Source organism: Allobosea sp. CS1GBMeth4, assembly GCF_900185715.1.
Taxonomy (GTDB): domain Bacteria; phylum Pseudomonadota; class Alphaproteobacteria; order Rhizobiales; family Beijerinckiaceae; genus Allobosea.
This window is the reverse complement of record NZ_FYAS01000025.1, coordinates 329,242-437,364: the sequence shown is the minus strand read 5'-3', so window position 1 is coordinate 437,364 and position 108,123 is coordinate 329,242. Positions and strand designations below refer to the sequence as shown.

Genomic DNA, 108,123 nt, shown 5'->3' with positions numbered 1-108,123 from the left:
CCGCAAGGGCGTGCCCTTTGCCGAGGCGCACGAGATCAGCGGCGCGCTGGTGCGCTATTGCGAGGAGATGGGCCGCGAGCTCGAAGGGCTGGAGCCGGTGGAATTGCGCGCGATCGATCCGCGCCTCGACGAGAGCGTGCTGGCGGTGCTGACGCTCGACGCGGCAGTGGCGGCGCGCAGCGGCCATGGCGGCACGGCCCCGGCCAGGGTGGCCGAGCAGATCGGCCGCTTCCGCGCCTGGCTCGCCGGCTTCGCGCAGTGGACGCGGGAGCGCGCGGCATGAGCAGTGCAACCCAGACCATGCCGGATCGCGGCCTCGCCGAGATCGCTGGCCTGACCATCGTGCCCAAGCGCTTCTACGGGCGCTGGGTCGCCGCGGCGGCGATCCTGTTCGTGCTGGCCTGGGTGGTGAAGGCGTTCGCGCAGGGCCAGATCGCCTGGCCGGTGGTGGCGCAGTTCTTCACCGCGCCGGCCATCCTCGGCGGGCTCGTCAACACGCTGATCATGACCGTCTGCGCCATGGGGCTCGGCATCGTGCTCGGCGTGATCTTCGCGATCATGTACATGTCGCCGAACCCTGTACTGCGCGGTGTCGCGCTGTTCTACATCTGGTTCTTCCGCGGCACGCCGCTGCTGCTGCAATTGCTGCTCTGGTTCAACCTGGCGCTGGTCTTCCCGACCATCGGCATTCCCGGCGTGGTCGAGTGGCGCACCATCGACGTGATCGGCCCGTTCATGGCGACGCTGCTCGGCCTCGGCATGAACCAGGGCGCCTACACCGCCGAAGTGGTCCGCTCCGGCATCCTCTCGGTCGATGTCGGCCAGACCGAGGCCGCCAAGGCGATCGGCATGACGCGGCTGACGACGCTGCGCCGGATCGTGCTGCCGCAGGCGATGCGGGTGATCATCCCGCCGGTCGGCAACGAGGTGATCAGCATGGTCAAGCTGACCTCGGTCGCCAGCGTCATCCAGTTCTCCGAGATCCTGCGCAACGCGCAGACGGTGTATTACGCCAATGCCCGCGTCATCGAACTCCTGATCGTCGCGGCCGGCTGGTACCTCATCGTCGTCACCCTCCTGCAGATCGGCCAGTTCTTCCTCGAACGCGCCTTCTCGAAGGGGAGGGGCGAACGCCGCGCCAAGCCTCAGATCGCCGAGGAGGCCGCCGCGTGACCGCTTCGTCTCCGATCGTCGTCGCCGCCCGCGTCACCAAGCAGTTCGGCCCCCTCAAGGCGCTGAACGCGGTCTCGCTTTCTGTCATGCCGGGGGCGGTGCAATGCATCATCGGCCCCTCCGGCTCGGGCAAATCGACGCTGCTGCGCTGCATCAACCAGCTCGAGAAGATCGACGCCGGCGCGATCACCGTCGCCGGCGAGCTGATCGGCTATCGCCGCGTCGGCAACGAGCTGCACGAGCTCAGCGACGCCGAGATCGCGCGCCAGCGCCTCAAGACCGGCATGGTCTTCCAGCGCTTCAACCTGTTCAACCATATGACGGTGCTGCAGAACATCGTCGAGGGGCCGCTCACCGTGCTGAAGCGGCCGCGGCGCGAGATCGTCGCCGAGGCGATGGCGCTGCTCGAGCGCGTCGGCCTGGCCGAGAAGCGCGATTCCTATCCGATCGAGCTTTCCGGCGGCCAGCAGCAGCGCATCGCCATCGCCCGCGCGCTGGCGATGAAGCCGCAGGTGATGCTGTTCGACGAGCCGACCTCGGCGCTCGACCCCGAGCTCGTCGGCGAGGTGCTGAACGTGATGCGCGACCTCGCCGCGACGGGCATGACGATGATCGTGGTCACCCATGAGCTCGGCTTCGCCCGCGAGGTCGCGAGCGACGTCGTCTTCATGGACAAGGGCGAGATCGTCGAACAGGGCCCGCCGCAGCAGGTGCTGGTCTCCCCGCAGCAGCCCCGCACCCGCGACTTCATCGCCGCCGTCCTGAAGTGAACTTAAGCCAAGTGAACCCAAGCAAAGCCGATCCAGGCAAGGACCAGAGGGAGACCACCATGCTTCGCCTTTCGCTCGCCGCCGCGCTGCTCGCCGGCACCGCGCTCGCCGCCCAGGCCCAGGCCCTGCCGGATCGGATCAAGAGCGCCGGCAAGATCGTCATCGCGACCCAGCCGAACTATGCGCCGATCGTCTACAAGGACCCGGCGACCAACCAGATGGCCGGATTCGACTACGAGCTCGGCGAGGCCATCGCCAAGGAGCTCGGCGTCAAGGCCGAGTGGCAGGAGACCGCCTTCGCCCAGATGCTGCCCTCGCTGACGACCGGCCGCGTCGACATGGTGATGGCCGGCATGAGCGACCTGCCGGCGCGGCGCGAGACGGTCGATTTCGTCGACTACATGGTCTCGGGCGCGCAGTTCTACACGGTCACCGCCTTTGCCTCCTCGATCAAGTCGGTCGACGACCTCTGCGGCAAGAGCGTCGGCGCCAGCCGCTCGACCAACTGGCCGAAGCAGATCGGCGAGTGGAGCGATGCGAACTGCGTTGCCAAGGGCAAGCCGGCGATCACCGTTGTCGGCACGGAGGGCTCGGTCGACGCGCGCACCCAGCTCAAGACCCAGCGCCTGCAGGGCGGCGTCCAGGGCAGCGAGACGATGAACCATTTCCAGAAGCTCGAGCCGAACACCTATGTTCCGCTCGGCGAGCCCTTCACCCGCTCGCTGACCGGCATCCCGTTCCCGAAGACCGCCGAGGGCGGCCAACTGCGGGACGCGGTCAAGGGTGCGCTGGAGCGGCTGCAGGCGAACGGCACCTATGACAAGCTGATCGCCAAATACGTCCAGCCGAGCAACGCGCTGAAGCCGATCTCGGTCAACAAGGGCGAGTGATCGCTTGACCCTGCCGGCCTCGGCGGCTTCGCTGCCGTCGAGACCGGCGGCCTCTTCGCCGGAATGTCCCGCGAGGATGGCGTGCTGACCTTCCGCCAGATCGAGGTGTTCAAGGCGGTGATGGCCTGCGGCAGCCTCGCCGGCGCCGCGCGCGAACTCCGCATCGCGCAGCCGACCGTGACGCGGATGATCCTGCGCATGGAGGATCAGCTCGGCGCCAGGCTGTTCAACCGGGTCCGCGGCCGGCTGACGCCGACGCAGGAAGCGGCGCGCTTCCTCGCCGAGATCGACCGGGCCTTCGAGCAGATGCGCTCGGCGGTGGAGCGGGCGGCGCAGGCGGCGCTGCCCGAGCGCTCGGTCTTCCGCTGCGGCGCCTCGCCCAGCATCGGCCGCGGGCTCGTTCCGGCGGCCCTGGCGCGGCTGCTCGCGGGACTGCCGAGCGTCTCGCTGCAGCTCGACATCCTGACGGTCAGCCAGGTGCTGCCCTATCTGCTCGACGGCTCGGCCGATGCGGCGGTGACGCTGTTTCCGGTGCTGCACCACGAGGTCGTCAGCACGCCCGTCGGCCGGGGCCGGCCGATGCTGCTGCTGCCGGCCGGCGATGCGGGCATGTCCTCCGGCGGGGTCAATCTCGCCGAACTCGCCGAGCGCGCCTGGATCGTCTTCCAGCCCCGCTCCGTCCATGGCGACATGGTGGCCGGCATCCTGTCGGATCACGGCCTGCGGCCCGCCCGGACGCATATGGTGCGCTTCGCCGAGACGGCGGTCGCCCTGGTCGAGGCCGGTGTCGGCGTCTGCATCGTCGACGAGTTCTCGGCGCGCGCCGCCGACATGTCGCGTCTGCGCTGCCTGCCCGTGCCGACGAGCAGGCGCTACGAGGCCTATCTGCACCGCCCGCTCGCCGCCCGCGGCGAGTTGACGGAGCAGTTCGCGCGCTGCCTGAAGGATGAGCTGCGCGCGCCGTCTATGCCTTGAGGCTATGGACCGGACATAGAACGTCGCTTGAACCGGCTGGCCGGCTCCGTTTGAGTCCGCACAGAAAATCAGGGAGGACTCAAAATGCAGAAGAGTCGGCCGGCGATGAGCCGGCGGTTCGTCCTGTCCGGCATGGCGGCCGCGATGGCCTGCCCGGCGCTGGCGCAATCCTATCCGGCCAAGCCCGTCACCCTGATCGTCACCTTCGCGGCCGGCGGCGGCGTCGACGTGACCGCCCGCCTGGTCGCGGAATCGCTGAGCCAGATCCTCGGCCAGCGCGTCATCATCGACAATCGCGGCGGCGGCGCGACGATGACCGGCACGCAAGCCGTGACCAAGGCCGATCCCGACGGCTACATGCTGCTCGCCGCGCCGACCACGATGGTGATCAACCCGGCGCTGCGGGCGAGCATGCCGTTCGACTGGCGCAGCGATCTCGTCCCGGTCGGGCTGATGGCGAAGCTGCCCTTCGTGGTGGTGACCCGGCCGAACGCGCCGATGAACACGATGAAGGATCTGGAAGCGCTGGCGAAGCAGCGGCGCGAGCCCATCCTGTTCGCCTCGGGCGGCACCGGCACGGTCGCGCACCTCGCCGGCGAGCTCTTCGCCATGCGCACCGGCAGCAAGATGCAGCATGTGCCCTATCGCGGCGAGGGCCCCTCGCTCGCCGATGTCGCGGGCGGGGCGCTCGACGTCACTTTCGCGACGCTGGCCGCCGTGGCGGGGCAGGTCGAGGGCGGCACGCTGAAGGCGCTCGGCGTCACCACCAGCGAGCGCGCCGGGCTGCTGCCGAAGGTGCCGACCGTCGCCGAGCAGGGCTATGCCGATTTCGACGTCTCGGCCTGGGTCGGCCTGATGGCACCGAAGGGAACGCCGCCGGCGGTGACCGAGAAGCTGCGCGCTGCGCTCGCGACGGCGCTGGGCGATGCCGAATTGCAGCGCAAGCTCGCCGCCAGCGGCTCGATCCCCGCGGCGCCCGGCTTCGACTTCGACGGCTTCCTGAAGCGCGAGAGCGAGATCTGGAGCAAGGTCGTCAAGGACGCGGGCGTCAAGGTCGACTAGTCGGACCACCGCAATGCTCGCCATCCGAAAAGCCGCGCCGGAGCCCGGGCTCCTCCGCCAGGAGGTCGTGCCCCCCGCTCCAGCGCATGAGGACGAGGTGCTGGTCCGCGTCGAGGCCGCGGGGATCTGCGGCACCGACCTGCACATCGCCGACTGGTCGGCGGGCTACGAGGCGATGGCGAGCGCCATGCCGGTGACGCTCGGCCATGAATTCGCGGGACGGGTCGAGCGCGGCCCGTCCGACTGGGTCGGCCGGCGCGTGGTGGTGAGGCCCTCCGTGACCTGCGGACGCTGCGAAGGCTGCCGGGAGCGGGGGGAGGACGGCTGCACGGCGCGCACCGGTATAGGCATCCGCCGCGACGGCGGCTTCGCCAGCCTGGCGAGCGTGCCGGCGCGCAACTGCGTCGCCGTGCCAGAGGGGCTTGATCCCGAGCTCGCGGCTCTGACCGAGCCGATGACCGTCGCGGCGCAGGCGGTGGCGCGTGCCGGGGCGGTGGCGGGCAAGCGCGTGCTCGTGCTCGGCCCGGGGCCGATCGGGCTGGGCGTCGCGCTCTTCGCCGAGCGGGCGGGCGCGGCAGCGCTGACGATCGCCGGCCGCGACGATGCGGCGAGGCTGGCCTGCGCTCGCGCCCTCGGCTTCGCCGACACGCGGGATGCGCTCGCCGGCGATGCGCCGCTGGAGCCCGCCGGCTACGAGGTGATCTTCGAGGCTACCGGCGTCCCCGAGGTCGCGAGCGCGGCGCAGCGGCTGCTTGCTCCGGGCGGCGTCCTGGTGATCTGCGGCATCCATGCCCGGCGGGCGAGCTTCGATCTGACGGCGATGGTGCGGCTCGAGCAGAGCGTCGTCGGCTCCTACCGTGCGCCTGTCGCGCGCTGGGGCGAGGTCGTCGTGGCGATCACGGCCACGCCGGAGCGGTTTCGCCAGCTGATCAGCCACCGCCTGCCGCTGGCCGAGGCGCTCGACGGCTTCGCCCTCATGCGCAGCCGTGCCGCGGTCAAGGTGATGCTGCGGCCATGACGAGCAGCGCCTTCCTCGTCTTCGCCAACGATGTCGACCCGGCGCGGCGCGAGGCCTATGAACGCTGGCATGGCGGCCACCATGTGCCGCAGCGGCTGACGGTGCCGGGCATCCTGCGTGCCACGCGCTATCAGGCGGTGGGCGGCGGATCGCCCGACTATCTCACCGTCTATGACCTCGCCAATATCGCAGTGCTGAATTCGCCGGCGTATCGCCGGCTGGCCGAGCAGCCCGATGCGGTCACGCGGGCGATGCGGCCCTCACTGCGAAACCCTTTGCGGCTCGCCTGCCGCGCGCTGGCGGGCGCCGCTTGCGCGCATGGCGGTTTCCTCGTCATGCTCCGGATGCCGATTGCGAGCGTCACGCGCGCAGCCGAATGGCTGGCGACGGAAAAATCCGCGACGATCAGGCTGGGCAGGACTGCCCCCGATGCCGGCGGGCACCCGATCATGGGGCAGGCCGCGATGCCGGAGGAGGCCGTCGCGCTCATCTTCGCCGATGATCCGGAGGACGCGCAGGCGAGGGCCGAGACCGTGCGTGATGCGGTTCAGGCCGAGATCCGGCAGGCGCCCGGTTCCGGCCTGATCTATGAGCGGATCGAGAGCTTTCCCTGATCCAGGCGGCTGGCCTCGGCTGGTGTCCGGGCTGCGCGATGGCGGCGCTTGTGTTATACGCTTTGTAGAACACAGCTCGGAGAGCGCGCCATGAACAAGCCCGGAAAGCCCGCCGGCGACCAAGCGATGGTCCTGCAGGTCCGCAAGATCGGCAATTCGGTGGGCATCATCCTGCCGAAGGAATTGCTGGCGCGGCTCAAGCTGGCGGAAGGCGACAAGCTGACGGTGGTCGAGCAGCCGGAAGGGGCCTTCAAGCTGACGCCGCATGACGACCTGCACGAGCGCACCATGGCGATCGCCCGCAAGGCCATGAAGCAGTATGCCAATGCGCTGCGCGAACTGGCGAAATGACCGAGCCGCTCTGGCTCACACCCGACGTCGTCGCTGATATCCATTCCGAGCAGCTGGCGCTCTTTGGTGGCCCCGACGGCATCCGTGATCAGGGCCTGCTGGAATCAGCCTTGGCGCGCCCGACCAACCGGTTCGCCTATGGCGAGACCGACATGGCGGCGCTGGCGGCAGCTTATGCGTTCGGTATCGCCAAGAACCATCCCTTCATCGACGGCAACAAGCGCGTCTCGCTGCTGGCGCTGATCATCTTCCTTCGGTTGAACGGGATCGAGTTCGCCCCCAGCGAAGCCGATGCCGCCGCGATCGTCCTTGCGCTCGCCGCCGGCGAGGTCGAGGAGGAGGGGCTGACGCGCTGGATCCGCGACAACTGGCCGAAGGATGCGCCGACATGACCAAGCCGATCTGGATCGAGGCCGCGATCAACGGGCCCTGGGGCAAGCAGCGCCAGCCCGGCATCCCGATCGCGATCCCCGACATCGTCGCCGACGGGATCGCTGCGGTCGAAGCCGGCGCCGCGATCGTCCATCTGCATGTCTACGATGTGGAGACCGGCCGCCAGCGCGACGACTGGGAGCTCTATGCGCAGGCGATCGAAGGCATCAGGGCCAAGGTCGACGCGGTCGTCTATCCGACGATTCCGATCCTCGGCTCGGGCTACGCCGGCGACATCATCGGCTCGGGCCGCTATACGCATCTGGAAGAGCTCGCCAAGCGCGGCCTGGTCGAATGGGGCGTGCTCGATCCCGGCTCCTGCAACTGGACGACCTTCGCCGGTATCCCCGAGGGCGAGGCCGGCTTCATCTACCAGAATCCGGGCGAGCATATCCGCGAGGGGATGGCGGTCGCCCAGGCGCACGGGATCCATCCGAGCTACGCGATCTACGAGCCCGGCTTCACCCGGCTGGGCGCGGCGCTGGCCAAGGCCTATCCCGGCATGCCGACGCCGATCTACCGGCTGATGTTCTCCGACGCCTTCGCCTGGGGCTTTCCGCCGAGGCCGTATGCGCTCGAGGCCCATCTCGCCCTTTTGGCCGAGTGCGCGCCGCAGGCGCCGGTGATGATCGCCGGGCTCGGCGTCGACCTCAGGGAGATCGTCGCGCCCGCGGTCGCACGCGGCGTTCATGTCCGGGCCGGGCTGGAGGATGCGCCGTTCGGAGAAACGCGGAGCAATGCCGAACTGATCGCCGACATGGTGCGGCAGGTCGAGGCGGCCGGGGGGCGAGCGGCGAGCGTGGCGGAGGTCAGGGCGAGCCTGGCGGCGTGACGGGGGAGTGGCGGCGAGCGTTGCCGGCGATTAGCGTCTCGCGCTTCCAATGAGCCAGGGGAACGCCATGGCATCGGTGACTGTCGAACTGCGCAATGTCGAGGGCACGCAGGCCGCGATGGGGTGGGCGGGCGCGCATACCGTGATCGTCGATCGTCCCGAGGGCAGGGCCGGCGGCATGGGGCTCGGCTTCAACGGCGCGCAATTGCTCGCGCTCGCGCTCGGCGGCTGCTTCTGCAACGACCTGCGCTATGCCGCGCACGAGCTCGGCGTCGGGCTCGGCCGGATCGCCGTCTCGGTCACGGTCGAGCTCGCGGGCACGCCTCTGCTGACCAAGGCGGCGACGATGCGCGTCGAATGCGAGACGCAGGACGGAGCCGACGCCACGGCCGTCATCGAAAAAGCCCGGACGATCTGCATGGTCGCCAACTCGCTCGGGCGCGGCTTCCCGGTGGCGATCGAGCAGGCCGGGTGCGCCTGAGACAGCGTGCCGGCTGGCTTTCCCGGGCGGAGCGCCTACATCGAATGGCAGCCCGTCATCAGCCGCGCGAGCCCCGATGTCCGAACGCGATAGCGAAGCCAACCGATTCTCCGCCCGCGCGGCACGCTATGCTCGCGTCGGAGCCAATGTCGGAGGGGTGGCGGCGCGGATCGCCGGAGCCAGGCTGTTCGGGCTCGAAGGCCGCAACGCCGGCAATGCCGAGGCGCTGGCCAAGGCGCTGGGCGGGCTGAAAGGGCCGCTGATGAAGGTGGCGCAGCTCGTCGCCACCATTCCCGACGTGGTGCCGCCGGAATACGCCGCCGAGTTGCAGAAGCTGCAATCGGAGGCGCCGCCGATGGGCGCGGCCTTCGTCAAGCGCCGCATGCAGGCCGAGCTCGGCGCGGGCTGGCGCGAGCGCTTCGGCGAGTTCGACCTCAAGCCGGCCGCCGCCGCCTCGCTCGGGCAGGTGCACCGGGCGATCTCGCTCGACGGCGTCCCGCTCGCCTGCAAGCTGCAATATCCGGACATGGAATCGGCGGTCGAGGCGGACATCGCCCAGCTCGAGATCCTGTTCGGGCTGCACCGGCGCATGGGCGCGGTGATCGACACCAGCGAGATCGCCAAGGAGATCAGCGCCCGCGTCCGCGAAGAACTCGACTATCGCCGCGAGGCGAAGCATGTCGCGCTCTACCGGCAGATGCTCGCCGCGACGCCCGAGGTGCGGGTGCCGGATGTCGTGCCGGAGCTGTCGACGCGCCGGCTCCTGACCATGGGCTGGCTCGATGGCGACAAGATCCTCAACCACAAGCAGGCGAGCCAGCAGGTCCGCGACCGGATCTCGACCGCGATGTTCCGGGCCTGGTGGCGCCCGTTCAGCCATCACGGCGTGATCCATGGCGACCCGCATCTCGGGAACTACACGGTCTTCCAGGAGGGCGGCGAGCCCGGCGGCATCAACCTGCTCGACTATGGCTGCATCCGCATCTTCCCGCCGAGCTTCGTCGGCGGCGTCGTCGATCTCTATCGCGGCCTGCTCGAAGGCGAGGAGGCCCGCGTCGTCCACGCCTACGAGGTCTGGGGCTTCAAGGGCCTGACCAAGGAGCTGATCGACATCCTCAACATCTGGGCGCGGTTCATCTATGGCCCGCTGCTGGAAGACCGCACCCGTCGGATCGCAGAGGGGGTCAGCCCGGCCGAATACGGCCGCAAGCAAGCCTTCCAGGTCCATTCGGCGCTGAAGGCGCGCGGGCCGGTGACGGTGCCGCGCGAATTCGTCTTCATGGACCGCGCCGCGATCGGCCTGGGCGGCGTCTTCCTGCATCTCGACGCCGAGCTCAACTTCCACAGGCTGTTCGAGCAGGAGATCGAGGATTTCGGCGTGGCGCAGGTGGCCGATGCGCAGCGGGCGGCGCTGGCCGAGGCCAGGCTCTAGATTCGGGCAAGCGCCTCGAGCGGCGCCGTTCCCGGCAGGCCAGTCTTGCCGCCGGCACGATGCCGTCTTGGCCGCCCAACGCAGCGGCCGGGTGATTTTCCTTGACTTAAATCGATTTAATAGGCCAGTGGAGCCGATGTTCGTGATCCGGCGGCGCATGCCGCTGGATGCGCGCGACGGCCGCTCCGTTGCCGACCCTTCCGAGGTGCGGTACAGGGCGTCAGGATAGGGTCAAACTCGGGACTTTTTTCATGGCCGACCACGGACACGCCGCCGACATTCCGCAGATGGACTACAAGGAGCACGAGCGCACCTATCGCGGCTTCGTGCACTTCGCCGAAGTCGGCACGCTGGCCTGCCTCGCCATCGTCGCGGCGCTCGCCGTCGGCGGCGCCAAGCATGCCTGGGGTACCGCGATCATCGGCACGCTGCTGACCCTGGTCGGCACCGGCGTCGGCATCGCCGCCCCGTCGGTCGGCTGGCGCGCCACGCTCGTTCCCCTCGTTCTGATGCTGCTCGCGCTCCTTCTCTACTAAGCCCGAAAGGCCTGGCCTCCATGCGCATCGCTGTCCCAGCCGAAACGCAAGGGGCGGAGACCCGCGTCGCCGTGACGCCGGAAACCGTCCGCAAGTTCATTGGCCTCGGGGCCGATGTCGCAGTGGAGAAGGGGGCGGGCCTCGCCTCCGGGATTACGGATAGCGAGTACGAAGCGGCCGGCGCCACGCTGGCGCAGACGGCCGCCGAGGCGCTCGCCGGAGCGGACATCGTGCTGAAGGTGCGCCGCCCGGCCGAGGACGAGATCGCCGGCCTGCCGGCCGGCGCGCTCGTCGTCGGCATCATGGACCCCTATGGCAACGAAGCGGCTGTCGAAGCGTTGGCGAAGGCCAAGGTCGCGGCCTTCGCCATGGAGTTCATGCCGCGCATCACCCGCGCGCAGGTGATGGACGTGCTGTCCTCGCAGGCCAACCTCGCCGGCTATCGCGCGGTGATCGACGGCGCCGCCGAATACGGCCGGGCGCTGCCGATGATGATGACCGCCGCCGGCACGGTGCCGGCCGCACGGATCTTCGTGATGGGCGTCGGCGTCGCCGGGCTGCAGGCGATCGCGACCGCGCGGCGTCTCGGGGCCATCGTGACGGCCACCGACGTCCGCCCTGCGACCAAGGAGCAGGTCGAATCGCTGGGCGCCAAGTTCCTCGCCGTCGAGGACGAGGAGTTCAGGCAGGCGCAGACGGCCGGCGGCTACGCCAAGGAAATGTCCAAGGAATACCAGGCCAAGCAGGCCGAGCTGACGGCGAGTCACATCGCCAAGCAGGACATCGTCATCACCACCGCGCTGATCCCGGGGCGCCCCGCGCCGAAGCTGATCTCGGCGGCGATGGTCGAGAGCATGAAGCCCGGCTCCGTCATCGTCGACCTCGCGGTCGAGCGCGGCGGCAATTGCGAGCTCGCCAAGCCGGGCGAGGTCGTGACCACGCCGAACGGCGTCAAGATCGTCGGCCACCTCAACGTGCCCGGCCGGCTCGCCGCCACCTCCTCCAGCCTCTACGCCAAGAACCTCCTCGCCTTCGTCGAGACGCTGATCGACAAGGCCGGGAAGACGCTCGCGGTGAATTGGGAGGACGAGCTCGTCAAGGCGACCTGCCTGACCCGGGACGGGGCGGTCATCCATCCGAATTTCGCGGCCAAGGCCTGAAGGCGCACAGAGGGGAGTGTCACGTCATGGCTAATCCGGCACCCGAACAGGCGCTCGAACAGGCCCGCTCCGCCGCGGCACTGGCGAAACAGGCGGCCGAGCTCGCCGAAAAGTATGCCGAGCAGGCGGCCGCAGCCGCCGGCGCCGCGACGGGCGTCGACCCGACGGTCTATCGCCTCGCCATCTTCGTGCTCGCGGTCTTCGTCGGCTATTATGTCGTCTGGTCGGTGACGCCGGCGCTGCACACGCCGCTGATGTCGGTCACCAACGCGATCTCCTCGGTCATCGTCGTCGGCGCGCTGCTCGCAGTCGGCGTCCAGGCCGCGCCTGCCCTGGGCGACGGGCCGCTCTGGGCCAAGGTCTTCGGCTTCATCGCACTGATCCTGGCCTCGGTGAACATCTTCGGCGGCTTCCTCGTCACCGAGCGGATGCTCGCCATGTACAAGAAGAAGGGCTGACGCGCATGGCCGCCAATCTCGCCGCCCTTCTCTACGTCATCGCCGGCGTCCTCTTCATCATGGCCCTGCGGGGCCTGTCGCATCCGACGAGCTCGCGCCAGGGCAATCGCTACGGCATGATCGGCATGGCGATCGCCGTCGCGACCACGGTGGTCTTCTATCCGCCGGCCGGCTTCTCGGGCTGGCTGCTCGTCATCCTCGGCATCGCCATCGGTGGCGGCTTCGGCGCCTATATGGCCAAGCGCGTGCAGATGACGCAGATGCCGCAGCTCGTCGCCTTCTTCCACTCTTTGGTCGGCCTCGCCGCCGTGCTGGTGGCGGCGGCGGCGCTCTACGCGCCGGAAGCCTTCGGCATCGGCCAGGTCGGCAGGATCAAGGGCGCGAGCCTGTTCGAGATGGCGCTCGGCGTCGCGATCGGCGCGATCACCTTCACCGGCTCGATCATCGCCTTCCTCAAGCTCGACGGGCGCATGAGCGGCAAGCCGATCATGCTGCCGCAGCGCCACGGCATCAATATCGGCCTCGGCATCGCGCTGCTGGTGATGCTGCTGATCTTCCTGAAGACGGAGAGCCATTTCCTCTTCTGGCTGATCGTTCTGGTCTCCTTCGCGCTCGGCGTGCTGCTGATCATCCCGATCGGCGGTGCGGACATGCCGGTCGTCGTGTCGATGCTGAACTCCTATTCCGGCTGGGCGGCCGCGGGCATCGGCTTCACGCTCGGCAACATGGCGCTGATCATCACCGGCGCGCTTGTCGGCTCCTCGGGCGCGATCCTGTCCTACATCATGTGCAAGGGCATGAACCGCTCTTTCATCTCGGTCATCCTCGGCGGCTTCGGCGGCGAGACGGCCGGGCCGGCCGGCGGCGCCGCCGCCGAGGCGCGGCCGGTGAAGCAGGGTTCGCCGGACGATGCCGCCTACATCATGAAGAACGCCGGCAAGGTCATCATCGTGCCGGGCTACGGCATGGCGGTCGCGCAGGCGCAGCACGCGCTGCGCGAGATGGCGGACCTGCTCAAGAAGGAGGGCGTCGAGGTCAAATACGCCATCCATCCGGTGGCGGGCCGCATGCCCGGCCACATGAACGTGCTGCTGGCGGAGGCCAACGTGCCCTATGACGAGGTCTTCGAGCTCGAGGACATCAACTCGGAATTCGGCCAGGCCGACGTCGCCTTCGTCATCGGCGCCAACGACGTCACCAACCCGGCGGCGAAGACCGATCCGGCCTCGCCGATCTACGGCATGCCGATCCTCGACGTCGAGAAGGCCAAGACCGTGCTGTTCATCAAGCGCGGCATGGGCTCGGGCTATGCCGGCGTCGAGAACGAGCTGTTCTTCATGCCCAACACGATGATGCTGTTCGGCGACGCCAAGAAGGTCACCGACGAGATCGTCAAGGCGATGGCGCACTGAGCGCCTGAGCGCCTGAGCGCTGTCGCAGCGTCGCGCAGGGCCGGCTCGATGCCGGCCCTTTTCGTTCGCGCCTCCTCGCCGATCCGGACAGAGGCGCGATGGCGGGCGGGGATCCGCCGGCGGAAAGCCGGCCGCGCGCCTCAGAAGCGGAACATGCCGCCACCGCCGCCGAGGCGGGCCGAGCCGGCGCGGGCGATCTGGTTGTTGCCGTCGAGGCCGAGGGCACGCTGATAGGCCTCGCTCGCCTCGGTCTTCTTGCCCTGCTTCTCGAAGGCGAAGCCGCGGCCGGCCCAGGCGGCGGCGTTGCGGTTGTCGACATTGAGCGCGGCGGTGAAGTCCTCGAGCGCGGAATCGTATTTGCCCAGCGCGTTGAGGCTCTCGCCACGGGCGATATAGGGCGGGGCGGTGTAGGGGTTGCGGTCGATCACCGAGTCGAAGTCGGTGACGGCGTGCTGGTGCTGGCCTTCCTTCTGGTAGACCAGCCCGCGGGCGTGGAAAGCCTCGGCCGATTCCGGATTCAGGCGGATGGCGGTGTTGAGATCGGCGAGCGCCTGCTGGCTGTTGCCCTGGACGCGCAGCAGATTGGCGCGCGCGATGAAGGCCGGGGCATAGTTCGGATTGGCGGCGGTGGCGCGGTTGAAGTCCTGCAGCGCCGCGTCGTTGCGCCCGCTCTGGCGCAGTGCCAGGCCGCGATTGGTGTAGGCCGGCGCGAAATTGGCGTCGATCTGCACCGCCTTGGTGAAGTCGGAGATCGCGTCGGAATAGCGGCCGATGCGGGCATAGGCCGCGCCGCGGGTGTTGTAGGCCTGCGGGTCGTTCGGGTTGCGGTCGATCACGTCGCTGAGCGAGCGGATATTGACGCTCGCGGCCTCGGCATTGTCGGTCTGGAGTTCCGCGACGCCGGCACCGGAGCCCATGCTCACCGTGTCGCAGCCTGCGAGCGCGAGCGCGAGGCCCGTCGCGATCAGCCAGTTCCTGCCTGTGACCATGCTCTTGTCCATCACCCTGCTGCTCTCGTCCCCTGATGCGCCGCCCGGGCAGCGCGTCTCCTCCGCTAAAACGCCCAAGCTCTGACAATGCCTGGTTAACGACGCTACAAAAACAGCAGCGCCCGGAGAAGCTCCAGGCGCCCACCGATTTCAGAACGGTATCCGCGGCGGCCGGGCGCTGGTCCCGGCCGACCGGCTCAGGGGCGCTTCGGCTTCGCCGGCGCCGGCAACAGGCCCTCGCGCTGCAGCTTCTTGCGGATCAGCTTGCGGGCCCGGCGGACGGCCTCCGCCTTCTCGCGTGCCTTCTTCTCTGACGGCTTCTCGTAATGGCCGCGGAGCTTCATCTCACGGAAGATGCCTTCGCGCTGCATCTTCTTCTTCAGCGCCCGCAGCGCCTGGTCGACATTGTTGTCGCGAACGAGAACCTGCACGTCTGGAGTCCGTCGTTATACGTGGTCCGGAATCGGGGCGGCGACCTTTCCTCCGAAAGATCGCCGCGAAGGCCGTGCGGATAGCAGAATTCAGGCAGCCTGTCCACGCCGCACCGCGGTAAAACGCGCGGAAACGCGCTGGTTTCGAGGGGGCGGCCTGTTTCCGAGATCGGCCGGAGACGTCAAGCCCTCATCCCGAGGAGCGATCTCGGATCGCATCCCGAAGGATGCTTCGGACGTCTCCGGAGCCCGCCGGAGCTTCCTCCGCGACGCTGCTTGCGCGGCTTCTCGGGACGAGGGCTCCGCGAGGATCGCGGCGGGACGTCACTCGCCCTCGGGGACGACGCGGGTGACGTGGCCCATCTTGCGGCCCGGCCTTGCGTCGCGCTTGCCGTAGAGATGCAGATGCGTGCCCGGCTCGGCGAGGATGGCGCGCCAGCCCTTCACCTCGTCGCCGATCAGGTTCCGCATGGTGACGCGGCCGCGCCGCGCGGTCGCGCCGAGCGGGAAGCCGCAGACGGCGCGGACATGCTGGTGGAATTGCGAGGTCAGCGCCCCCTCGCTGGTCCAGTGTCCGGAATTGTGCACGCGCGGCGCGATCTCGTTGACGACGACCTGCTCGCCGCTCCCGCTCTCGACCAGGAAGAACTCGACGGCGAAGACGCCGACATAGGCGAGCGCCTCGCCGATGCGCCGTGCCGCCTCGATGGCGGCGGCCGCGGCCTCTGCGCCGATGCGGGCCGGCACCTGCGTCAGCGCCAGGATATGGTCGCGATGCTCGTTCTCGCAGACGTCGAAGGCGGCGAAGGAGCCGTCGGCGGCGCGGGCGGCGACGACCGAGACCTCGCGCGAGAAGCTGACGAAGCCTTCGAGGATCGCCGGGAAATGGCCGATCTCGTCCCAGGCCTGCGCGAGGTCGACATCGTCGGCGAGCTTGACCTGGCCCTTGCCGTCGTAACCGAAGCGCCGCGTCTTGAGGACGGCGGGGCGGCCGAGCCGGGCGACGGCGCGCTCGAGGTCGGCGAGCGAGTCGACCGGCTCGAATGGCGCCACGGCAAGCCCGAGCCCGGCGACGAAGCGCTTCTCGGTGAGGCGGTCCTGCGTCACCGCCAACGCCCTGGCGCCGGGATGGAGCGGCGTGCGTGCGGCGAGGAAGGCGGCGGTCGCGGCCGGGACGTTCTCGAACTCGTAGGTCACCACGTCGACGGCGTCGGCGAAGCTGGCGAGCGCCGCCTCGTCCTCATAGGCGCCGATGGTGTGGCGGGCAGCGACCTCGTAGGCGGGGCTGTCGGGCTCGGGCGCGAAGATGTGGGCGCGCACGCCGAGATCGGCCGCGGCCAGCGCCAGCATGCGGGCGAGCTGCCCGCCGCCGAGGATGCCGAGAACGGCGCCGGGGCCGAGACCGCGCGGATCGGGCTGGATCATGCGTCGTCCCTGGGGCGCTCGGCGACGGCGCCGCTCAGCCTGGCGCGCCAGGCGTCGAGCCGCTCGGCGAGATCGGCGTCGGAAAGCGCCAGGACCGCGGCGGCGAGCAGCGCGGCGTTGATCGCTCCGGCCTTGCCGATGGCGAGCGTGCCGACCGGGATGCCGCCCGGCATCTGCACGATCGAGAGCAGGCTGTCCTGGCCGGAGAGCGCCTTGGATTCGACGGGGACGCCGAAAACGGGGAGCGGCGTGAGCGAAGCGGTCATGCCCGGCAGATGGGCCGCACCGCCGGCGCCGGCGATGATGACCTTGAATCCCTCGGCCCTGGCGCCCTTGGCGAAGGCGACCATGCGGTCGGGCGTGCGATGGGCCGAGACGATGCGTGCGTCATGGGCGATGCCGAGCTCCTGAAGCGTCTCTGCGGCGTGGCGCATGGTCGCCCAGTCGGACTGGCTGCCCATGATGATGGCGACGGGAGGGGTCGGCTCGGCCATGAGATCCATGCTTCCCGGGAGGAGGGAGGAAGCGCGCGATCTAGACCGGCCGCTGCGTCGCAGGCAAGCGCGGAATCAAGGATTCGGACGGATATGCCGAAGAAGAGGCCGCGCACCGCGCCCCTTCGCGACGGAGGGGCGGCGAACCATGGACCGCTAGGCGATGATGTCCGGCGTCAGCTGGTCCTCGAGATAGGAGATGCGGTCGCGCAGATAGAGCTTGCGCTTCTTCAGCCGCTGGATCTGGACCTGGTTGACGGGGCCGAGCCGCTCGAGCGCGTCGATGGCGCTGTCGAGATCGCGGTGCTCCTCGCGCAGGCGCGCCAGCTCTGCCTGCAGGACCTCGATCTCCTCCGGGCTCAGTTCGAATCCCATGAAGCCGTCTCATCATCGCCGCGATCGGGCGCGACTATGCGCAGGCGCGGGCGGCGCGGCAAGGGCGTCGCCGGCGTGGATGCCGGGACGGCCCGCTCGCATTCACGCGCCTCGGGAAAGATCCCGGAAGGGATCACAGAAACTCATGGCGCGGTGCCCGTCTGCCCCGCAGACGCGAAGCCGGCTCTGTGTCAGACTTGACCTGCCAGAACGCTCATCAGGAGGATCCAGATGTCGCTGCAGACCCATCTCGCCGAGCTCGAACGCAAGCATCGCCAGCTCGAGGAAGCCATCGCCCAGGCGATCGCCAGCCCCTCGTCGGACGATCTCGGCGTGGCTGAGCTCAAGCGAAAGAAGCTGCTGCTGAAGGACGAGATCGAGCGGGTGCGGCAGACCATGCCGTCGCCGACATTGCATTAGGATGACAGCGCGGGCCGCGGCGGCCCGCGACGCATCAGCAGTTCGCAGCCGGTCCCGACAGGGGCCGGTTTTTTTTGTAGAGAGCCGCTTCCCAGCCGGTGCGAGGCGACCGGAACCGAGACTGTGCGCCGGCCGGCGCGGCGCGTCGACGGCTGGAAGCGCGGCGCCGATCGTGCGAGAAGCGTCCGAGCCGAGAGGGATATCCCGTTGTCCCGCGTCGATCCGCACAACACCGCGCGATACTGGAATGCGGCCGGCATGAACGGCGTCAGCTGCCTTCATGCCGATTTCACGACGCATGACTACGCGCCACACCAGCACGACGCCTTCGTCGTCGCGGTCACGGAGAGCGGGGGCTCCGAGTTTAAGAGCCGCGGCCGCAGCGACGAGGCGCACGAGAGCGTGCTGCTGGTCTTCAACCCCGCCGAGCCTCATTCCGGCCGCATGGGCCGGAGCAGGCGCTGGCGCTATCGCTCGATCTATCTGACGCAGCCCGCCATCGATCAGGTGACGGCCGATCTCGGCATCGCCCGTCCGGCCTATTTCATGCGCAACGTCGTCGCCGATGCCGATCTGATCGCGGCCTTCGCCCGGCTGCACCGCAGCCTGGACGATGGTCGCGACCCGCTCGAGCAGCGCGAGCTCCTGGCCGCCAGCTTCGGCCAGCTCTTCCGGCGTCATGGCGACGGCGCGAGGTCCGTCCCGGTCGCGCCGCGAGACGCGGCCGCGCTGTCGCGGGTGACCCGGCTGATGGCGTCCCGGCAGGCCGAGAGCGGGCTGACCCTGGACGAGATGGGGCTCTGGGTCGGCATGACCTCGTTCCAGCTCATCGGCCTGTTCAAGCGCGGCGTCGGGCTGACGCCGCACGCCTATCTGACCCAGCTGCGGCTGAAGGCGGCGATCCGGGAGCTGAGGGCCGGGGCAGCCATCGCGGACGCCGCCCTGGCCAGCGGCTTCTACGACCAGAGCGCGCTGACGCGGCACTTCAAGCGCTCCTTCGGCATCACGCCCCTGCAATACCAGAGGGCGGCCGCCAGCCGCTGACCGCTCAATTTCCGCCAATACCGCTCCGGGCCGCGGCTCCAGACTTCTTCCAAAAGGAGTCTTCGCGTGACGCGCTATTTCTGCCTGGACGAGCCCGAGCTGTTCGCGCTCGAAACCGTCGTGACCGCAGCCGAGCCGGGGCGGGTCCGGCTCGAGCGCTCGCCATTCTATCCCGGTGGCGGCGGCCAGCTGCCCGATCGGGGGAGCCTGCTTTGGTCGGGCGGCGAGGTCGCGCTCGCCGGCTTCGAGACGCAAGGCGATGGCATCTGGCATCTGCTCGCCGAGCCGGTCACGCTGTCCGATGCCGTGGTGGCGGAGGTCGACCGGCCGTTCCGCCAGCTCATGCGCGAGCTCCACACCGATCTGCACATCGTCAACGCGCTCGTCTACCAGGGCTTCGACGGCGCCCTCGTGACCGGCGTGCAGATGAACGAGGACGGCACTGCCCGGATCGATTTCGATCTGCCGGAGGCCGACAACGAACGCCTGCGCGGTCTCGAAGGCGCCATCAACGAGGTGATCAGGCAGGACCTGCCGGTTCTCGAGACCTATATCGACGCGGGCGAGGCCGTCGACGAGCCCGGCCTGATCCGCTCGCGCTCGGTGGCACCGCCGCCGACGGCCGATGGCCGGATCAGGGTCGTCGAGATCGCCGGGCTCGACCGTCAGGCCTGCTGCGGGACGCATCTGGCGGGAACGGGGGCGTCGCGACCGGTGCGCATCCTCAAGATCGACAACAAGGGCCGGCACAACCGGCGCCTGCGCATCGGCCTCGACGGCGCGTGACGCCGGCCATGTCCGCCCAGTCGAGAGGGCTCCTTGCCCGTCCGCTGCTCCTGCTCTGGCTGCCGCCGCTGTTCTGGGCCGGCAACCTCGTGCTCGGCCGCGCGCTCGGGCCGAGCTTTCCGCCGGTCTCGCTCGCCGTCGGGCGCTGGCTGGTGGCGCTGGCCTGCCTCGTCCCCTTCGTCGGCCGGCAGCTCTGGCAGGAACGGGCGCTGGTGCGGCGGCATCTCCGCCTGATCGTCGCGTGCGGAGCCTTCGGGATCGCGGGGTACAACGCTCTCGGGTATCTCGCCTTGCAGACGACGCCCGCCGCCAGCGTCGCCTTCCTGAACTCGACCTTGCCGCTGATGGTGCCGCTGGCGGCCTTCGCGCTCGGGGTCGAGCGCGTCTCCGGCCGGACGCTCGCCGGCATCGCGGTCTCCTTCGCCGGCGTCGTCTGGATCGTCGCGCGCGGCGATCTCCAGCAGCTGCGCGAATTGCGGGCCGATGGCGGGGAACTGCTCGTGCTCGTCGCGGTCGCCAACTACGCGGTCTATTCGGTCCTGCTCCGGCGCAAGCCGGCGGCCTTGAGCCCGCTCGTCTTCCTCGCTGCCACGATGGCAGCGGGCCTGCTCGTGCTTGCGCCGTTCTGGCTCGTCGAGCTGGCGCGGGGCGCACGCATTCCGACCGATGCCGGCTCGGTCGCGGCCGTGCTCTATATCGGCGTCTTCGCCTCGCTGATCGCCTTCATCCTCTGGGGGCATTGCGTGGCGACGCTGGGGCCGAGCGTCACCGGCGTGTCCTTCCATCTGGTGGCGCTGTTCACGGCGCTGCTCGCCGTCGCCGTCCTGGGCGAACCGGTCCGCGGCTTCCACCTCGTCGGCATGATGCTGATCCTCGCAGGGTTCTTCCTCGCGACGAGATCCGCGAAAGGAGCCTGGTCCAGGCTCGTGCCGCAGCCGGGCCGGCCGAGGCTCTGAGCGGCACCATGGAGACGGTCGAGATCCTGCGCAGGCTCGTGGCTTTCGACACGACCTCGCGGCGCTCCAATCTCGATCTGGTCCACTGGACGGCCGACTATCTCGCGAGCGCGGGGGCGCGGATACGCCTGACCCGCGACGCCGCCGGCGAGAAGGCCAATCTCCTGGCGACGCTCGGGCCCGACGAGCCGGGCGGCATCGTCCTCTCCGGACATACCGATGTCGTCCCGGTCGACGGTCAGGACTGGGCGGGCGATCCGTTCGCGCTCGCCAGCCGGGATGGGCGCCTGCACGGCCGCGGCGCCGTCGACATGAAGGGCTTCGTCGCGGCCTGTCTCGCGGCGGTTGCGGGCTGGCGGGGCGGGAGCCTGCGGCGGCCGATCCACATTGCCCTGTCCTATGACGAGGAGGTCGGCTGCCTCGGGGTTCCGCTGCTGATCGCCGACCTGCTGGCGCAAGGCCCGCCGCCGGCGCTCGCCATCATCGGTGAGCCGACGCAGATGCGCATCGGGCTCCGCCATCGCGGCTTCTACGGCTATCGCAGCGTCTTCCGGGGCCGCCCTGCGCATTCCAGCGATCCGCGCCTCGGCGCCAGCGCGATCGAGCCGGCGGCGGCCTTCGTCGCGGCCCTCGCGTCCCTCGGTGGCGCCGAGGCCGGAGAGCGAAACGGAACCACCGTCAACATCGGCAAGATCGCCGGCGGCAGCGCCATCAACATCGTTCCGGAACGCTGCGAGGTCGTCTGGGAGGTCCGGCCGCCGGAAGCGTTCATGGCCGGCGCCGTGCTCGCCGCCGTCGAGAGCCTGGCGGGACGGCTGCCGGCCGGGGTGAGCGTCGAGACCACCGCGCTTGCGCGCGTGCCGCCGCTCGATTGCGATCCCGACGGCCCGGCCGCCGGCGTGGCGCGCGGCCTTGGCGGGCTCTGGCCGCCGCTCGCGATGCCGTTCGGAACCGAAGCCGGCTTCTTCCAGCAGGCCGGAATCCCGGCCTTGGTCTGCGGCCCCGGCTCGATCGCGCAGGCGCATCAGCCGGACGAATGGATCGCGGTCGCAGAGCTGGAGGCGGCGGATCGATTTCTTGCATGCGTTGGGGAGTGGGCGGCGGCGAAATTATAGGGCTGGTCGGAAGATCGGTGGCGAATGCCCTCACAACCCCCGCGCCATCTCCCGCAGCTTGAACGCAAGCATCGCCAGCTCGAGGAAGCGATCGCGCAAGCGGTGGCCAGCCCCTCGTCAGACGATCTCGGTGTGGCCGAGATCAAGCGGAAGAAGCTGCCGCTGAAGGATGAGATAGCGGGTGCGGCAGACCATGCCGTCGCCGACGCTGCATTGAGTTCCAAGGGCGGGCCGCGGCGGCCCGCAGGGAGTTCCGCGTAACTTGTGCATGGCCGGCCCCGAGAGGGGCCGGTTTTTTATGGCGGACAGGGTTGCGTGCCGCCGCCGCGGCATCGCTGGAATCGACGGTGATGTTGAAGGCGGGAAGGTCAGCTTTCGACCCGTTGCAGACGTAGCGCAAACGCGGCAGAATTGCGTTTGGATCAAGCGCGAACTTAATCATACGATGACCGACAAAAATCACAGGCGCACGAACAAGCCGCCGGTCAATCAGCGCCATTGTCCCGAAGAGTATCGGAATGGTCGTGCTCCGGCCTCCGGCAAGGACACTTCATCAAGTCACATTGGAAAGACCGACTATCTCGATAAGTCTCAGTCGAGCTGGACGGGCGAAGCTCCGCTTAGTGGAAAGCGCTTTTGCGCCCACGTCTCAAATGACTTCACGGATGGCCATCGGGGGATGGCTCGCGCGGTAGCAGGCGCGCAGAAATACGTTCGCTCACGGATTCGCTTTCACGAGAATGCCGAGGTCAAGCGGCTGGCGAAGGGCATTATTTCCGACGAATAGTGCACGCAGAAGCGACCCGTTACCGACCCGTTGCGGACAGGCATTCTCGCCGCGGTCAGTCTGAGATTCGTTCGATGATTTGCTGCATGACGTGCCGCAACTCATATTGGCCAGCATAATAAACGTCGATCTCTCCAAATGATGAATACGGAGAGATATCAAAGCCATCTTCAATGTCATTATACCAGATCACGGATCTACCGCATATGGCGACAACCCAAAAGTCACCGGTCAGATCACCCCGGGGCTTGAGCGCCCATTTGACCGGCGTGATGGCAACGCACTTCCAAATGCGCAGCTCGTCTGCCGACATTTGAGCTTCGTCGACTCTGATCTGGTCGTAAATGAAAGGCTCTGTAGCGGGTGACCAGTCCATACTCATCCCTAAGCAGGCATTGAATTGTCGGCAAAAGCGGCGCGGATGATTGGCATGATTGGGTGCTCCGCCACAAACCAGTCACTGGCGATGAACCGCACGAACATCTCGGGTTCGGCCGGTGCCTTCACCTGTTCGAGTGTAGCAGACCCGACGCGCAAGACCGACTCAAGAGCCTCTTCATCGAAAACGTAGAGCGCCCCGCTTTTGATGCAGCAATGGTGCGGGCCAATGGCGATAGCTCTCAGGCCGCGAGCCACTGCCTGCGCGATGACATCCTCGACCTTTAGCCCGAGCACCTGCGTGATGGTCTGGAGGGGCAGATAGCCGACTGCCTTTGCAGGGCCGACGAGCGTCAGGCTTTCAAGAACGTAAGAGGGAACGTCGGCCGCCATCGCCCGTAGCGTAGGCGGGCTGAGTTAATGACCGCTATCGACCCTAAGCTGACACTGCTTTCACAACGTGATACGCGGCGCGACATCATTTTCAGAACAGGTTCGCGTCGATGACGACCGTATTCGTGCTCTTCCACACGCATGATCTCGGTGAAGGCGAGACCGACGATAAGCTCATCGGCGTTTACGCATCCTTGGCCGACGCTCAACACGCTCAAGCCCGGACCGCAGCGCTAAAGGGCTTCCGCGACGCGCCAGAAGGCTTCGTGATCGACCCGTATGAAATCGGGAAGGATCATTGGACCGAGGGTTACGTGACAGTCAGAACGCGAAGGCCTCTTCAACGTCGGGCACCGGACTGATCAGAGAAAACTCAACGTCCGCTTCCGCCCCTTAGCGGCTTGAGCACACCCCCCTCACAACCCCCGCGCCATGTCCCGCAGCTTGAACTTCTGGATCTTCCCGGTTGAGGTCTTCGGCACTTCGGTGAAGATCACCGTCTTCGGGCATTTGAACGAGGCGAGCAGGGTCCTGCACCAGGCGATGATCTCGGCCTCGCTGGCGTGCTGGCCGGGCTTGAGCTCGACGAAGGCGCAGGGCGTCTCGCCCCATTTCTCGTCGGGGCGGGCGACGACGGCGGCGGCCTGCACGGCCGGGTGCTTGTAGAGCGCATCCTCGACCTCGATCGAGGAGATGTTCTCGCCGCCGGAGATGATGATGTCCTTCGAGCGGTCCTTGAGCTGGATGTAGCCGTCGGGATGCATCACGCCGAGATCGCCGGAGTGGAACCAGCCGCCCGCGAAGGCGGCCTTCGTCGATTTCGGGTTCTTGAGATAGCCCTTCATCACGACATTGCCGCGGAACATCACCTCGCCCAGCGTCTGGCCGTCGCGCGGCACGGGCTGCATCGTGTCGGGATCGCGGACGTCGAGCCCCTCCAGCGCCGGATAGCGCACGCCCTGGCGCGCCTTGAGCGCCGCCTGCTCGCCGGCGGGCAGGGCATCCCAGGCGCCGTTCCACTCGTTGACCACGGCGGGGCCGTAGACCTCGGTCAGCCCGTAGAGATGGACGACGTTGAAGCCGGCCTGCGCCATGCCGGCGAGCACGACCTCGGGCGGCGGGGCGGCGGCGGTGAAGAAATTGACCTTCTGGCCGAAGCTGCGGCGCTCGGCCTCCGGCGCGTTGAGCAAGGTCGACATCACGATCGGCGCGCCGCACATATGGGTGACGCCATGATCGGCGAGGGCATCGTACATCGCCCTGGCGCGGACCTGGCGCAGGCAGACATGGGTGCCGGCGAGCAGCGAGATCGTCCAGGGGAAGCACCAGCCATTGCAGTGGAACATGGGCAGCGTCCAGAGATAGACCGGGTGCCGCCCCATGCCGCCGGTGAGCGCGTTCGAGGTCGCGAGCAGATTGGCGCCGCGATGGTGGTAGACCACCCCCTTGGGATCGCCGGTGGTGCCGGAGGTGTAGTTCAGCGAGATCGCATCCCACTCGTCCGCTGGCATCAGCCAGTCGAAATCGGGATCGCCCTGCTCGAGGAAATCCTCGTATTCGGTGCCGCCGAGCCGCTCGCCCGGCCCGTCATAGACCGGGTCGTCATAGTCGATGACCAGCGGCTTCACCTTGCAGAGCGAAAGCGCCTCCCTGATCGTCTTCGAGAATTCGCGGTCGGTGATCAGAGCCTTGGCTTCGCCATGGTCGAGCGAGAAGGCGATGATCGCGGCGTCGAGGCGGGTGTTGAGCGTGTTGAGGACGGCGCCGCACATCGGCACGCCGTAATGGCATTCGAGCATGGCCGGCGTGTTAGGCAGCATGGCCGCGACGGTGTCGTTCTTGCCGATGCCATGCTTGCGCAGCGCCGAGGCGAGCCGGCGGGTGCGGGCATAGAGCTCGGCATAGGAGCGCTTCAGCGGGCCGTGGATGACGGCGACATGGTCCGGGAAGACGCTCGCCGCGCGCTCGAGGAAGGGCAGCGGCGACAGCGGCTGGAAGTTCGCCGGGTTGCGGTCGAGATCGGTGTCGTAAGGTGAGAGCGGCATGACGTTCGGCGTTCCCGGCGGTTGTTGCCGGACAGCCTAGAAGCCCGCTCCGCCCACGGCAATCAGCCGAAAAGCGGACGCAGTCCGTCGAAGACGAGTTTCACCCCGACGGCGACGAGCAGCCAGTAGATCAGGGTGTAGAAGCGTTCGGCCGGGACGCGCCTGACCAGCCAGACGCCGGCGACGGTCGAGAGGATCGCGACGGGCGCCAGCGCCGCCGAGGCCGCGAGGTTCTGCGGGCTGAACTGGCCGAGGACGAAATAGGGCAGCACCTTGATCCAGTTCATCAGCGCGAAGAAGAGCGCGCCGGTGCCGACGAAGACCGCCGGCGGCAGGCGCTGCGGCATCACATAGATCTGGAAGGGCGGGCCGCCGGCATGGGCGATCATGCTGGTGAAGCCGCAGATCGCGCCCCAGAGCGTTCCTGCGGCGTAGTTCGCCGTCGTCACCGGCTGCGGCGCCGTCTTGCCCGCGAGCAGCCGGCGCAGCGCGAAGCCGATCGAGATCACGCCGACCGCGAGGCCGACGGCGGCGTCGGAGACCTTCGCCGCCAGCAGATAGCCGGCGAGCACGCCGAGCAGCATGCCGGGCAGCAAGGTCGCAAGATTGCGGCGGTCGAACTCGCGGCGATAGGACCAGACCGTGACGACGTCCTGGACCATCAGGATCGGCAGCATGATCGCCGCCGCCTGCACCGGCGAGACGATCAGCGCCATCAGCGGCAGCGAGAGCAGGCCGAGGCCGGAGAAACCGCCCTTGGACAGCCCCATCAGGACCACGGCCGGGACCATCACGGAGAAGAAGGCGAGGTCGAAGCTCATGCGGTCGGCGATCCTGGCCCGGCGGCGCGCCGGAGGTGCGACGCGGCCCATCCGAGTGCGCTGAAAGTCTGAGATGGCGGCGCTTGCGCGCAAGCGGCGGACATGGGCACGATCCCGCGCCAGATCCGGCCCGCAGACGGCCAGCCCGAGCGCAGCTCTAGGATGAACAGCCGGCGAAGAGGAACGCGTTTCATGACTGCCAGCCATGCAAGCCGCTATGCCGAGACCTACGCCGCCTGGCAGCGCGACCCCGAGGGCTACTGGGCCGGGATCGCCGCGGGCGTCGCCTGGATCAAGCCGCCGCAGGCGATCTTCGACGCGAAGGCCGGCGCCTATGGCCGCTGGTTCCCGGATGCGACCTGCAACACCTGCTTCAACGCGCTCGATCGGCATGTCGAAGGCGGGCGCGGCGAGCAGGCGGCGCTGATCTACGACAGCCCGGTCACCGGCACCAAGGCCAGCTTCACCTATGCCCAGATGCTGGACGAGGTCGCGACGCTGGCGGCCGTGCTGCAGGATCAGGGCGTCGGCAAGGGCGACCGCGTGGTCATCTACATGCCGATGATCCCCGAGGCGGCCTTCGCCATGCTGGCCTGCGCCCGGATCGGCGCCGTGCATTCGGTGGTGTTCGGCGGCTTCGCGGCCAAGGAGCTGGCGACCCGCATCGACGACGCCAGGCCGAAGCTGATCCTGACCGCGACCTGCGGCATCGAGCCGACGCGCGTGGTCGAATACAAGCCGCTGCTCGACGCCGCGATCGACATCGCCGCCCACAAGCCCGCGGCCTGCATCGTGCTGCAGCGGCCGCAGGTCGACGCGTCGATGCACGTCAGCCGCGACAAGAACTGGCGGACGCTGGTCGCCGCCGCCCGCGCCGGCGGCCGCAAGGCCGATTGTGTCGAGGTCGCCGCCACCGACCCGCTCTACGTGCTCTACACCTCCGGCACCACCGGCCGGCCCAAGGGCGTGGTGCGCGACAATGGCGGGCACATGGTCATGCTGCTCGCGACGATGTCGCAGCTCTACGACGTGAAGCCCGGCGAGGTGATGTTCACCGCCTCGGACGTCGGCTGGGTCGTCGGCCACAGCTATATCGTCTACGGGCCGCTGCTGCAGGGCGCGACCACGATCCTCTACGAGGGCAAGCCGGTCGGCACGCCCGATCCCGGCGCGTTCTGGCGGGTGATCTCCGAGCACAAGGCGGTCGCGATGTTCACCGCGCCGACCGCCTTCCGCGCCATCCGCAAGGAGGACCCGCAGGCGATCCATCTCAAGGATTACGACCTCTCGCAGTTCCGCACGCTGTTCCTCGCCGGCGAGCGGGCCGATCCCGACACGCTGAAATGGGCCGAGGAGGTGCTGAAGGTGCCGGTGATCGACCATTGGTGGCAGACCGAGACCGGCGCCTGCATGGTCGGCAATCCGGTCGGTCTCGGCCTTCTGCCGGTGAAGCACGGCTCGCCGAGCGTGCCGATGCCGGGCTACGACATAAAGTGCCTCGACGAGGGCGGCAGGCCGGTGCCGGCGGGGACGATGGGCGCGATCGTGGTCAAGCTGCCGCTGCCGCCCGGCGCGCTGCCGACGCTGTGGCAGGACGATGCCCGCTTCCGCAGCGGCTATCTCGAGACCTATCCGGGCTATTACAACACCTCGGATGCCGGCTTCATCGACGCGGACGGCTATGTCTTCATCATGGGCCGCACCGACGACATCATCAATGTCGCCGGCCACCGGCTCTCGACCGGCGGCATGGAGGAGGTGCTGGCCTCGCATCCGGCCGTGGCCGAATGCGCCGTGGTCGGCATCAGGGACACGCTCAAGGGCGAGCAGCCCTGCGGCTTCGTCGTGCTCAAGGCCGGGGTGACGCAATCGCCGGCCGAGGTCGAGAAGGAGCTGGTCGGGCTGGTGCGCGAGAAGATCGGCCCCGTCGCCGCCTTCAAGCTCGCCATCACCGTGGCGCGGCTGCCGAAGACGCGCTCCGGCAAGATCCTGCGGGCGACGATGAAGAAGATCGCCGATGGCGAGGACTACGCCATGCCAGCGACGATCGAGGATCCGGGCGTGCTGTCCGAGATCGACACGGCGCTGAAGGGCAGGGGGCTGGGCTAGTTCAGAGCCCCAGCGCGGCGCCGTTCCAGCGCAGCAGGCGCGCCGGAAGTTCGAGCCGCATCAGATCCTCGCCGACGATCAGCGGGCCCGCATAGCCGCCGGCGCGGATCTCGGCGAAGAGCGCCGCCGTGTCGGCTCCCGGCGGGACGAGATGGGTCAGCGCCAGCGCCTCGACGCCGGCGCGGCTCGCCAGGCCGGCGACCACGGCCGGGGTCATGTGATAGCTCTGGACCGAGGCCACCGTCTGCGCCGAGCGGACGCCGGCGACCACCGGCATCTGGCTGTCGACGAAAACCTCGCAGACCAGCAGGTCGCAGCCCTGCGCGGCCTGTTCCAGCGAAGGCGTCAGGCGGGTGTCGCCGGAGAAGACGATGCGGCTGCCGCCGGCCGAGAGCGCGAGCCCGAAGGCCGGTTCGACCGGCTTGTGATCGACGAGGAAGGCCTCGATCGAAAGCCCGCCGAGGCCGGAGACCCGGCCCTCGCGCAATTCCTCGAAGGCGACCTCGAGGCCGGTCGCGTCCGGGCGCTTCTCGAAGGCGATGCGCAGCGCCCGTTCGCGGGCGAAGGCCTCGTATTGCCCGCGCATATTGGCGAGCGCCGGCTGCGGCGCGAGCACGCGCCAGGGCCGGTTGCGGCCCTGATGCCAGGCGGAGACGACGAGCTGGTAGAAGTCGACCAGATGGTCGGAATGCTCATGCGTGACGATGAGCGCGTCGATCCCGGCCCCGGCATGGCCGGCGGCGACGAGGCGCTGGCTGACGCCGGAGCCGCAATCGACCAGAACCTTGATCCCACCGGCCTCGACGAGATGGGCGGGGCCGGCGCGGCGCAGGCTGACCGGCGGCGCGCCGGTGCCGAGGAAAGTGAAGGCGAGATCGGTCGTCACGGTCACTCGCCCCCATCCATGTGCCTTGGCTCAGTAGCCGCCGTCGTCGTCCTCGTCGGCCGGGCGCTTGAGCTGCTTCAGCTTGGCGAACACCGATTCGACGTCGATCTTCTCTTCTTCCTGCCGCTTCGGCCGGCTCATGTCGGCGAAGGGCTGGGAGGACGGAGCCGGCTCCGGCGCCGTGGTCTCCTCGGCCGGGAGCAGGGTCGAGCCGGTCTCCTGCAGGACCATGGCCGGGCGCTCCTTGGCGGCGCGGGCCACCTCGAAATCGAGATCCATCTGCGAGGTCAGGCCGAGGCTGACGGGGTCGATCGGCTGCAGCTGCTGGGTGTTCCAGTGCGTGCGGTCGCGGATCTGGGCGATCGTCGTCTTGGTCGTGCCGATCAGGCGGATGATCTGCGCGTCCTTGAGCTCGGGGTGGTTGCGCAGCAGCCAGAGGATGGCGTTCGGCCGGTCCTGGCGCTTCGAGACCGGGGTATAGCGCGGGCCCTTGGTGCGCTTGATCTCCGGCACCTTGACCTTGCGCTCGGCGAGCTTGAGCTGATGCTTCGGATCCTTGGCGGCGCGCTCGAGCTCCTCGCGGGTGAGCTGGCCGGAGGTGATCGGATCGAGGCCCTTGATGCCGGCCGCGACCTCGCCATCGGCGATGCCGCGCACTTCGAGCGGGTGCAGTTTGCAGAACTCGGCGATCTGCTCGAAGGTCAGCGAGGTGTTCTCGACCAGCCAGACCGCGGTGGCTTTCGGCATCAGCGGCGTTTGTGACACGGGCCGTCTCCCAGGGATGTCGCGGCGATACAGCGAAGGCCGCGGGCAATAGCTCTCAGGCGCCGACCGGCCGCCCCGGCCGGTCATCCAAATCATCGACGATGAGGAGGATGGAGCGCCTTATAGGCAAAGCCGTGATCGCTGTCCATGGAAAGCGTGCGGCAGGGGCTTCTGCGCTCCAATTCAAGCATAATCCCCTTCGTCCCGGATCGGCGCGGCCGCGCCGCTCGTTCGGGACGACGGGGCGCGGCGGTCCACCTCGATCAGGACCGGATCAGCGCCTCACACCGTCAGCACGATCTTGCCGATATGGGCGTTGCTCTCCATCAGCCGGTGCGCCTGCGCCGCCTGCGCCAGCGGGAAGCGGGCGTGGATCACCGGCTTGCAGCGCCCGGCCGTCAGCAGCGGCCAGACCTTCTCCTCGAGCTCGCGGGCGATCTGCGCCTTCTCGGCGATGCTGCGCGGGCGGAGCGTCGAGCCGGTATGGGTCAGCCGCTTCATCATCAGGCGGCGGAAGTCGACCTCCGCCTTCGCGCCGTGCAGAAAGGCGATCTGGACGATGCGGCCGCTCTCGGCGGCGGCGTCGTAATTGCGGTCGATGTAGTCGCCACCGACCATGTCGAGGATCAGGTCGACGCCGCGCCCGCCGGTCGCCGCCTTCGCGGCCGCGACGAAATCCTCGCTCCGGTAGTTGATGGCGTGGTCGGCGCCGAGGGCGCGGCAGGCCGCGCATTTCTCGTCGGAGCCCGCGGTTGCCAGGACGGTCGCGCCGAAGGCCTTGGCGAGCTGGATCGCGGTGGTGCCGATGCCCGAGCTGCCGCCATGGACGAGGAAGCTCTCGCCGCGCTTCAGCCCGCCGCGCTGGAAGACATTGGTCCAGACGGTGAAATAGGTCTCCGGGATCGCGCCCGCCTCCTCCAGCGACAGCCCGGCCGGGATCGGCAGGGCGTTGTCCTCATGGACGACGGCGTATTGGGCGTAGCCGCCCCCGGCGACCAGCGCGCAGACCCGGTCGCCGAGCTGATAGCGCGAGGCGCCCTCTCCGAGGGCGACGATCCGGCCGGCGAGCTCGAGGCCGGGGATGTCGGAGGCGCCCGGCGGCGGGGCATAACCGCCCTGGCGCTGCAGCACGTCGGGCCGGTTGACGCCGGCGATCGCGACCTCGACCAGGACCTCGCCGGGGCCGGGCCCCCGCACGGGGCGCTGCTGCGGTTTCAGGACATCGGGGCCGCCGGGGGCGTCGAAGCCGATCGCGGTCATCATCGCGGGCAGGGCGGTCATGATGGGCATCTCCTCGCCTGTGGTCTCGGCGTTCCCGTCCGATTAAGCTCCGGCGCTCCGAGGATGCAAGGCGAGGCTGCGATGGCTGGATTTCTCGACGACGACCGCCCGGCGCCGAAGCGGGCTCACGAGATCGGGCAGGACCTGTCGCAGCTCTCGGTGGCCGAGCTCGGCGAGCGGATCGGCCTGCTCGAAGCGGAGATCGAGCGGCTGAAGCTGGCGCGCGACGCCAAATCGGCCTCGCGCTCGGCCGCCGACGCCTTCTTCCAGAAGAAGGCCTGAGGCACGGCTGCGGCGGTCAAGCGGAGGCAAGGTCGCGACCCGTCGTCGCCGGCCGATGAGGCTTTTCCGCCACGCGACAAGATGCGCCGGCAGATGAACGGATATTCATCTTCGCAGCGACCGCCGAAGTGCCTATCCTGAACAAGTGGACGAAGGCGGCGGGTGCCGCCCGCCCGAGCCGACGCAATGTCGCGGCCGGGCCGCGTTCGACAGCGCAGCAGGCAGAGCATGACCGCCGGACAGTTGCCGGGCGATGCGCCTGCTTTTCGACAGGAGGGAGACGATGCGCGTCATTGCGCTCGCCATTGCCTTGCTCGCCGCCGCTCCGGCTTTCGCCCTGGAGGACATCGCCAGCCTGGGCCTGCGCGAGGATGGCGGCCAGCCGCTCGCCGCGTTCAGGCTGAAGCTGCCGGATACCGTCGTCGTCGTGCAGGCGCCGGTCACCGTGCTCGGCGGCCACAGCATCGAGATCAGGCGCGAGCTGGCGCCCCGGGTCAGCCTCGGCGCCACCTACCGCTACACCCTGGGCGAGCACCTGCACAGCGACCGCTTCGGCCTGAAGCTGACGATCACGCGTTGAACCGTAATCGCTCGAATTTGTCGCATTTTCAGCCGGCGTTAACGGCCGCTTAACGATTCCGATTTATGAATCGCATCGTCCAGATTGTCTGGATGTCGAGTGGCTCCTGCCCACTCTGTTTGACGCCTCCCTGTTGACCTTCGAGCCGCCTTCGGGGCGGCTCTTTTTTCGTCCACGGTCCGGATCGGCCGGACGGGCGGGGTGCGCCGGGCCGGACCATGGCACCGTTAACCTTAACGAGGGGTTACCACGGCGCCGACACGACGATGGCGTTATCCTTGCGGCGTCCCGGCCAGAGTCGGCGTCGTGTCCTTCGATCGCACGCCGCTGTGCCGATTGGAGACATGGGAATGACCGATCTGACGATGCTGAGGCCCGAGGCCGATGAGGGCGCGATCTCGTTTGCGCGCAGCTTCGTCAAATCGGACGCGTTCATGCAGCTGTTCCGCGAGGGGATGGGGTTGGTCGAGGGCACGGCGAGCTATCTCGACGGGGACGGGCGCGCCGAATCGGCCGCCCTTCCGCGCGAGGTCTCGCTGACCTATGCGACCGAGAGCATGCGCCTGACCACGCGCCTGATGCAGATCGCCTCCTGGCTGCTGGTGCAGCGCGCCGTCGCCGAGGGCGAGATGAGCGCCGAGCAGGCCCGGGCCGAGCACAACAAGGTCCGCATCGCCGAGCCGATGCTGCAGCCATCCAGCGCGGAGGCCGGCCGTCTGCCCGAGCGGCTGCGCGACCTGACCGCGCACTCGATCCGGCTCCAGGACCGGATCCGCCGGCTCGAGGAGCAGATGTCGGGCGCCGCCCGCCCGGCCGAGCCGAATCCGGTGCGCGGCCAGCTGGAAAGCCTGCAGGCGCGGCTCGGCCTGCTGCGCTGACGGCACCCCATCATGCCCGCGACAGCCGGGCACGATGCGAACCGGCCGCCGCCCGTCGACCTTATCCACGCAAAAAGCCCGGCCGCGAGGCCGGGCTTTTGCGTGGGCTGACCGGCCCGTCGGGCCGCGAAGCCGGATTTACTTCTTGCCGAGAGCGCCGAGGGCGCCGAAGCGTGAATTGAAGCGCGAAACGCGGCCGCCGCGGTCCATCAGCTGCTGGCTGCCGCCGGTCCAGGCCGGGTGCGTCTTCGGGTCGATATCGAGGTTGAGGGTGTCACCCTCCTTGCCCAAGGTCGAACGCGTGAAGTATTCGGTGCCATCGGTCATGACGACCTTGATGGTGTGGTAGTCGGGATGAATGCCGGTCTTCATGGCGAAATCCTCAATTCGAAAAGCGGGCGGCCGGAACGCGGCGCGCATCGCCGGCTCTTCGAACAATTCGTATGAGCCTGTCGTGAAGTGGGCTGCCCATAGCGCAGGAGCAGGCTCCGCGCAAGCTTTTCAGGACGGATGAATCGTGGCGGACGAGGACAAGCAACCCGGCAAGGCACGGCCCGATTTCAAGGCGCTGCGCTCGTTCTGGCCCTATGCGGTGGCGCAGAAGCGGCGGATCGCCCTGGCGCTCGTGGCGCTGGTCGTCGCCTCGCTCGCGACGCTGGCCCTGCCGCTCGCGGTCAGGCGCGTCATCGATGTCGGCTTCTCCGGTGGCGAGCAGCAGCTGGCGAATTCCTATTTCGCGATCCTGATCGGCGTCGTCGCGGTGCTGGCGCTGGCGAGCTCGTTCCGCTTCTACCTGGTGATGACGGTGGGCGAGCGCGTCGTCTCGCAATTGCGGGCCGACGTCTTCCGGCACCTGACCCGGCTCGAGCCGGCCTTCTTCGACGCCAGTCGCGCCGGCGACCTGGTCTCGCGCCTCACCGCCGACACCACCCAGATCAAGTCGACCTTCGCCTCCACCGCCTCGATCGCGCTGCGCAACGCCATCATGTTCCTCGGCGCCCTCGCCATGATGGTGGTGACGAGCCCGCGGCTGTCGGCGATCGTCATCGGCGCGATCCCGCTCGTCGTTCTGCCGCTGGTGTTCTCCGGCCGCAGCGTGCGCAAGCGCGCCCGCGCGGCGCAGGACCGGCTCGCCGACGCCTCCGCCTTCGCCTCGGAGGCGGTGGGGGCGATCCGCACCATGCAGTCCTTCGGGGCCGAGCGCGCGACGACGCAGCGCTTCCAGGCGGCCTCGGACGACGCCTATGCCGCCTCGCGCGATGCGACGCGCTCGCGCGCCTGGCTCTCCGGCATCGCGATCTTCCTGGTCTCGGCCAGCGTCGTGCTGGTGCTTTGGGTCGGCGCGACCGAGGTCTTCGCCGGCCGGATGAGCGGCGGGCGCCTGTCGCAATTCGTGCTCTACGCCGTGCTGGCGGCGAGCTCGCTCGGCCAGCTCTCCGAGGTCTATGGCGACATCTCGGCCGCCGCCGGCGCCGCCGGACGGCTCGGCGAGATCCTGGCGACCAGGCCGGCGATCACCGCGCCGCCGCATCCGAAGGCGCTGCCTGCGCCGCCCGTCGGCGCGCTCGCCTTCGAAGGCGTCTCGTTCCGCTATCCCGGCCGCGAAACCCTCGCCCTCGCCGAGCTCGACCTGGCGATCACGCCGGGCGAGCGGGTCGCGCTGGTCGGCCCCTCGGGCGCCGGCAAGAGCACGGTGCTGCAACTGGCGCTGCGCTTCTACGATCCCTTCGCCGGCCGCGTCGTCGTCGACGGCGTCGCCGGGCCGGAGGCCGATCCGAGCGAATGGCGCAGCCGCTTCGCGCTGGTGCCGCAGGAGCCGACCGTGTTCGGCGTCTCCGTCGCCGACAACATCGCCTATGGCCGCCCCGGGGCCAGCCGTGCCGAGATCGAGGAGGCGGCGAGGCTCGCCGCGGCCGACGGCTTCATTCAGGCGCTGCCGCAAGGCTACGACACCGTCATCGGCGAGCGCGGCGTCACCTTGTCGGGCGGCCAGCGCCAGCGCCTCGCCATCGCGCGCGCCGTGCTGAAGGACGCGCCGATCCTGCTGCTGGACGAAGCGACCTCGGCGCTCGATTCGGAGAGCGAGCGCGCCGTGCAGGACGCGCTCGACCGGCTGATGCAGGGCCGGACGACCCTCGTCGTCGCCCATCGCCTCGCCACCATCCTCTCCGCCGACCGCATCCTGGTGATGGAGGACGGGCGGGTGGTCGAGGAAGGCACGCATGCCGCCCTCGTCGCCAAGGGCGGGCTCTATGCACGGCTGGCAGCGCTCCAGTTCGGGCTGGAGGCGGCGTAGGCGCCGGCTGCCGCGATGCGCGGGCCCGGCCCGAGCATCCCACTGCCAGGAAAGCGACTCACTTCGCCCGTTTCGATCCGACCAGCTCGTCCCATTTCCGGAAGGCGACGACCATTCTGTCGGGCTTCAGCGGCAGCTCGATCGGGTTGTTGGCGATGAGGTCGCCATATTCCGGGCGGCCGAACTCGGCGATGACCTTCTGGCTCGCTTCCGGCGCCAGCGAGAGCGGCACGTTCTTCACCGCCGGGCCGGGATAGAGATAGCCCTCGTCATAGGAATAGGCCTGCATCTTCGGCGTCAGCACATGCGCCATGATGTCGAGCACGACGGCCAGCCGGTCGTTCGGGATGCCCTTGGGCACGCACATGAAGAAGGCATCCGAGACCCAGTGGAAGCCCTTCAGCGTGTGGATCTTCGCCTCTTTCGGGACGATGCCGAGGGCGCGCGGATTGATGTCCCAGCCGGTGGTCGAGATGATGATGTCGCGCGAGCCGTCGCCGAACTCCTTCATCGTCGCGCCGGTGCCGGCCGGATAGTACTCGATGTATTGGCCGAGCTCCTGCAGATAGGCCCAGGTCTTGTCCCAGCCGCCGACCGGGTCCTGCGGGTCCTTGTCGCCGAGGATATAGGGCAGGCCCATCATGAAGGTGCGGCCCGGGCCGGAATTGGTCGGGCGGGCATACATGAACCGGTTCGGATTGGCCTTGGCCCAAGCGAGCAGCTCCGCGGCCGTGGTCGGCACGGTCTTGACCCGGTCGGGCATGTACTCGAGCAGCGGGCCGGAGGGGTAGTAGTTGACGACGACGCCGAAGCCGTCGCCCTGCGCCTTGTGCAGGTTGAGCGCGGCCGGCTCGTAATTCGCCTCGATGTTCGGAAACTTGTCGGCGAAATCGGGCAGGATCTTCTGCCAGAGCTTCTGCTCGAGGCCGGCGGCGAGGCCGTCGCTGCCGGTCAGGATCAGGTCGAGATCGACTTTGCCGGCATCCTGCTGCGCCTTGAGCTTGCTGGCGAGCTCGGGGGCAGGGGCCTTCACGAAGGCGATGCGCGAGACCAGCCTGGGGTTGGCGGCGCGGTAATCCTCGAAGGCCTTCTGCATCAGGGCGAGGGCGCCGCCGACATCCATGACGCTGATCACGACGGGGCTGGTCGGCAGCGGCGGCGACGCCGCGAGCGCCGGCCCGCCCACCGCAAGCGCGCCAAGGCCGCCAAGGACGGTGCGGCGGTCGATAGCCTGAAGCTTCCTGGTCATTGCCTTCCCCTTCGTTGTCGCGCCGTCGAGGCGCTCATGCGTCGTAGCGGCGTTCCTGACCGGCGAGGCGGACCCGCCTCACCACGAGATCATCCGACCATTCGACCTCGGCCTCCGCAAGCGCGAGGCCATGCGCCGACAGCGCCGGCCGGATCGCGGCGCGCGCGTGGTCGGAGGCCATGGCGAAAGCCTGCTCCGGTGTCGCGATGCCCCAGGCGACGACGTTGCGCACCGCCTCGTCGAGGCAGAGCGCCGAGCCGGCGAGCAGGCCCTGGCCCTGGCGAACCGAACCATCCGGCATGCGATCGACCGCCATGCCGGCGAAATGGTAGCGGCCGGCCGGCGCTGCGGCCGCGACCACGGCGTCGGTCACCAGGATCGAGCGTTCGAAGCCCCTGGCCCGGATCAGCGCCTTCAGCGCCTTCGGATGCAGATGAATCCCGTCGGCGATGAAGCCGGCCATCAGCCGGTCCTCGGCGAGCTGGGCAAAGATCGGGTTGGCGAGCTTGTGCAGCGTTTGCGGCAGGCCGTTGCCGAGATGCGTCGAGAGCGACAGGCCCGCATCGGCCGCGGCCGCGACCTGAGCGAAATCGGCGGCGGAATGGCCGATGGCGACGATCCTGCCGGCGCCGGCCAGGACTCTGGTCAGAGCGACCGCGCCCTCGACCTCGGGGGCGAGCGTCACCATCAGGATCGGGCGCGACAGGCCGCGCTCGACCTCCGTGATCAGCTCCGGCCTGGCCGCCGTCATCGCCTGCGGCGGGTGGCAGCCGTGATAGCCCGGCGCCGGGTTCAGGAACGGGCCTTCGAGATGGTAGCCTGGACACATCAGCGCCCCGAGCCGGCTGCTGGCGACGGCGGCGTCGAGCGCCCGGAAGCGCTCGACCAGCTCGTGCGGATGGGCGGTGATGATCGTCGGCAGGCAATGGGTGACGCCGGTCGCGAGCATCGCCTCCAGGGCCCGGTCGAGATCGGCCGGGCCGATCGCCGGATCGTTGAAATCGACGCCGGCGAAGCCGTTGACCTGGAGATCGACGAGGCCGGGCGAAACGGGCATCGCCGCCTCAGCCCGTCTTCAGCAGGGAGGCGGCGGGCGGATCGAGGAACAGCACCGTATTGGGGTGGCGTTGCAGGATCGAGGCCGGGTGCAGCGGCGTGACCTCGCCTTCGAGCGCGTCCTTGACCGCCTTTGCCTTGCGCGCGTCCGGCACCGACAGGATGATCAGCTCGCTCTTCAGGATCTGGCGGATGCTCATCGAGATCGCCTGTTCCGGCACGGCTTCGAAGCTCTCGAACCAGCCTTCGCCGAATTGCTGCCTGCGGCAGGCCTCGTCGAGCGTGACGACGATATAGGGCTGCTCCGTCTCGAAATCGGCCGGCGGATCGTTGAAGGCGAGATGGCAGTTCTCGCCGATGCCGGCGAAGCAGAGATCGACGCGGCGCCCGGCGATCAGCGCATTGAGACGCTTCGTCTCGACGAGGGGATCGGCCTCGCCATCGACGGGGACGAAGGCCGGCTTGACCGCGAGCGGGGCGAGGAAACGCTGCTTCAGATAGCCGCGGAAGCTCGCAGGATGGCTCTGCGGCAGCCCGACATATTCGTCGAGATGGAAGGCGGTGACCTTCGACCAGTCGATGCCGTCGGCGGCGACGAGGTGCTGCAGCATCTCGAACTGGCTCGCGCCGGTGGCGACGATGATCGTTGCCTCGCCATGGCGGGCGAGTGCGGCGCGGATCGCCTGCGCGCCCAGCGCCGCCGCCTGCCGGCCGAGCTCGTTCTTGTCCTGGGTGATGCGGATATCGATCATGCTGCTCCTGCCGGCAGGGCTGCGGTGGTCCGCGCCTGGCACACTACCATACCAGCCACGCTAGCATGGTCGCGAGACGGCGCACCTGCCGGCAGGGCATGACACGCTTCCGCTTTTCGCGGGAGCGGCGCGCATAGGTTCGGGCCGGCGGTCGCTTCATCCTGCGGGCGTTCCCATGCGTTTGGGGAACGCCGCCTGTGGCGTCGGCTCGACCGGGGATCAGTTCTTTCGCAAGATCCGGTCCATCGGCTTCCCCCGTGCCAGCTCATCGACCAGCTTGTCCAGATAGCGGATTTCCCGCATCGTCGGCTCCTCGATCTCCTCGACCCGGACACCGCAGACCACGCCCTTGATCAGGCTTCGCGACGGATTGAGTTTGGGAGCCGAGGCAAAGAACGTCTCGCAATCGACCTGGGCGTCCAGCCTGGCTTTCAGCTCGTCCGGGTCATAGCCGGTGAGCCAGGAGATGACCTGATCGACCTCTGCTTGCGAGCGCCCCTTCTTCTCCGCCTTCCTGACATAGAGCGGGTAGATGCTCGCGAAGCTCGTCGTGTAGATCCTGTGCTTTGCCATCCGGTCCTCCCGCGACGTCGGGATTGGCGTGCCGACGCGGGACCGGCAGCCTGGCCCATGCCCAACATTCCTGCGCCGGGCGGCCGGCGAAACCCAGCGACCCGGGCAGCCCGCCTCACCGCTCGGTGATCTTGAACTCGATCCTGCGGTTGCGGCGCCAGGCCTCGTCGTTGTTGGCGACGTCGAGCGGCTGGAACTCGCCGAAGCCGGTGGCGGCGATGCGGTCGGCAGGGATGCCCTTGCTGATCAGGTATTCGACCACGGCGACGGCGCGCGCGGTCGACAGGCTCCAGTTCGAGGGGAATTGCGGCGAACGGATCGGCCGGTTGTCGGTATGGCCGTCGACGCGCAGGATCCAGGGCAGGTCCGGCGGCATCTCACGGCCGAGATCGGCGATGATGGCGCCGAGCTTGTCGAGCTCGCCGCGACCTTCCGGCTTGAGCACGGCCTGGCCGGCGTCGAAGAACACTTCCGACTGGAAGACGAAGCGGTCGCCGACGACGCGGATGTCCGGCCGCGTGCCGAGCACCTGGCGCAGGCGGCCGAAGAAGTCGGAGCGGTAGCGCGCCAGCTCCTGCACGCGCTGGGCGAGGGCGACGTTGAGGCGCGAGCCGAGCTCGGAGATGCGCGCCTGCGATTCCTTGTCCTTGGCTTCGGCGGCGGCGATCGCCTCCTCCAGCGCCGCGAGCTGGCGGCGCATGGCGACGATCTGCTGGTTGACCAACTCGACGGTGGCCTGCGCCTTGGCGGAGAGCTGCTTCTCGGCGTCGAGCGCCTTCTGCGTCTCGGCGAGCCGGGCCGGCGCGGTGCCGGCGGCGCCGTCGAGCAGGCCCTGGACGCGGGCGCGCTCGGCCTGCTCGCTGGCGAGCGAGGATTGCAGCAAAGCGAGCGAGTCCCGGGCCTCCTTGCTGCTCGCCCGCTCGAGCGCGAGCAGATCGCTGAGCTCGGCGATCTGGCGGTTCAGCCGGTCGAGCACCGTGTCCCGGCCGCTGATCTCCTGCGACAGGAAGAACTGGCCGAGGACGAAGACCGAGAGCAGGAAGACGATGCCGATCAGCATCGTCGAGAGCGCATCGACGAAGCCCGGCCAGAAATTGAGCTCTTCCCGGCGATGCGCGCGCGACAGGGCCATGCTCAGACGCCCTCGTGGTCAGTGCTCTCGATGCCGCAGCAGGATGGCAGGCTCATGACTCCCCCACCCGTTCGGCGGCGAGGCGCTCGATCAGCCGTTTCAGGTCCTTCTCGCGGGCCGCCTGGGCCTCGACCCAGTCGCGGATCAGCTGCTGCTCGGAGCGCATGTGCTGGACGAGGCCCTGGATGCCCTCGGCGAGATTGGCGAGGGCCTGCGTCGCGGCGCGGCTGTTGGTGCCGTCCTGGATCGCCGCCTGGAGCTTGTCGAGGCGCTCGACCACGACGTCGCCGGCCGCTGCCGGGCCTGCGAGCGGCAGCGCCGGCGCCATGGCCGCGGCGTCCGTGGTGGCGAGGCCGAGATAGCTCTCGACCTCGTTGCGGAAGCGGCGCTGGCTCTGCGCCACCTGCAGGTCGAGGAAGCCGAGGATCAGCGAGCCGGCGATGCCGAACAGCGAGGACGAGAAGGACAGGCCCATGCCGGCGAGCGGCGCGGCGAGGCCGGCCTTGAGCTCATCGAAGAGCACGCCGGCCTCGGCGCCGGTGCGCAGGCTCTTGATGACGTTTCCGACCGAGGAAACCGTCTCGAGCAGGCCCCAGAAGGTGCCGAGCAGGCCGAGGAAGACGAGGAGCCCGGCGAGATAGCGCAGCACCTCGCGGCCGTCGTCGAGCCGGACGGCGACCGATTCGAGCAGGCTGGTCGCCTGGCCCGGGGACAGGCTGCGGCGCTCCAGCGCCGGCAGGACCGCGGCGAGCGGGCTGATCACCTGGGTGCGCCGGACCATCGCGCCGGCCGGGTCGGCGGCGAGGCGCGTCGCGGCGCGGGCCTCGCTGTCGACGCGCCAGAGTTCGCGCAGCGCCAGCAGCACGCCGACCGCGAGCGCGCCGCCGATCAGCCCGTTGAGGCCCGGATTGGTCATGAAGGCGGTGACGAGGCCCGCCTGCAGGATGAAGATCAGGAAGCCGATCAGCGCGAGGAAGACCAGCGCGCGGAGCCCATAGCGCAGCGGACGGGAGAAGCGGAAGGTCTGCGGCCTCTGCGCCGCGGGCCCCGGGGGCTCCCGCGGCGGAACCTCGGGGGCCGCCTCGTCACTGGCCATGCCTGCTCATCCGATCGGTTTCGTCACGGCGGCGACTGTCGCCTCCCGCCACGCCGGGATCAAGCGGGAAAGCGCGCTATCCCGCTCAGAGCGCGGTCTTCAGCGCGGCGCGCAAGGCCGGCTCGCCGGCCTCGTTGCCGCAGATCACGTCCTTGGCCGAGGTCGGCTGCTTGCCGTCGAGCGTGCCGAAGGTGCCGCCCGCCTCGCGTACCATCACCGCGCCGGCACCGAAATCCCAGGTGTTGAGGCCGCGCTCCCAATAGGCGTCCATGCGGCCGGCGGCGACATAGGCGATGTCGAGGGCGGCCGAGCCCATGCGCCGGACATTGGCGAAGCGGCTCATCACCGCCCCGAGTTCCTTCAGGAAGAGCGGGTGGCCGCCCTTGCCGATATGGGGCACGCCCATGCCGATCAGCATCTCGGACGCTTCGCGCCGGCCGGAGACGCGCATGCGGCGGTTGTTGACATAGGCGCCCTTGCCCTTCTCGGCGATGAAGAGCTCGTCCTTGGCGGCGTCGTAGATCACGCCGGCGATGAACTGATTGTCGCGCTCCAGCGCCACCGAGATGTTCCAGTGCGGGATGCCGCGCAGGAAGTTGTGGGTGCCGTCGAGCGGGTCGACATGCCAGCGGTTGCTCTCGTCGGTCCCCGCGACGACGCCGCTCTCCTCCATGACGAAGCCGTAGCCCGGCCGCGCCTTCTCCAGCGCCGCGCGCAGGATCTCCTCGGCCTTGTGGTCGGCCTTGGAGACGAAGTCGCCCGGCCCCTTGGCGAGGACCTGGAGGTTCTCGACCTCGCCGAAATCGCGCTTCAGCGAACGCGACGCCTTCATCACGGCGTCGGTCATCACGGTCATCAGGGGAGAACGGATCATGGTATCGAACCTCGGGCGCGGGACGCGCGGCAGTGCGGAGCGAGTTATCAAAGAGCGGCGGTGGCGGAGCGGCGCCGGCTGCCCGGCGCGGATTTCCGCCGTCACTTGCTCGGTTGGCTCGGCGTCGTCAAGGCCGTGGCCTCGATCCGGTCGGCGGCGAGGCCGGCCGCGCGGCTGCGCTGCTCCGGCGAAAGCCGCTCCAGCACCTGATCGAGCGTGGCATCGGAGAGGCCCTGCGCGCGGGCGGCGAGATGCCAGGCGGCGGCCTCCGACAGATCGGGCGGGACGGCGCGGCCGAACTGGTAGAGCTTGGCCAGCCGGTTCTGGGCGATGGCGTTGCCCTTGTTGGCGGCGCGGATGAAGAGCCGCGCCGCGGCGCGCTCGTCCTTGGCGACGCCGTCGCCGTTGAACAGCATGATCGCGTATTCGACCTCGCCGGCGATGAGCCCGGTCGCGGCGGCCTTGCCCATCCAGTCCGCCGCCATGCCGTCGTCCTGGGGCACGCCGCGGCCCATCTTGTAGAGCACGGCGAGAGCGTGCTGGGCGTCGCCGAGATCGGAGGCGGCGGCGACCCTGAGGCAGCCGATGGCGCGCTGGTCGTCCTGCGGCCGCGCCGTCGCGAGCAGGGCGATGGCGAGATTGTAGTTGGCGGCGGGGTGGCCGGCGGCTGCGGCCTTCTCCAGAAGGGCTCCGGCCTTCTTCGGATCGCGCGCCACGCCATGGCCCTCCAGCATCGCCATGGCGAAGGCGAACATCGCGTTGACGTCGCCCTTCTCGGCCGCGAGCCGGTACCAGTCGGCCGCGGCCTTCGCGTCCTCGCGGACGCCGAGCCCCTGCCGGTAGATCTCGCCGAGCAGCGTCATCGCCGCGGCGTCGTTCGGATCGGTCTCGAGCCGCTTCAGCGCTTCCGACTGGGCCCGCCGATAGTGTCCGGCCTGATAGGCGCCGTAGGCGAGGTCCGGCTCCGGTTCCGCCGCGGCGGCAGCGGGGAAGGCGAGGAGCAGGGCGAGCGCGGCGAGCGCAGCCCTCATCGCGCCGTCCTGCGGGCGTATTGCGCGGCGATCGCGGCGTCGGCCTCGGCGACGGCGGCCCGGATGTCGACGCCCTCGGCGAACAGCCATTCGCCCAGCGCGACGAACTCGGCGCCGGTCTCCACCAGCGCCGGGACGGAGGCCGCGTCCGGGCAATAGGCGATGCAGGGCGTCTCGAAGATCTCGGCCCACCAGGAGGCGCGTTCGACGACCGCCGGCAGCGGCGGCAGCGAGCCGTCCGGCCGCGGTTCGCCGAACATGACGTAGTCGACGCCGGCCTCGCCGGCATCCATGGCGTCATGGCGCGAGCGCAGGCCGCCGGCGCCGACGATGCGCTCCTGCTTCAGGCTGGAGCGGGCTTCGGCGATCGCCTCGACGCGGGTCAGGTGGACGCCGTCGGCGCCGCCGCGGCTGGCGACCTGGGGCGAGGCCTCGACCACCAGGGCGACGTTCTGCGCCTGCACCGGCGGCGCCAGCGCCTTGACGCGTTCGGTCAGGCTGCGCTCGTCGCCGGGCGCGAGCCGCAGCAGCACGGCCGCGACATCGCCGCCGGCGAAGGCCTGCATCAGGCGAAAGGAGATCGCGCCGGGGTCGGAGACCGGCGGCGTGACGAGCATCAGGCGGGTGCGGGGCGAGGGCGTGCTCATGATCGTTCGCGCAAACGGCCCGCGGCGTGGTCCAATGTCAAGACCGTAAGCCCCGCGACCAGGCTCCAGAAGGCCGAGCCGACGCCGAAGAGCGACAGGCTGGAGGCGGCAACGGCGAAGGTGACGACCGCGGCGAAGCGGTCCCTGTCGCTGCCCATCGCCTGGCCGAGCGCGCCCGTCAGCGAGCCGACCAGGCCGAGCCCGGCGACGGCGACGATCAGTGCCTTCGGCATGGCGAGGATCAGGGCGAGCAGGAGGCCGGCGGTGGCGGCGATGGCGAGCCAGAGCAGGGCGTACCAGATGCCGGCCTTCCAGCGCTCCTTCGGGTCGGGGTGGGTGTCGGCGCCGGTGCAGATCGAGGCGCTGATCGCCGCCATGTTGACCATGTGGGCGCCGGTCGGCGCTGCGAGGGCCGACATCAGCCCGGTGACGAACAGGCAGGAGGCGGTGGGGGGCTGGTAGCCCGAGGCGCGCAGCACGGCGAAGCCCGGCAGGTTCTGGGCCGCCATGGTGACGAGATAGAGCGGGATGCCGATGCCGACGATTGCCGTGAGATCAAGGCGCGGGACGATCAGCTCGACATGGGTCAGCGCGACGGGGCCGGCCGGCAGCGCCGCCGTGCCGGTGGCGAAGGCGAGCGCGAGGCCGGCGCCGAGCGCCGCGATGACGCCGAGGAAGGGGTTCCACAGCCGCGCCAGCAGGAAGACGACGAGCAGGGTCAGGACCAGGGCCGGCTGCAGGCGCATCTCGTCGAAGACGGCGACGACGAAGCGGAAGATCACGCCGGCGAGCATGGCCGCGGCGACGCTCATCGGGATGCGCTCGACCAGGGCGCCGAGCGGGCGGAAGGCGGCGGTCGCCATCATCAGCACGGCGGCGGCGAGGAAGGCGCCGACGGCGGACGCCATGTCGACGCCGCTCGCGGCCGCGATCAGCGCCGCGCCCGGCGTCGACCAGGCGCAGATGATCGGCATCCGGTGCCGCCAGGACAGGATGAGGCTGGACAGCCCCTTGGCGATGGCGAGGCCGGCCAGCCAGGAGATGGTCTGGGCCGGCGTCGCGCCGACGGCCTGCGCGGCCGCGAGGATGATCGCGACCGACGCCGCATAGCCGACGAAGACGGCGACGAGCGCAGAGAAGAGCTGCGACATCGGTCGGTTCTATCGATCCCAGGCGGCCGGCCAGGTCTCGGCGAGCGTGGCGCCGAGGCGCACTGGCCAGGCCGCCCTGGCGAGGCCGGTGCGGTCGTCGGTCTCGACCGCGATTCCGGACAGCGTGCCCTCGCCGAGCGCGGGCTCCAGCCGAGAGCCCGGCGTCTTCTGCAGGAAGCGGCGGATCGCCTCCTCCTTCTGCATGCCGAGGATCGACTCGTAGTCGCCGCACATGCCGGCATCGGTCTGGTAGGCGGTGCCGGCCGGCAGCACGCGGGTGTCCGAGGTCGGCACATGGGTGTGGGTGCCGACGACGAGGCTGGCGCGGCCGTCGAGATAATAGGCGATGGCGAGCTTCTCGCTGGTCGCCTCGGCATGGACATCGACGATGACGGCGTCGGCCGCCTCGCGCAGCGGGCAGGCGGCGAGCTCGCGCTCGAGCGCGGCGAAGGGGTCGTCGAGCGCGTCCATGAATAGCCGGCCCATGACGTTGACGACGAGGACCCGGGCGCCGTTCCGCGCCTCGACCACGGTCGCGCCGCGGCCGGGCGTGCCGGGCGGATAATTGGCCGGCCGGATCAGGCGCGGCTGGCGCTCGATGAAGACCATCGCCTCGCGCTGGTCCCAGGAATGGTTGCCGAGCGTGACGACATCGGCGCCGGCGGCGAGGGTTTCGTCGCAGATCGCCTCGGTGATGCCGAAGCCGCCGGCGGCGTTCTCACCGTTGATCACCACGCAGTCGAGCTGCCAGCGCTCGCGCAGGCCGGGCAGGCGCTCCTGCACGGCGATACGGCCGGCGCGTCCGACGATGTCGCCGAGAAAGAGTAGACGCATCTCACTATCCAACCATCGGCCGCCCGATCACGGCCCGTCCCGTCGCGCCTTCACGCAAGCCGAACCTCCCGGCTGTCTCAGGCCGCGCCGTCAGGACCTCGCGGTTCGAGAAAACATGGCGGGACGGCTGCGTCTTGAACGAAAGGCGCGCCTGCTAATGACGTGATCGCCGTGGCGAAATCAACAGCAGCGGATCGTCTCGTCCTGCGTGACCACCCAGTCGAGGCGGCGGTCATGCGCCTCTGCCGGCACGGCCTCGATCTCCTGCGCCGCATAGGCGATGCCGACGGTCGCGGCCGGTTCGAGCTCGGCGATGGCGCGATCGTAATAGCCCCTGCCGTAGCCGATGCGGTAGCCGCGCCGGTCGAAGGCAGCGAGCGGGACGATCATGACCCTCGGCCGAATCAGCGGCTCCTCCGGCTTCGGCACCAGCGTGCCGAAGCCGCCGGGCACGATCGGCTCCCAGGGGGCCCAGCGCCGGAAGAGCATGTGCTTCTCGACGATCGCCGGCAGGCAGAGCGGCACGCCGCGCGCGTGCAGGGCTTCCAGGATCGGGCGCGGATCGGCCTCGGAGCGCATCGGCCAGTAGGCGGAGACCGGGCCCTGGCTGAACACCGGCAGTGCCAGCACATTTTCGACGAGGGCCTCGTCCCAGAGCAGGCGGTCGTCGAGATCGAGCGCGTCGCGCCGGGCCAGGGCCTCGGCCCGCAGCGCGGCCTTGCGAGGGGAGGGGCCGGGAGAGACGGCGTCTGTCATGGATGTGCGGAGCCACCTCGGCCGTGGAGATTTCGATCCCGGGACACCTACAAAGTAGGTGGGCGCCGTGTGTCCGGGTCCAAGGGACCCGGTCAGGGACAGCTCCCTAGGGAGTCGTATGGGCCCGGGAATACATGACTCTCACGCACCAGGCAGCCCCGCCGCGACAAGGTAGGATGCATGCCGGCAAAGCGCCAGAGGTGCGGCGCGAAAAGCCGCCGGGATTTTTGAGCTCACGCCCCGCGCGCGATGCCATGCCGGATCACCCGGTCGATCAGGTCGGGATAGGGGATGCCGCTGGCGGCGAGCGCCTTCGGGAACATGCTGATGTCGGTGAAGCCCGGGATCGTGTTGATCTCGTTGACCAGCGCGCTGCCGTCCGGCCGCAGGAAGAAGTCGACGCGGGCCATGCCGTCGCAGCCGAGCGCGTAGAAGGCGCGCTTCGCCAGCTCCTGCAGATCGGCGATCGTTTCCTCCGGCAGATGGGCGGGCACCTCGACGCGGGCGCCGTCCTCGTCGAGGTACTTGGCCTCGTAGGTATAGAAGCCGTGGCTCGCGGCGGCGACGATCTCGCCCGGCAGCGAGACGATGGTCTCGCCATCGGCCTGCTCCAGCACGCTGAGCTCGATCTCGCGGCCGGCGATGAATTCCTCGACCAGCACCACGCGGTCGTGCCGGAAGGCCTCGGTGAGGGCGGCCTGGAAGCTCTCGGCATCCGTCGCCTTGCTGACGCCGACCGAGGAGCCCTGCCGCGCCGGCTTGACGAAGAGCGGCAGGCCGAGCGCGGCGCTGGCCTGCTCGAAGCCGAGCGCCTCGCCCCGTCGGACGGTGAGCGAGCGGGCGACGCTGAGGCCGGCCTCGCGCAGCAGCCGCTTGGCGATGTCCTTGTCGAGCGCATTGGCCGAGCCGACGATGCCGCAGCCGGCGAGCGGGATACCGGCGACCTGAGCCAGCCCCTGGACCGAGCCGTCCTCGCCGTCGAGCCCGTGGAGCACAGGGAACAGTACGTCGATCTTCGGCAGCGTTTGCGGCGCGGCGCCGTCCTGGAGGCGCAGCAGGCGCCCGCCGCCGCCCGGCAGCAGGCAGAGCTCGGCGCCGTCCTGCGGGATCGGGCTGGGTAGCACGCCGTTCTGCAAGTCGAGCTCGCGCCATTGCCCGGCCTTGGTGATCAGGATCGGGACGACGTCGTAGCGCGCCTTGTCGATCGCCTTGATCACATTCGCGGCCGACATCAGCGAGACCTCGTGCTCGGAGGATCTGCCGCCGAGGAGAATCGCCACCCGAACCCTGTCACTCATCGTCGCCGCCTTCATCGATTCGCTTCCGCCGGGAAGCGTCAGTCAGGCATGATTGAGGAATTGCAAAGGCGGCGCGCATGAAGGGCTCGCTTCCCGTCATGGTCGGGGCTTGCCCCGGCCATCCCCGTCTTCCTTCGGGCGGCACGGTGTTCAAGACGTGGATGCTCGCCACAAGGGCGGGCATGACGGCGTAGCGGAGTTCGCCGCCTATCCCACCTGGCCCGGCAGCAGGCTCTTCGCCACGCCCTCGATGCGCTCGGCCGCGGCGAGGAGGGCGGCGGCCGCCTTCTCCTCGATCTCGCCGGCGCGCTGGTCGGCGAAGCCGGCGTCGCCCTGCAGCGACTGCAGCCGACCTTCCAGCGTCTCGACCTTCCGCTTCAGCTCGCTGAGCTCGTCGGCGACCATCAGTGCCGCCATGACGTGCAGGCGCATGTCGCCGATCTCGCCGAAGGCCTGGCGCATCTCCTCGATCTTGCCGTCGTAGAACTGCGCGAGCGCCTCCAGATGCGGCTCCTCGCCCTCGCCGCATGCCATCCGATAGGCCTTGCCGGAGATGGTGACGTTGACCTGGGGCATCAGGCGTCCTGCTCGGCTTCTTCCTCGGGGCGGGCCTCGGCGCGGGCGATCACCTCGGCGAGCGCGGTCACGGCGCGGTCGAGCTTGCGGTTGACCTCCTGCGCGACGCCCTCGACCTGGCCGATGCGGGCCATGGCGCCGTCGAGCTCGACGGCGAGGCGGGCGCGGTCGTCCTGCATCAGGGTGAGCTCGGTTTCGAGATTGGCGCGGCCACGCTCGACCTCGAGCCGCCTGCGGGCGGCCGCTTCGAGTTGGCCGAGCGCGCCTTCGAGGCGCGACAGGGCGTGATCCAGTCCCGGAGACGCCACGCTTCTTCCTTTGCGTGCCGGCCGGAGCCGGCTCATCCGATTCGGAAGGCTAGTTTAACAAATATGAGCGTGGAAAGCGCTTTGGGCGATTTGATCCGATCGAAGCGTGGGGAAAACTCGATATCCGCGTCCTTGCAGGCGAATTGACTCCGCTTGAGCCGGCGGCCTATCGAACGCGCGACCTTTTTCGCAACTTCGCGGGTTCGCCGCCGGCCGGCTCCGGCATGCGAGCCTCGTTCCCGCCTCGCCGGAGAGACTTCATGACGACGCCCGCGATCGACCGCGCTTTGCACGAGCGGCTCGCCAACGCCATCCGCTCGCTCGCCATGGACGGCGTCGAGCAGGCCAAATCGGGCCATCCCGGGCTGCCGATGGGCGCGGCGGACGTGGCGACCGTGCTCTTCACCCGCATCCTGAAATATGATGCGGCGGAGCCGCGCTGGCCCGATCGCGACCGTTTCGTGCTCTCGGCTGGCCACGGCTCGATGCTGATCTACGCGCTGCTCTATCTCACCGGCACGCCCGGCATGGAGCTCGACGACCTCAAGAAGTTCCGCCAGCTGGAATCGCGGACGCCCGGCCACCCCGAGAACTTCATGACCGCCGGCGTCGAGACCACGACCGGTCCGCTCGGCCAGGGGCTCGCCACCGCGGTCGGCATGGCGATGGCCGAGCGCATGCTCGCCGCCGAATTCGGCAAGAAGCTGGTCGACCACAGGACCTATGTGCTCGCCTCCGACGGCGACCTGATGGAGGGCATCAGCCAGGAGGCGATCGCGCTCGCCGGCCATCAGAAGCTCAACAGGCTGATCGTGCTCTGGGACGACAACGGCATCTCGATCGACGGGCCGCTCTCGATCTCCGACTCGGTCGACCAGCTCGCCCGCTTCAAGGCCTGCGGCTGGAAGGCCGAGCGCGTCGACGGGCATGATCCCGACGCGATCGAGGCGGCGATCCGCCGGGCGCAGAAGTCGAACAAGCCGACGCTGATCGCCTGCAGGACCGTGATCGGCTTCGGCGCGCCGAAGAAGGCCGGTACCTCCAAGGCCCATGGCGAGCCGCTCGGCGCCGAGGAACTCGCCGCCGCCAAGCAGAAGCTCGGCATCAGCGGCGGGCCGTTCGAGATCGCGGCCGAGGTCCTCAAGGCCTGGCGCGGTTTCGGCGCCGTCGGCTTCGCCGAGCGCAAGGCCTGGAACGAGCGCCTGGCGGCGACCTCGGGGCGCAAGCGCGGCGAGTTCGAGCGCCGCCTGGCGCATACCGTGCCGGCGAAGCTCGGCAAGGCGCTCGTCGCCCACAAGAAGGCGCTGGCCGCGAGCCCGGTCACGGTCGCGACCCGCAAGGCCTCGGAGATGGCGCTCGACGTGATCGTGCCGGTGATGCCGGAACTGGTCTCGGGCTCGGCCGACCTGACGCCGTCGAACAACACCCGGGCCAAGGGCTTCGAGGACTTCACGCCGAAGACGCCGAAGGGCCGCTATGTCCGCTACGGCATCCGCGAGCACGGCATGGCCGCGGCGATGAACGGCATCACGCTGCACGGCGGCTTCCGGACGGCCGGCGGCACCTTCCTCGTCTTCGCCGACTATGCCCGCCCGTCGATGCGGCTCGCCGCGCTGATGGGGCTGCCGGTGGTCTACGTCATGACCCATGATTCGATCGGTCTCGGCGAGGACGGCCCGACCCATCAGCCGGTCGAGCAGATCGCATCCCTGCGCGCCATGCCTAACATGCGCGTGCTGCGCCCGGCCGATGCGATCGAGACGGCCGAAGCCTGGCAGATCGCGCTGGAGCGCACGGACGGGCCCACCGTGCTCGCGCTGTCGCGCCAGAACCTGACGCCGGTGCGCACCGACGGCGCGGCGGCGAACCGCTCCGCCAAGGGGGCCTACGAGCTGCTGGCGGCGGAGGGCGGCAAGGCGCAGGTCTCGCTCTTCGCCTCGGGCTCCGAGGTCGAGATCGCGGTCGCGGCGCGCAAGCTCCTGGCCGAGAAGGGGCTCCGTGCCCGCGTCGTCTCGGTGCCCTCGCTCGAATTGCTGCTGGCGCAGGACGAGGCGACCAGGGCCGCGATCATCGGGGAGGCGCCGATCAAGGTCGCGGTCGAGGCCGCCGTGCGCTTCGGCTGGGATGCCGTGGTGGGTGCGGACGGCGCCTTCGTCGGCATGTCCACCTTCGGCGCGAGCGGTCCCTACAAGGAGGTCTACAAGCATTTCGGCATCACGCCGGAGGCGGTGGCGCAGGCTGCGATCAAGCGTCACAACGGCTGAGCGGCGACTTCGGATATCATCAGCCCTCGTCCCGGGGAGGCTCGCCGGGCCGTGCCGAAGGATGGGGCCGAGGTCAATTCTGCGCCTGGCGCTCGCTCGAGCCTGGATTTTTTCGGGCCCGGCCTTGCGTTCCGCCATGGTTTGGCCGATTTGCCCGCGTGAATGACGCCGGCTCGAGCCGGCGAAGGCGAAGGAGAGGATTGAGATGACGGTCAAGGTGGCGATCAACGGCTTCGGCCGCATCGGGCGCAACGTGCTGCGCGCGATCATCGAATCGAAGCGCAAGGACATCGAGGTCGTGGCGATCAACGATCTCGGCCCGGTCGAGACCAACGCCCATCTCTTCCGCTACGACTCGGTGCATGGCCGCTTCCCCGGCACGGTGACCGTCTCCGGCGACACGATCGATGTCGGCCGCGGCCCGATCAAGGTCACGGCCATCCGCGACCCGAAGGAGCTGCCGCACAAGGCGCTCGGCGTCGACATCGCGCTGGAATGCACCGGCATCTTCACGACGAAGGACAAGGCGAGCGCCCATCTCGCCGCCGGCGCCAAGCGCGTGCTGGTCTCGGCTCCCTGCGACGGCGCCGACCTGACGGTGGTCTACGGCGTCAACCACGAAGCCCTCACCAAGGACCACATCGTCGTTTCGAACGCCTCCTGCACCACCAACTGCCTCGCGCCGGTGGTCAAGGTGCTGCATGACGCGGTCGGCATCGACAAGGGCTTCATGACCACGATCCATGCCTATACCGGCGACCAGCCGACGCTGGACACGATGCACAAGGATCTCTACCGGGCGCGCGCCGCGGCGATGTCGATGATCCCGACCTCGACCGGCGCCGCCAAGGCGATCGGCCTCGTCATCCCCGAGCTCAAGGGCCGGCTCGACGGCACCTCGGTGCGCGTGCCGACGCCCAACGTCTCGGTCGTCGACTTCAAGTTCATCTCGAAGCGCAAGACCACGGTCGAGAAGATCAACGAGGCCATCCTCAAGGCGAGCCGGCGCGGGCCGCTGAAGGGCATCCTCGCCGTCACCGACCAGCCCAACGTCTCGATCGACTTCAACCACGATCCGGCTTCGTCGACCTTCGCGCTCGACCAGACCAAGGTCCTGGACGACAAGTTCGTCCGCGTCCTCTCCTGGTACGACAACGAATGGGGCTTCTCGAACCGCATGAGCGACACCGCCGTCGCCATGGCGAAGCTGATCTGACGTCTCCGCGGTCGCGCCGTTCGGCGCGGCCGCGATCCACACCGCCGAGGAACGGACCGCGCAATGAACAAGATCGAGCCGACCGTCGCCACGACCAGCCCCGCCGAGGCGATCGCCGTGCCGCCGGCACCGAGCATGGCGGAGATCGCCGCGGCCCGCGCCGCCGAAGCCAAGCCGGCCGAGCCCCCCGCCGCGAGCGATCCGCGCAAGCTCGACCAGCTCTCGCGCATCGAGGACAAGGCCGCCCGGATCGAGGAGAAGTTCGCGCGCTACGAAGCGGTGCTGACCCGCGCCGAGGCGTCGCTGGAGCGCAGCGCCCAGAAGGTCGACATCGCCGCCGGCACGATGGACTTCGCCGGCCTGCGCGAGGAGCTCGCCTCGCTGCGCCAGCGCGTCAAGGCGACGCCGCGCTTCGGCGCGCTGCTGCTCACCGGCATCGTCACGGCAGTGCTGACCGTCGTGCTGACGGTGATCGTGCTGAAGGCCGGCGTTCCCGGCGTGCTGCCGCCGATCCTGCCGCGATGAGCTTCCGCCCGGCCGCCAGTCTCGCGGACGGGCGCAGCGTCCGCTGGCGGGCGCTGGAAGGCGGCGGGCTCGAACATCTCACCTTGCGTGCGGAAGCCGACGGCGTCCGCGCCGATGCGGTGCTGATCGGTGAGCGTGACGGGACGCGCTACGGCGCGACCTACCAGATCGATTGCGGGCCGGATTTCGCGGTTCGAGCCTTCCTGATCGCGACCACCGACGGCCGCCGGCTCGCCATGTCGAGGCGCGGCGGCATCTGGCTGGATGGCGAGCGCGGCCATGTCCACGCTTTCGACGCCTGTCTCGACATCGACCTCTCCGCCACGCCCTTCACCAACACGCTGCCGATCCGCCGCTGCGCCTGGGAGCCCGGCCAGCGGCGCAGCTTCACCATGCTGTTCGTGCCGTTCGACAGCTTCGAGCCCGTCGTGACCGAGCAGGTCTACACCTGCCTCGCACCGAGGCTCTTCCGGTTCGAGACGGCCGATGGCAGTTTCACCGCCGAGCTTCCGGTCGACGAGGACGGCCTCGTCCTGGATTATCCAACCTTGTTCCAACGCCTGTGAGAGAGACTGCGATGCCCGCTTTCCGCACCCTCGACGACGCCGACCTCGCCGGCAAGCGCGTCCTCGTCCGTGTCGATCTCAACGTGCCGATGGAGGAGGGCAGGGTCAGCGACACCACCCGGATCGACCGCGTCGTGCCGACCATCCGCGAGATCGCGCAGAAGGGCGGCAAGGTCATCCTCCTCGCGCATTTCGGCCGGCCGAAGGGGCGCGACGAGAAGAACAGCCTCAGGCAGGTGGTGCCCGCGCTGGCGCATGCGCTCGGCCAGCCGGTGATCTTCGTCGGCGACTGCATCGGCACGGAGGCGCCGAAGGCGATCGCCGCCGCCAAGAATGGTGAGGTCCTGCTGCTGGAGAACACGCGCTTCCACGCCGGCGACGAGAAGAACGATCCCGATTTCGTCAAGGCGCTCGCCGCCAATGGCGACATCTACGTCAACGACGCCTTCTCGGCCGCCCACCGCGCCCATGCCTCGACCGAAGGGCTGGCGCATCTGCTGCCTGCCTATGCCGGACGCACCATGCAGGCCGAGATCGAGGCGCTCTCGGCCGGGCTCGACAACCCGGCCCGGCCGGTGATGGCGATCGTCGGCGGCGCCAAGGTCTCGACCAAGCTCGAGCTGCTCGGCAACCTCGTCGAGAAGGTCGATGTGCTCGCCATCGGCGGCGGCATGGCCAACACCTTCCTCGCCGCGCGCGGCATCAATGTCGGCAAGTCGCTGTGCGAGCACGACCTCGCCCAGACCGCCCGCGAGATCGAGGCGAAGGCCGAGGCGGCGGGCTGCGAGATCCTGCTGCCGGTCGATGCGCTGGTGGCGCGCGAGTTCAAGGCGCATCCCGGCCATCGTGTCGTCTCGATCGGCGAGGTCGGTCCCGACGAGATGATCCTCGACGCCGGGCCGCTCAGCGTCGCCGAGGTCGTCCTCAAGCTCGACAAGGTCAGGACGGTGGTGTGGAACGGGCCGTTCGGCGCCTTCGAGCTGCCGCCCTTCGACACGGCGACCGTCGCGGTCGCCAAGGCGGTGGCGGAGCGCGTCCGTGACGGCAGGCTCGTCGCCGTCGCCGGCGGCGGCGATACGGTGGCGGCGATGAACCATGCCGGCGTCGCCGAGGACCTGACCTATGTCTCGACCGCCGGCGGCGCTTTCCTCGAATGGATGGAAGGCAAGGCGCTGCCGGGCGTCGAGGCACTGCGGAAGGCCTGATCCGCAACTGTAGATTGCATTTGCAACCATAGGTGTTTGTGATATGTTCTCCGCATGAGCGAGAACGTCGATGACGCCGCGCCCCGCATCCTGATGAAGATTCAGGACGATATCGCTGCGTTTCGCCGCGATGTCACAGACTTCCGCAGGGAGGTCGCGGACCGGCTCGACCGGATCGAAACCGTGCAGAAGCGGGAGCGGCGCAACAGCGCGGCCATGCTGGTGATGGTGCGCGGCACGGCGGCCGTCTATGAGGACCGCCTGACGCAGATCGAGATCGACCGCATCGTCAAGCTCGAGGACCGGATGGCGGCCGTCGAAGCGCGGCTGCGCTGAAGGCGTTTTGAAAAGGGCAAGGCTCGCCAGAGCGAGACTGTTCAGACCGCGATGTACGAGACCTGAAGAAGCTTCAGGCACAGCTCTCCGAGCACGACAAGCGCTTCGATACGGTCGAGGAGCGCTTCGATGAGCTCTGCGATCTCGTTCGCAAGCAGCGCAGGGATGCAGCTGAGCCGCTCGTCATGGCGAAGTCGATCACCGGCAACTTCGCCGAGGAACTGGCGATCGAGGACCACGCCAGGGTCCTGGAAGCCCGCGGACGCTGATCGCGTTCACGTTTTCAGCCGGTTTCGCTTTGCGTCCGCCACAGTTCGATTCTAAACCCTCCGGATAAAGCAGAGCCCAACCGGAGGATCATCGTGGCCCGTATCACGCTTCGCCAATTGCTCGACCATGCCGCCGAGAACGACTACGGCGTTCCGGCCTTCAACATCAACAACATGGAGCAGGCGCTCGCGATCATGGCGGCGGCGGATGCGACGGACGCGCCGGTGATCATCCAGGCTTCGCGCGGGGCGCGCTCCTACGCCAACGACATCATGCTCAAGCACATGATGGACGCGGTCACCGAGATCTATCCGCACATCCCGGTCTGCGTGCATCTCGACCATGGCAACGAGCCGGCGACCTGCATGACCGCGATCCAGGCCGGCTTCACCTCGGTGATGATGGACGGCTCGCTCAAGGCCGACGGCAAGACGCCGGGCGACTGGGACTACAATGTCGGCGTGACCAGGACCGTCACCGACATGGCCCATCTCGGCGGCATCTCGGTCGAAGGCGAGCTCGGTGTCCTGGGTTCGCTTGAAAGCGGCGAGGGCGAGAAGGAGGACGGCCACGGCTTCGAGGGCAAGCTCAGCCACGACCAGCTCCTGACCAATCCCGACGAGGCGGTGAAATTCGTCGCCGAGACCAAGGTCGACGCGCTCGCCATCGCCATGGGCACCTCGCACGGCGCCTACAAGTTCACGCGCAAGCCCGACGGTGCGATCCTGGCGATGCATGTCATCGAGGAGATCCACAAGAAGCTGCCGAACATGCACCTCGTCATGCACGGCTCCTCCTCGGTGCCGCAGGACCTGCAGGACGTCATCAACCAGTACGGCGGCAAGATGCCCCAGACCTGGGGCGTGCCGGTCGAGGAGATCCAGCGCGGCATCAAGCACGGTGTGCGCAAGATCAACATCGACACCGACAACCGCATGGCGATGACCGGCCAGATCCGCAAGATCCTGTCCGAGCACCCCGGCGAGTTCGACCCGCGCAAGTATCTGAAGCCCGCCATGGAGGCGATGACCGCGCTCTGCAAGAAGCGGCTCGAGGAGTTCAACACCGCCGGGCAGGCCTCGAAGATCAAGCGGGTCATCACCCTGGCCGAGATGGCCAAGCGCTACGCCAAGGGCGAGCTCGACCCGACCTTCGGCGCCAGGAAGGCGGCGTGATCAGCTGCTGAACCCGCATTGTCCGTTATGGTCGGGCTTGTCCCGACCATCCACGTCTTTAACTTCATTGGTCGAACGCGGCGTTCAAGACGTGGATGCTCGCCACAAGGGCGAGCATGACGGCAGAGCCACATGGCAGCCAAAAGAAAAACGCCCGGCTTTCGCCGGGCGTTTCATTTGGGAATCGCCGGGCCGAGCCGGCCCTGACCGATCTCCAGCTGTTCACACCCCGATCTTGCCGCCGCCCTTGCGGGTGATCGCGACGACCGAGGGCCGCGTCGGCATGTCCGGCTTGAAGTCCGGCCAGCGGGTGGAGAGGTCTTCGTAATAGGAGCGGCGGCCGAAGGCCGGCCAGTCCGGGCCGTCATCGCCCGGGTGCTGGACGGCGACGAAGGCGGTGCTGTCGTCAGGCGTGAAGCAGGGGCCGCAGAGCTCGGCGCCGTGCGGCACACGGTAGAACAGCTTCGAGGTCCGGCGCGCCCCGCCCTCGGTGTCGACCGCCCAGAGACCGTCGGTGCGGCCGGTCTCCTTCGGGCCGTTGCCGTCGGTCGCGACCCAGAGCCGGCCGGCGGAATCGACCACGGCATTGTCCGGCATGCCGAACCAGCCGTTCTTGCTGGTCTCGGTCGAGAAGCTCGCGCCGACCGCGGCGACGGACGGGTCGCCGCATGTCAGCAGGATCTCCCATTTGCCCCTGGTCGCGGTGAAGTCGCCGCCATCCTCGATGATCTCGATGATGTGGCCGAAGGCGTTCTTCGCGCGTGGATTGGCGGCGTCGACCTGTTCGTCCTTGCGGCTGGTGTTGTTGGTCAGCATCACATAGACGCGGCCGGTGACGCCGTTCGGGGTGATGTCCTCCGGCCGGTCCATCTTGGTGGCGCCGAGCAGGTCGCCGGCGCGGCGGGTCTCGATCAGTACGTCGGCCTGGCTGGCGAAGCCGTTGGCCGCGGTGAGCGGGCCCTGGCCGAAGACCAGCGGCAGCCATTCCACCGTGCCGTCGGCGGCGAACTTGGCGACATGGAGCGTGCCGGAATCGAGCAGGTCCATGTTCGCGGCGCGGTTGTTCGGATCGAAACGGCCGGCGGTCACGAATTTGTAGACGTAGTCGAAGCGCTCGTCGTCGCCGAGATAGACGACGACGCGGCCGTCCCTGGCGACGATGTTGTCGGCGCCTTCATGCTTGAAGCGTCCGAGTGCGGTGCGCTTCTTCGGCACGGAGTTCGGATCGAAGGGGTCGACCTCGATCACCCAGCCGAAGCGGTTGGCCTCGTTCGGCTCCCTGGCGAGGTCGAAGCGCTCCTCGAAGCGGCCCCAGGCATAGGGCGAGGAGGGGATGGCGAGGCGCTTGTAGTTGGCTTCCTCGCGATGGCCGTCCGGCAGCTTGCCGGAGAAATAGCCGTGGAAGTTCTCCTCGCCGGAGACGAAGGTGCCCCAGGGCGTCATCGCGCCGGAGCAGTTGTTGAGCGTGCCGAAGACCTTGCGGCCGCTGGCGTCGGCGCCGGTCCTGACGCGCTCGGTACCGGCGACGGGGCCGGAGAGCTGCATCTCGGTCGCCACCGTGATGCGGCGATTGTACTTCGAATCCCTGACCAGCGCCCATTTGCCGTCGGTCTTGCGGATCTCCGCGACGGTCGCGCCATGCGCCATCGCCTCGATGGCGTAGCGCTCCATGGTCGCGTTCTTCAGCACCGGCTTGCCGTCCTTGATCTCGACGACGCCGGGGAACATCAGATGCGGGTTGGTGTATTCGTGGTTGACGAAGAGCACGCCATGGGCCGAGGGGTCGGCGGCGCCGGGCAGTGGCAGATAGCCGACGAAGTCGTTGTTGTAGCCGAACTGCCTCGCCTGCGCTTCGGGCGTCTGCTTCGCCGGATCGAAGGCCGGCGCGTCGGGGAAGAGCGGGTCGCCCCAGCGCAGCAGCACGTCGGCCTGATAGCCGTCGGCGACGTGATGATCGGCATCGACGCCGGCCTCGACCTCCTTGAAGCTGAAGGCCGAGCCCTTCGTCTCGGCCCTGGCCTCTTCGGCCGTGGCGAGCGCGGCGGCGCCGACCGTCGCCGAGATCGCCGAGACGGCGAGCGCGCCCTTCAGCAGGCCGCGGCGCGAGAAGCGCTGGCCGATCAGCTCGCCCATGGTCGGGTTGTCGGACCGGTTCTGCGGCGGCGCGTCGTCATGCTCGAGCATGCTGGCGCCGAAGGTGGATTCATATTGGTTTTCTTGGCTCATGACCGGTCCCGATCGCTGACATTCGACTTGGTCCAAGCTAGAAGCGGCGCTTGACAGAGCGGTGACGGCGCTTGCCTCGCGGCGAGCCGGCTGAGTATAAGCCGCGCGGCGCAGAAGCAGCGGAGATTTGGGCGTATGGCCGGCCATTCACAGTTCAAGAACATCATGCACCGCAAGGGCAAGCAGGATGCGGTGCGCTCCAAGCTGTTCTCGAAACTGGCCCGTGAGATCACCGTCGCCGCCAAGATGGGCATGCCCGACCCGAACATGAATCCGCGCCTGCGCATGGCCGTGCTGGCGGCGCGCGCCGAGAACATGCCGAAGGACAATATCGAGCGCGCGATCAAGAAGGCGATCGGCGGCGACGGCGAGAACTACGACGAGGTGCGCTACGAGGGCTACGGCCCCGGCGGCACCGCCGTGATCGTCGAGGCGCTGACCGACAACCGCAACCGCACCGCGTCCGCCGTCCGCTCCTATTTCACCAAGTCCGGCGGGGCGCTCGGCGAGAGCAATTCGGTGTCCTTCATGTTCAACCGCGTCGGCGAGATCAGCTATCCGCCGGAAGCGGGCGATGCCGACAAGGTGATGGAAGCGGCGATCGAGGCCGGCGCCGACGACGTGATCTCGGACGAGAACGGCCACACCATCCTGTGCGCCTTCGACGCCCTGAACGAGGTCTCGAAGGCGCTCGAGGCCGCGCTCGGCGCGCCGGCCTCGGCCAAGCCGGTCTGGCGGCCGACCACCACGACGCCGCTCGACGAGGACAAGGCCGCCTCGATGATGAAGCTGATGGAAGCGCTCGACAATGACGACGACGTCCAGAACGTCTTCGCCAATTTCGAGATCGCCGACGAGGTGATGGCCAAGCTCGGCGGCTGAAATCCTCCGTCATTCTCGGGCTTGACCCGAGAATCTCCTGCCGGATGAAAACTCCGGTAATTCCTCGTCACGAGATGCTCGGGTCAAGCCCGAGCATGACGGCCGTCGCTACCGCCCGATCAGCGCATCCCAGAACGGCAGGCTGACGAGCGCGCTCAGGAAGATCGTCAGATAGGCGATCCGCCGGAAGGTCTGCTCGGACGCCAGGCCGAAGGCGTGGGTGCCGAGCCAGAGACCGGCGCCGTAGACGGCGAAGAGCGGCAGCGCCATCAGCGCCGAGGCGAGGGTGATGATGCCCTTCAGCGCCAGCACCGTGCCGCTCACCACGGTGCTCAGCCCGAAATAGGTCTGCAGATTGGCGCGGGTCTTGTGGCGGTCGTTGCGCTGGGCGCCGAGCCAGAACACGGCGAGGGGCATGCCGCCGATGCTGGCGAGGCCGTTGCAGAGGCCGGAGGCCGCGCCGACGCCGAGCGAGAGCGTGACGCCGGGGCGCCCGTGATAGCGCCAGCCCGAGGCCATCAGCAGCACGGCGGCGAGCACCAGCAGGGCGAGGATCCAGCGCATGGTCTCTCGGTCCAGCCAGGTGAGCAAGGCGATGCCGAGCGGCAGCGTCAGTGTCGCGGCGATCAGCAGCGGGATGACCTCGCGCCACTCCGCCCGCTTCGCCGAGCGCGCCGCCAGCGGCAGGGCGAAGGGCAGGTCGATCACCCAGATCAGCCCGAGCGCGGCGACCGGGCCGAGCACGATCGAGGCCAGCGGCATGAACACCATGGCGAAGCCGAAGCCGGTGAAGCCGCGGACCAGCCCGCCGAGCAGCGTCGCGCCGAGGAGGACGGCGATGCCGTCCGCCGTCACATCGGGAAAAAGCGAGGTCAGGAGAGCGGTCATCGGAGCGGCCGGGGAAGGATTTTCTTTCCTTCACGCAAGGCGCCCGCCAATCAACCCCCGTCGCGGTGATGACAGCGATGAGCGTCGTTCATCCATCCCTGGCAGGGGAATCATCTAGTCTGCGCCGATGTCCGATCCGATTCGCATTCTCGGCCTCGACCCCGGTCTCAGGAAGACCGGCTGGGGCGTCGTCGTCAGCGAGGGGACGAAGCTCTCCTTCGTCGCCTGCGGCGTGGTCGAGAGCGACGAGAAGCAGTCGCTGGCCGATCGCCTGCGGCAATTGCACGAAGGCATCGCCGGCGTGATCTCGCGGCATCAGCCGCAGGAGGTCGCGGTCGAGGAGACCTTCGTCAACCGGGACCCGCAATCGGCGCTGAAGCTCGGCCAGGCGCGCGGCATCGCGCTGGTCGTGCCGGCGCTGGCGGGGCTCGACGTCGCCGAATACGCCGCCAATCTGGTGAAGAAGACCGTCGTCGGCGTCGGCCATGCCGACAAGAAACAGGTGCAGGCGATGATCCGCGTCCTGCTGCCCAGGGCCGAGACGCGCAGCGCCGACGCGGCGGACGCGCTCGCCGTCGCGATCTGCCATGCGCAGCATCGCGGCGCGCGGGCGCTGCTGGCGCAGTATCAGCTGCGGAAGGCATAGTCGCGATCGGCAGACGCCGGTGGAGAATGCGGGTCCGGCGCGTTCGATCCGGTCTGGCGGCGGGCTGCGGCCATGCTAACAGGAGGCATGATCGGAAAGCTCAAGGGCATCATCGATTCGTATGGCGAGGACCACGTCATCGTCGACGTGCAGGGCGTCGGCTATGTCGTGCAATGTTCCTCGCGCACGCTGCAGCGCCTGCCGAAGGTCGGCGAGGCGGCGGCGCTGTCGATCGAGACGCATGTGCGCGAGGATGCGATCCGGCTCTACGGCTTCCTCTCCGATGCGGAGCGCGACTGGTTCCGGCTGATGCAGATGGTTCAGGGCGTCGGCGCCAAGGTCGCGCTCGCCATCCTCTCGACGCTCGATCCCGGCGCGCTCGCGACCGCGATCGCGAGCAACGACAAGGCGGCGGTGGCGCGCGCGCCCGGCGTCGGCCCCAAGCTCGCCCAGCGCATCTGCGCCGAGCTCAAGGACAAGGCGCCGGCCTTCGGCCATGTCGACCCGGCGCTGGCGCAGCTTTCCGGCGCGCTCGAGGACAGGAAGCTGCCGCAGCCGGTGGCGGACGCCGTATCGGCGCTGACCAATCTCGGCTATCCGCAGGCGCAGGCGGTGGCGGCGGTCGCCGCAGCATCGCGCGGAGCAGGCGAGGGAGCCGGCACGGCGCAGCTGATCCGGCTCGGCCTGAAGGAGCTGGCGAAGTGAGCAGGGAACCGCCGGTGATCTTCCGCGAGATCGCCGACAAATCCGGCTTCCTTGCTCTGATGATGCGGCATTGGGGCTCGCATCGCATGATGATCGGCCTCAGGGTGTATGATTGCGCCGAGCTGCCCCTGCTCGGCATGTTCACGGCCGACGGCCAGTTGCTGGCGGCGGCGAGCTGGGCGCTCGACGGCGAGACGGCGGTGCTGTGCGCGCTGCATTCGCTGAAGCCGGGCGAGGGCGTGGCGTCGCGAATGCTCGAAGCGGTGAAGGGGGCGGCGAGGGCCGCGGGCGCCGTCAGGCTGCGGGCGATGCTGACCAATGACAACATGCCCGGGCTGACCTTCTACCAGAAGCATGGCTTCCGCTTCTCCGGGCTGTATATCGAGGCGATCGACGCCTATCGCTCGGTGATCCCGACGATCATCAAGACAGGCTACCAGGGCATTCCGGTGCATGACGCGCTGGAGCTGGAGATCGAATTGTGAGCGACCCGAAGCGACCCGGCCTGATGTCGGCCGACAAGCGCGACGACGACAGCGAGGCCTCGCTGCGGCCGCTCTCGCTCGCCGATTTCACCGGCCAGGCGGCCGCGCGCGCCAACCTCCAGGTCTTCATCAACGCCGCCCGCACGCGCGGCGACGCGCTCGACCATGTCCTGTTCGTCGGCCCGCCGGGCCTCGGCAAGACGACGCTGGCGCAGATCGTGGCGCGCGAGCTCGGCGTCAATTTCCGCTCGACCTCGGGGCCGGTGATCGCCAAGGCCGGCGACCTCGCGGCGCAGCTGACCAATCTCGAGGAGCGCGACGTGCTCTTCATCGACGAGATCCACCGGCTCAATCCGGCGGTGGAGGAGATCCTCTACCCGGCGATGGAGGACTACCAGCTCGACCTGATCATCGGCGAGGGGCCGGCGGCGCGCTCGGTCAAGATCGACCTGCCGAAGTTCACTCTGGTCGGCGCCACCACCCGCGCCGGCCTCCTGACGACACCACTGCGCGACCGCTTCGGCATCCCGATCCGCCTGCAGTTCTACACGGTCGAGGAGCTGCAGGGCATCGTCGCGCGTGGGGCTCGGGTGCTCGGCGTGCCGATGTCGGACGACGGCGCCAACGAGATCGCGCGGCGCTCGCGCGGGACGCCCCGCATCGCCGGGCGGCTGCTCAGGCGGGTGCGCGATTTCGCCATTGTCGACGGGGACGCGATCGTCACCCGCAAGGTCGCCGACAAGGCGCTCGGCCTGCTCGACGTCGACGCGATCGGCCTCGACCAGATGGACCGGCGCTATCTCACCACCGTCGCGATCAATTTCGGCGGCGGCCCGGTCGGGATCGAGACCATCGCCGCCTCGCTGTCGGAGCCGCGCGACGCGATCGAGGAGATCATCGAGCCCTTCCTGCTGCAGCAGGGTTTCATCCAGCGCACGCCGCGCGGCCGTCTTCTGACCCCGCACGCCTTCCGCCATCTCGGCATGCCGGAGCCGAGCCGCGAGGGGGCGCAGTTCGGCCTGTTCGGCGACGAGGGGGAGGAGGCGTGATGCGCAAGGCGCTTGCTCCGGTGCTCGGCCTCAGCGGGCTTGTCGCTGCATCGACCATGCCGGCCCGGGCCGACGACGCTGCGCCGCGCGGCCCGGTCGCCGACGCTTATGCGATCACCATCAGGGCTCTTGCCGGCAAGGGCGAGCCGGCCTGGCGCCCGCCGCATCGTGACAGGCTGATGAGCCGGGAGCTCGCCGCGCTGTTCGCGCGCGACGACCTCTATCAGGAGGAAAGCGGCGAGCTGGGCCAGATCGGGGCCGACCCTTTCCTCAACGGCCAGGACGGCGAGATCAGGAAACTCACCCTCGGCACGATTCCGGTCGCGGCGGGCAAGGCGACGGTCGAGGCCCGCTTCCGCAGCTTCGGCAAGCCGGTCACTGTCCGTTTCCAGATGATCAGGGAGAACGGCGGCTGGCGCATCGACGACATCGTCGACCAGTTCGAAGGCAAGGATTATTCCGTCCGCGCGGCGCTCTCGCAGCCCTATGATTGCGGCTCGTTCATGGGCAAGCCCTGCAAGCGCTGAGCGGCCGGCGAGTTGTCCGGGGGCAGTCCGCCGGTCTAGAACGCCGGCGCCATCACAGCGCTTCAATGCCCGAGCTGAAGGACGACCATGGCCGGCGCCCACACCATCCCAGTCCGCGTCTATTACGAGGACACCGACTTTTCCGGCGTCGTCTATCACGCCTCCTATCTGCGCTTCATGGAGCGCGGCCGCACCGAACTGATCCGGGCGCTCGGCATCGCGCAGCGCGAGCTCTTCGACGGCGAGGCGGCGCTCGGCTTCGCGGTGCGGCGCATGCTGATCGATTTCGTCAGGCCGGCGGTGATGGACGATCTGCTCACGGTCGAGACCAGGCCGACCCTGGCGCGCGGCGCCACCATGGAGCTCGACCAGCGCATCCTGCGCGGCGAGGAGGTGCTGGTGACGGCGCAGGTCAAGGTCGCCTGCGTCGGCGGCGGCAAGGCGCGGCGCATCCCCGACTTGCTGCGGCACCGGCTCGGGCTCGAGATCGTCTGACCTGCCGGATGCCCGCTGGCATCGACGCTGGCGGAGCGCCATGTTAGGCCCCGTAACATGAGCTGGAAACGCAACGAGTCCGAGCAGCCGCGCGGCTATCATCACGGCAACCTCAAGGAGGCGCTGGTGCGCGCCGCCCTGGGGCTGATCGGCGAGAAGGGGCCGAACGGCTTCACCTTCGCCGAGGCGGCGCGCATGGCGGGGGTGAGCCCGGCGGCGCCCTACCGGCATTATCGCGACCGCGACGAACTGCTCGCCGATGTCGCAGCGCGCGGTTTCGCGGCCTTCGAGGCGGCGCTCGCCAGGGCCTGGGACAATGGCAGACCCGATGCCGAGACGGCTTTCCACCGGCTGGGCCGCGCCTACCTCGCCTTCGCGCATGACGAGCCGGCGTTCTATTCGGCGATGTTCGAGGCCGGGGTGGCGCTCGATGCCAGCCCCGAATTGCGGGCCGCGGCCGACCGTGCCTTCCTGCAATTGCGGCAGGCGGCGGAGACGCTGATCGCGGGGCTGCCGCAGGGCAAGCGCCCGCCGGCGCTGATGATGGCGCTGCACATCTGGGCGATGTCGCATGGCGTGGCCGCCCTTTTCGGCCGCGCCGATGCCGGCCGGCGCCCTCTTCCGATGTCTGCCGCCGATCTGCTCGAAGCTGGAATGTTGATCTATCTCAAGGGCTTGGGTCTTCCGCCAGAGCCGCCGGCCTGACCGCCTTCCGAAAATTTCGGCTTGGCGGTCTTGAAGGGCTTGGCAAGCGGGGCCAGATATGTGAATGTGATTTACATTCACACGGTCGGCGAAGGCCGGTCGGGAGGTTGGCCGGCAGCTGCATCCGCCGCTGCCATTCAGGTTCGAGAGGAATCGATGCCGATCGTCGCGAAGCTCGATGAATACGGAAAAGGGGCCTGGCTCGCCTTTGCGGTGCTCGGCTTCATCATCTTCTGGCCGCTGGGTCTGGCGACCCTGGTCTTTCTGTTCTGGAGTGGACGCATGGGACATGGTTGTGGTCAGGCGCGTTACGAGCACCGGATGAACCGCCTGCAGGACAAGATGGAGCGCCTGCGCGAGCGCATGGGCGGCTCCCAGCCCTGGGGCCGGGGTGGCTTCGGCGGCGGCTGGGGCCGCGGGCCGTCGAGCGGCAACCGCGCCTTCGACGAGTATCGCGAGGAGACGCTGCGCCGTCTCGAGGACGAGCAGCGCGAGTTCCACGACTTCCTCGGCCGGCTGCGCATGGCCCGTGACAAGGCCGAGTTCGACCAGTTCATGAACGAGCGCCGTCGCAACGGCGGCACGGATACTGTCGAAAGCGCCTGATCCGCCCCTTCAGAGCCGTAGACCGTCGGCGGCCCGCCTCCTCACGGAGGCGGGCCGTTGGCGTTCGTGGGTCGTTCGCGCTGCCAGGTTGCGGTGGATGCGGAGCCCGGCGCGATGTCCGGCCATGGCGCGTTCCGGCCTCACCGCCGTCATAACGCGATGTTAACCATGCCGGCGCTTAAGCTCGATACCGACTTCAGGGGACGAAAGGCCGTCGACGCAACCGGAGCATCGCTGTTTGGCCCATCTTTCGCCGAATTCAGCGGCAATTGGTGTCGATGGCATATCCCCGGAGCGCAGATCGGGCGGCGGCGCGAGCTTCGCGGCGCGAAGAACAGGCTGCGCGGGCCGAGCATCGATGTCGCGCCGGCCAGGCAGAAGGAAGACAGGATGAACCCCGCCGTGGAGATCGCGCAGGCCGCGCCTCAGATCGACATGTCGTTCTGGACGCTGTTCTGGCACGCCCACATCGTCGTCAAGCTGGTGATGATGGGGTTGCTGGCCGCGTCGATCTGGTGCTGGTCGATCATCATCGACAAGACCCTGCTCTATCGCCGCACGCGCCAGGACATGGATGCGTTCGAGGAGGTGTTCTGGTCGGGCCGCTCGCTGGAGGAGCTCTATCGCGAGCTCGCCAACCGGCCGGTCAACGACATGGCCGCCGTCTTCGTCGCGGCGATGCGCGAATGGAAGCGCTCCTTCGAGAACGGCGGACGCTCGGTGGCGAGCCTGTCGGCGCGGATCGACAAGGTGCTCGACGTCACCATCCAGCGCGAGGCGGAACGTCTCGAATCGAAGCTTCTCGTGCTCTCGACCATCGCCTCGTCCGCGCCCTTCATCGGCCTGTTCGGCACGGTCTGGGGCATCATGACCTCGTTCACCGCGATCGCGGTCTCGAAGAACTCTTCGCTCGCCGTGGTCGCGCCCGGCATCGCGGAGGCGCTGTTCGCCACCGCGATCGGCCTGTTCGCCGCGATCCCGGCGCTGATGGCCTACAACAAGCTGCAGGCCGAGGTCGCCAAGGCGCAGAACCGGCTCGAGGCCTTCGCCGACGAATTCTCCGCGATCCTGTCGCGGCAGATCGACGAACGTCTGGCGGCGTGAGGGCTTGAACGATGGGCATGTCAGCCGCAGCCGGAGCGAAGGGCGGCGGGCGCCGCGGACGGCGGCCACGCCGCCACGGCGCCATCGCCGAGATCAACATGACGCCGTTCATCGACGTCATGCTGGTGTTGCTGATCATCTTCATGGTCGCCGCGCCGCTGATCGCGACCGGCGTGCCGATCGACCTGCCGCAGACCGGCGCCAAGCCGATCAACGTCGATCAGAAGCCGATCACCATCGCCATCGACGACAAGGGCCAGATCTTCCTGCAGGACCAGCCGACGCTCGAGCCCGACCTGGTGCAGAAGCTGCAGGCCATCGCGAAGCAGGGCTTCGAGGACCGCATCTATGTGCGCGGCCACAAGCAGGTGGACTACGGCCGGGTCGCCTCGGTGATGGCGACGATCACCAGCGCCGGCTTCAAGCGCGTGGCGCTGGTCACCGAGCCGCAGACGCGGTGAACGAGAAGGTGCCGTCGCGTTGATGGTTTCGCGTTCCGAACCGGGCTTGGCGGTCTCCGCCCTGGGCCACGCGACCGTTCTGGTCGCGGGGCTGCTGGCCTTTTCCGGTACGGCGCCGCTGCCGGAGCACCAGGAGGCGATCGCGGTCGAGGTGGTCGATCCGTCGGCGCTGAACCAGGTGACGCGCGGCGAGCGCCAGGCCGAGAAGGTCCAGGAGCAGCCGCAGCAGCGGGCGGAGCGTCAGTCCGAGGTCGTCGAGCGCAAGGAAGCGGGCGAGGCCAGGCAGGACACCCCGGCGCCGCCCTCCAGGCCGCCCGAGCTCAAGACCGCCGACGACAACGTCGCGGCGCCGCTGCCGCCGGCGCGGCCCAACCTGCCGAAGCCGACTCCGCCGGCAGAGCCGGTGAAGCAGCCGCAGAAATCGGAGCAGGCCGCGGCCCAGGAGGCGGAGCAGCGCCGCGAGGAGCTGGCGAAGCTCGCCGAGGAGGCCGAGCTCGAACGCAAGGCCAAGCAGGCCGAGCAGGAGGCCAAGGCCGCCGCCAAGGCGAAGGCCGAGGCCGAGGCGCAGGCGCGGGCCGAGGCGGCGAAGGCCGCCAAGCTCAGGGCCGAAGCGGAAGCCAAGGCGAAGGCGGAGGCCGAGCAGAAGGCGAAGCTCGCCGCCGAGGCCAAGGCGAAGCGGGAAGCGGAAGCCAAGGCCAGGCGCGAGGCCGAGATCGCCAAGAACTTCAACCCGAACGACATCGCCAAGCTGCTGCAATCGAAGGAGCAGGCGCAGTCCTCGGGCGCGAGCGCCCCTCAGATCAACCGCACGGCCTCGCTCGGCACCCAGACCGGCTCGTCGCAGAAGCTCTCGCCCTCGCTGCGCGCGCAGCTGATGGGCATCATCCAGGACCAGCTGCAGAAGTGCTGGAACGTGCCGATCGCGCTGCAGAGCGCCGCGAAGCCGGTGGTTCCCCAGGTCCGGATGAAGCTCAACACCGACGGCTCGCTGATCGGCCAGGCGAGCGTGACCAATTCCTCGCCCGACCCGCTCTTCCGGGTCGCGGCGGATTCGGCGCTGACGGCGACGCGCCGTTGCTCGCCGCTGCGCATTCCCGCGCAATTTGCCGCCTATTACGACGATTGGCGCGACGTCATCGTGAATTTCGACGCCAGGGACGTGCTGTGACCGCCATGGACCGCATCCATCATTCCCATTCCCGCTGGGCCGGGAGCGCCGCCGGGCCGACCCGCCGGCACGCGCTCGCGCTGGCCGGCTCCGGCCTGGTCCTGCCCGCGCTGATCGCGCCGGCCCGGGCCGAGCTGGTGATCGACCTGCGCAAGGGCACCTTCCAGCCGATGCCGATCGCCATCGCCGATTTCGCCGGCGAAGGCGGCGGGCTGGTTTCCGGCATCATCACCAACAACCTGAAGCGCTGCGGCTATTTCCTGCCGATCGACAAGGCGCGCCATCCCGAGAAGAACCCGCCCTTCGACGCCGCGCCGCAATTCGAGGCCTGGAAGGCGGCCGGGGTGCAGGCGCTGGTGATCGGCCGCGTCTCCCGCGACGGCGGCAGGCTCCGGGCCGAGTTCCGGCTCTGGGACGTGGTCGCCGGCCAGCAGATCGACGGGCAGCAATATTTCACCGACCCGAACAACTCCCGCCGGGTCGGCCACATCATCTCGGACGCGGTGTTCACCAAGATCACCGGCGTCGGCGGCTTCTTCGACACGCGCGTCGTCTTCGTCGACGAATCCGGCTCGAAGGAGAGCCGGCGCAAGCGCCTCGCGATCATGGACCAGGACGGCGCCAATGTGCGCTATCTGACCGGCGGCGAGACCTCCGTGGTGACGCCGCGCTACTCGCCGGTCGCCCAGGAGGTGACCTATATGGCGCAGCGCACCGGCGAGCAGCCGCGCGTGCATGTGCTCAACATCGAGACCGGCCAGCGCCAGGTCGTCGGCAATTTCCCCGACATGACCACGAGCCCGCGCTTCTCGCCCAACGGCGCGCGCATCGCGCTCAGCCTGCAGCAGGGCGGCAACGCCAATCTCTACGCGATCGACATCGGCTCGCGCACCACGACGCGGCTGACCTCGACGGCGGCGATCGACACCTCGCCCTCCTATTCGCCGGACGGCTCGCAGATCGTCTTCGAGAGCGATCGCGGCGGCTCGCAGCAGCTCTACGTCATGGGCGCCGGCGGCGGCGAAGGCCGGCGCATCTCGTTCGGCCAGGGCTCGTATTCGCAGCCCTCCTGGTCGCCGCGCGGCGATCTGATCGCCTTCACCCGCCAGGGCGGCGGCACCTTCTCGATCGGCGTGATGAAGCCGGACGGCTCGGGCGAGCGCATCCTGACCGAGGGCTTCCACAACGAGGCGCCGAACTGGGCGCCCAACGGCCAGTACATCATGTTCTTCCGGGATCCGGGCGGCCAGTCCGGCGGCAAGCTCTACATGGTCGACATCACCGGCCGCGTCGAGGTGCCGGTGCCCACCCCGGCCTTCGCCTCGGATCCGACCTGGTCGCCGCTGCTCACCGCGGCGCGCTGAGGCCCGGATGATGCAGAGTTGCAACATCCCGGAACCGCCGGACTTCCGGCCATATTTGGTTAACCATGTGCCGCAATGCCGCCACTTCGCCTTGTTCTGGCAAGGTCTCGTTTAGGTTGACACATCATTGATGGGGAACGCGCGACGCCGCCCGACGCGCTCCGCGTCCGAACGTCCGGAGAGAATTGACATGCTCGCCTCCTTCGCCGCCAGCGCCCGCAATGTGCGCCTCGCCGCCGTCCTGATGGGCGCGCTCGCCCTCGGCGCCTGCGCCAAGGACCAGAACGCCGACGGCTTCGGCGCCGGTGGCGCGGCCACGCCCGGCAGCGCCCAGGATTTCGTCGTGAACGTCGGCGACCGCGTCTTCTTCGAGACCGACTCGACCGATCTGACGCCGACCGCGGTCGCGACGCTCGACAAGCAGTCGCAATGGCTGCAGCGCTATCCGCGCTACACCTTCACCATTGAGGGCCACGCCGACGAGCGTGGCACGCGCGAGTACAATTATTCGCTGGGCGCGCGCCGCGCGCAGACCGTGCGGGATTATCTCGCCTCGCGCGGCATCGCGGGCAACCGCATCCGCACGATCTCCTACGGCAAGGAGCGGCCGGTCGCGGTCTGCAACGACATCTCGTGCTGGTCGCAGAACCGGCGCGCCGTGACGGTGCTCGACGGCGCCGGCGGCGTCTGATCCCGGCGCCGATCCAGGCCTGACGGGCCGGCGCTTACCGCGGGGGAAGCGCCGGCCTTTCATATTTTGGCCGCGGTATTCGCGTGTGTTAGTTTGGTTTCCCGGGGCGATGCGGTTTGCCTGACATGAGCTTTGCGACACTTCTGAGGTCGGGCCCGAAGCGGCCCTCGCTGCGGCATGCCTTGCTTGCGGGCCTGTCCTTGCTGGCCGTCGGCGCGCTGCAGCCGGCGAGGGCGCAGGACGCGGCCGATCTCCTGGTGCGGACGACCCGTCTCGAGAACCAGCTGCGCCAGCTTTCCGGCCAGATCGAGCAGCTGCAGTTCGAGAACCGGCGCCTGACCGAGCAATTGCGCAAGTTCCAGGAGGATGTCGATTTCCGCTTCTCCGAGCGCGGCGGCTCGCGCGGCAGCGCGGCACCGGCGCCGCAGGCGGCCCCTCCGGCCGGGGCTCCGCCGGCCCAGCCCGGCCGCCAACGCCGTGGCGACGCCTTCGACCCGGCCGGACAGCCCGGCGCCGCCGGCGCGCCGCGCCAGCTCGGCCAGGTGATCGAGGACGATTATGCCGGCAGCCCGACGCCGGGGCAGGGCCCGATGGACCTGTCCAGCGTCGGCCGTCCCGTTCCGGAAGGCGCGCTGCCGCAGGCCGCGCCGCGCGGCCCCAGCGTCGCGGCGACCGGGCAGGCGGCCAGCCCGCGCCAGCTCTACGACCTCGCCTACGCCCATGTCCTGCGCAAGGAATACGAGCGGGCCGAGATGGGTTTCCGCGAGTTCCTGCAGAATTATCCGCGCGACCGGCTGGCGGCGGACGCGACCTTCTGGCTCGGCGAGAGCTATTTCCAGCGCCAGCGCTATCGCGAGGCCGCCGAGCAGTTCCTGAAGATCTCGCGCGATTACCCCAGGGCCGGGAAGGGCCCCGACAGCCTGCTCAAGCTCGGCATGTCGCTGAACGGGCTCGGCGCCCGCGACCAGGCCTGCGCCACCTTCGCCAAGGTCGGCGTCGACTATCCCGGCGCCTCCAATGCGGTGCGCCAGAGCGTCGAGCGCGAGCAGCGGCGCGCTCGCTGCGCTTGACGGCGGGCGACACAGGCACGACCGGGTCCGGGCCGCTGAGCGCGGCGGACGCAGCCGACCTGTTCCAGCCGCTCGCCGGCGAACAGGGGCTGATCGTCGCCGTCTCCGGCGGGCCGGATTCCGTCGCTCTCCTCGCGCTTCTGGCGGAATGGACCGGCCGTGGCGCCGGCCCGACGCTCCGGGCCGTCACCATCGATCACGGCCTGCGCCCCGAGGCGGCGGCGGAGGCGCTCGCCGTCGGCCGCCTGTGCGCCGGGCTCGGCGTCGCCCATGGCATCAGGCGCTGGCGGGGGGAACGGCCCGAGGCCGGGATCCAGGAGAAGGCGCGCGCGGCGCGCTATGCCCTGCTGGCGGAGGAGGCGAGGGCCTGCGGCGCCAGCGCGATCGTCACCGCCCATACCCTCGACGACCAGGCCGAGACCGTGCTGATGCGCATGGCCGCCGGCTCCGGCCTGACCGGGCTCGCGGGCATGGCGCCGCGCGCCGTGCTGCACGGGCTCGTGCTCTCCCGGCCGCTGCTCGGCGTTCCCAAGAGCCGGCTCGTGGCGACCTGCGAGGCTCGCGGGCTGGCCTTCCTGCGCGATCCGTCGAACGAGGATCCGCGCTTCGCCCGGGTGCGCTGGCGCAGGATGCTGCCGGGCCTGGCGGAGCAGGGGCTGACCGCCGAGCGCCTCGGCCGGCTCTCCCGCCGGCTGGCGCGCGCCGACGAAGCTCTCGATGCGCAGGCGGCCCGCGCACTGGCGACGCTCGCCGCGGGCGGAGAGGCCGGGGAACGCTGGTTCGATTTCGCGCGGCTCTGCCGCGAGCCCGAGGAGATCGTCATTCGCGCCCTCGCGCTGGCGCTCGCCGCGGCGCAGGACAGCGAGGCGGAGGCGGGCGCGCCGTTGCGGCTGGCGCGGCTCGAGGACTGCGCCCTCGGCCTGATCGGCGCCGCATGCGAGGGCAGGGCGCTGCGGCGCACGCTCGGAGGCTTCCGGCTGTCGCTGGCCGGAGACGGAATGCTGACGCTGAGGCGCGAAGGCGAGCGACGACGAGGCGTGCGCCCTGCGACGGCATAACCCGAAGAAGGGCCAAGCTTCCCTTGGCAAGGGGGCTCGGCGGCCCTAGATTAGGCAGTGAAAACCTCAGGCTCGCGCGGCAATTCCGCCGGCGAGCGGATCGGAACCCTGATGAATCCGAATTTCCGCAATTTCGCCCTCTGGGTGGTGATCTTCCTGCTTGTCCTGGCGCTGGTCACCTTGTTCCAGAGCCCGAGCCAGCGCGCCAGCACCAACGAGATCCCCTACAGCCAGCTCATCAACGAATCCGAGGCCGGCCGCATCGCCAACGTCGTGGTGGCGGGGCCGGAGATTTCCGGCACCTTCACGGACGGGCGAAGCTTCGTCGCCTATGCGCCGTACAACGATCCGCAGCTCGTCAGGACGCTGGCGCAGAAGGGCGTGCAGGTCTCGGCCCGCGCGCCGTCCGAAGGCACGCCCTGGTTCATGGCGCTGCTGGTCAATTCGCTGCCCTTCGTGATCTTCATCGGCCTGTGGATCTTCATGTCCCGCCAGATGCAGAACGGCGCCGGCCGGGCGATGGGCTTCGGCAAGTCGAAGGCGAAGCTCCTCACCGAGGCGCATGGCCGCGTCACCTTCGAGGACGTCGCCGGCATCGACGAGGCGAAGGAGGATCTGCAGGAGATCGTCGAGTTCCTGCGCGATCCGCAGAAATTCCAGCGCCTGGGCGGCCGCATCCCGCGCGGCGTGCTGCTGGTCGGCCCTCCGGGCACGGGCAAGACCCTGACCGCGCGCGCCGTCGCCGGCGAGGCGAACGTGCCGTTCTTCACCATCTCCGGCTCGGACTTCGTCGAAATGTTCGTCGGCGTCGGCGCCAGCCGCGTGCGCGACATGTTCGAGCAGGCCAAGAAGAACGCGCCCTGCATCATCTTCATCGACGAGATCGACGCGGTCGGCCGCCATCGCGGCGCCGGGCTCGGCGGCGGCAATGACGAGCGCGAGCAGACGCTGAACCAGCTGCTGGTCGAGATGGACGGCTTCGAGCCGAACGAGGGCGTGATCATCATCGCCGCGACCAACCGGCCCGACGTGCTCGACCCGGCGCTGCTGCGCCCCGGCCGCTTCGACCGCCAGATCGTCGTGCCGAATCCGGATGTCGCCGGCCGCGAGAAGATCCTGCGCGTGCATGTGCGCAAGGTGCCGCTCGCCCCGGATGTCGACCTCAAGATCCTCGCCCGCGGCACGCCCGGCTTCTCCGGCGCCGACCTGATGAACCTCGTCAACGAGGCCGCCCTGCTCGCCGCCCGCCGCGGCAAGCGCATGGTGACGCATCTCGAGTTCGAGGACGCCAAGGACAAGGTCATGATGGGCGCCGAGCGCAAATCGATGGCGATGTCCGAGGAGGAGAAGAAGCTGACCGCCTATCACGAGGCGGGTCATGCCGTCGTCGGCCTCTATGTCCCGGCCGGCGTGCCGGTGCACAAGGCGACGATCATCCCGCGCGGCCGCGCGCTCGGCATGGTCAAGTTCCTGCCCGAGGGCGACCGCTACTCGATGAAGTACAAGGAGTTCACCTCGCAGCTCGCGGTCGCCATGGGCGGGCGCGTGGCGGAGGAGCTCACCTTCGGCAAGGAGAACATCACCTCCGGCGCCACCGGCGACATCCAGCAGGCGACCAAGATGGCGCGCGCCATGGTCACCCAGATGGGCTATTCGGACGAGCTCGGCCTGGTCGCCTATGGCGACAACCAGGAAGAGGTCTTCCTCGGCATGTCGATGGGCCGGCAGCAGAACCTGTCCGAGGCGACGGCGCAGAAGATCGACAGCGAGGTGCGCCGGCTGGTCCATCAGGGCTATGTCGACGCCAAGGAGATCATCACCAAGCATCACGACGAGTTCGTGCAGATCGCCGAGGCGCTGCTCGAATACGAGACGCTGACCGGTGACGAGATCCGCGACCTGATCGCCGGCAAGCGTCCGTCGCGCGATGCCGACGACACGCCGCATGCGCCGCGCGGCTCGGCCGTGCCGAGCGCCGGCAAGGGCCGCAAGCGCGGCGAGCCGGATGCCGGGCTGGAGCCGCAGCCGCAGGCCTGACCTTTGGCCGACATGGCCATTCGCCACAGCAGGGCGGCCTCCGGGCCGCCCTTTCTCTTGGCCGATCCCCGCAATTCGCCTCGCGCCCGCCACGCGGCGCTTGACGGATACGGTTCGACACAATTTGTGAGAAGCTGAGCAGGCGAACTGCCTGTATGAGCTGAAAAGCAACGGATCGGACGAGGCTCCGAGGAAGACCCCATGACTCGCAAATATTTCGGCACCGACGGCATTCGCGGGCGCGCCAACGGCGTGATCACGCCCGATCTCGCGCTCCGCGTCGGCCAGGCCACGGGCATCGCCTTCCGCCGCGGCGAGCACCGCCATCGCGTGGTGATCGGCAAGGACACGCGCCTCTCCGGCTACATGATCGAGAACGCGCTGGTCGCCGGCTTCACCTCGGTCGGCATGGACGTGCTGCTGCTGGGCCCGATGCCGACCCCGGCGGTGGCGATGCTGACCCGGTCGATGCGGGCCGATCTCGGCGTGATGATCTCGGCCTCGCACAACCCCTATGAAGACAACGGCATCAAGCTGTTCGGCCCGGACGGCTACAAGCTCAACGACGAGGTCGAAAGCGAGATCACGCGGCTGATCGATTCCGATCTCGGCAGGCAGCTCGCGCCCGCGGCCATGCTCGGCCGCGCCAAGCGCATCGAGAGCGCCCATGCCCGCTACATCGAATTCGCCAAGCGCACCTTGCCGCGGAACCTGAGCCTCGACGGGCTGCGCATCGTCGTCGATTGTGCCAATGGCGCGGCCTACAAGGTGGCGCCCGAGGCGCTCTGGGAGCTCGGTGCCGAGGTCATCACGATCGGCGACGAGCCCGACGGCTTCAACATCAACAAGGATGTCGGCTCGACCAGGCCCGAGGCCTTGTCCAACAAGGTGCGCGAGCTGCGCGCCGATCTCGGCATCGCGCTCGACGGCGACGCCGACCGCGTCCTCATCATCGACGAGCACGGCCAGGTCGTCGACGGCGACCAGCTCATGGCGGTGATCGCCCGCAGCTGGCAGGAGGACGGGCGCCTGGCCGCGCCGGGCATCGTGGCGACCGTGATGTCCAATCTCGGCCTGGAGCGCTATCTGGCCGGGCTCGGCTTGTCGCTCGCCCGCACGGCGGTGGGCGACCGCTACGTGCTGGAGCATATGCGCGCGCACGGCTTCAATCTCGGCGGCGAGCAATCCGGGCACATCATCCTCTCCGACTACGCGACTACCGGCGACGGCCTCGTCGCGGCGCTGCAATTGCTGGCCGTGGTCAAGCGCCAGGAGCGCCCGGTCTCCGAGGTCTGTCACTGTTTCGATCCGCTGCCGCAGATTCTCAAGAACGTCCGCTACAAGCAGGGGCGCCCGCTGGAGGAGAAGCCGGTGGTCAGCGCGATCAAGGCGGCCGAGCAGCTGCTCGGCGAGGGGGGACGGCTGGTGATCCGCCCGTCCGGGACCGAGCCGGTGATCCGCGTCATGGCCGAGGGCGACGACCGCGACCTCGTCATGCGTGCCGTGGACGGGGTGGTCGAGGCGGTGACGCGAGCCGCGGCCTGACGAGGACCGGCTCTCGCGCCGGCGCTCTCGGCCCGGGTGTTGCCGCAACGTCGTCGCGATGACGGCCGGCCGTCGCCGTGGCATCGACCTGCCGCTTCTACGCCGCGCGGGCGCCTTCATCGGACGCGGCAGAACAGTCGTTCAGGGCGCGGTAGGGTTAGTTTTTAGGGTTAAGCCTCATTTAAGAAATCCATGGCAGGGTTTTCCCATCGGTAACTCGCGCGCGCTCGAGTCCAGCTGCGCGCAAACTCGAAGGGATCTGCCATGGGCAGCCTGAAAACTCTCGCGCTCGCCGGCGCCATGGCCGTGAGCGCGACCGCCATGGCCCGGGCCGCAGACTTTCCGGTTGCCCCGCCGCCTGCTCCCCCGCCGCCGGAACTGCGCGGCACGATCAGCTCCGGCGTCTATCTGCGCGGCGACATCGGTGTCGGGGTGACGAATTACGGCGATTACAGCCAGGCGGAAGTGAGCCAGTTCGGCGGCAGCTTCGTCACCAAGGAAGACCGGTCCAATTCCTATTTCGCCGGCGCTGGTATCGGCTATCGCTTCAACAACTGGTTCCGCGTCGACGGTACGCTGGAATATCGCGGCGGCGCGACGGTGGGCGCCACGGACGTGGTGTTCAACCCGTTCATCGGCGGCAACCAGACCAATACCTACAAGGGCAACCTGTCCTCGATCGTCGCCCTGTTCAACGCCTATGTCGATCTCGGCACATGGAACTGCCTGACGCCCTATATCGGCGCCGGTATCGGCTATGCCACCAACCGGATCAGCGGCCTGACCGATCAGGGCCTGCAGTTCACCGGCGCCGGCACGCTCGGCACCGCCGGAGACGGCGACAAGTCCGGCATGGCCTGGGCGTTGATGGCCGGCGTCGGCTACGAGGTGAACAAGAACCTCACGCTCGAAGTCGGCTACCGCTACCTCAATCTGGGCGACGCCCATTCGGGCCGCATCCGCAACGCCTTCCTGAACGAGACCTACTCGCCGCTGAAGGTCAAGGACATCGACAGCCACGATTTCCGCATCGGCATGCGCTGGAATTTCGGCGATCCCGATTGCTGCGGCCCGGTCGAGCGCCCGGTGACCTACGCGCCGGCGCCGGTCGTGCGCAAGTACTGACCAGCCGGTCCCACCTACGAAGAAGCCGCGCGAGCCCCGCTCGCGCGGCCTTTTCTTTGGCGCAGGCCCGGCGGGCCGGCCGCCTCCGGCTGGTTCCATTGGCCGTCATCGCCCGTTGACATACTCCCCCCGGGTATCATAGTCGTGCGGAAGGACAGGCCATGCCGCATAGCCCGGACGAGAAGAAGCGCGCCATCGCACGCCTGCGCCGCATCAGGGGGCAGGCGGAGGCGCTGGAGCGCGCGGTCGAGGCCGGCGTGGACTGCAGCGCGCTGCTGCAGCAGATCGCCGCGCTCCGCGGCGCGACGAGCGGATTGATGGCGGAGGTGCTGGAAAGCCATCTGCGCGAGACGTTCGGACAGGCGCAGGCAACCGGCGCGCCGGCAGGGCGCGGCGAGGCGGCCGGTCCCGGTCTCGACGCGGAGATCGACGGCATCATCCGGACATTGCGGACCTATCTGAAATAGGCGCAGGACAGTCATGAAGGAGGACAGACCATGAAGACACGCGCCGCCGTCGCCTGGGAGGCCGGCAAGCCGCTGACCATCGAGACCATCGAGATCGGCGGGCCGAAGGCCGGCGAGGTGCTGGTCGAGGTGATGGCGACGGGGATCTGCCATACCGACGCCTATACGCTGTCCGGGATGGATTCCGAGGGCAAGTTCCCGGCGATCCTCGGCCATGAGGGCGCCGGCATCGTGCGCGAGGTCGGCCCCGGCGTCACCACGCTGAAGCCCGGCGACCACGTCATCCCGCTCTACACGCCGGAATGCCGCAGCTGCAAAAGCTGCCTGTCGCGCCGGACCAATCTCTGCACCGCGATCCGTGCCACACAGGGGCAGGGCCTGATGCCGGACGGCACCTCGCGCTTCTCCTGCGATGGCGACGAGGTCTTCCACTACATGGGCTGCTCGACCTTCGCGAACTTCACCGTGCTGCCGGAGATCGCGCTGGCCAAGGTCCGCGAGGACGCTCCCTTCGACAAGATCTGCTATATCGGCTGCGGCGTCACCACCGGCATCGGCGCGGTGATCTACACCGCCAAGGTCTGGCCCGGCGCGAACGTCGTCGTCTTCGGGCTCGGCGGCATCGGCCTCAACGTCATCCAGGGCGCACGCATGGTCGGCGCCGACAAGATCATCGGCGTCGACATCAACCCGGCCAAGCGCGCCATGGCGCAGAAGTTCGGCATGACCGATTTCATCAACCCGAGCGAGATCGGCAACGACAAGGTGGTGCAGGCGATCGTCGACCTGACCGGCGGCGGCGCCGACTTCTCCTTCGACGCCACCGGCAACGTCAACGTGATGCGCCAGGCGCTGGAATGCTGCCATCGCGGCTGGGGTGAATCGATCATCATCGGCGTGGCCGAAGCGGGTAAGGAGATCGCGACACGGCCGTTCCAGCTGGTCACCGGCCGGGTCTGGAAGGGCACCGCCTTCGGCGGGGCGAGGGGGCGCACCGACGTGCCGAAGATCGTCGACTGGTACATGGAGGGGAAGATCAACATCGACGACCTGATCACCCACAAGCTGTCGCTCGACGAGATCAACCACGGCTTCGACCTGATGCACGAGGGCAAGTCGATCCGCTCGGTCGTGGTCTACTGACGGAACTGCCGCGCGGGAACGCGCGCCGTCGCGCGGGGTTGATCTGTGCGATCAACCCCGAGGGCGGCCATGTCACTGCCATTGAACCGGAGCGAGCAGCGCTCCTTCTTCACCCGCCTGTCGCATGCGACGGCGCAATGGGCCGGCAAGCCGCAGGCCTTCTTCGTCGCATTCTCAGTGATCGTCGTCTGGGCGGCCTCGGGCCCGTTCTTCGGCTTCAACGACACCTGGCAGTTGGTGATCAACACCTCGACGACGATCGTCACCTTCCTGATGGTGTTCATCATCCAGAACAGCCAGAACCGCGACACGGCGGCGATGCAGATCAAGCTCGATGAGCTGATCAACAAGGTCGAGGGCGCGCGCGAGGAACTGCTCGATCTGGAAGAGCTCGACGAGGACAAGCTCGAGGAGTTGCGGGGCGAGTTCGAGCAGATGGCCCGCAGGGCCCGCGCCGCGCGGGGCAGGCGCAGGTCGGCCTGACGCCGCATCTGCGAGCGACGCCCCTCCCGCATCCGGCGCGATGCCGCCGGTCGCACCCGCGGCGATGGCCCAGGGGCGGCGATTTCTCCTGTTGGCAGATGGCGTCCATGTCCCCGGGCGCTGGCGATGGCCGCGGCTTTTCGGCAATAGTCGCGCCCGCGCGGAATCGGCCGACACGGGCGTTCCGACCAGGCTGCGAGGGGACGGTATGTCGACCGATATCGAGATCGCCCGTGCGGCGACGCTGAAGGCCATCGGCACCGTCGCCGAAGAGGCCGGCATCCCGGACGCGGCGCTGCACCCCTACGGCAAGCACATCGCCAAGGTCGACACCAGCGCGATCCCGGATTTCGCCGGACGGCCGGACGGCAAGCTCATCCTCGTCACCGCGATCAGCCCGACGCCGGCGGGCGAGGGCAAGACCACGACCACGGTCGGGCTCGGCGACGGGCTGCGGCGCCTCGGCAAGCGCACGATGATCGCGCTGCGCGAGCCCTCGCTCGGCCCCTGCTTCGGCCAGAAGGGCGGGGCGGCCGGCGGCGGCTATGCCCAGGTCGTGCCGATGGAGCAGATCAACCTGCATTTCACCGGCGATTTCCACGCCATCACCAGCGCGCACAACCTGCTGGCGGCGATGCTCGACAATCATGTCTACTGGGGCAACGGGCTCGATCTCGACGAGCGCCATGTCGCCTGGCGCCGCGCGGTCGACATGAACGACAGGGCGCTGCGTTCGATCGTCTCCTCGCTCGGCGGGCCGGCGAACGGCTTCCCGCGTGAGGACGGCTTCGACATCACCGTCGCCTCCGAGGTGATGGCGATCTTCTGCCTCGCCAGCGACCTCGCCGATCTGGAGGAGCGGCTGGGACGCATCGTGATCGGCCGCACCCGCAGCAAGCGCCCGGTCACGGCGGCCGAGCTCAACGCCCAGGGCGCGATGACGGTGCTGCTGCGCGATGCGCTGATGCCGAACCTGGTGCAGACGCTGGAGGGAACGCCCGCCTTCGTCCATGGCGGGCCCTTCGCCAATATCGCCCATGGCTGCAATTCGGTGATCGCGACGCGCGCGGCGCTCAAGCTCGCCGACTATGTCGTGACCGAGGCCGGCTTCGGCGCTGATCTGGGCGCCGAGAAGTTCTTCGACATCAAATGCCGCAAGGCGGGGCTGAAGCCGGATGTCGCGGTGGTGGTCGCGACCGTGCGCGCGCTCAAGATGCATGGCGGCGTCGCCCGCGACATGCTCGGCAGCGAGAACCTCAAGGCGCTGGAGACGGGCCTGTCAAACCTCGCCCGCCATGTCGAGAACATCAGAAAGTTCGGCGTGCCGGCGATCGTCGCGATCAACCATTTCAGCAGCGACACAGCCGCCGAACATGCGCTGATCCAGAATTTCTGCCGCAACCATCTCGGCGTCGAGGCGGTGATCTGCCGGCACTGGGCCGAAGGCGGGGCGGGCACCGCCGAGCTGTCCGCCAAAGTCGCGGCGCTGACCGACAGCGGCGAGGCCGATTTCATGCCGCTCTATCCGGACGCGATGCCGCTGCGCCAGAAGCTCGAGACGGTCGCGCGCGAGATCTACGGCGCGAGCGGCATCTCGACCGACGCCAAGGTGAGCGCCCGCTTCGCCGAGCTCGAGACGGCCGGCTATGGCCACCTGCCGATCTGCGTCGCCAAGACGCAATACTCCTTTTCCGCCGACCCGACGCTGCGCGGCGCGCCCTCGGGCCACACCGTGCCGGTGCGCGAGCTCAGGCTCTCGGCCGGCGCCGGCTTCGTCGTCGCCATCTGCGGGGACATCATGACCATGCCCGGCCTGCCGCGCGAGCCGGCGGCGGAGCGCATCCATCTCGACGCGCACGGCCAGATCGAGGGGCTGTTCTAGAGCCTCGTCCTTTCGGGCGCCGCGCTGCAAGGAGCCCGGGATGCGGCTCGTCCCGGCCCGCTCCGTCAACGAAGTGTAAACCATATCGCGGCCACGATGCGCCATGCGCCGCCCCGGCATGGCGGGCGCGGGAGATGCCGACGCGATGGGTTTGCTGACCGCCTGGACCAATTCGGGCCTGAAGGTGCGCGTGCTCGTGCTCGTCCTGGCGACGCTGGTCGCGATCGCCGTCCCGGCGTCGGGCATCTTCCTCTGGATGGTCAACGGCACGGTGGTGAAGCTCGGCACGCTCTTCGCCGAGAAGCAGATCCTGTTCGATCGCTATCGCGGGCTGGAAGCCCTGATGCGCGAGGTCTCGCTGGCCGAGACGGTGGCGCGCGCGCCGGTGATCGTCGCGTGGGCGGAGGACGAGACCGATCCGGAGAAGGCCAAACGCGGCCTCGCCGAACTCGAGCATTACCGGCTGTCCTTCAACGACCGCAGCTATTTCGCGGTGGTCGACAAGAGCGGCAACTATTACTTCAACGACAAGGACAATACCTACGAGCACAACCGCCTGCGCTATGCCGTCTCGCCGAACGCGCCGCAGGACGCCTGGTATTTCAAGACCCGCGCGCTCGGCAAGGGCTGCCACCTCAACGTCAACCGCGACGAGGTGCTCGGCGTCACCAAGGTCTGGATCAACTGCATCATCCAGAAGGACGGCGAGGTCCTCGGCCTGATCGGCACGGGCGTCGACCTGACGCAGTTCATCAAGGAGGTCGTCGAGTTCCCGCAGACCGGCGTGCAGAGCATGTTCGTCGACCTGCAGGGCGCGGTCCAGGCGCATCGCGATCCGCGCGTGGTCGACTTCCACAGCCTGACCAAGGAGGCAGCGGCCAAGAAGACGATCTTCCGCCTGCTCGACGAGGACGACGACCGCAAGGCGCTCGCCGAGATGATGCGGCGCGTCGCGAAGGGCGAAGCGCTGGTGCTGTCGCGCTTCATGCAGATGGACAAGCGCGAGGTGCTGGTCGGGGTCGGCTTCCTCGACCGGCTGGGCTGGTTCAACGTCACGGTAATGGATGTCGACGCGATCATCGACCGCAAGCTGTTCGCGCCGATCGCCGGGCTGATGGTGGCGATCCTCGTCGCCGTGGCCGGGCTGATGACCCTGTTGTTCAAGCGCAAGGTGCTCGACCGGCTGGCGCGGGTCGAGCAGGGTGTCGGCCGGGTGCGCGCGGGCGACTTCTCGGCCGTGGCGAGCGAGGACGGCAATGACGAGATCGCCAGGCTGGCGCGCGCCTTCAACGAGATGGCACAGGCCGTCGGCGACAATACCGGGCGCCTCGAGGCGATGGTGCGCGAGCGGACGCAGAAGCTCGAAAGGCTGGCGCAGCACGACCCGCTGACCTCGGTGCTGAACCGCCGCGGTTTCGAGGAGGCCTTCGCGCGCGAGCAGAACCGCGCGCAGCGTGGCGGCAAGGCCTGCGGCCTCGTCATCGTCGATCTCGACCGATTCAAGCTCGTCAACGACGATTACGGCCATCATGCCGGCGACGAGGTGCTGATCGCCCTGGCGCGCCGGATGCTCTCGGTGCTGCGCGGCCACGATGCCTGCGCCCGCTGGGGCGGCGACGAATTCATCCTGCTGATCAGCGATTGCACGGCGGATTCGCTCGCGACGGTCGCCGGAAAGATCGCGACGCTGCTGCGCGACGCGCCGGTCGAGCTCAGCGACGGACGGGCGGTGCCGATGACCGCGAGCCTCGGCGCGGCCATGGCGCGGCCGGAGGACAGCCTGACCGACGCCGCGGCGCGGGCCGACGCGGCGCTCTACCAGGTCAAGCGCGGCGGCCGCGACGGCATCGCGATCGAGGGGCTGCAATCCGGAACTGCGCTGCGGCGGGCGGTCTGAAGCCTCAGCCGAACGCCAGCTGCACCTTCATCGCCCGCGATTTGTCGGCGGCGAGGTCGAAGGCCTCGACGGCGCGTTCGACCGGGATCGAGGCGGTGAGCAGCGGCGAGAGATCGATGCGCCCGGAGGCGATCAGGGCGACCGCCCAGTCGAACTCTTCATGGAAGCGGAAGGAGCCGCGCAGGTCGAATTCCTTGGCGACGACGACGTTCATCGGAATGGTGAAGTTGCCGCCGACGCCGATCTGGACGATGACCGCGCCGGGGCGCAGCGCGTCGAAGGCGCCGGTCAGCGCGTGCTGGTTGCCCGAGCATTCGAACATCACGTCGAAGGCGCCCTTTTCCGCACCGTAATCGGCCTTGAGCCGCTCCGGCTGCGCCATGACGTTGATCGTGGTCGTCGCGCCCATCTCGAGCGCGGTCGGCAGCGGGCCGTCGACGACGTCGGTGACGACGATCTCGGACGCGCCGGCGGCGCGGGCGGCGACGACGGTCAGCACGCCGATCGGGCCGGAGCCGGTGACGAGGACACGCTTGCCGAGGAGGGCGCCGGCGCGCTTGACCGCATGCAGGCAGACGGCGAGCGGCTCGGCGAAGGCGGCCTGGGCGGCGCCGACATGGGCAGGGAGCTTCACCGCCTGACGCTCCTCGATCACCAGCACCTCGCGGAAGCCGCCCTGGACATGGGGGAAGCGCATGGCGCTGCCGTAGAACAGCATGTCCATGCAGTGTTGCTGCTGGCCGGCCTGGCAATAACGGCAGCGTCCGCAGGCGCGGCTCGGATTGACCGCGACGAGATCGCCCGGCGCGACGCGGCTGACCTCGCCGCCGACCGCCTCGACGACGCCGGCGATCTCATGGCCGAGGATCATCGGCTCGCGCACCCGGATCGTGCCGAAGCCGCCATGGAGATAATAGTGCAGGTCGGAGCCGCAGATGCCGCCGGCCTTGATCGCGACCTTGACGTCGAGCGGGCCGAGCTCCGGCACGGCGGCGTCCTCGACGCGCAGATCCTTCTCGGCATGGATCACGACGGCGCGCATGGTGGTCTCCTGAGGGGCGGCGCCATGCGGCTGGGGCAGGCGCGCGGTTGTCTAATCGTTTTAAAGCGCTTACCGAAGCCTGGACGCGCTCACAAGCCGCAAATCAGGCCGTGGACCGGGAGGATAGGATGTCGCTCACTCTGTTCAAGCTCGACGGGCGCATCGCCCTGGTCACCGGCTCCGGCCAGGGCATCGGGCTCGCCATCGCCGAAGGGCTCGCCGCGGCCGGCGCCCATGTCGTGCTGAACGGGCGCGACGCCGGCAAGCTCGAAACGGCGCGCGGCGCCATCGCCGCCGCCGGGCACAAGGTCTCGGTCGCCGCCTTCGACGTCACCGACCAGAAGGCGGTCGAGACGGGCGTCGCCCGAATCGAGGCGGAGATCGGCCCGATCGACATCCTCGTCAACAATGCCGGCACGCAGAAGCGCGGCGCCTTCGTCGACTTCCCGGCCGAGGACTGGCACTTCCTGATGGCGACCAACCTGCACTCGGTGTTCTACGTCACCCAGGCGGTGGCGAAGCGCATGGCGCCGCGCGGGCGCGGCAAGATCGTCAATATCGGCTCGGTGATGAGCAAGCTCGGCCGGCCGACCATCGTGCCCTACACGGCCTCGAAGGGCGCGGTCAGCCTGATGACGCAGGGGCTCGCCGCCGAGCTCGGCAAGCACAACATCCAGGTGAACGCGATCGGCCCCGGCTATTTCGTCACCGAACTGAACAAGGCCCTGCTCGCCGACGAGACCTTCTCCAACTGGGTGAAGAGCCGGACGCCGGCCGGGCGCTGGGGCGAGACGAAGGAGCTCGCCGGAGCCGCGATCTTCCTGTCCTCCGAAGCCTCCGACTATGTCAGCGGCCATCTGCTGATGGTCGATGGCGGCCTCACCGCGGTGGTGTGACGCAATCAGCGTCATGCTCGGGCTTGATCCGAGCATCTCAGGCCGGAGCAGGCTCTGAATGCAGCCTTCTCGTCATGAGATTCCCGGGTCTGCGCTTCGCTTCGCCCGGGAATGACGGCCTAGCGCCTTGCTGCTACGTAAGGCGCGAGCTCGCTCAGGGACGAGATCGTCAGGTCGGCGTTCTCGCCGAGCTGCTCCTCCTGCATGCGCAGCGCCTTGAACAGGCTCTTCGGGCCGATCACCGCCGCGCCGGCCAATTCGTCGCGCAGCGCCTGCGACGTCACCCGCTCGATGCGCGCCACGGTCATGCCGTAGACCCTGGCGCCGGCGATGTCGAAGCCGTTGGAGGAGACGAACAGGATCTCGTCGCGGGACAGGCCGAGGCGCTCCTCGACGAGGCGATAGCCACGCGGATCGGGCTTGTAGGTCCCGATCTCGTCGACGCTGATCACCGTCTCCAGCAGCGCGTCGATGCCGGCCTGGCGGGTGAGATTGGTCAGCATCGCCGGGCTGCCGTTGGAGAAGATCGCGAGGCGTGTCGGCTTCAGCTCCCGCAGCGCCGCCAGCGCCTCCGGATAGAGCGCCAGCGCGTCATAGGCCGCGGCGACGCGGGCGAGCAGCTCGGGCGTGGCCGCGAGGCCGAGCGTCTTCAGGGTGAAGTCGAGCGAGGCCTTGGTCACGCTCCAGAAATCCTCGTAGCGCCCCATCAGCGCCCGCAGCCAGGTGTATTCGAGCTGCTTCAGGCGCCAGATCTGGGTGATGGTCTCGCCATGGCCGGGAAAGGCGGCGTCGGTGACGCCCGCGACGGACTGCACGTCGAACAAGGTCCCGTAGGCATCGAAGACGACGGCTCTGATCGGCATGACGTTTCCTTCCATCAGTCACATGATCATCCCGGGCGACCGGAGGGAGACCCGGGATCCATGCTTGACCCGTTCGGGAATGGATCCCGGATCGGCGCGGCTTCGCGGCTCGTCCGGGATGACCGGGGCCCGGATGATAGCGCTCGCCTTGGCGGCGCGGAGCGTGATATCCGCACAAGCAGTTTTTCGCAGACGCACAGGATACGCGAATGTCCAGCCGGCCCGTCATGCTGATGATCCTCGATGGTTGGGGCTGGCGCGACGACAAGGCGAACAACGCCGTCCTGCTGGCGAAGACGCCGAATTTCGATCGGCTCTGGACCTCGTCCCCGCACGCCTTCCTGCGCACCTCCGGGCTCGATGTCGGTCTGCCCGAGGGGCAGATGGGCAATTCCGAGGTCGGCCACCTCAATCTGGGCGCCGGCCGCGTCGTGATGCAGGACCTGCCGCGCATCAACCAGGCGATCGCGGACGGCACGCTGAAGCGCGCGCTGGACGAAAGCGGACTGATCGGCAAGCTCAGGGCCAGCGGCGGCACCTGCCATATCCTCGGCCTGGTCTCGCCCGGCGGCGTCCATGCCCACCAGGACCACGCAGTGGCGCTGGCGAAGCTCGTCGCCGCGGCCGGCATCCCCGCCGTGATCCATATCTTCACCGACGGGCGCGACACGCCGCCGAAATCCGCCGCGGACTACGTCGCGGCGCTGGAGGCGGCGCTGCCGGCGCAGGTCAAGGTCGCGACAGTGAGCGGCCGCTACTACGCCATGGATCGCGACAATCGCTGGGAGCGCGTCGCGCTCGCCTGGAAGGCGCTGGCGCTCGGCGAGGGCGAGCGCATGCCGAGCGCCGGCTCGGCGATCGAGGCGGCCTATGCCGCCAACATCAGCGACGAGTTCATCAGGCCGGCGGTGATCGGCGATTATCGCGGCATGGCGGATGGCGACGGGCTGCTGAGCTTCAATTTCCGCGCCGATCGCATCCGCGAGATCCTGGCGCCGCTGCTGTTTCCGGAGTTCGGCGGCTTCGCGCGGCCGCGGATGCCGAAGCTCGCTGCGGCCGTCGGGATGACCTCCTACAGCTCCGAACTCGATCCGCTCATGCCGGCGCTGTTCGCGCCGCAGAGCCTCGCCAACGGCCTCGGCGAGACCGTGTCGAAGGCGGGCCTCCGGCAGATCCGCTTCGCCGAGACGGAGAAGTATCCGCACGTCACCTATTTCTTCAATGGCGGCCGCGAGGAGCCTTTCCCGGGCGAGGAGCGCAGCCTGACGCCCTCGCCGAAGGTCGCGACCTATGATCTCCAGCCGGAGATGTCGGCGCCCGAGCTGACCGGGAAGGTGGTCGCCGCGGTCGAGAGCGGGCAATACGATCTCTTCGTGCTGAACTTCGCCAATCCGGACATGGTCGGCCATACCGGTGTGCTGTCGGCGGCGATCAAGGCGGTCGAGACGGTCGATGCCAGCCTCGGCCGGATCGCCGAGGCGATCCTCGCCAAGGGCGGGGCCCTGCTGGTCACCGCCGATCACGGCAATGCCGAGCTGATGGTCGATCCCGTCACCGGCAACCCGCATACCGCGCACACGACTTTCCCCGTGCCGGTCATGCTGATCGGCGGCGAGGCGAAGGCGCTGGCCGAGGGGCGCCTCGCCGATGTCGCGCCGACCCTGCTCGCGCTGCTCGGGCTGCAGCAGCCGGCCGAGATGACCGGCCAGTCGCTGCTGCGCTGAGCGGAACGATCAGGCCTGCGCCATGCCAGGGAGCCTCGCGATCTCGGTCGCCAGGAAGTCGATCAGCAGGCGCACGCGGGCGACTGCCGCCCGCTCCGGCACGATCAGCATGCTGAGTGGCACGCTCGGCAAGGTGTAGCCGGTCAGGATCGGCTCCAATTGGCCTGAGGCGAGCAGGTCGTCGACCAGCCAGCGATGAGCGGGCGCGATGCCGCGGCCGGCGAGCAGGGCCTCGCGCACGGCCAAGCCGTGATCGACCCGCAGCCGCCCGTCGAAGGGGACGCTGTAGGTCTCGCCGGCCCTGCCTTCGAAGGCGAGCATGGCGCTGCCGGCGACGTTCGTCATGCGGATGCCCTGATGCCTGGCGAGATCGTCCGGCGAGGTCGGAGAGCCATGCCGGGCCAGATAATGCGGCGCGGCGACGAACAATCGGTGCGATCGGCCGAGCGGGCGCAGGCGCATACTGCTGTCGGCGAGCGGGCCGAGGCGGATGGCGATGTCGACGCCCTCGCGGACGAGGTCGACGCGCTCGTCGCTGAGACTGAGGTCGACATCGATCCGTGGGTGCCGATCCTGAAAGGCGAAGATCAGCCGCGTGACATGCAGCAGGCCGAAAGAGGCTGTGCAGGAGAGACGCACCGTGCCGGCAGGGGCGTCGCGCGTGCTGCGGGCCTCGTCGCCGGCCTGCTCGACGAGGCGCAGGATCGCGAGGCAGTTCTGATAGTAGCGGGCACCTTCCTCGGTCAGCGTCACGCGGCGGGTGGTGCGGCTGAGCAGAGCGATGCCGAGCGCCTGCTCGAGCTCGGCGAGATGCCGCGTCACCGAGGACTGGCCGAGGCCGAGTTCGCGCGCAACTGCCGACAGGCTGCCGCGCTCGGCGACGCGGACGAAACTGCGCATGCGCTCCAGGGTGATGTCAGATTTATCCATAAAACGGCATAATTATATCCATTGCGCCGTTGTAGTGTAGAGACGGCGCAGTGCCTAGCTGGAAAGCCTCATCCTCTCGGAAAGGCTTCGCCATGAAGGTTCTCCTTGTTTTCGCCCATCCCGAACGCCATTCGCTCAACGGCGCGCTGCGCGACGTCGCCGTCGCCGAGCTCGAGGCCCAGGGCCATGAGGTCCGCGTCAGCGACCTCTACGCCGAAGGCTGGAAGTCTGAAGTCGATCGCGCGGATTTCCCGAACTGGCCGCAGGCTGAAGCCCTGCGCATCAACGCGGCCTCGAAGAAGGCTTTCGAGGCGGACAATCTCACGGCCGACGTCAAAGCCGAGATCGAGAAGCTGCTCTGGGCCGATGTACTGATTCTGCAGTTCCCGCTGTGGTGGTACACGATGCCGGCGATCCTGAAGGGCTGGGTCGACCGGGTCTTCGCCTACGGCTTTGCCTATGGAGTCGGCGAGCACAGCGACAAACGCTGGGGCGACCGCTTCGGCGAGGGCACGCTCGCCGGCAAACGCGCCATGCTGATCGTCACGACTGGCGGCTGGGAGGAGCACTACTCCGCCCGAGGCATCAACGGTCCCATGGACGACCTGCTGTTTCCGATCAACCACGGCATCCTCTACTATCCCGGCTACGACGTGCTGCCGCCTTTCGTGGTCTACCGGGTCGACCGGTTCCACCAGACGGATTTCGAGAGCGTGGCTGAGCGGTTGCGCGCACGTATGCGCACGCTGGCGACCACCGGACCGATCCCCTACCGCCGTCAGAACTTCGGCGACTATCTTATCCCGGCGATGACGCTTCGCCCCGAACTGGGCGAGCCGGGAGCCAGCGGCTTTGCGCTCCACGTCGATACGCACGCAGCCGAGTAGCCCCGCCGCCGGAACCGGAACGGCCTGTGGCGGTTCTCCTGAACGAGAGGGCCGCCCCATGCCGAACAAGCACGACGATCATCTGACCGACACGCCCGCCGCCTTTGCGACTGCGCCGCGGCCCGGCCAACCGGGAGCGCAGGAGCAGCGGCGCGCGGGGCCGAATCCGCGCTCCGCCCACCCGACCGGGCCGCATGCGCCCTATGAGGCCGACGATCCTGAAGGTCTGGCCGCCGGCAAGCACCAGAGGCGCGACGACGCCGGTGAGCACTGAGCGGATCGAGGTGGCGGGCGCCATCACCCCGCCGAGTCGCGCGCGCCGGCCCTTACGCAGGTAGATCAGCCGATCGCAGGCAGAACAGGGCGGTGCGGCAGCGCGAAAACCGGCGAGCGGGCCAGCACAATGCGAAAGCAAACAATCGTTTGGTATAATATTCGTGCGATCATCCTGGCATTTCAACTTGAGCCGCAAGGCCGTCGCCTTGATCCCCCGCGCAAGGGAAAGTAGTGACGGCAATCATGCACTTCCGGATTGGTGCATGGTCGACTCGGGGGGCGGGTCGTGGCGGATGCCGGGGACGGGCGGATCCAGGATGAGAGCGCGGAATGGGAAGAGGCCGGCGGCGGCCGTCGCGGTGGGTACGGCAAAGCAAAGGACGATGCGGGATGAGATCCTCGACGCTGCCGCGGGGCTCATCGTGAGCGAGGGGTATGATGCCTGCACGATGCGCGCGGTGGCGGCGCTCGTCGACATGAAGGCAGGCAGCCTCTACTACCATTTCAGGTCGAAGGACGAGATCGTCGAGGAGATTCTGAATCAGGGAATCGAGACGCTCTATGTCTGCGTGGCCGAGGCGCTGCAGCGGGTGCCGGAAGACGCCTCGTTCGCGCACCGGCTTTCGACCGCGGTGGGGACGCACGTCGCCAGCCTGGTCGGCAAGGACCAGACCTACATGCATGTCTACGAGCACCTGCCGCCCGTCATCCGGCGCCGCAGCCGCAGGATGCGCGAGCGATATGCGCGGCTCTGGCACGATCTGTTCGCGGACGGGATCGCGCGCGGGGAGGTGGACGGCATCCACGATCTGCAGCTGCTGGTGCCGTATTTCCTCGGTGGGCTGAACCGGGTGCCGGAATGGATCCGGGCCAGCGGCGCCGGCAGCGAGCGGATCGCGCAACTCGCCACGACGGCCCTTCTCGACGGGATCAGCGTCAGGCAATAGTGCAGACGGGATCGGCTCCGAGGCGTCGCGTCGCCGATCCGATTCAGCCTGCCACCTCCGCCGGACCAATGCCCGAGACCATCGCCATCAGCCTGAACGGCACCACCGACCTGCCGGCCGGCAAGATCGCCGCGGTCGTGACCTCGCTCGAGATGCTGCGCCCGCCGGAGCGGCGTGCCGACCCGCCCGGGGTCGAGGGGTTCTGCCTGGAGGAGATCGGCCGTGCGGATGTGGCGCGCTATCTTTCGGTCTATCGACTGCTCGGGGAGCGCTGGATGTGGTTCAGCCGGCTGGTCAAGCCGGTCGAAGAGCTCCAGGCGATCCTGTCGGATCCCGCGGTCGAGTTCTTCGCGGTCCGCTTCGCGGAACGGGACATCGGCCTGCTCGAACTGGATTTCAGGCAGGCGGGTGAGTGCGAACTCGTCTTCTTCGGCCTGGAGGAGAGCGTGGTCGGGAAGGGGGCGGGGCGCTGGCTGATGAACCGGGCGCTCGAGCGGGCCTGGGCGCGTCCGATCGGGCGCTTCTGGGTGCACACCTGCACGCTCGACCATCAGGGGGCGGTCGAGTTCTACCAGCGCTCGGGCTTCACGGCGTTCAAGCGCGGGGTCGAGGTGGCGGACGATCCGCGGCTGTGCGGGGCGATGCCGCGCAGCGCCGTCCCGCATCACCCGGTGATCGACTAGCCGCAAATCGTCAGGCGCGCGAGCGCAGCCCGATCGAATCCATCATCGCCTGATCGCGGGCGGCCTCGGCTGCGCGTTCGGAGGCGCGCTCGCGGTCTTCGAGGATCTCGACCTTCTTCATGTCCTCGAAGGCGTCCTGCAGCTCGGCCTTGGCCTCGTCGAGCTGCCCCTGCAGGTTCTCGGCCGACTGGCGCAGGTTGTCACGGCGGCCGAGCGCCGCCTTCGCATAGGTCGGATAGGCGAAATGGGCTGGATCGGAGATGCCGGCGCGGGCTTCCTCGTTCTGGATCTCGCGGTCGAGATCGGCCGCCATCCGGTTGAATTCCGCGATCATCATCTCAATCTGGCTCACCCGGCGGCGCTTCTCGTCCACCTGGAAGCGTTTGAGACGCAAAAGGGTCTCTCGCGACTTCATGTCGTGCCCAACTCCTGATTACGCCCGGAGCCCGTCCCCTCCGCCTGCGCTGCAAGCCGGCCGGCCAGACGGTCTCCAACTTCAGTCCGGAGACGGATCACCGCTCGGGTTGGACCAACCCGATCGGACCCGGCTCTGGCGATGAGCCGACCCCTCGGCCCGCCGCCGCAACCCTCGCGAGACGAAAAGCACAATGGCGCAAGGAGGTTGACCGTTCCTTACCGGGATCGCTCGCATTGGATGCATGCAACGGGTGCGTTCCGGCCCCTGCCGAGCGAGCGCGGCCCGCGCTAGCCTGAAGCGAGACAAAACAAGGGACGCGCGAGCCGGCGCGCCGGAAACGCTCTTGCCTGCCCTGCGCCGCCTTCCCGAACACAGCCTGCTGCTCAGCGGGCTCGCCCTGACGCGCATCATCGGCTGGGGCTCGATCTATTATTCGCCCTCGGTCCTGGCGGGCTATCTCGCGCGCGAGATCGGGCTCGGTCCGACGGTCATCTTCGGCGGGATCACGATCCTGCTGGTGATCGGGGCGGTGATCGCGCCCATGCTCGGGCGCCATCTCGACCGGCGCGGCACGCGGCTCGCCATGGCGCTGGGGGCGGTGATTTCGGGGCTGGGGCTCGCGCTGCTGGCGCTGGCACAGGGACCGGTCGGCTATCTCTCGACCTGGCTGGTGATCGGCGTCGGCCATGCGATGCAGCTCGCGAACACCGGCAACGTCACGGTGGCGCAGCTGATGGGAGAGCGCACCCGCCGCGTGATCGGGTTGATGATGCTGGTGACGGGCCTCGCCTCCAGCGTGTTCTGGCCGCTCACCGCCTGGCTCAGCGCCGATTACGGCTGGCGCGCCTGCCTCTTCGTGTTCGCGGCGATCCAGTTCGTCGTCGTGCTGCCGATCCATCTCGCCATCCCGGCCTATCGCGCCAGGCCGCTGGCGGATCCCGGACCGCCGGCGGCGCCCGCCGAGGAGCAGGGCAGGGTCCCGCCCGGCGAGCGGCGGGCGATGTTCTGGCTGCTGGCGCTGAGCTTCTCGGCGAGCGGGCTCGTGTCCTGGGGGCTGCCGCTGCACATCATCGGCCTGATGCAGGGGGCGGGGATCGCGGGTGCGAGCGCGGTGGCCATCGCCTCCCTCAGCGGCCCCGCGACGCTGGTGGCGCGGGCGGTCGACGCGCTGGCGGGCGAACGTCTCCCGGTCGAACGCGTCGCTCTCGCGGGGCTCGCGCTCGGGCCGTCGGCCTGCCTGCTGATGGCGCTGGCGCCGGGATCGAGCGCGATCGCGATGGCTTTCGTGATGCTGTTCAGTGCGGCGATGGGCGTCATCGCCGTCGCCCGGGCGACACTGCCGCTGGCGCTGTTCGGCCGCAGCGGCTTCGGTGCGATGCTCGGCCGCCTGACCGTGCCGCAGAACCTGACCTTCGCCGCGGCGCCGCTGCTGTTCGCGCTGATGGTGGAGCGGCTCGGCGCCTCCGGCACGCTGATCGTGTCGGCTGCGATCCAGAGCATGGCCCTGCTCGCGATGGCCGTGCTGGTCCGGCGGCTGCGGGGCTGAGGCGGTTCGGAAACGACACGGTCGGCTGCATCACTGACGCGATCGTGCATTGGGGCGCCGCCCGGACGGGCCTATCACGCCGCCTCCCGAGGGCAAGCGAGCGCCTGACCGATGCGATCCTCTCCACTGACCCGCCGCCTCGCCTTGCAGGCCACGCTCGGATTGCTCGCGAGGCCGGGGCTGGCCGAGGCCCGGCTGCCGCCGTTCCGGACGGCGCGCTATCAGTTCGTCGAACTCGACCCGGTCGAGCCGATGGCGCCGCTCGCCCTGCTGGGGCTCGACGGCAGGCCGGCCGTCGCCCGGCCGGCACCGGCCCGGGTCAGCCTGGTCTATGTCTGGGCGACCTGGTGCCCGGTCTGCCGGATCGCCCTGCCGCGTTTCGAGCGGCAGCTCGCCGGCTTCAGGACGAGGGGCGTCGAGATTCTGACGGTCAGCACCGACGATCGCGAGCCTGCCCATGTCAGGGATTATCTCCGGAGGCTGAGCGTCGGCCGGCTCCCGGTCTTCCATGACCGCGCCGGCAAGGTTCTCGCCGCGTCGCGGCAGCCGCTGTCGACGGCGGAGGGATTGCCGGTGACCTATCTCGCCGACCGGCGCGGCGGCGTGCGGGGCTACATGCTCGGGGAGGCCGACTGGACCTCGACGGAGGGGCTCGCCTTGCTCGACCATGTCGGCCGGCTGTGAGGCCGCTCACATCCCCATGATCCGGGCGAGCCGGGCATAGCCGTCGGCGAGGCTGGTCGATTCGTCCTTGGCCTGTTTCAGGAAGGCCTCGAGCTCGGGATTGAGCCGGATCGCCTCGTCGACTTCGGCGGAAGCGCCCTGGCGATAGGCGCCGAGCCGAATCAGCTCCTCCATGTCGGCATAGGTCGCAAGCGCGGCGCGCGCCTTCTGGACGACAGGATAATAGAGCGGGTCGCAGGAGCGCGGCATGGTGCGCGACACCGACTTCAGGATGTTGACCGCCGGGTAGCGGCCGCGCTCGGCGATGCTGCGTTCCATGACGATATGGCCGTCGAGGATGCCGCGCACCGCGTCGGCGACCGGCTCGTCATGATCGCCGCCGTCGACCAGGACGGTGAAGAGGCCGGTGATCGCGCCGTCGCCCGTGCCGGGGCCGGCGCGTTCGAGCAGGCGCGGCAGTTCGGCGAAGACGGTCGGGGTGTAGCCCTTGGTCGTCGGCGGCTCGCCGGCGGCGAGGCCGATCTCGCGCATCGCCATGGCGAAACGGGTGACCGAGTCCATCAGGCACATCACCTGCCGACCCTGGTCGCGGAAGAACTCGGCGAGGGTCAGCGTCGTCAGCGCCGCCTGCTTGCGCATCAGCGCCGGCTCGTCCGAGGTCGCGACCACGACGATCGAGCGGGCGAGGCCGTCCGGCCCGAGATCGTCCTGCAGGAACTCCTGGACCTCGCGGCCGCGCTCGCCGACGAGGCCGATGATGTTGACGTCTGCGCGGGCATAGCGCGCCAGCATCGACAGCAGCACCGATTTGCCGACGCCGGAGCCGGCGAAGATGCCCATGCGCTGGCCGAGGCAGCAGGTCAGGAAGGTGTTGAGGGCACGCACGCCGAGATCGAGCGGCGGGCCGACGCGCCGGCGGGCATGGGCCGGCGGCGGGTCGTTGCGGAAGGGGATGGTGTGCTCGCCCTGCGGCAAGGGCGGGCCGCCGTCGACGGGGCGGCCGAGCGCATCGACGACGCGGCCGAGCCAGGACGCGGTCGGGCGCAGGCCCGCGACGGCGCGGTCGACATAGGCGGGGCAGCCGCGGCGGACGCCGTCGAGACCGCCATAGGGCATGACCAGCGCTTTCTCGCCGGAAAAGCCGATGACCTCGCAGGGAACGCGGACGCCGGAGGCGATCTCGATGCCGACCCGGCCGCCGAGGCTCATCGCCGCGATCGGGCCGGACACCTCGACCAGCAGACCGCGCACCGCGGTGACCCGACCATAGACGGAGGTCGCCTCGAGCTCGCCGATCATCGTGGCGAGTGTGGATAACCGGTCCTGGCCTGCCGAAGCGCCGCTCATGGTCCCTGCCGTTTACCTTCCATTAAGCGGAGTGATTAACACTGCGTTTCGAAGCCGCGCCGGAGCGCCGGGTGATTTTCGCCTGATTCTTCGATGCGAGCTTACGCGAAAGGTGCTTTCGCGGCTGAAGCTCGGATGATCCGTGTCAAATTCGACTCACCTCGACAAGGATCGTCAACCTTTCGCCAAGAAGCGCTTGCGCCCGGGAATCAGGGTTTGTTAACCATTTCCCCGTAGCGTGTCGCGTGGCGTTTCATCGGGCAAGCGTTCGTCCCCAGGACCATGAGGGTTCCGGGCGGTTGAACGGGATCGCTGCCTCGGGGCGAAATTGGGGACGTGACATGCGGGTTCTGCTGATCGAAGACGATAGCGCGACCGCTCAAAGCATCGAGCTGATGCTGAAGTCCGAGAGCTTCAACGTCTACACGACCGATCTGGGCGAAGAGGGCGTCGATCTCGGCAAGCTCTACGACTACGACATCATCCTGCTCGACCTGAACCTGCCCGACATGTCGGGCTACGAGGTGCTGCGCTCGCTGCGCGTCGCCAAGGTCAAGACGCCGATCCTGATCCTCTCCGGGCTCGCCGGCATCGAGGACAAGGTGAAGGGTCTCGGCTTCGGCGCCGACGACTACCTGACCAAGCCGTTCCACAAGGACGAGCTCGTCGCCCGCATCCACGCCATCGTGCGCCGCTCGAAGGGCCATGCCCAGTCGGTGATCACGACCGGCGACCTCGTCGTCAACCTCGACACCAAGACGGTCGAGGTCGATGCTCAGCGCGTGCATCTGACCGGCAAGGAATATCAGATGCTGGAGCTGCTCTCGCTGCGCAAGGGCACGACGCTGACCAAGGAAATGTTCCTGAACCACCTCTATGGCGGCATGGACGAGCCCGAGCTGAAGATCATCGACGTCTTCATCTGCAAGCTGCGCAAGAAGCTCGCCAACGCCTCGGACGGCAAGAACTATATCGAGACGGTCTGGGGCCGCGGCTATGTGCTGCGCGAGCCGAGCGAGGCCGACGAACGCATCCCGGCCTGATCGCCGTCATCGCGGCGTCATCAGCGACGCCTAGAGCATGCTGCGAAAAAGTGGCAACGGTTTTTCGCATCGAGCATGCTCTAAACTATGAGAACCGATCACGTTTTCTGCATTTGGACGATTCCGTCCAAATGCAGCGTGATCTAGGAGTTTGATCGCCTGATCGTCGGATGTACACGACAGGCGAACGGGGACCCCGCCGCGAGGCGGGGTTTTTGTTTGCGGGTCGGGCGCGCCGGCGCCGAGGGCGTCAGGGCCGCGCCAGCTTGGCCGTCGCCGGGGCCGCCCCGCGCTCGGCCGGCGGCGCGAAGAAGCCCGGCCGCTGCGCCGGCCTGGCCTGGGAGGCGTCGCGATAGATGCCGCGATGCGCCGGGTCCGGCACCAATGTGGTGGTGATGCCGATCACGGTCTCGGCCGCGCCGAGGATGAAGGCGCCGTTCGCGGCCAGCCGCGCTGCGAGCGCGGCCATCACCCGAGCCTTGGTCGGTACGTCGAAATAGATCAGCACGTTGCGGCAGAGGATCAGCTCGAACTGGCCGAGATGGTGGTTGGGCTCGAGCAGGTTGTGCTGCCTGAACTGGACCATGTCGCGAATGCGTTCGGTCAGGCGCCATTTGTCGCCCTCCTGCCTGAAATACCGGAGCAGGAGCTGGATCGGCAGGCCGCGCTGCACCTCGAACTGGCTGTAGAGGCCGAGTTTGGCCCGTTCCAGGACATCGAGGGAGATGTCGGTGCCGAGGATCTCGATCTTCCAGCCGGCCAGCCGCTCGGCCGCCTCGTCGAGCAGCATGGCCAGCGAATAGGCCTCCTGGCCGGTCGATACCGCGGCACACCAGATGCGCAGCGTGCGGCTGTGCGCCTTGTTCGCGAGCGCCTCGGGCAGGATCACGTCGCGGACCAGGTCAAACGGCGTGCGGTCCCGGAAGAACAGCGTCTCGTTGGTCGTCATCGCCTCGACGACGGCAGCCTCCAGCTCGGAAGAGGGAATGCTGCGCAGCTGCGCGACCAGGGACGGAATGCCGGCAATGCCGCGCCTGCGGCAGAGCATGCCGAGCCGGCTCTCGACGAGATAGCGCTTCTCGGTGCTGAGGAAGAGACCGGAGCGGCGCTGCAGGAGCACGCGCAGGAAATCGAAATCGAGCTCGGTCATGCGGGGTGGGCCCCGCCGACGAGCGCCCGGATGGCGGGCCCGATGCCGCCGAGCGGCAGGACGATGCTCGCCTGTCCGGCGCGCAGCACGGAGCCCGGCATGCCCCAGATCGTGCTCGACGCCTCGTCCTGCACGATCACGGCCGCTCCGGTGCGGCGCAGGGCGGCCGCGCCGTCGGTCCCGTCGCTGCCCATGCCGGTCATGACCAGGCCGAGCGCCGCCGGGCCGAGATGTCGCGCCGCTTCGCTGAACAGCACGTCGACGGCCGGGCGGCAGAAATGCACGGGCGGGCCGTCGCTCACGCTGGCGACGATATGCCCGAGCTTGCGGTCGACACCGAGATGGCGCCCCCCCGGCGCGACATAGACCATGCCGCGGGCGAGCCGTTCGCCATCATAGGGCTCGCGGGCCGGAATGCCGAGCTGGGCGGCGATCTGATCGGCGAACGACGCCGTGAAGAGCGGCGGCATGTGCTGGACGACCAGCGTGGTCAGGCTGGCGAGGGCGTCGCCGAGATCGGCCAGCATCCTGGCGACGGCGCGTGGCCCGCCGGTCGAGGCGCCGATGAGGAGGTAGCGCGGCATCACCGAGATCAGCGGGCGCAGGTCGACGACGCCGCCCTGCGGCGCGGCCCCTGGCCCGAGGTCGGGCCCAGCCTCGCCATGGCGCTGGCGCGATTGCGCGATGCTGCCCAGCTTGTCCAGCAGCTCGCTGCGGAAATCGAGCGAGAGCGTCAGGCTGCTGCGCCGGTCCGGCTTGGGCAGGACGTCCACGGCGCCACGGCTCATGCATTGCAGCGCAAGCTGCGCGTTGCGCTCGGTCAGCGTCGTCGTCAGCAGCACGGCGGTGCCGGGGCTCTGCCTGACGATCTGCGGCAGGGCCTCGGCCCCGTCCAGGATCGGCATGTCGAGGTCGAGCACCATGATGTCGGGATGGTGGCGCCCGGCGCATTCGACGGCCGCCTCGCCGTCGCCCGCGACCCCGACCACATGGAAGCGGCCGCTCTCGCCGAGCCAGCGCGCGAACAGCCCCCGGACCACGACGGAATCGTCGGCGATCACGACCGTGCTCGGACGCGCGCCGGGCTGCCCGGCGGGGTTCGGCGCCGGGATCATCGCGAGAAGGCGGCCAGGGAGCGGGAGAGGCGCATGCCGCGCGACTTCAGAGCAGGCCGACCTGATGGAATTTCGACGCGACGATGTCCTTGTCGAAGGGCTTCATGATGTACTCGTCGGCGCCGGCATGCATGGCACGGGCGATGTGGGCGATATCGTTCTCGGTCGTGCAGAACACGACCTTGGGGCGCTTTCCGCCCGGCATCTGCCGGAGCTGCCTGAGGAAGTCGTAGCCGTCCATGATCGGCATGTTCCAGTCGAGCAGGATCGCGTCCGGCATCTCGCCCTTGCAGGCGTCGATGGCGCGGGCGCCATCCTCTGCCTCGGCGATGCGGAACTGCAGCCCCTCGAGGATGCGGCGGGCGACCTTGCGGATGACCGCGGAGTCGTCGACGACGAGGCAGTATTTCATGGCGTGGCTCCAGGCGGCGGTCGGGTCAGGCGGCGACCGGCAATTCGATGGTGAGGACAGTATCGACGTCGATCACGACGAGCAGGCGATCATCCAGGCGGTGAACGCCCTCGGCCAGGCTCGCCCAGGCGCGGTCGAGATGGATCGGGACGGCTTCGAAGGTCGCACGGCTCAGCCGCATCACCTCGCCGACGCTGTCGACGATGAGGGCGAAGGCTTCGCCGCCGAGATCGATGCCGACGGCGGTGAGCTCGCGCTCGCCGCTTCCCGCCGCGTCCGGCGCATCGGCATGCCCCATGCGCCGGCGCATGCAGACCGCGGTGACGACCCGCCCGCGCAGATTGATCAGGCCGACGATCTCCCGCGGCGCCAGCGGGACCGGCGTGATGCGCGTGGCGATGAAGACGTCCTGCACGCGCGCGATCGGCAGGCCGAACAATTGCCCGCCGACCGTGACGGTGACGTAGTCGAGCGAGTCCTCGAAGGCCGCCAGGCCGGATGCGGCGTCGTCGGTCGGTCCGGTCATGCGGCGCGCCTCAGTCTGGGCCGGCTTTCGGCCAGTTCCGCGATCAAGGCCCGCCGGTCGAACTTGGCGACGACCTCGTCGAGCTCCCCGTGTGCGGCCGCGACATGCAGCTCGGGCGTCGGCAGGCTGGCGAGCCCGACGATGCGCAGGTCCGCATGGCGGCCCTCGGCACGGAGCCGGGAGGCGAAGGCGAAAGCCGCTTCCGGATCGCGGTCGAGATCGACGACCACGGCCTTGAGCTCGGCGCTGCCCGAGGCGAGGCCCGCGCCCATCGCGATGTCCGCGGCATGGATGACCTGCAGGCCGGCGGCCTTCAGCACGGGAACGAGCATCTCGCGCAGGAACTCGGACGGCTCGATCAGCAGGACGCGCGCTGCGCCGGCATCGTCGCGGCGCAGGCGAAGCCAGTTGGGATTGGCTCTGGTCAGGTAATGGGCGACGTCGAGGATCTCCGTGGCGCGGCCGCGGATGATCGCCGAGCCGAGCAGCCCATCCTCGGGCGAGGCCAGCATCTCGACGTCGAGCACCTCGTCGACGATGTCGACGATGGCGTCCACCGCCAGCGCCATGCTGAAATCCCGCTCGGAGAAGATCACCAGCGGCTGCAGGCCGGACCGTCGCAGTTCGACGCCGTCGACGGGGACGACCGGCATCAGCCGGCCGCGATAGTTGAGCAGCATGCGTCCGCCCCCGCTCTCGAACTGCCCGGCCTCGACCTCCTCGAGCCGCGTGACCAGGGACAGGGGCACGGCCTTCAGCCGGTCCTTGCCGGTGCGGAACACCAGCATGGTGGTGCGCTCGACCGGGTGTGCGGCATCCGCGGACGCATCGGGGGCGGCCTCCTCCTGCGGCGCGGTCGCCCCGACGAGACGCGCGACGCCGTTCGGGTCGATGATCAGCACCACCGCGCCGTCGCCCAGGATGGTGTTGCCCGAGAAGAGCGGGATGTGCCGCAGCCGCGTCGACATCGGTTTGACGACAATCTCCTCGGTGTGGAACACGGATTCGACGAGGATGCCGAATTGGCGCTCGCCGACCTGCGTCACCACGATGAAGCCGTCATGGGGCGCTGCCGCGCCGGCGCCGCCCATGACGCCGGCGAGGGCGATGATCGGCAGCAGCCGCTCGCGCAGGCGCAGGACGGGCGCGCCGTTGATGTGCTCGATGCGGTGCTCGCCCGCCGCCTTGACGCGGACCAGCTCGCGCACGGCCACCTGCGGAATGGCGAAGCGCTGGCCTTCGCTCGCGACGATCAGGGCGGAGACGATCGCCAGCGTCAGCGGAATCTTGATCGTGATCGTGGTCCCGGAGCCGGCGATGCTGGTGATGTCGACCATGCCGCCGATCGCATCGACATTGACCTTGACCACATCCATGCCGACGCCGCGCCCGGAGATCGCGGTGATGGTGTCCGCGGTCGAGAATCCGGGATGGAAGATGAAGCGGAGGATCTGCGCCTCGCTCATCCGCTCGGCCTCGGCCTCCGTCACCAGCCCGCGCTGCACGGCCTTGCGCCGGATCCGGGCGACGTCCATGCCGCGCCCGTCATCGGTGATCGCGATCGTGACCGAGCCGCCCTCGTGATAGGCGGAGACCCGGATCGTGCCGGTTTCCGGCTTGCCGAGCGCCGTGCGCTCCTGCGGCTCCTCGATCGCGTGGTCGGCGCAGTTGCGGACCATGTGGATGAGGGGATCCTTGATCAGGTCGAGGATCTGGCGGTCGAGCTCGGTGTCGGCGCCTTCGAGCACCAGCTCGATCTTCTTGCCGAGGTCGGTCGAGAGATCGCGGACGATGCGCGGCAGCTTGGACCAGGCGTTGCCGATCGGCTGCATGCGCGTCTTCATCACGCCGTCCTGCAGTTCGGCGGTGATCAGGGAAAGGCGCTGCAGCGGCCCCTTCAGCCCGGCATCCTCCTGCCGGCGGGCGATCTCGAGCAGCTGGTTGCGGGTCAGCACAAGCTCCGAGACCATGGTCATCAGATGCTCGAGCGTATCGACGTTGACGCGCAGCGTCGCCGGGCCCGCGGCCCTGGCGTCACGTGCCGCGTCGCCATGCGCCTGTCCGGGCAGGTCGAGCGGGCTCGGCGCCGCACGGAAGACCAGGTCCATCTCGTCGGCCGCGCTCGCGGCGGCGTCGGCGGTCCGGGTCCCGGCCGAGCGGGCGAGATAGGCGGCGACCGGGTCGAGCGGCGGCTGCGCCTGGCGCTCGGCCAATTCCTGCCTGGCCCGATCGGCGAGTCCGCGCAGCTCGTCGATCAGCTGGGCGTCATGGCCCGGAGGCTCCTGGCCCTTCTCGGCGAGCTCGGCCATGATCTCCTTGATCCGGTCGATCGTTTCGAGGATCGCCGTGACGGCGGTCGAGGAGACGCTCGCGCCGTCGCGGAACTGGCCGATGACGGATTCGGCCGCGTGCGTCAGTGCTTCGAGTCGCGGCAGGCCGATGAAGCCGCAGGTGCCCTTGACCGTATGGACGAGCCGGAAAATGTTGCGCAGGATGTCGCCGTTGTTCGGCTCCTGCTCGAAGCGGACGAGCTCCCGATCGACCGTGTCGAGATGCTCGCCGGTCTCGCCGAGAAACTCTTGCAGCAACTCGTCCATGCACGGACCGCTCGCTCACGCCACTGATGCTGCCGCGGATATTGCTGCGTAAGGGTTTATGATCAGTTGAGAGCACGCGAAAACCACGTCGTATCGCGAGCGCTGCGCGTGCTCGGCGGCCGTCAGGCCGGTTCGGCGGCGATGCTGACCGTGTCGCCCTCGATCGCGAAGGCGATCTTCATCCCGGCGGCGCGGGCGACCATGCCGGTATAGAGCGGCTGGACCGCGTGCGCGTCGATGGCGCCGGTCTCGGAGCGCCCGGCGATGAGATCCTCGACATGGGCGGGGATGCGGGCATGCGAGCCGGTGGCGGTGATGGCGAAGCTGCCCTGCTCGCCGGCGACGGTGCAGCGGCAGGTGATCTTGCCGCCGCGCGGGATCGCCTGCGTCGCCAGCACGAGCAGGTTGAGCACCAGCTTGACCTGGTTCTTCGGCAGGAGCGCGCGCGGCGCCTCCCAGTCGAGGGAGAGCTTCTCGTCGTTGAGGAAGCCGTTGGCGACGGCGCCGGCATCCCCGAGATCGATCATCGCGCCGGCCGAGCCGGCGGCGCCGAAAGCGAGCCTGGCGAACTGCAGCCGGGCCGAGGCGTTGCGGGCGCTCTTCTTGATCAGATCGAGTGCGAACTCCTTCATCGAGGGGTCGTCCTCCTCGAGCACTTCCAGCGCGTTCACGATCGCGCCCACCGGGCTGATCACGTCATGGCAGACGCGGCTGCAGAGAAGCGCGGCCAGATCGAGCGGCTCGAGCGAGATGGCGGTCATGATCCGGTCCTGCGATCAAGAGAATCAGGGCGGTGCGCGCCCATGTCGGTGGCGCAGCATGCGCCAGGCTGGTTTGCAGCTGGTTAACCATAGCCCCCGCACGGGCCCGGTTCGCGCTGCCCAAGCGGGCATGACGGGGCAAGATGGCCGCCAGAAGGCGCGCCGGCTTTTTCTTTGACCCGGCATGGACTAGCTAAGGGGTGGATATCGCCGGAGGCGCCGCCCGGCAGTCGCATCGCAATGGCACACGGCGCCGGCGAGACGGGTTCGGAACATGGCCACCGCTCATGACGATCCGCGCCTGACCGACCGGGACGGGCTCGCACGCACGCTCGGCGAGGCGGCGCGGCGCGCGGCCGCCGTGCTGCTGGCGAAGCGGGCGGCCCGCGACGCCAGGCTCAAGGCGGATGGCACGCCGGTCTGCTCCGCCGACCTCGCCGCCGACGCCGCCGCGAAGCAGGCTCTGGCGGAGCTGCTGCCGGGCCTTCCGGTGATCAGCGAGGAGAGCGTCGAGGAAATCGCGCCGGCCGAGGTCTTCATCCTGCTCGATCCGCTCGACGGCACCCGCGAATTCCTCGCCTCCGGCGACAGCTATTGCGTCGCCATCGCGGCGATCCGCGCCGGCCGGCCGCTCGCCGGGGCGATCGCGGCGCCGGGAATCGGCCGGCTCTGGTATGGCGGCGACCGGAGCTTCGTTCAGGCGCTCGATGCCGACGTCACGCCGCACGGTGCGCCGCGGCAGGTGCATGTCAGGGCGGAGCCGGCGGACGGCCCGCGGATGCTGGTGAGCCGCTTCCACGGCGACACGGTCAGCGCCGGCGTCACGGCCGCGCTCGCGAAGGGCGACGGCGCGCCGGTGTCGTCGGCCGTGAAGTTCGGGCTGATCGCCAGCGGCGAGGCCGATCTGCATGTGCGCGGCGGCACCACGATGGAATGGGACATCGCTGCCGGCGACGCGATCCTCAGCGCGGCCGGAGGCGTCGTGCTGACCCTCGACGGCAAGGTGCCGCGCTATGGCGAGAGGGGGCGCGATTTCCGCAATCCGCCTTTCGTCGCCGCCAGCTGCGAAAGGCTGGCACGGCTCGCGATCCAAAAGGCCGAAACCTGCCGCTGCTGACTCCGCTCTCGCCGGACGCGCTCGGCGCCGCGGGGCGGCTCAGCGCGCGATCAGCGGGGCCACCACCTGCCAGCGTTCCTGGGCCCTGGACCGCAGGGCGGCTTCGGCGAGAAAGCGCCGGCGGTTCTCGTCGCTGCGGAAGAAGTAGAGCCGGGCCCCGATGACCGCGAAACGGCGCGGATCGGCGTCGATCGCGAGCCCTTCCGCGACGCCGCTGGCGTCGAAGCCGCCGAAGCGCGGCGTATACACCTCCGGAGCCTCGACGAAGGCATCGCGATTGGCGGCGCTGGCGAAGCGCCAGACCGCTCCGTCGCGGATCAGCTCGTAGTCCGACAGGCCCGGCACCGGGGCATTGTCGATGAAATAGGCGACGGGATCGAAGCCGGAGAGCGCCAGCCCGGAGTGGCGGTCGCGCAGCATGGTCTCGCCGACGCCCGGCAGATCGGGCAGGCCGGGCGGCAGGGTCGAAGCCTGGCTCAGCGCGGCCGAGAGGGGCAGGATGCAGCACAGTCCGACACCGGCGAGGGTGATCCCGGCATGCCTTGCTGCGGCCTTCATCGCCACCAATCCTTGGTCCGAGTCGCGTTGCGTCGCGTCCTGCGCCGCAGTTCACCGGTTGGATACACATCCAGCGTATCCAGGAGGTTACTGTGATCGCGCGGATTCGCGCGACATGCCGTCGACGCCGTTCCCGGCAGGAGGCCGAATGCCCAATGCCCGGCGCTTGCCTGGAGACGATGAGATGAACCTTACCCGCCGCACCCTGCTCGCCAGCGCCCTGCTGCTCGGCGCGGGCCTGGCAGCAGGTCCCGTCGCCGCCCAGCAGGGCGAGCGGTCTTTCTCGCAGAACGAGCTGGTCACTTCCGGCCACCAGTTCTTCGGCAACGTCTCGCGCGGCCTCGCCCTGACGATCGAAGAGGCGGTGCGCCGCTGGGGCGAGCCGAACGGCTATGTGCTCGGCCAGGAGGCGTCCGGCGCTTTCGTCGGCGGGCTGCGCTATGGCGAGGGCACGCTGTTCACCCGCAACGCCGGCGACCGCAAGGTGTTCTGGCAGGGGCCGTCGGTCGGCTTCGATTTCGGCGGCGACGGCGCGCGCACCATGATGCTGGTCTACAACCTGCCGAGCGTCGGCGCGCTCTATCAGCGTTTCGCCGGCGTCGACGGCTCGGTCTATTTCGTCGGGGGCTTCGGCTTCACCGCGCTGACGGCCGGGGGCGTGATGGTCGTCCCGATCCGCACCGGCGTCGGCTGGCGGCTCGGCGTCAATCTCGGCTACCTGAAATTCACGCCGGAAGCGACCTGGAACCCGTTCTGATCTGATAATCCGGTGCTGCTGGTCTTATCTTGCAAGGCATGGCAGCCTGACCGGGGCTGATCGCTGAAACTGGAGCCGTCCCGCCTTGATCGAAGCCGTCATGCTCGTCGCGCTCGGCTTCCTGTCGGCCAGCCTGCTCGCCCTGTCGGCGCTGCCGGCACTGAGCCGCCGGGCCGATCGGCTGGCGCGGCGGCGCGCCGAAGCCGCGTTTCCCCTCTCCCTCGCCGAGATCGCCGCCGACCGCGACCATCTGCGCGCCGAGCTGGCGATCCGCGAGCGCGCCCTGGAGCAGAAGGCCGAGAGCGGCTTTGCTGCCAGGGCCGGCGCGATGAGCGAGATCGGCCGGCGCGACATGACGATCGGGCGGCTGGAAGGCGAGCTCGCCGAGGGTGCGCGGCGGATCGCGGCGCTGGAGGCGGAGCTGGAGCGGACGGCGAACGAGCTGGCCGAGACGCGCGAAGCGCTGGCCGGCGAGAGCGCCGGCCATCAGGCGACGCAGGCGGCGCTCGCGGAGCGTATCGCCGACCTCGCCGCCGTCGAGGCGCAACTCGCCGAGACCCGCCACGCGCTGAGCGGCAGCTCGGCGGATCTGGCCGCACGCAGCCAGGAGCTCGCCGAGCTCAGGGCCGCTCACACCAGACTGGAAGCCAGGCTGGCGGAAAGCGACAAGGCGCTCTCGACGCTGAACGGCGAGCATGATGCGCAGCGTGTCGCCCTGGTCGAAGCGGGCACGCTGCGGCTCAGGCTGGAGGGCGAGCGCGACGATCTCTCGGCGAAGCTGACCACGGCCGAGATGGCGCTCGCCGAGGCACGCACGGCGCTCTCCGCCCTCAAGGTGGAGCGCGACAGCGAGAGATTGCGCGCCGACGCCCTCCTGACGCGCGCGACCGAAGCCGAAGCGGCCTTGCGCGCGGCCGACGCCAGCGCCGTCAAGCTCGGTGCCGAAATCGCACGACAGGAGGCGGCCGCAATGCAGGCATCCGCCGCGCATGCCGAAGCGCTGGCGCGGATCAAGGCGCTGGAGGACAGGATCGCGGCCGCCGCTGCGACGGAGGCGCGCCTGAAGGAGCATGCGGCGGTGGCGGAGGCGGCGCATCACGAAGCCTTGCGCGAGCGCGACGAGATGGTCGAGGCTCTGCATGCCGAGCTCGGCACCGTCCAGGGCGCGCGCGATCAGGCGCGGGCCGACAGGGCCGGGCTCAAGCGCGAGCTCGCCTCGCTGCGCCGGCAGAGCGGCGGCAAGGCAGCGGGCGAGGCCGCCCTGCGCCAGGAGATCGTCCGCCTCGCCGATGCGCTGCTGGTGGCTTCCGAAAGCCGCGAGGCGGCGGAATAGCCGCCCGGCCGGCAGAGCCTTTCCACTTTCGCCGAACATGCTCTAGGGAAGGGGGCGGCCGCGTTGGCGGCCGGCGACTTCGGTTGGGATGATGACGGATATCGTTTGCATCGGCGAGCCGCTCGGCGAGTTCAACGCGACGCGGGGCGAAGCCGGCGCTTATCGCTTCGGCCATGGCGGCGACACCTCGAATTGCGCGATCGCGGCGGCGCGGCAGGGGGCGAGCGTCGCCTATGTCGGAGCGCTGGGCGATGACGAGCCGGGCCGCTCCTTCAGGACGCTGTGGGCGCAGGAAGGCGTCGACGATGCCCATGTCTCGACGCACCCGACCGCGCCGACAGGGCTCTATTTCGTCGCCCACGGCCCGCAGGGCCATGTCTTCTCCTATCTGCGCGCCGGCTCGGCCGCGAGCCTCTACGGCCCGGCGCAATTGCCGAAGGAGCTGATCGCCTCGGCCAAGGTGATCCAGGCCTCGGGCATCAGCCAGGCGATCTCGGCCAGCGCCTGCGATGCGGTGTTCGAGGCGTTCGCGACGGCGCGGGAGAACGGTGTGCCGACCGCCTATGACACCAATCTGCGGCTGAAGCTCTGGCCGCTGACGCGGGCGCGGGCGATCATCCATGCCGCCTGCGCGATGGCGGACATCGTCCTGCCGGGCGACGGCGATGCGAAGCTGCTGACCGGGTTGGAGCAGCCCGACGCCATCGTGGATTTCTATCTCGCGCTCGGCGCCAGGGTCGTGGCGCTGACGCTCGGCCACGAGGGCTCGCTGGTGGCGACGCAGGACGAACGCCGGCGCTTCGTGCCGATCAAGGTCGAGGCGATCGACGCGACCGGCGCCGGCGACTGCTATGACGGCGCTTTCCTTGCCGAATACATCCGCACGGGCGATGCCTTCGCGGCCGGCGCCTATGCCAATGTCGCGGCGGCGCTCTCGACGCGGGGCTATGGCGCGGTGGCGCCGCTGCCGCGCCGGGCCGAGGTCGAGGCGCGCATGGCGCAAGAGGCGGCCGGCCGGGCATGAGCGTTCCGGTCCTGACCGAAGCGGGTGCGCTGCTCGCCCGCTACGACGTGCTGATCAGCGACGTCTGGGGCGTCGTGCATGACGGCGTGCTGGCGCTCGGGCCGGCCTGCGAGGCCCTGATGCGCTATCGCGAAGGCGGCGGCACGGTGGTGCTGCTCTCGAACGCGCCCGGGCCCTCGGCGCAGGTCGCCGGCGTGCTCGCCGAAAAGCGCGTGCCGCGCGCCGCCTGGGACCGGCTGGTCACCTCCGGCGACGTGACGCGGGCTCTGATCGCCGGGACGCATCTGCGCAAGGCCTATCATATCGGCGAGCACCGCGACCTCGCTGTGTTCGAGGGATTCGACATCGCGCTGGTCGGCGAAGACGAGGCCGAGTTCGTCGTCGCGACCGAGCTCAACGATTACCGCAAGGAGCAGCCGGAGCAGTACCGGCCGCTGCTGTCGCGTTTCGCGGCGCGTGGCCTGCCCTTCATCTGCGGCAATCCCGACCTCGTCGTCCATGTCGGCCATGACCTCCTGCCCTGCGCCGGGGCGCTGGCGACGATCTACGAGGAGCTCGGCGGCCATGTCGCCTGGGCCGGCAAGCCGCATCGCCCGGCCTATGACCTCGCGCTCGCGGCCGCGCGGGAGGCGCGCGATGGACGCGAGGTCGATTCCGCCCGGGTGCTCGTCATCGGCGACGCGGTGCGCACCGACCTGGCCGGCGCGAAGATGATGGGCTTCGACAGCCTGTTCATCGCCGGCGGCATCCATCGCG

At 69.0% G+C, this 108,123-nt stretch carries 117 protein-coding genes, 1 other RNA gene and 1 pseudogene (2 of these 119 cut by a window edge); 75 read left to right on the top strand and 44 right to left on the bottom strand.

All coding sequences use genetic code 11. The features are described 5' to 3' along the window. The 17 genes from argH to CS1GBM4_RS15860 all read left to right on the top strand — a co-directional run. Positions 1 to 283 carry the 3' end of an argininosuccinate lyase gene (argH, locus tag CS1GBM4_RS15940; RefSeq protein WP_186419696.1) on the top strand. Its footprint begins 1,133 nt before the window's first position, so only the last 283 of its 1,416 coding nucleotides appear in the window; the start codon falls outside the window, past its left edge; the stop codon is at positions 281 to 283. Next, positions 280 to 1,173: an amino acid ABC transporter permease gene (locus CS1GBM4_RS15935; protein ID WP_186419695.1), complete on the top strand. Its 894-nt coding sequence runs from the start codon at positions 280 to 282 to the stop codon at positions 1,171 to 1,173. The genes argH and CS1GBM4_RS15935 overlap by 4 nt, the downstream gene beginning before the upstream one ends. Next, positions 1,170 to 1,943, top strand: coding sequence for an amino acid ABC transporter ATP-binding protein (locus CS1GBM4_RS15930; RefSeq protein WP_280177725.1), 774 nt, complete (start codon positions 1,170 to 1,172; stop codon positions 1,941 to 1,943). Before CS1GBM4_RS15935 ends, CS1GBM4_RS15930 begins: the two co-directional genes overlap by 4 nt. Positions 1,944 to 2,002: 59 nt before the next feature. After that, entirely contained in the window at positions 2,003 to 2,833 is an 831-nt protein-coding gene (locus CS1GBM4_RS15925; protein WP_186419694.1) for an ABC transporter substrate-binding protein, read from the top strand. Between the two features lie 81 nt (positions 2,834 to 2,914). After that, positions 2,915 to 3,808: a LysR family transcriptional regulator gene (locus CS1GBM4_RS15920; RefSeq protein WP_186419693.1), complete on the top strand. Its 894-nt coding sequence runs from the start codon at positions 2,915 to 2,917 to the stop codon at positions 3,806 to 3,808. Between the two features lie 84 nt (positions 3,809 to 3,892). Further along, entirely contained in the window at positions 3,893 to 4,870 is a 978-nt protein-coding gene (locus CS1GBM4_RS15915) for a tripartite tricarboxylate transporter substrate binding protein (protein ID WP_186419692.1), read from the top strand. A gap of 67 nt (positions 4,871 to 4,937) precedes the next feature. Beyond that, a complete protein-coding gene (locus CS1GBM4_RS15910; protein ID WP_244607250.1) occupies positions 4,938 to 5,888 on the top strand; it encodes an alcohol dehydrogenase catalytic domain-containing protein in 951 nt (316 codons plus the stop codon). Beyond that, positions 5,885 to 6,502 carry a hypothetical protein gene (locus tag CS1GBM4_RS15905; RefSeq protein ID WP_186419690.1) on the top strand — a complete coding sequence of 206 codons (618 nt, stop codon included), beginning with the start codon at positions 5,885 to 5,887 and terminating at the stop codon, positions 6,500 to 6,502. The genes CS1GBM4_RS15910 and CS1GBM4_RS15905 overlap by 4 nt, the downstream gene beginning before the upstream one ends. A 126-nt stretch (positions 6,503 to 6,628) precedes the next feature. Then, positions 6,629 to 6,853: an AbrB/MazE/SpoVT family DNA-binding domain-containing protein gene (locus tag CS1GBM4_RS15900; protein WP_186419823.1), complete on the top strand. Its 225-nt coding sequence runs from the start codon at positions 6,629 to 6,631 to the stop codon at positions 6,851 to 6,853. Further along, entirely contained in the window at positions 6,850 to 7,245 is a 396-nt protein-coding gene (locus CS1GBM4_RS15895; protein ID WP_186419689.1) for a type II toxin-antitoxin system death-on-curing family toxin, read from the top strand. Before CS1GBM4_RS15900 ends, CS1GBM4_RS15895 begins: the two co-directional genes overlap by 4 nt. Then, positions 7,242 to 8,117, top strand: coding sequence for a 3-keto-5-aminohexanoate cleavage protein (locus CS1GBM4_RS15890; protein WP_186419688.1), 876 nt, complete (start codon positions 7,242 to 7,244; stop codon positions 8,115 to 8,117). Before CS1GBM4_RS15895 ends, CS1GBM4_RS15890 begins: the two co-directional genes overlap by 4 nt. A gap of 67 nt (positions 8,118 to 8,184) precedes the next feature. Then, positions 8,185 to 8,598: an OsmC family protein gene (locus CS1GBM4_RS15885; protein WP_186419687.1), complete on the top strand. Its 414-nt coding sequence runs from the start codon at positions 8,185 to 8,187 to the stop codon at positions 8,596 to 8,598. 76 nt (positions 8,599 to 8,674) lie between these two features. Next, on the top strand, positions 8,675 to 10,030 hold the full coding sequence (locus tag CS1GBM4_RS15880) for an AarF/UbiB family protein (RefSeq protein WP_186419686.1): 1,356 nt from the start codon (positions 8,675 to 8,677) through the stop codon (positions 10,028 to 10,030). A gap of 251 nt (positions 10,031 to 10,281) precedes the next feature. Beyond that, a complete protein-coding gene (locus CS1GBM4_RS15875; protein WP_186419685.1) occupies positions 10,282 to 10,566 on the top strand; it encodes an aa3-type cytochrome c oxidase subunit IV in 285 nt (94 codons plus the stop codon). Positions 10,567 to 10,586: 20 nt separating this feature from the next. Beyond that, complete coding sequence (locus tag CS1GBM4_RS15870) at positions 10,587 to 11,726, top strand: Re/Si-specific NAD(P)(+) transhydrogenase subunit alpha (RefSeq protein WP_186419684.1); 1,140 nt, start codon at positions 10,587 to 10,589, stop codon at positions 11,724 to 11,726. A 26-nt stretch (positions 11,727 to 11,752) separates the two neighbouring features. Continuing rightward, on the top strand, positions 11,753 to 12,184 hold the full coding sequence (locus tag CS1GBM4_RS15865) for an NAD(P) transhydrogenase subunit alpha (protein WP_186419683.1): 432 nt from the start codon (positions 11,753 to 11,755) through the stop codon (positions 12,182 to 12,184). A 5-nt stretch (positions 12,185 to 12,189) separates the two neighbouring features. Further along, positions 12,190 to 13,596, top strand: coding sequence for an NAD(P)(+) transhydrogenase (Re/Si-specific) subunit beta (locus tag CS1GBM4_RS15860; protein ID WP_186419682.1), 1,407 nt, complete (start codon positions 12,190 to 12,192; stop codon positions 13,594 to 13,596). Between the two features lie 140 nt (positions 13,597 to 13,736). On the opposite strand, the gene CS1GBM4_RS15855 is transcribed toward CS1GBM4_RS15860, so the two are convergent. The 5 genes from CS1GBM4_RS15855 to CS1GBM4_RS15835 all read right to left on the bottom strand — a co-directional run bounded on the left by CS1GBM4_RS15855 (position 13,737) and on the right by CS1GBM4_RS15835 (position 17,310). Next, positions 13,737 to 14,585 carry a tetratricopeptide repeat protein gene (locus CS1GBM4_RS15855; RefSeq protein ID WP_244607249.1) on the bottom strand — a complete coding sequence of 283 codons (849 nt, stop codon included), beginning with the start codon at positions 14,583 to 14,585 and terminating at the stop codon, positions 13,737 to 13,739. Between the two features lie 197 nt (positions 14,586 to 14,782). Then, the gene (gene rpsU, locus CS1GBM4_RS15850) at positions 14,783 to 15,016 is read right to left on the bottom strand and encodes a 30S ribosomal protein S21 (RefSeq protein ID WP_186419680.1); all 234 of its coding nucleotides are present in this window, start codon (positions 15,014 to 15,016) and stop codon (positions 14,783 to 14,785) included. A gap of 324 nt (positions 15,017 to 15,340) precedes the next feature. Next, the gene (locus CS1GBM4_RS15845) at positions 15,341 to 16,441 is read right to left on the bottom strand and encodes a 5-(carboxyamino)imidazole ribonucleotide synthase (protein WP_186419679.1); all 1,101 of its coding nucleotides are present in this window, start codon (positions 16,439 to 16,441) and stop codon (positions 15,341 to 15,343) included. Continuing rightward, positions 16,438 to 16,935: a 5-(carboxyamino)imidazole ribonucleotide mutase gene (gene purE, locus CS1GBM4_RS15840; protein ID WP_186419678.1), complete on the bottom strand. Its 498-nt coding sequence runs from the start codon at positions 16,933 to 16,935 to the stop codon at positions 16,438 to 16,440. Before purE ends, CS1GBM4_RS15845 begins: the two co-directional genes overlap by 4 nt. A gap of 156 nt (positions 16,936 to 17,091) precedes the next feature. Continuing rightward, positions 17,092 to 17,310 carry a DUF465 domain-containing protein gene (locus tag CS1GBM4_RS15835; RefSeq protein ID WP_186419677.1) on the bottom strand — a complete coding sequence of 73 codons (219 nt, stop codon included), beginning with the start codon at positions 17,308 to 17,310 and terminating at the stop codon, positions 17,092 to 17,094. Positions 17,311 to 17,541: 231 nt separating this feature from the next. On the opposite strand from CS1GBM4_RS15835, the gene CS1GBM4_RS15830 reads away from it, so the two are divergent. The 7 genes and pseudogenes from CS1GBM4_RS15830 to CS1GBM4_RS15800 all read left to right on the top strand — a co-directional run bounded on the left by CS1GBM4_RS15830 (position 17,542) and on the right by CS1GBM4_RS15800 (position 22,418). Further along, positions 17,542 to 17,730 carry a DUF465 domain-containing protein gene (locus CS1GBM4_RS15830; protein WP_186419676.1) on the top strand — a complete coding sequence of 63 codons (189 nt, stop codon included), beginning with the start codon at positions 17,542 to 17,544 and terminating at the stop codon, positions 17,728 to 17,730. A 207-nt stretch (positions 17,731 to 17,937) separates the two neighbouring features. Next, on the top strand, positions 17,938 to 18,774 hold the full coding sequence (locus tag CS1GBM4_RS15825; RefSeq protein ID WP_186419675.1) for an AraC family transcriptional regulator: 837 nt from the start codon (positions 17,938 to 17,940) through the stop codon (positions 18,772 to 18,774). A gap of 66 nt (positions 18,775 to 18,840) precedes the next feature. Further along, complete coding sequence (locus tag CS1GBM4_RS15820) at positions 18,841 to 19,560, top strand: alanyl-tRNA editing protein (protein ID WP_186419674.1); 720 nt, start codon at positions 18,841 to 18,843, stop codon at positions 19,558 to 19,560. 8 nt (positions 19,561 to 19,568) lie between these two features. Next, a complete protein-coding gene (locus CS1GBM4_RS15815) occupies positions 19,569 to 20,516 on the top strand; it encodes a DMT family transporter (protein ID WP_186419673.1) in 948 nt (315 codons plus the stop codon). Between the two features lie 8 nt (positions 20,517 to 20,524). Next, entirely contained in the window at positions 20,525 to 21,631 is a 1,107-nt protein-coding gene (gene argE / locus CS1GBM4_RS15810; RefSeq protein WP_186419672.1) for an acetylornithine deacetylase, read from the top strand. A gap of 24 nt (positions 21,632 to 21,655) precedes the next feature. Beyond that, positions 21,656 to 21,848: pseudogene (locus tag CS1GBM4_RS24625) on the top strand (DUF465 domain-containing protein). Positions 21,849 to 21,899: 51 nt separating this feature from the next. Next, complete coding sequence (locus tag CS1GBM4_RS15800; protein WP_186419670.1) at positions 21,900 to 22,418, top strand: hypothetical protein; 519 nt, start codon at positions 21,900 to 21,902, stop codon at positions 22,416 to 22,418. A 55-nt stretch (positions 22,419 to 22,473) separates the two neighbouring features. Here the strand turns inward: CS1GBM4_RS15800 and CS1GBM4_RS15795 are convergent, their stop codons facing one another. Together CS1GBM4_RS15795 and CS1GBM4_RS15790 are read right to left on the bottom strand one after the other, a co-directional pair. Continuing rightward, a complete protein-coding gene (locus tag CS1GBM4_RS15795; RefSeq protein ID WP_186419669.1) occupies positions 22,474 to 22,794 on the bottom strand; it encodes a hypothetical protein in 321 nt (106 codons plus the stop codon). A gap of 8 nt (positions 22,795 to 22,802) precedes the next feature. Further along, positions 22,803 to 23,189, bottom strand: coding sequence for a hypothetical protein (locus CS1GBM4_RS15790; protein ID WP_186419668.1), 387 nt, complete (start codon positions 23,187 to 23,189; stop codon positions 22,803 to 22,805). 110 nt (positions 23,190 to 23,299) lie between these two features. Between CS1GBM4_RS15790 and CS1GBM4_RS15785 the strand changes: the two genes are divergently transcribed. After that, the gene (locus CS1GBM4_RS15785) at positions 23,300 to 23,551 is read left to right on the top strand and encodes a hypothetical protein (protein ID WP_186419667.1); all 252 of its coding nucleotides are present in this window, start codon (positions 23,300 to 23,302) and stop codon (positions 23,549 to 23,551) included. Positions 23,552 to 23,605: 54 nt separating this feature from the next. Here CS1GBM4_RS15785 and CS1GBM4_RS15780 read toward each other — a convergent pair whose 3' ends face one another. Together CS1GBM4_RS15780 and CS1GBM4_RS15775 are read right to left on the bottom strand one after the other, a co-directional pair. Next, a complete protein-coding gene (locus CS1GBM4_RS15780) occupies positions 23,606 to 25,234 on the bottom strand; it encodes an acyl-CoA synthetase (protein ID WP_186419666.1) in 1,629 nt (542 codons plus the stop codon). A gap of 62 nt (positions 25,235 to 25,296) precedes the next feature. After that, on the bottom strand, positions 25,297 to 26,055 hold the full coding sequence (locus CS1GBM4_RS15775; protein WP_186419665.1) for a sulfite exporter TauE/SafE family protein: 759 nt from the start codon (positions 26,053 to 26,055) through the stop codon (positions 25,297 to 25,299). Between the two features lie 192 nt (positions 26,056 to 26,247). Here CS1GBM4_RS15775 and CS1GBM4_RS15770 point away from each other — a divergent pair, with 192 nt between their 5' ends. Further along, complete coding sequence (locus tag CS1GBM4_RS15770; protein WP_186419664.1) at positions 26,248 to 28,164, top strand: propionyl-CoA synthetase; 1,917 nt, start codon at positions 26,248 to 26,250, stop codon at positions 28,162 to 28,164. Position 28,165: 1 nt separating this feature from the next. Here CS1GBM4_RS15770 and CS1GBM4_RS15765 read toward each other — a convergent pair whose 3' ends face one another. From CS1GBM4_RS15765 to CS1GBM4_RS15755, 3 genes are all read right to left on the bottom strand, one after another. Continuing rightward, complete coding sequence (locus CS1GBM4_RS15765; RefSeq protein WP_210201586.1) at positions 28,166 to 29,056, bottom strand: MBL fold metallo-hydrolase; 891 nt, start codon at positions 29,054 to 29,056, stop codon at positions 28,166 to 28,168. A gap of 24 nt (positions 29,057 to 29,080) precedes the next feature. Beyond that, entirely contained in the window at positions 29,081 to 29,815 is a 735-nt protein-coding gene (locus tag CS1GBM4_RS15760; protein ID WP_186419663.1) for a cell cycle transcriptional regulator TrcR, read from the bottom strand. A 282-nt stretch (positions 29,816 to 30,097) separates the two neighbouring features. After that, a complete protein-coding gene (locus tag CS1GBM4_RS15755; protein ID WP_186419821.1) occupies positions 30,098 to 31,099 on the bottom strand; it encodes an NAD(P)H-quinone oxidoreductase in 1,002 nt (333 codons plus the stop codon). A gap of 78 nt (positions 31,100 to 31,177) precedes the next feature. Here CS1GBM4_RS15755 and CS1GBM4_RS15750 point away from each other — a divergent pair, with 78 nt between their 5' ends. The 3 genes from CS1GBM4_RS15750 (at position 31,178) to CS1GBM4_RS15740 (ending at position 32,836) form a co-directional block, all read left to right on the top strand. Continuing rightward, entirely contained in the window at positions 31,178 to 31,378 is a 201-nt protein-coding gene (locus CS1GBM4_RS15750) for a DUF1192 domain-containing protein (RefSeq protein WP_186419662.1), read from the top strand. A 283-nt stretch (positions 31,379 to 31,661) separates the two neighbouring features. Then, positions 31,662 to 31,958: a hypothetical protein gene (locus CS1GBM4_RS15745; protein ID WP_186419661.1), complete on the top strand. Its 297-nt coding sequence runs from the start codon at positions 31,662 to 31,664 to the stop codon at positions 31,956 to 31,958. Positions 31,959 to 32,308: 350 nt separating this feature from the next. Beyond that, positions 32,309 to 32,836, top strand: a complete 528-nt coding sequence (locus CS1GBM4_RS15740; protein ID WP_186419660.1) for a DUF1465 family protein — start codon at positions 32,309 to 32,311, stop codon at positions 32,834 to 32,836. A 138-nt stretch (positions 32,837 to 32,974) separates the two neighbouring features. Here CS1GBM4_RS15740 and rpmE read toward each other — a convergent pair whose 3' ends face one another. Beyond that, positions 32,975 to 33,208, bottom strand: coding sequence for a 50S ribosomal protein L31 (gene rpmE, locus CS1GBM4_RS15735; protein ID WP_137879994.1), 234 nt, complete (start codon positions 33,206 to 33,208; stop codon positions 32,975 to 32,977). A 145-nt stretch (positions 33,209 to 33,353) separates the two neighbouring features. On the opposite strand from rpmE, the gene CS1GBM4_RS15730 reads away from it, so the two are divergent. After that, complete coding sequence (locus CS1GBM4_RS15730) at positions 33,354 to 35,132, top strand: ABC transporter transmembrane domain-containing protein (protein ID WP_244607248.1); 1,779 nt, start codon at positions 33,354 to 33,356, stop codon at positions 35,130 to 35,132. A 58-nt stretch (positions 35,133 to 35,190) separates the two neighbouring features. Here CS1GBM4_RS15730 and CS1GBM4_RS15725 read toward each other — a convergent pair whose 3' ends face one another. The 16 genes from CS1GBM4_RS15725 to CS1GBM4_RS15650 all read right to left on the bottom strand — a co-directional run bounded on the left by CS1GBM4_RS15725 (position 35,191) and on the right by CS1GBM4_RS15650 (position 48,465). Beyond that, a complete protein-coding gene (locus tag CS1GBM4_RS15725; RefSeq protein ID WP_186419659.1) occupies positions 35,191 to 36,381 on the bottom strand; it encodes an extracellular solute-binding protein in 1,191 nt (396 codons plus the stop codon). Between the two features lie 34 nt (positions 36,382 to 36,415). Beyond that, positions 36,416 to 37,438, bottom strand: coding sequence for an amidohydrolase family protein (locus CS1GBM4_RS15720; RefSeq protein WP_186419658.1), 1,023 nt, complete (start codon positions 37,436 to 37,438; stop codon positions 36,416 to 36,418). A 7-nt stretch (positions 37,439 to 37,445) separates the two neighbouring features. Then, a complete protein-coding gene (locus CS1GBM4_RS15715) occupies positions 37,446 to 38,189 on the bottom strand; it encodes a glucosamine-6-phosphate deaminase (RefSeq protein ID WP_186419657.1) in 744 nt (247 codons plus the stop codon). 219 nt (positions 38,190 to 38,408) lie between these two features. After that, positions 38,409 to 38,762, bottom strand: coding sequence for a DUF2200 domain-containing protein (locus CS1GBM4_RS15710; RefSeq protein ID WP_186419656.1), 354 nt, complete (start codon positions 38,760 to 38,762; stop codon positions 38,409 to 38,411). A gap of 115 nt (positions 38,763 to 38,877) precedes the next feature. Continuing rightward, a complete protein-coding gene (locus tag CS1GBM4_RS15705; protein ID WP_186419655.1) occupies positions 38,878 to 39,894 on the bottom strand; it encodes a peptidoglycan -binding protein in 1,017 nt (338 codons plus the stop codon). Between the two features lie 52 nt (positions 39,895 to 39,946). Next, positions 39,947 to 40,990: a flagellar motor protein MotA gene (locus CS1GBM4_RS15700; RefSeq protein ID WP_244607247.1), complete on the bottom strand. Its 1,044-nt coding sequence runs from the start codon at positions 40,988 to 40,990 to the stop codon at positions 39,947 to 39,949. Between the two features lie 85 nt (positions 40,991 to 41,075). Beyond that, on the bottom strand, positions 41,076 to 41,864 hold the full coding sequence (locus CS1GBM4_RS15695) for an inositol monophosphatase family protein (RefSeq protein WP_186419654.1): 789 nt from the start codon (positions 41,862 to 41,864) through the stop codon (positions 41,076 to 41,078). Positions 41,865 to 41,965: 101 nt separating this feature from the next. Next, entirely contained in the window at positions 41,966 to 42,895 is a 930-nt protein-coding gene (locus CS1GBM4_RS15690; RefSeq protein WP_186419653.1) for a tetratricopeptide repeat protein, read from the bottom strand. Further along, positions 42,892 to 43,542, bottom strand: a complete 651-nt coding sequence (locus CS1GBM4_RS15685) for a thiamine phosphate synthase (RefSeq protein ID WP_186419652.1) — start codon at positions 43,540 to 43,542, stop codon at positions 42,892 to 42,894. The genes CS1GBM4_RS15690 and CS1GBM4_RS15685 overlap by 4 nt, the downstream gene beginning before the upstream one ends. After that, positions 43,539 to 44,693 (bottom strand): benzoate/H(+) symporter BenE family transporter, encoded by a 1,155-nt coding sequence (locus CS1GBM4_RS15680; RefSeq protein ID WP_186419651.1) that lies wholly within the window; start codon positions 44,691 to 44,693, stop codon positions 43,539 to 43,541. Before CS1GBM4_RS15680 ends, CS1GBM4_RS15685 begins: the two co-directional genes overlap by 4 nt. A 9-nt stretch (positions 44,694 to 44,702) precedes the next feature. Further along, the gene (locus tag CS1GBM4_RS15675; RefSeq protein ID WP_186419650.1) at positions 44,703 to 45,527 is read right to left on the bottom strand and encodes a TIGR00282 family metallophosphoesterase; all 825 of its coding nucleotides are present in this window, start codon (positions 45,525 to 45,527) and stop codon (positions 44,703 to 44,705) included. 180 nt (positions 45,528 to 45,707) lie between these two features. After that, the gene (locus CS1GBM4_RS15670; RefSeq protein ID WP_186419649.1) at positions 45,708 to 46,283 is read right to left on the bottom strand and encodes a 5-formyltetrahydrofolate cyclo-ligase; all 576 of its coding nucleotides are present in this window, start codon (positions 46,281 to 46,283) and stop codon (positions 45,708 to 45,710) included. A 5-nt stretch (positions 46,284 to 46,288) separates the two neighbouring features. Then, positions 46,289 to 46,445: non-coding RNA, 6S RNA (gene ssrS, locus CS1GBM4_RS15665), on the bottom strand. Between the two features lie 71 nt (positions 46,446 to 46,516). Further along, positions 46,517 to 47,581 carry a D-alanine--D-alanine ligase family protein gene (locus CS1GBM4_RS15660; protein ID WP_186419648.1) on the bottom strand — a complete coding sequence of 355 codons (1,065 nt, stop codon included), beginning with the start codon at positions 47,579 to 47,581 and terminating at the stop codon, positions 46,517 to 46,519. A 207-nt stretch (positions 47,582 to 47,788) separates the two neighbouring features. After that, the gene (locus CS1GBM4_RS15655; RefSeq protein WP_186419647.1) at positions 47,789 to 48,157 is read right to left on the bottom strand and encodes a cell division protein ZapA; all 369 of its coding nucleotides are present in this window, start codon (positions 48,155 to 48,157) and stop codon (positions 47,789 to 47,791) included. After that, a complete protein-coding gene (locus CS1GBM4_RS15650; RefSeq protein ID WP_244607246.1) occupies positions 48,157 to 48,465 on the bottom strand; it encodes a DUF4164 family protein in 309 nt (102 codons plus the stop codon). Before CS1GBM4_RS15650 ends, CS1GBM4_RS15655 begins: the two co-directional genes overlap by 1 nt. Before the next feature lie 260 nt (positions 48,466 to 48,725). Between CS1GBM4_RS15650 and tkt the strand changes: the two genes are divergently transcribed. The 6 genes from tkt (at position 48,726) to CS1GBM4_RS15620 (ending at position 54,577) form a co-directional block, all read left to right on the top strand. Then, entirely contained in the window at positions 48,726 to 50,729 is a 2,004-nt protein-coding gene (gene tkt, locus CS1GBM4_RS15645) for a transketolase (RefSeq protein WP_186419645.1), read from the top strand. A 205-nt stretch (positions 50,730 to 50,934) separates the two neighbouring features. Next, positions 50,935 to 51,945 carry a type I glyceraldehyde-3-phosphate dehydrogenase gene (gene gap, locus CS1GBM4_RS15640; protein WP_186419644.1) on the top strand — a complete coding sequence of 337 codons (1,011 nt, stop codon included), beginning with the start codon at positions 50,935 to 50,937 and terminating at the stop codon, positions 51,943 to 51,945. Between the two features lie 63 nt (positions 51,946 to 52,008). Next, positions 52,009 to 52,470, top strand: a complete 462-nt coding sequence (locus CS1GBM4_RS15635) for a hypothetical protein (protein WP_186419643.1) — start codon at positions 52,009 to 52,011, stop codon at positions 52,468 to 52,470. Next, the gene (locus CS1GBM4_RS15630) at positions 52,467 to 53,036 is read left to right on the top strand and encodes a putative glycolipid-binding domain-containing protein (protein ID WP_186419642.1); all 570 of its coding nucleotides are present in this window, start codon (positions 52,467 to 52,469) and stop codon (positions 53,034 to 53,036) included. The genes CS1GBM4_RS15635 and CS1GBM4_RS15630 overlap by 4 nt, the downstream gene beginning before the upstream one ends. Before the next feature lie 11 nt (positions 53,037 to 53,047). Beyond that, a complete protein-coding gene (locus tag CS1GBM4_RS15625; protein WP_186419641.1) occupies positions 53,048 to 54,241 on the top strand; it encodes a phosphoglycerate kinase in 1,194 nt (397 codons plus the stop codon). 54 nt (positions 54,242 to 54,295) lie between these two features. Continuing rightward, complete coding sequence (locus CS1GBM4_RS15620) at positions 54,296 to 54,577, top strand: hypothetical protein (RefSeq protein WP_186419640.1); 282 nt, start codon at positions 54,296 to 54,298, stop codon at positions 54,575 to 54,577. A 41-nt stretch (positions 54,578 to 54,618) separates the two neighbouring features. Here the strand turns inward: CS1GBM4_RS15620 and CS1GBM4_RS15615 are convergent, their stop codons facing one another. After that, positions 54,619 to 54,816 (bottom strand): hypothetical protein, encoded by a 198-nt coding sequence (locus tag CS1GBM4_RS15615; protein WP_186419639.1) that lies wholly within the window; start codon positions 54,814 to 54,816, stop codon positions 54,619 to 54,621. Between the two features lie 123 nt (positions 54,817 to 54,939). Here CS1GBM4_RS15615 and fba point away from each other — a divergent pair, with 123 nt between their 5' ends. Further along, on the top strand, positions 54,940 to 56,022 hold the full coding sequence (gene fba / locus CS1GBM4_RS15610; protein WP_186419638.1) for a class II fructose-bisphosphate aldolase: 1,083 nt from the start codon (positions 54,940 to 54,942) through the stop codon (positions 56,020 to 56,022). Positions 56,023 to 56,244: 222 nt separating this feature from the next. On the opposite strand, the gene CS1GBM4_RS15605 is transcribed toward fba, so the two are convergent. Further along, positions 56,245 to 58,248 carry a PhoX family phosphatase gene (locus CS1GBM4_RS15605; RefSeq protein WP_186419637.1) on the bottom strand — a complete coding sequence of 668 codons (2,004 nt, stop codon included), beginning with the start codon at positions 58,246 to 58,248 and terminating at the stop codon, positions 56,245 to 56,247. 135 nt (positions 58,249 to 58,383) lie between these two features. On the opposite strand from CS1GBM4_RS15605, the gene CS1GBM4_RS15600 reads away from it, so the two are divergent. Further along, positions 58,384 to 59,130 (top strand): YebC/PmpR family DNA-binding transcriptional regulator, encoded by a 747-nt coding sequence (locus CS1GBM4_RS15600; RefSeq protein ID WP_186419636.1) that lies wholly within the window; start codon positions 58,384 to 58,386, stop codon positions 59,128 to 59,130. A 108-nt stretch (positions 59,131 to 59,238) separates the two neighbouring features. Here CS1GBM4_RS15600 and CS1GBM4_RS15595 read toward each other — a convergent pair whose 3' ends face one another. Continuing rightward, positions 59,239 to 60,018, bottom strand: a complete 780-nt coding sequence (locus tag CS1GBM4_RS15595; RefSeq protein ID WP_186419635.1) for a sulfite exporter TauE/SafE family protein — start codon at positions 60,016 to 60,018, stop codon at positions 59,239 to 59,241. A gap of 127 nt (positions 60,019 to 60,145) precedes the next feature. Between CS1GBM4_RS15595 and ruvC the strand changes: the two genes are divergently transcribed. The 23 genes from ruvC (at position 60,146) to CS1GBM4_RS15480 (ending at position 82,731) form a co-directional block, all read left to right on the top strand. Next, a complete protein-coding gene (gene ruvC, locus CS1GBM4_RS15590) occupies positions 60,146 to 60,664 on the top strand; it encodes a crossover junction endodeoxyribonuclease RuvC (protein ID WP_186419634.1) in 519 nt (172 codons plus the stop codon). Positions 60,665 to 60,751: 87 nt separating this feature from the next. Then, positions 60,752 to 61,369, top strand: a complete 618-nt coding sequence (gene ruvA, locus CS1GBM4_RS15585) for a Holliday junction branch migration protein RuvA (protein ID WP_186419633.1) — start codon at positions 60,752 to 60,754, stop codon at positions 61,367 to 61,369. Then, the gene (locus CS1GBM4_RS15580) at positions 61,366 to 61,854 is read left to right on the top strand and encodes a hypothetical protein (protein ID WP_186419632.1); all 489 of its coding nucleotides are present in this window, start codon (positions 61,366 to 61,368) and stop codon (positions 61,852 to 61,854) included. The genes ruvA and CS1GBM4_RS15580 overlap by 4 nt, the downstream gene beginning before the upstream one ends. Positions 61,855 to 61,877: 23 nt before the next feature. Further along, the gene (gene ruvB, locus CS1GBM4_RS15575; RefSeq protein WP_186419818.1) at positions 61,878 to 62,903 is read left to right on the top strand and encodes a Holliday junction branch migration DNA helicase RuvB; all 1,026 of its coding nucleotides are present in this window, start codon (positions 61,878 to 61,880) and stop codon (positions 62,901 to 62,903) included. Beyond that, positions 62,903 to 63,430 (top strand): DUF3828 domain-containing protein, encoded by a 528-nt coding sequence (locus CS1GBM4_RS15570; protein WP_186419631.1) that lies wholly within the window; start codon positions 62,903 to 62,905, stop codon positions 63,428 to 63,430. Before ruvB ends, CS1GBM4_RS15570 begins: the two co-directional genes overlap by 1 nt. 87 nt (positions 63,431 to 63,517) lie before the next feature. Then, on the top strand, positions 63,518 to 63,925 hold the full coding sequence (gene ybgC / locus CS1GBM4_RS15565; protein WP_280177724.1) for a tol-pal system-associated acyl-CoA thioesterase: 408 nt from the start codon (positions 63,518 to 63,520) through the stop codon (positions 63,923 to 63,925). Between the two features lie 57 nt (positions 63,926 to 63,982). Next, positions 63,983 to 64,630: a TetR/AcrR family transcriptional regulator gene (locus CS1GBM4_RS15560; protein ID WP_186419630.1), complete on the top strand. Its 648-nt coding sequence runs from the start codon at positions 63,983 to 63,985 to the stop codon at positions 64,628 to 64,630. A gap of 21 nt (positions 64,631 to 64,651) precedes the next feature. Next, entirely contained in the window at positions 64,652 to 65,236 is a 585-nt protein-coding gene (locus CS1GBM4_RS15555) for a DUF2852 domain-containing protein (protein ID WP_348522328.1), read from the top strand. Between the two features lie 390 nt (positions 65,237 to 65,626). Then, positions 65,627 to 66,340, top strand: coding sequence for a protein TolQ (gene tolQ, locus CS1GBM4_RS15550; RefSeq protein ID WP_186419629.1), 714 nt, complete (start codon positions 65,627 to 65,629; stop codon positions 66,338 to 66,340). Between the two features lie 11 nt (positions 66,341 to 66,351). Then, positions 66,352 to 66,801 (top strand): protein TolR, encoded by a 450-nt coding sequence (gene tolR, locus CS1GBM4_RS15545; RefSeq protein WP_186419628.1) that lies wholly within the window; start codon positions 66,352 to 66,354, stop codon positions 66,799 to 66,801. Positions 66,802 to 66,847: 46 nt separating this feature from the next. Continuing rightward, positions 66,848 to 67,969 carry a cell envelope integrity protein TolA gene (gene tolA, locus CS1GBM4_RS15540; protein WP_186419627.1) on the top strand — a complete coding sequence of 374 codons (1,122 nt, stop codon included), beginning with the start codon at positions 66,848 to 66,850 and terminating at the stop codon, positions 67,967 to 67,969. A 5-nt stretch (positions 67,970 to 67,974) separates the two neighbouring features. Next, positions 67,975 to 69,333, top strand: coding sequence for a Tol-Pal system beta propeller repeat protein TolB (gene tolB / locus CS1GBM4_RS15535; RefSeq protein WP_186419815.1), 1,359 nt, complete (start codon positions 67,975 to 67,977; stop codon positions 69,331 to 69,333). Between the two features lie 190 nt (positions 69,334 to 69,523). Beyond that, positions 69,524 to 70,024 (top strand): peptidoglycan-associated lipoprotein Pal, encoded by a 501-nt coding sequence (gene pal / locus CS1GBM4_RS15530; protein ID WP_186419626.1) that lies wholly within the window; start codon positions 69,524 to 69,526, stop codon positions 70,022 to 70,024. A gap of 125 nt (positions 70,025 to 70,149) precedes the next feature. Next, complete coding sequence (gene ybgF / locus CS1GBM4_RS15525; protein ID WP_186419625.1) at positions 70,150 to 71,094, top strand: tol-pal system protein YbgF; 945 nt, start codon at positions 70,150 to 70,152, stop codon at positions 71,092 to 71,094. Next, positions 71,091 to 72,152, top strand: coding sequence for a tRNA lysidine(34) synthetase TilS (tilS, locus tag CS1GBM4_RS15520; RefSeq protein WP_186419624.1), 1,062 nt, complete (start codon positions 71,091 to 71,093; stop codon positions 72,150 to 72,152). Before ybgF ends, tilS begins: the two co-directional genes overlap by 4 nt. 111 nt (positions 72,153 to 72,263) lie before the next feature. Then, positions 72,264 to 74,189, top strand: a complete 1,926-nt coding sequence (gene ftsH, locus CS1GBM4_RS15515) for an ATP-dependent zinc metalloprotease FtsH (RefSeq protein WP_186419623.1) — start codon at positions 72,264 to 72,266, stop codon at positions 74,187 to 74,189. A gap of 201 nt (positions 74,190 to 74,390) precedes the next feature. Continuing rightward, on the top strand, positions 74,391 to 75,734 hold the full coding sequence (glmM, locus tag CS1GBM4_RS15510) for a phosphoglucosamine mutase (protein WP_186419622.1): 1,344 nt from the start codon (positions 74,391 to 74,393) through the stop codon (positions 75,732 to 75,734). Between the two features lie 264 nt (positions 75,735 to 75,998). Then, positions 75,999 to 76,859, top strand: a complete 861-nt coding sequence (locus tag CS1GBM4_RS15505; RefSeq protein ID WP_186419621.1) for an outer membrane beta-barrel protein — start codon at positions 75,999 to 76,001, stop codon at positions 76,857 to 76,859. 161 nt (positions 76,860 to 77,020) lie between these two features. Then, the gene (locus CS1GBM4_RS15500; RefSeq protein ID WP_186419620.1) at positions 77,021 to 77,326 is read left to right on the top strand and encodes a metal-sensing transcriptional repressor; all 306 of its coding nucleotides are present in this window, start codon (positions 77,021 to 77,023) and stop codon (positions 77,324 to 77,326) included. A 30-nt stretch (positions 77,327 to 77,356) separates the two neighbouring features. Next, a complete protein-coding gene (locus tag CS1GBM4_RS15495; RefSeq protein ID WP_186419619.1) occupies positions 77,357 to 78,469 on the top strand; it encodes an S-(hydroxymethyl)glutathione dehydrogenase/class III alcohol dehydrogenase in 1,113 nt (370 codons plus the stop codon). Positions 78,470 to 78,538: 69 nt separating this feature from the next. Further along, positions 78,539 to 78,952, top strand: a complete 414-nt coding sequence (locus tag CS1GBM4_RS15490) for a low affinity iron permease family protein (protein ID WP_186419618.1) — start codon at positions 78,539 to 78,541, stop codon at positions 78,950 to 78,952. Between the two features lie 208 nt (positions 78,953 to 79,160). Continuing rightward, entirely contained in the window at positions 79,161 to 80,834 is a 1,674-nt protein-coding gene (locus tag CS1GBM4_RS15485; RefSeq protein ID WP_186419617.1) for a formate--tetrahydrofolate ligase, read from the top strand. A gap of 145 nt (positions 80,835 to 80,979) precedes the next feature. Beyond that, positions 80,980 to 82,731: a sensor domain-containing diguanylate cyclase gene (locus tag CS1GBM4_RS15480; protein WP_186419616.1), complete on the top strand. Its 1,752-nt coding sequence runs from the start codon at positions 80,980 to 80,982 to the stop codon at positions 82,729 to 82,731. Between the two features lie 4 nt (positions 82,732 to 82,735). Here the strand turns inward: CS1GBM4_RS15480 and CS1GBM4_RS15475 are convergent, their stop codons facing one another. Beyond that, the gene (locus CS1GBM4_RS15475) at positions 82,736 to 83,773 is read right to left on the bottom strand and encodes an L-idonate 5-dehydrogenase (protein ID WP_186419615.1); all 1,038 of its coding nucleotides are present in this window, start codon (positions 83,771 to 83,773) and stop codon (positions 82,736 to 82,738) included. Positions 83,774 to 83,901: 128 nt separating this feature from the next. Here CS1GBM4_RS15475 and CS1GBM4_RS15470 point away from each other — a divergent pair, with 128 nt between their 5' ends. Beyond that, entirely contained in the window at positions 83,902 to 84,669 is a 768-nt protein-coding gene (locus CS1GBM4_RS15470; protein WP_186419614.1) for a glucose 1-dehydrogenase, read from the top strand. 119 nt (positions 84,670 to 84,788) lie between these two features. Here the strand turns inward: CS1GBM4_RS15470 and CS1GBM4_RS15465 are convergent, their stop codons facing one another. Next, on the bottom strand, positions 84,789 to 85,532 hold the full coding sequence (locus tag CS1GBM4_RS15465; protein ID WP_186419613.1) for a haloacid dehalogenase type II: 744 nt from the start codon (positions 85,530 to 85,532) through the stop codon (positions 84,789 to 84,791). A 209-nt stretch (positions 85,533 to 85,741) separates the two neighbouring features. On the opposite strand from CS1GBM4_RS15465, the gene gpmI reads away from it, so the two are divergent. Next, positions 85,742 to 87,256: a 2,3-bisphosphoglycerate-independent phosphoglycerate mutase gene (gene gpmI / locus CS1GBM4_RS15460; RefSeq protein WP_186419612.1), complete on the top strand. Its 1,515-nt coding sequence runs from the start codon at positions 85,742 to 85,744 to the stop codon at positions 87,254 to 87,256. A gap of 9 nt (positions 87,257 to 87,265) precedes the next feature. On the opposite strand, the gene CS1GBM4_RS15455 is transcribed toward gpmI, so the two are convergent. After that, complete coding sequence (locus tag CS1GBM4_RS15455; RefSeq protein WP_186419611.1) at positions 87,266 to 88,186, bottom strand: LysR family transcriptional regulator; 921 nt, start codon at positions 88,184 to 88,186, stop codon at positions 87,266 to 87,268. A 92-nt stretch (positions 88,187 to 88,278) separates the two neighbouring features. On the opposite strand from CS1GBM4_RS15455, the gene CS1GBM4_RS15450 reads away from it, so the two are divergent. From CS1GBM4_RS15450 to CS1GBM4_RS15435, 4 genes are all read left to right on the top strand, one after another. Continuing rightward, positions 88,279 to 89,073: an NAD(P)H-dependent oxidoreductase gene (locus CS1GBM4_RS15450; protein WP_186419610.1), complete on the top strand. Its 795-nt coding sequence runs from the start codon at positions 88,279 to 88,281 to the stop codon at positions 89,071 to 89,073. A 58-nt stretch (positions 89,074 to 89,131) separates the two neighbouring features. Next, complete coding sequence (locus CS1GBM4_RS15445) at positions 89,132 to 89,347, top strand: hypothetical protein (protein ID WP_186419609.1); 216 nt, start codon at positions 89,132 to 89,134, stop codon at positions 89,345 to 89,347. A gap of 385 nt (positions 89,348 to 89,732) precedes the next feature. Further along, a complete protein-coding gene (locus tag CS1GBM4_RS15440) occupies positions 89,733 to 90,296 on the top strand; it encodes a TetR/AcrR family transcriptional regulator (RefSeq protein ID WP_186419608.1) in 564 nt (187 codons plus the stop codon). Between the two features lie 68 nt (positions 90,297 to 90,364). Then, on the top strand, positions 90,365 to 90,979 hold the full coding sequence (locus CS1GBM4_RS15435; RefSeq protein WP_186419607.1) for a GNAT family N-acetyltransferase: 615 nt from the start codon (positions 90,365 to 90,367) through the stop codon (positions 90,977 to 90,979). Positions 90,980 to 90,989: 10 nt separating this feature from the next. Here the strand turns inward: CS1GBM4_RS15435 and fliJ are convergent, their stop codons facing one another. Continuing rightward, positions 90,990 to 91,394, bottom strand: coding sequence for a flagellar export protein FliJ (gene fliJ, locus CS1GBM4_RS15430; protein WP_186419606.1), 405 nt, complete (start codon positions 91,392 to 91,394; stop codon positions 90,990 to 90,992). A 346-nt stretch (positions 91,395 to 91,740) separates the two neighbouring features. Here fliJ and CS1GBM4_RS15425 point away from each other — a divergent pair, with 346 nt between their 5' ends. Together CS1GBM4_RS15425 and CS1GBM4_RS15420 are read left to right on the top strand one after the other, a co-directional pair. Further along, complete coding sequence (locus CS1GBM4_RS15425) at positions 91,741 to 92,943, top strand: MFS transporter (protein WP_186419605.1); 1,203 nt, start codon at positions 91,741 to 91,743, stop codon at positions 92,941 to 92,943. Between the two features lie 111 nt (positions 92,944 to 93,054). Beyond that, the gene (locus CS1GBM4_RS15420; protein ID WP_186419604.1) at positions 93,055 to 93,627 is read left to right on the top strand and encodes a TlpA disulfide reductase family protein; all 573 of its coding nucleotides are present in this window, start codon (positions 93,055 to 93,057) and stop codon (positions 93,625 to 93,627) included. A 6-nt stretch (positions 93,628 to 93,633) separates the two neighbouring features. On the opposite strand, the gene fliI is transcribed toward CS1GBM4_RS15420, so the two are convergent. After that, positions 93,634 to 94,974 (bottom strand): flagellar protein export ATPase FliI, encoded by a 1,341-nt coding sequence (gene fliI / locus CS1GBM4_RS15415; RefSeq protein ID WP_186419603.1) that lies wholly within the window; start codon positions 94,972 to 94,974, stop codon positions 93,634 to 93,636. 341 nt (positions 94,975 to 95,315) lie between these two features. On the opposite strand from fliI, the gene CS1GBM4_RS15410 reads away from it, so the two are divergent. After that, positions 95,316 to 96,017, top strand: a complete 702-nt coding sequence (locus CS1GBM4_RS15410) for a response regulator transcription factor CtrA (RefSeq protein ID WP_137879925.1) — start codon at positions 95,316 to 95,318, stop codon at positions 96,015 to 96,017. 250 nt (positions 96,018 to 96,267) lie between these two features. On the opposite strand, the gene CS1GBM4_RS15405 is transcribed toward CS1GBM4_RS15410, so the two are convergent. The 6 genes from CS1GBM4_RS15405 to CS1GBM4_RS15380 all read right to left on the bottom strand — a co-directional run bounded on the left by CS1GBM4_RS15405 (position 96,268) and on the right by CS1GBM4_RS15380 (position 102,578). After that, positions 96,268 to 97,167, bottom strand: coding sequence for a protein-glutamate O-methyltransferase CheR (locus CS1GBM4_RS15405; protein ID WP_186419602.1), 900 nt, complete (start codon positions 97,165 to 97,167; stop codon positions 96,268 to 96,270). After that, positions 97,164 to 98,228 (bottom strand): chemotaxis-specific protein-glutamate methyltransferase CheB, encoded by a 1,065-nt coding sequence (gene cheB, locus CS1GBM4_RS15400; protein ID WP_244607245.1) that lies wholly within the window; start codon positions 98,226 to 98,228, stop codon positions 97,164 to 97,166. The genes CS1GBM4_RS15405 and cheB overlap by 4 nt, the downstream gene beginning before the upstream one ends. A gap of 100 nt (positions 98,229 to 98,328) precedes the next feature. After that, positions 98,329 to 98,694, bottom strand: coding sequence for a response regulator (locus tag CS1GBM4_RS15395; RefSeq protein WP_186419600.1), 366 nt, complete (start codon positions 98,692 to 98,694; stop codon positions 98,329 to 98,331). Between the two features lie 25 nt (positions 98,695 to 98,719). Continuing rightward, positions 98,720 to 99,220, bottom strand: coding sequence for a chemotaxis protein CheW (locus CS1GBM4_RS15390; protein ID WP_186419599.1), 501 nt, complete (start codon positions 99,218 to 99,220; stop codon positions 98,720 to 98,722). After that, positions 99,217 to 101,817, bottom strand: coding sequence for a chemotaxis protein CheW (locus CS1GBM4_RS15385; RefSeq protein WP_186419598.1), 2,601 nt, complete (start codon positions 101,815 to 101,817; stop codon positions 99,217 to 99,219). The genes CS1GBM4_RS15390 and CS1GBM4_RS15385 overlap by 4 nt, the downstream gene beginning before the upstream one ends. Positions 101,818 to 101,939: 122 nt before the next feature. Then, a complete protein-coding gene (locus tag CS1GBM4_RS15380) occupies positions 101,940 to 102,578 on the bottom strand; it encodes a histidine phosphotransferase family protein (RefSeq protein WP_186419597.1) in 639 nt (212 codons plus the stop codon). A gap of 274 nt (positions 102,579 to 102,852) precedes the next feature. Between CS1GBM4_RS15380 and CS1GBM4_RS15375 the strand changes: the two genes are divergently transcribed. Beyond that, on the top strand, positions 102,853 to 103,695 hold the full coding sequence (locus CS1GBM4_RS15375; protein WP_186419596.1) for an inositol monophosphatase family protein: 843 nt from the start codon (positions 102,853 to 102,855) through the stop codon (positions 103,693 to 103,695). A gap of 39 nt (positions 103,696 to 103,734) precedes the next feature. Here CS1GBM4_RS15375 and CS1GBM4_RS15370 read toward each other — a convergent pair whose 3' ends face one another. Further along, a complete protein-coding gene (locus CS1GBM4_RS15370) occupies positions 103,735 to 104,253 on the bottom strand; it encodes a YHS domain-containing (seleno)protein (RefSeq protein ID WP_244607244.1) in 519 nt (172 codons plus the stop codon). Positions 104,254 to 104,437: 184 nt separating this feature from the next. On the opposite strand from CS1GBM4_RS15370, the gene CS1GBM4_RS15365 reads away from it, so the two are divergent. The 4 genes from CS1GBM4_RS15365 to CS1GBM4_RS15350 all read left to right on the top strand — a co-directional run. Next, the gene (locus tag CS1GBM4_RS15365; protein WP_244607243.1) at positions 104,438 to 105,010 is read left to right on the top strand and encodes a DUF1134 domain-containing protein; all 573 of its coding nucleotides are present in this window, start codon (positions 104,438 to 104,440) and stop codon (positions 105,008 to 105,010) included. 85 nt (positions 105,011 to 105,095) lie between these two features. Next, a complete protein-coding gene (locus CS1GBM4_RS15360) occupies positions 105,096 to 106,343 on the top strand; it encodes a hypothetical protein (RefSeq protein WP_186419594.1) in 1,248 nt (415 codons plus the stop codon). Positions 106,344 to 106,434: 91 nt separating this feature from the next. Beyond that, positions 106,435 to 107,367 carry a sugar kinase gene (locus CS1GBM4_RS15355; protein ID WP_186419593.1) on the top strand — a complete coding sequence of 311 codons (933 nt, stop codon included), beginning with the start codon at positions 106,435 to 106,437 and terminating at the stop codon, positions 107,365 to 107,367. Then, positions 107,364 to 108,123 carry the 5' portion of a TIGR01459 family HAD-type hydrolase gene (locus CS1GBM4_RS15350; protein WP_186419592.1) on the top strand. 101 nt of this gene lie beyond the right edge of the window, so only the first 760 of its 861 coding nucleotides appear in the window; it begins with the start codon at positions 107,364 to 107,366; its stop codon lies off the right edge, out of view. The genes CS1GBM4_RS15355 and CS1GBM4_RS15350 overlap by 4 nt, the downstream gene beginning before the upstream one ends.

Bases quoted from the DNA above. Each gene is read 5' to 3' on its own strand.
- ruvB (WP_186419818.1), top strand. From the start codon at position 61,878: ATGTCGGCCGACAAGCGCGACGACGACAGCGAGGCCTCGCTGCGGCCG.
- CS1GBM4_RS15670 (WP_186419649.1), bottom strand. From the start codon at position 46,283: ATGACAGACGCCGTCTCTCCCGGCCCCTCCCCTCGCAAGGCCGCGCTG.
- CS1GBM4_RS15725 (WP_186419659.1), bottom strand. From the start codon at position 36,381: ATGACCAGGAAGCTTCAGGCTATCGACCGCCGCACCGTCCTTGGCGGC.
- CS1GBM4_RS15560 (WP_186419630.1), top strand. From the start codon at position 63,983: ATGAGCTGGAAACGCAACGAGTCCGAGCAGCCGCGCGGCTATCATCAC.
- CS1GBM4_RS15925 (WP_186419694.1), top strand. From the start codon at position 2,003: ATGCTTCGCCTTTCGCTCGCCGCCGCGCTGCTCGCCGGCACCGCGCTC.
- CS1GBM4_RS15495 (WP_186419619.1), top strand. From the start codon at position 77,357: ATGAAGACACGCGCCGCCGTCGCCTGGGAGGCCGGCAAGCCGCTGACC.
- CS1GBM4_RS15465 (WP_186419613.1), bottom strand. From the start codon at position 85,532: ATGCCGATCAGAGCCGTCGTCTTCGATGCCTACGGGACCTTGTTCGAC.
- CS1GBM4_RS15410 (WP_137879925.1), top strand. From the start codon at position 95,316: ATGCGGGTTCTGCTGATCGAAGACGATAGCGCGACCGCTCAAAGCATC.
- CS1GBM4_RS15740 (WP_186419660.1), top strand. From the start codon at position 32,309: ATGACCGATCTGACGATGCTGAGGCCCGAGGCCGATGAGGGCGCGATC.
- CS1GBM4_RS15355 (WP_186419593.1), top strand. From the start codon at position 106,435: ATGACGGATATCGTTTGCATCGGCGAGCCGCTCGGCGAGTTCAACGCG.
- ftsH (WP_186419623.1), top strand. From the start codon at position 72,264: ATGAATCCGAATTTCCGCAATTTCGCCCTCTGGGTGGTGATCTTCCTG.
- CS1GBM4_RS15630 (WP_186419642.1), top strand. From the start codon at position 52,467: ATGAGCTTCCGCCCGGCCGCCAGTCTCGCGGACGGGCGCAGCGTCCGC.
- CS1GBM4_RS15845 (WP_186419679.1), bottom strand. From the start codon at position 16,441: ATGATCCAGCCCGATCCGCGCGGTCTCGGCCCCGGCGCCGTTCTCGGC.
- CS1GBM4_RS15625 (WP_186419641.1), top strand. From the start codon at position 53,048: ATGCCCGCTTTCCGCACCCTCGACGACGCCGACCTCGCCGGCAAGCGC.
- tolR (WP_186419628.1), top strand. From the start codon at position 66,352: ATGGGCATGTCAGCCGCAGCCGGAGCGAAGGGCGGCGGGCGCCGCGGA.
- pal (WP_186419626.1), top strand. From the start codon at position 69,524: ATGCTCGCCTCCTTCGCCGCCAGCGCCCGCAATGTGCGCCTCGCCGCC.
- glmM (WP_186419622.1), top strand. From the start codon at position 74,391: ATGACTCGCAAATATTTCGGCACCGACGGCATTCGCGGGCGCGCCAAC.
- CS1GBM4_RS15875 (WP_186419685.1), top strand. From the start codon at position 10,282: ATGGCCGACCACGGACACGCCGCCGACATTCCGCAGATGGACTACAAG.
- CS1GBM4_RS15620 (WP_186419640.1), top strand. From the start codon at position 54,296: ATGAGCGAGAACGTCGATGACGCCGCGCCCCGCATCCTGATGAAGATT.
- CS1GBM4_RS15720 (WP_186419658.1), bottom strand. From the start codon at position 37,438: ATGCCCGTTTCGCCCGGCCTCGTCGATCTCCAGGTCAACGGCTTCGCC.
- ybgF (WP_186419625.1), top strand. From the start codon at position 70,150: ATGAGCTTTGCGACACTTCTGAGGTCGGGCCCGAAGCGGCCCTCGCTG.
- CS1GBM4_RS15420 (WP_186419604.1), top strand. From the start codon at position 93,055: ATGCGATCCTCTCCACTGACCCGCCGCCTCGCCTTGCAGGCCACGCTC.
- CS1GBM4_RS15395 (WP_186419600.1), bottom strand. From the start codon at position 98,694: ATGAAATACTGCCTCGTCGTCGACGACTCCGCGGTCATCCGCAAGGTC.
- CS1GBM4_RS15605 (WP_186419637.1), bottom strand. From the start codon at position 58,248: ATGAGCCAAGAAAACCAATATGAATCCACCTTCGGCGCCAGCATGCTC.
- CS1GBM4_RS15375 (WP_186419596.1), top strand. From the start codon at position 102,853: ATGGCCACCGCTCATGACGATCCGCGCCTGACCGACCGGGACGGGCTC.
- CS1GBM4_RS15800 (WP_186419670.1), top strand. From the start codon at position 21,900: ATGGCCGGCCCCGAGAGGGGCCGGTTTTTTATGGCGGACAGGGTTGCG.
- CS1GBM4_RS15780 (WP_186419666.1), bottom strand. From the start codon at position 25,234: ATGCCGCTCTCACCTTACGACACCGATCTCGACCGCAACCCGGCGAAC.
- CS1GBM4_RS15750 (WP_186419662.1), top strand. From the start codon at position 31,178: ATGGCTGGATTTCTCGACGACGACCGCCCGGCGCCGAAGCGGGCTCAC.
- fliI (WP_186419603.1), bottom strand. From the start codon at position 94,974: ATGAGCGGCGCTTCGGCAGGCCAGGACCGGTTATCCACACTCGCCACG.
- CS1GBM4_RS15700 (WP_244607247.1), bottom strand. From the start codon at position 40,990: ATGGCCAGTGACGAGGCGGCCCCCGAGGTTCCGCCGCGGGAGCCCCCG.
- CS1GBM4_RS15490 (WP_186419618.1), top strand. From the start codon at position 78,539: ATGTCACTGCCATTGAACCGGAGCGAGCAGCGCTCCTTCTTCACCCGC.
- CS1GBM4_RS15450 (WP_186419610.1), top strand. From the start codon at position 88,279: ATGAAGGTTCTCCTTGTTTTCGCCCATCCCGAACGCCATTCGCTCAAC.
- CS1GBM4_RS15695 (WP_186419654.1), bottom strand. From the start codon at position 41,864: ATGATCCGTTCTCCCCTGATGACCGTGATGACCGACGCCGTGATGAAG.
- CS1GBM4_RS15830 (WP_186419676.1), top strand. From the start codon at position 17,542: ATGTCGCTGCAGACCCATCTCGCCGAGCTCGAACGCAAGCATCGCCAG.
- CS1GBM4_RS15660 (WP_186419648.1), bottom strand. From the start codon at position 47,581: ATGAGTGACAGGGTTCGGGTGGCGATTCTCCTCGGCGGCAGATCCTCC.
- CS1GBM4_RS15405 (WP_186419602.1), bottom strand. From the start codon at position 97,167: ATGACCGAGCTCGATTTCGATTTCCTGCGCGTGCTCCTGCAGCGCCGC.
- CS1GBM4_RS15455 (WP_186419611.1), bottom strand. From the start codon at position 88,186: ATGGATAAATCTGACATCACCCTGGAGCGCATGCGCAGTTTCGTCCGC.
- CS1GBM4_RS15890 (WP_186419688.1), top strand. From the start codon at position 7,242: ATGACCAAGCCGATCTGGATCGAGGCCGCGATCAACGGGCCCTGGGGC.
- CS1GBM4_RS15595 (WP_186419635.1), bottom strand. From the start codon at position 60,018: ATGACCGCTCTCCTGACCTCGCTTTTTCCCGATGTGACGGCGGACGGC.
- tkt (WP_186419645.1), top strand. From the start codon at position 48,726: ATGACGACGCCCGCGATCGACCGCGCTTTGCACGAGCGGCTCGCCAAC.
- ruvA (WP_186419633.1), top strand. From the start codon at position 60,752: ATGATCGGAAAGCTCAAGGGCATCATCGATTCGTATGGCGAGGACCAC.
- CS1GBM4_RS15770 (WP_186419664.1), top strand. From the start codon at position 26,248: ATGACTGCCAGCCATGCAAGCCGCTATGCCGAGACCTACGCCGCCTGG.
- CS1GBM4_RS15380 (WP_186419597.1), bottom strand. From the start codon at position 102,578: ATGACCGCCATCTCGCTCGAGCCGCTCGATCTGGCCGCGCTTCTCTGC.
- CS1GBM4_RS15480 (WP_186419616.1), top strand. From the start codon at position 80,980: ATGGGTTTGCTGACCGCCTGGACCAATTCGGGCCTGAAGGTGCGCGTG.
- CS1GBM4_RS15855 (WP_244607249.1), bottom strand. From the start codon at position 14,585: ATGGTCACAGGCAGGAACTGGCTGATCGCGACGGGCCTCGCGCTCGCG.
- CS1GBM4_RS15690 (WP_186419653.1), bottom strand. From the start codon at position 42,895: ATGAGGGCTGCGCTCGCCGCGCTCGCCCTGCTCCTCGCCTTCCCCGCT.
- rpmE (WP_137879994.1), bottom strand. From the start codon at position 33,208: ATGAAGACCGGCATTCATCCCGACTACCACACCATCAAGGTCGTCATG.
- fliJ (WP_186419606.1), bottom strand. From the start codon at position 91,394: ATGAAGTCGCGAGAGACCCTTTTGCGTCTCAAACGCTTCCAGGTGGAC.
- CS1GBM4_RS15870 (WP_186419684.1), top strand. From the start codon at position 10,587: ATGCGCATCGCTGTCCCAGCCGAAACGCAAGGGGCGGAGACCCGCGTC.
- CS1GBM4_RS15895 (WP_186419689.1), top strand. From the start codon at position 6,850: ATGACCGAGCCGCTCTGGCTCACACCCGACGTCGTCGCTGATATCCAT.
- ybgC (WP_280177724.1), top strand. From the start codon at position 63,518: ATGGCCGGCGCCCACACCATCCCAGTCCGCGTCTATTACGAGGACACC.
- CS1GBM4_RS15440 (WP_186419608.1), top strand. From the start codon at position 89,733: ATGCGGGATGAGATCCTCGACGCTGCCGCGGGGCTCATCGTGAGCGAG.
- CS1GBM4_RS15390 (WP_186419599.1), bottom strand. From the start codon at position 99,220: ATGACCGGACCGACCGACGACGCCGCATCCGGCCTGGCGGCCTTCGAG.
- CS1GBM4_RS15795 (WP_186419669.1), bottom strand. From the start codon at position 22,794: ATGGACTGGTCACCCGCTACAGAGCCTTTCATTTACGACCAGATCAGA.
- CS1GBM4_RS15835 (WP_186419677.1), bottom strand. From the start codon at position 17,310: ATGGGATTCGAACTGAGCCCGGAGGAGATCGAGGTCCTGCAGGCAGAG.
- CS1GBM4_RS15365 (WP_244607243.1), top strand. From the start codon at position 104,438: ATGAACCTTACCCGCCGCACCCTGCTCGCCAGCGCCCTGCTGCTCGGC.
- CS1GBM4_RS15445 (WP_186419609.1), top strand. From the start codon at position 89,132: ATGCCGAACAAGCACGACGATCATCTGACCGACACGCCCGCCGCCTTT.
- tolQ (WP_186419629.1), top strand. From the start codon at position 65,627: ATGAACCCCGCCGTGGAGATCGCGCAGGCCGCGCCTCAGATCGACATG.
- CS1GBM4_RS15815 (WP_186419673.1), top strand. From the start codon at position 19,569: ATGTCCGCCCAGTCGAGAGGGCTCCTTGCCCGTCCGCTGCTCCTGCTC.
- CS1GBM4_RS15475 (WP_186419615.1), bottom strand. From the start codon at position 83,773: ATGCGCGCCGTCGTGATCCATGCCGAGAAGGATCTGCGCGTCGAGGAC.
- CS1GBM4_RS15435 (WP_186419607.1), top strand. From the start codon at position 90,365: ATGCCCGAGACCATCGCCATCAGCCTGAACGGCACCACCGACCTGCCG.
- ruvC (WP_186419634.1), top strand. From the start codon at position 60,146: ATGTCCGATCCGATTCGCATTCTCGGCCTCGACCCCGGTCTCAGGAAG.
- CS1GBM4_RS15570 (WP_186419631.1), top strand. From the start codon at position 62,903: ATGCGCAAGGCGCTTGCTCCGGTGCTCGGCCTCAGCGGGCTTGTCGCT.
- CS1GBM4_RS15885 (WP_186419687.1), top strand. From the start codon at position 8,185: ATGGCATCGGTGACTGTCGAACTGCGCAATGTCGAGGGCACGCAGGCC.
- CS1GBM4_RS15705 (WP_186419655.1), bottom strand. From the start codon at position 39,894: ATGGCCCTGTCGCGCGCGCATCGCCGGGAAGAGCTCAATTTCTGGCCG.
- CS1GBM4_RS15905 (WP_186419690.1), top strand. From the start codon at position 5,885: ATGACGAGCAGCGCCTTCCTCGTCTTCGCCAACGATGTCGACCCGGCG.
- CS1GBM4_RS15655 (WP_186419647.1), bottom strand. From the start codon at position 48,157: ATGCCCCAGGTCAACGTCACCATCTCCGGCAAGGCCTATCGGATGGCA.
- CS1GBM4_RS15680 (WP_186419651.1), bottom strand. From the start codon at position 44,693: ATGTCGCAGCTCTTCTCTGCGCTCGTCGCCGTCTTCGTCGGCTATGCG.
- CS1GBM4_RS15860 (WP_186419682.1), top strand. From the start codon at position 12,190: ATGGCCGCCAATCTCGCCGCCCTTCTCTACGTCATCGCCGGCGTCCTC.
- CS1GBM4_RS15635 (WP_186419643.1), top strand. From the start codon at position 52,009: ATGAACAAGATCGAGCCGACCGTCGCCACGACCAGCCCCGCCGAGGCG.
- CS1GBM4_RS15935 (WP_186419695.1), top strand. From the start codon at position 280: ATGAGCAGTGCAACCCAGACCATGCCGGATCGCGGCCTCGCCGAGATC.
- tolB (WP_186419815.1), top strand. From the start codon at position 67,975: ATGGACCGCATCCATCATTCCCATTCCCGCTGGGCCGGGAGCGCCGCC.
- CS1GBM4_RS15370 (WP_244607244.1), bottom strand. From the start codon at position 104,253: ATGAAGGCCGCAGCAAGGCATGCCGGGATCACCCTCGCCGGTGTCGGA.
- CS1GBM4_RS15505 (WP_186419621.1), top strand. From the start codon at position 75,999: ATGGGCAGCCTGAAAACTCTCGCGCTCGCCGGCGCCATGGCCGTGAGC.
- CS1GBM4_RS15865 (WP_186419683.1), top strand. From the start codon at position 11,753: ATGGCTAATCCGGCACCCGAACAGGCGCTCGAACAGGCCCGCTCCGCC.
- CS1GBM4_RS15715 (WP_186419657.1), bottom strand. From the start codon at position 38,189: ATGATCGATATCCGCATCACCCAGGACAAGAACGAGCTCGGCCGGCAG.
- purE (WP_186419678.1), bottom strand. From the start codon at position 16,935: ATGGCCGAGCCGACCCCTCCCGTCGCCATCATCATGGGCAGCCAGTCC.
- CS1GBM4_RS15900 (WP_186419823.1), top strand. From the start codon at position 6,629: ATGGTCCTGCAGGTCCGCAAGATCGGCAATTCGGTGGGCATCATCCTG.
- CS1GBM4_RS15485 (WP_186419617.1), top strand. From the start codon at position 79,161: ATGTCGACCGATATCGAGATCGCCCGTGCGGCGACGCTGAAGGCCATC.
- CS1GBM4_RS15385 (WP_186419598.1), bottom strand. From the start codon at position 101,817: ATGGACGAGTTGCTGCAAGAGTTTCTCGGCGAGACCGGCGAGCATCTC.
- CS1GBM4_RS15600 (WP_186419636.1), top strand. From the start codon at position 58,384: ATGGCCGGCCATTCACAGTTCAAGAACATCATGCACCGCAAGGGCAAG.
- CS1GBM4_RS15785 (WP_186419667.1), top strand. From the start codon at position 23,300: ATGACGACCGTATTCGTGCTCTTCCACACGCATGATCTCGGTGAAGGC.
- CS1GBM4_RS15915 (WP_186419692.1), top strand. From the start codon at position 3,893: ATGCAGAAGAGTCGGCCGGCGATGAGCCGGCGGTTCGTCCTGTCCGGC.
- CS1GBM4_RS15685 (WP_186419652.1), bottom strand. From the start codon at position 43,542: ATGAGCACGCCCTCGCCCCGCACCCGCCTGATGCTCGTCACGCCGCCG.
- CS1GBM4_RS15710 (WP_186419656.1), bottom strand. From the start codon at position 38,762: ATGGCAAAGCACAGGATCTACACGACGAGCTTCGCGAGCATCTACCCG.
- CS1GBM4_RS15500 (WP_186419620.1), top strand. From the start codon at position 77,021: ATGCCGCATAGCCCGGACGAGAAGAAGCGCGCCATCGCACGCCTGCGC.
- CS1GBM4_RS15745 (WP_186419661.1), top strand. From the start codon at position 31,662: ATGCGCGTCATTGCGCTCGCCATTGCCTTGCTCGCCGCCGCTCCGGCT.
- argE (WP_186419672.1), top strand. From the start codon at position 20,525: ATGGAGACGGTCGAGATCCTGCGCAGGCTCGTGGCTTTCGACACGACC.
- CS1GBM4_RS15775 (WP_186419665.1), bottom strand. From the start codon at position 26,055: ATGAGCTTCGACCTCGCCTTCTTCTCCGTGATGGTCCCGGCCGTGGTC.
- CS1GBM4_RS15880 (WP_186419686.1), top strand. From the start codon at position 8,675: ATGTCCGAACGCGATAGCGAAGCCAACCGATTCTCCGCCCGCGCGGCA.
- CS1GBM4_RS15675 (WP_186419650.1), bottom strand. From the start codon at position 45,527: ATGCGTCTACTCTTTCTCGGCGACATCGTCGGACGCGCCGGCCGTATC.
- CS1GBM4_RS15470 (WP_186419614.1), top strand. From the start codon at position 83,902: ATGTCGCTCACTCTGTTCAAGCTCGACGGGCGCATCGCCCTGGTCACC.
- CS1GBM4_RS15790 (WP_186419668.1), bottom strand. From the start codon at position 23,189: ATGGCGGCCGACGTTCCCTCTTACGTTCTTGAAAGCCTGACGCTCGTC.
- gap (WP_186419644.1), top strand. From the start codon at position 50,935: ATGACGGTCAAGGTGGCGATCAACGGCTTCGGCCGCATCGGGCGCAAC.
- gpmI (WP_186419612.1), top strand. From the start codon at position 85,742: ATGTCCAGCCGGCCCGTCATGCTGATGATCCTCGATGGTTGGGGCTGG.